A 115,343-nucleotide genomic window follows, 5' to 3' on the forward strand; every position below is an offset into this window, starting at 1 on the left:
ATCATCGTTCGACTTGCATGTGTTAAGCACGCCGCCAGCGTTCGTCCTGAGCCAGGATCAAACTCTCCGTGAATGCTTCAAAGAAACAATCCACGCGAGCAATAACCTCGCTGAACTGTAAAACAAAAGACCAAGAAACCATCTCGGCCTACAAAACATTGGCGTTGACTTTTGGCACGCTGTTGAGTTCTCAAGGAACGGACGCTCCGAAGGACGTCTGCTCGTACCGCCTGGTGGGCCGGAGCAGTCAGCTGCTCCCGGCTTCCCGTTGCGGCGGTGTCGTAAACGTACTGGAGCGGAGCGCCTGGACGCAAATCCAGTCGCTCCGCTGCCAGATGACGGTCAGACGTCGACGACGACCGGCATGATCATCGGACGCCGTCGGTAGGTGTCCGAGACCCACTTGCCGACCGTCCGGCGTACCAGTTGCTGGAGTTGGTGGGGCTCGACCACGCCGTCCTGCGCCGAGCGGGCCAGGACCTCGTCGATCTTCGGAATGACAGCGGCGAAGTCGGACTCCTCGATGCCGGAGCCCCTGGTGTGGATGCTCGGGCCACTGACGATCTTGCCCGTGCTGCTGTCCACGACCACGAAGACGGTGATGAAGCCTTCATCTCCCAGGATGCGGCGGTCCTTCAGGCTGGACTCGGTGACGTCGCCCACCGACAGGCCGTCCACGTACACGTAACCGGCCTGGACCTTGCCCGCGATCTTCGCCTTGCCGTCCAGCAGGTCGACGGCCACGCCGTCCTCGGCGATGACAATGCGCTCCGCGGGCACGCCCGTTGCCGCGCCAAGCTCCGCGTTGGCGCGCAGGTGACGCCACTCCCCGTGGACGGGCATCAGGTTCTTCGGGCGGCAGATGTTGTAGAAGTACAGCAGCTCGCCCGCCGAGGCGTGGCCGGACACGTGCACCTTGGCGTTGCCCTTGTGGATGACGTTGGCGCCCCACCGGGTCAGGCCGTTGATCACGCGGTAGACCGCGTTCTCGTTGCCGGGGATCAGCGAGGACGCCAGGATGACCGTGTCGCCCTCGACGATCCGGATCTGGTGGTCGCGGTTGGCCATCCGGGACAGGGCGGCCATCGGCTCGCCCTGGGAGCCGGTGCAGACAAGGACGACTTCCCGGTCCGCAAGGTCGTCGAGCACCTTCACGTCGACCACGAGACCGGCGGGCACACGCAGGTAGCCGAGGTCCCGGGCGATGCCCATGTTGCGGACCATGGAGCGGCCGACGAACGCGATCCGGCGGCCGTGCTCGTACGCGGCGTCCACGATCTGCTGGATGCGGTGCACGTGGCTGGCGAAGCTGGCCACGATGATCCGCTTCTCGGCCCGCGCGAAGACCTGGCGCAGCACGCCGGAGATCTCCCGCTCCGGAGGAACGAAGCCCGGTACTTCGGCGTTCGTCGAGTCGGAGAGCAGCAGGTCGATGCCCTCCTCCCCGAGGCGCGCGAAAGCGCGCAGGTCGGTGAGGCGGCCGTCGAGCGGCAGCTGGTCCATCTTGAAGTCCCCGGTGTGCACGGCCATGCCGGCCGGGGTGCGGATCGCCACGGCGAGCGCGTCGGGGATGGAGTGGTTGACCGAGACGAACTCGCAGTCGAAGGGGCCGATCCGCTCGCGGTGGCCCTCGCGCACCTCCAGCGTGTAGGGGCGGATGCGGTGCTCCTGGAGCTTCGCTTCGAGCAGGGCGAGCGTCAGCTTGGAGCCGATCAGCGGAATGTCCGGCTTCTCGCGGAGCAGGTAGGGCACGCCACCGATGTGGTCCTCGTGGCCGTGCGTCAGCACGATGCCGTCGATGTCGTCGAGACGGTCCCTGATGGAGCTGAAATCCGGCAGGATCAGGTCGATCCCGGGCTGCTCCTGTTCGGGAAAGAGCACGCCGCAGTCGACGACGAGCAGCCGTCCGCCGTATTCGAAGATGGTCATGTTGCGGCCGATCTCGCCGAGGCCGCCGAGCGGGGTAACGCGCAGGCCACCCTCAGGAAGCTTCGGCGGCGCGCCGAGTTCTGGGTGCGGATGACTCAAGAGACTCTCCTGACCACGCGCGCCACATGCCTCGATCCGGGCAGCATGGCGCGCGTGTCTCTGTGCATTGGTCGGTATTCAGTTATCACCCTCGACGCGGTGGGCCGCGTCGAACAGGCAACGTTTTTGTTCTTAGATTTGTACCCCACCGGCCGTCAGATCCCGCTTGAGCTGATCGGTTTCCTCCGGGGTGAGACCGACCAGCGGGAGACGGAGCGGGCCGCCGGGCAGACCGAGCAAACCGAGCGCGGCCTTGGAGGTGATCACACCCTGTGTGCGGAACATGCCGGTGAACACCGGCAGCAGCTTCTGGTGGATCTCGGTGGCCTTGGCGACGTCGCCGCCGGCGTGCGCGTCCACGAGGGCCCGCAACTCGGGCGTGACGACGTGGCCGACGACGGAGACGAAACCCACCGCGCCAACGGACAGCAGCGGCAGGTTGAGCATGTCGTCGCCCGAGTACCAGGCGAGGCCGGTGGTCGCGATGGCCCAGCTGGCACGGCCCAGGTCGCCCTTGGCGTCCTTGTTCGCGACGATGCGCGGGTGCTCGGCGAGCCTGACCATGGTCTCGGTGTTGATCGGGACGCCGGTGCGGCCCGGGATGTCGTAGAGCATCACGGGCAGTGCGGTGGCGTCGGCGATGGCGGTGAAGTGCCGCAGGAGACCTTCCTGCGGGGGCTTGTTGTAGTACGGCGTGACCGTGAGGAGCCCGTGGGCGCCGGCCTCCTCGGCGGCGCGGGCCAGCTCGATGCTGTGCCGCGTGTCGTTCGTGCCGACGCCCGCGACGACGTGGGCGCGGTCGCCCACGGCTTCCACGACGGCGCGCACCAGCCGGGTTTTCTCCACATCGCTGGTGGTCGGGGACTCACCGGTGGTGCCGTTGACGATGAGGCCGTCATTGCCGGCATCCACCAGGTGGGCGGCGAGGCGCTGGGCGCCTTCGACGTCGAGCGAGCCATCCGCCGCGAACGGCGACACCATGGCGGTCAGGACCCGTCCGAAGGGGGTCTGCGGTGTGGAGGTCGGAGCCATAGGTTCCACGCTACTCGCAGCTCAGCGTGCGCGCGCCCATCGGGGCGCTCAACCGGTGGAGCCCGGCACTGCCTGCTCGGGGGTTCAGACAGTGCCGGGTCCGTTCATTCACCCTAAATGAACTTCGCGAAATGTCGCAATACGGACACCTCGCTCGGGCTGGGCCCGGCGGCTCGTCCGCTACGGCGCGACCCGGCCGTTCGCATTGAACGCGGCGTGCGTCAGCGGCATCAGGCGCGCCCACTCCTCCTCCATCCGCTCGCCCACCATCTCGATCTCCCGCTGCGGGAACGAGGGCACCGCCGCCCGCTCGTCCTGGGTGCGCAAGCCGAGAAAGTGCATCAGCGAGCGGGCGTTGCACGTCGCGTACATCGAGGAGAAGAGACCGACCGGCAGGACCGCGCGCGCGACCTCCCGGGCGACACCGGCGGCCAGCAGCTCCCGGTAGGCGGCGTAGCCCTGCCGGTACGACTCCTCCATGACCTTGCCGACCAGCGCGTGCTGCTCCGCCGTCCCCGGCACGAACTCGTACTTGCCCGGGCGGCCCTGCTGCACGAGCTTGCGGTCCTCGCCCGGGAGGTAGAACTCGGGGTCGAGCTGCCGGTAGCGCCCCGACTCCTCGTTGTACGACCAGCCGACCCGGTGCCGGTGGAACTCGCGGAAGACGAAGATCGGCGCACGGACGAGGAAGGTCATCGAATTGTGCTCGAACGGGCTCCCGTGCCGGTCGCGCATCAGGAAGTTGATCAGCCCTTTGGAACGCGCCGGGTCCTTGCCGATCTCCTCCAGGGACTGCTCCCCCGCCGTCGAGACGCGGGCGGCGAACAGCACGTCCGCGTCAGAAGCGCTGTGTTTGACCAGCTCAACGGTGATGTCGCTACGAAATGTCGGCGTCTCGGTCACCGGGAATCCTTCCAGGTGCAGGGCGGTGGACGAAGCGGCTCCACCCTACGGCCAGGCACTGACACCCCCGTCCGGCGGGCCGGGCAAAACGGGCTCCGGCCCATGAGTCGGATTGTTCGGCTGATAAACTTGACTTTGAGCCAATCGGGGGAGGAGAGCCCGCATGACGTATCACGACGACTTCCGGAGCAATGTCGCCGTACCGCGCGGCCGGCCCTCCGTCGCCCGGCTTCTCGGCGGCGCCCTCGTCGGCCTTGTCGCGATATCCGGGCTCATAGGTGCGCTGCTGCTCGCCCGCCCCGCCCTCGACGTGGAACACCGGCCCGTTCCCGAGGCACCGGAGGCGGCCGAAGGTCACTGACCACGGTAGCCTCACCGTTCACAGCACCGTCCCCCCGTGATGCCGCCTGTGATACGAACGAGGACCCAGCCGTGCCCCTGACCTTTCTCGCGGCCGACCACGACTCCGCGGGCCACGCGCCCGAGGAAGCGCTGCCGCACGCCGAGCAGGACCAATGGCGCCGCCCGTACCGCCCGGGCCCCTGGCGCGTCGCCGCCGCCGCGGTGACGCTGCTCATCGCCGCCTACATGCTCATCTCGGCCATGATCATCATCATGGCCGGTTCCCCGGCCGGCGCCGGGGCCACGCTCGGGGCCGCGGTGGCGGCCATCGCGTTCGCTCTGCGCCTGCTGCGCATGGGCATCTGGGTCAGCACGCACGGGCTGCGCCGCGTCGGGCTGCTGCGCACGCGAACGCTGCGGTGGCGCGAGATCACCCGCGTGAGCACCGTCCAGCAGCCCGTGAAGTGGCTCGGGACCCCGCGCAGCGTTCAGGGCCAGGCCCTGCTCATCGAACGGCGCCGCGGCGAGCCCCTGCGCACGCTGCTGACCGACCACAACGCCGACTTCCTGGCCAGGCCCGAGGCGTTCAACCGGGCCGCCGACGTGCTGGAGGCGTGGGCCGCCGAGCACCACTAGGCGCGGCGGGCCGTCGCGGCGGCCTGTCAGTCGCGGGCCGCGGCGGACCGCCGGCCGGCGTGCAGCCCGATGGCGTGCTGCATCGCCTTGCGGGCGCGCGGGGTGTCCCGCGCGTCGTGATAGGCCACCGCCAGCCGGAACCAGCACCGCCAGTCCTCCGGCCGCGCCTCGGTCTCCGCCCGCCGCGCCGCGAAGACCGCGTCCGCCGCGGCGGGGTCGATACGCCCGCTCGGCGTCCGCGCCAGATCGTCCGCCGGCAGGCCGCCCTCGGCCTCCAGGGCGCGGGCCAGCCGGTTCGCGCCGAGCACGAACCGCAGGCTCCGCCACAGGAACCACACCCCGAGCAGCGGCAGCACCAGCACCGCCGCGCCCAGCGGCACCGTCACCCAGGTGCCCTCGCGCATCAGCAGCACCCCGCGGTGCCCGACCAGGCCGAAGTAGACGACCAGAACGGTGCACAGCCCGAACAGCACCAGCCTGTCGCGCACGGCTAGCCGTCCAGCTCCATGAAGTGCTCCAGGCCGAACGTGAGGCCCGGCACGCCACCGACCCGCCGCACGCCGAGCAGCACGCCCGGCATGAACGAGCCGCGGTTCATCGAGTCGTGCCGCAGGGTGAAGATCTCGCCCTCGTCGCCGAACAGCACCTCCTGGTGCGCGACCAGGCCCCGCAGCCGCACCGCGTGCACGGGCACCCCCTCGACGTCCGCGCCGCGGGCCCCGGCCAGGGACGCGCTGGTCGCGTCGGGCTGCGCGGCCAGGCCGGCCTCCCGCCGGGCGCCGGCGATCAGCTGGGCGGTGCGCACCGCCGTGCCGCTCGGCGCGTCGGCCTTGTCCGGGTGATGCAGCTCGACGATCTCCACGGACTCGAAGAAACGGGCCGCCTGCTGGGCGAACCGCATCGTGAGCACCGCGCCGATGCCGAAGTTCGGCGCGATCAGGACGCCGGTGCCCGGCGAATCGGCGAGCCAGCCGTTCAGCTCGTCGAGGCGCTCGGACGTCCACCCGGTGGTGCCGACGACACCGTGGATGCCGTGGCGCGCGCAGAACTCCAGATTGCCCATCACCGCGTCGGGGTGCGTCAGCTCGACCGCCACCTCGGCGCCCGCGTCGACCAGCTCCGTCAGCGCGTCACCGCGGCCGATGGCCGCGACCAGCTCCATGTCCTCGGCCTCGGCGACCGCGCGGACGGCCTCTGCTCCCATGCGTCCGCGGGCGCCGATCACGGCCACGCGCAGCTTCTTCATCCTGCTTGCTCCTGGATCTGGTTCAGGCAACGGCGTCCGGCAGGCCCGCGGCCTGCCGGTCGTCCAGCGGGCCGATGACGGACAGCGAGGGCCGGTGGCCGAGCACCTCGCGGGCGACCTGGTGGACGTCGTCGGGGGTGACCGCGGAGATCCGGTCGAGCAGCTCGTCCACGGAGAGCTGCCCGCCCCAGCACACCTCGCTCTTGCCCAGGCGGTGCATCAGCGAGCCGGTGTCCTCAAGCCCCAGCACGGTCGACCCGGCCAGCTGGCCGATGGCACGGCGCGTCTCATCGTCGCCGAGGCCGTGCCGCGCCACGTCGGCGAGCTGCTCGCGGCAGATCTTCAGCACGTCGCCCAGCCGGTCGGGGCGGCAGCCGGCGTAGACGCCGAAGATGCCGCAGTCGGCGTAGCCGGAGGTGTGCGTGTAGACGTTGTACGCCAGGCCGCGCTTCTCACGGATCTCCTGGAAGAGGCGGGAACTCATCCCGCCGCCCAGCGCCGCGGACAGCACGCCGAGCGCCCAGCGCCGCTCGTCGTGCCGGGAGACGCCGGGCATGCCGAGCACGAGGTGGGCCTGCTCCGTCGGCCGCTCCTGCACCTCGACGCGACCCGCGGCCCTGATGCCGCGCCGCCCGGTGCGGTGCGGCGCGGGCCCGGCCGTCGTGCCGTTCAGCGCGCCCGCCGTCTCGAAGGCGGTGCGCACCTGGTCGACGACGGCGGCATGGTCCAGATTGCCCGCGGCGGTGACGACCAGCCGGGTCGGCTCGTAGTGGCGCCGGTAGAAACGGGCGATGCGGTCCCGCGTCAGCGCGTTGACCGTGTCGACCGTGCCCAGCACCGGGCGGCCCAGTGGGCTGTCGCCGAGCAGCGTCCGGGCGAAGAGGTCGTGCACACCGTCACTCGGGTCGTCCTCCGTCATCGCGATCTCTTCGAGGATGACGTCGCGCTCCGCCTCGACCTCCTCCGGCGCGATCACCGAGCCGGTGAGCATGTCGCACACGACGTCGATGGCCAGCGGCAGGTCGGTGTCGAGCACCCGCGCGTAGTAGCAGGTGAACTCCTTGGTGGTGAAGGCGTTCATCTCGCCGCCGACCGCGTCGATGGCCGAGGAGATGTCCAGGGCGGTACGCCGTTCGGTGCCCTTGAACAACAGATGTTCGAGGTAGTGGGTGGCTCCGTTGAGCGCCGGCGTCTCGTCGCGCGAGCCGACGCCCGCCCAGATGCCGAACGTGACGGACCTGACCGAGGGAACAGCCTCGGTCACGATCCGCAGGCCCCCGGGGAGTACGGTCTTGCGAACGGTGCCCGCGCCCGGCTCCGCGCGCCGCGGACGGGGCACGGCCCGCCCCACCGGAGCGGTGGGGCGGGCCGTCGAACGGGGGGTGCGCCTCACTGGTCGGCGGTGTCCTTCCCGGCCTCGTCGGCGCCCTCGGCCGTGGCGTCGGCGGACTCCTCCTCCAGGACGGGGATCAGGGAGAGCTTCCCGCGCTGGTCGATCTCGGCGATCTCGACCTGCACCTTCTGGCCGACGCCCAGCACGTCGTCCACGTTCTCCACGCGCTTGCCGCCGGCCAGCTTGCGGATCTGCGAGATGTGCAGCAGACCGTCCTTGCCCGGGAGCAGCGAGACGAACGCGCCGAACGTCGTCGTCTTGACCACCGTGCCCAGGTAACGCTCACCGACCTCGGGCATCGTCGGGTTGGCGATGCCGTTGATCGTGGTGCGGGCGGCCTCGGCGGCCGGGCCGTCGGCCGCGCCGATGTAGATCGTGCCGTCGTCCTCGATGGTGATGTCGGCGCCGGTGTCCTCCTGGATCTGGTTGATCATCTTGCCCTTGGGGCCGATGACCTCGCCGATCTTGTCCACCGGGATCTTGACGGTGATGATGCGCGGCGCGTTCGGCGACATCTCGTCCGGAACGTCGATGGCCTCGCTCATCACGTCGAGGATGTGCAGCCGGGCGTCCCTGGCCTGCTTCAGCGCGGCGGCGAGCACCGAGGCCGGGATGCCGTCCAGCTTGGTGTCGAGCTGGAGCGCGGTGACGAACTGGCGGGTGCCGGCGACCTTGAAGTCCATGTCGCCGTAGGCGTCCTCCGTACCGAGGATGTCGGTGAGGGTGACGTAGTGGGTCTCCCCCTCGATCTCCTGGGAGATCAGGCCCATCGCGATGCCCGCGACCGGGGCCTTCAGCGGCACGCCCGCGTTCAGCAGCGACATGGTGGAGGCGCAGACGGAGCCCATGGAGGTCGAGCCGTTGGACCCGAGGGCCTCGGAGACCTGCCTGATGGCGTACGGGAACTCCTCGCGCGTCGGCAGCACCGGGACCAGGGCCCGCTCGGCGAGCGCGCCGTGGCCGATCTCGCGGCGCTTCGGGGAACCGACGCGGCCGGTCTCACCGGTGGAGTAGGGCGGGAAGTTGTAGTTGTGCATGTAGCGCTTGCGGGTCACCGGCGAAAGGGTGTCCAGCTGCTGCTCCATGCGCAGCATGTTGAGCGTGGTGACGCCGAGGATCTGCGTCTCGCCGCGCTCGAACAGCGCGGAGCCGTGCACCCGCGGGATCGCCTCGACCTCGGCGGCCAGCGTGCGGATGTCGGTGACACCGCGGCCGTCGATGCGGACCTTGTCGCGGATGACGCGCTCGCGCACCAGCGCCTTGGTCAGCGCGCGGTAGGCGGCGGAGATCTCCTTCTCGCGCCCGTCGAACTGCGGCAGCAGCTTCTCGGCGGCCACCGTCTTGATGCGGTCCAGCTCCGTCTCGCGCTCCTGCTTGCCCGCGATGGTCAGCGCCTGCGCCAGCTCGTCGCGCACGGCGGCGGACAGGGACTCCAGCACGTCGTCCTGGAAGTCGAGGAAGACGGGGAACTCGCCGGTCGGCTTGGCCGCCTTGGCGGCGAGGTCGGACTGCGCCCGGCACAGGACCTTGATGAACGGCTTCGCGGCATCGAGGCCGGCGGCGACGACCTCTTCGGTCGGCGCCTGGGCGCCGCCCTTGACCAGCTCGATCGTCTTCTCGGTCGCCTCGGCCTCGACCATCATGATCGCGACATCGCCGTCGGCCAGGACACGGCCGGCGACGACCATGTCGAAGACGGCCTCCTCCAGCTCCGTGTGCGTGGGGAACGCCACCCACTGGCCGCGGATGAGGGCGACGCGGGTGCCGCCGATGGGGCCGGAGAACGGCAGGCCCGCCAGCTGCGTCGAGCAGGAGGCGGCGTTGATGGCGACCACGTCGTACAGGTGGTCGGGGTTGAGCGCCATGATCGTCTCGACGATCTGGATCTCGTTCCGCAGGCCCTTCTTGAACGAGGGGCGCAGCGGGCGGTCGATCAGGCGGCAGGTGAGGATAGCGTCCTCGGAGGGGCGTCCCTCGCGCCGGAAGAAGGAGCCGGGAATCTTCCCGGCCGCGTACATCCGCTCCTCGACGTCGACGGTGAGCGGGAAGAAGTCGAGTTGGTCCTTCGGGTTCTTCGAGGCGGTGGTGGCCGACAGCACCATGGTGTCGTCGTCCAGGTAGGCCACGGCGGACCCGGCGGCCTGCCTGGCCAGCCGGCCGGTCTCGAAGCGGATCGTGCGGGTGCCGAAGCTGCCGTTGTCGATGACGGCCTCGGCGTAGTGGGTCTCGTTCTCCACCTTGGAAAGTCTCCTCTTCTGCACCCCGTCCTGGGGGCGGGGCGGCGGGGTGGAGCACCTCCAGACGGGCCGGCCATCGATCGAAGCTCCCGGGACAGCAGCCCGGGGGCCACTACCGAGGACCGGCGACGGTGAGAAGGCACTCCGCCTCGTGCATACGTCGTGGTTTCTCTGTTATGTCGTTGAGGACCAGCCTACAAAGGCGGGCGGTCCCCGGCGCGGTTTCCGTCCGTGACGGACCGGATACGGCGAAGGGAGCGGCCCCGGTTGAGGTGACCGCTCCCTTGTCGGCGTCTTACCTGGCGCCCGCGGCGCCGCGGCGGATACCGAGCCGTTCCACCAGGGTCCGGAAGCGCTGGATGTCCTTGCGCGCCAGGTACTGCAGCAGGCGGCGGCGCTGGCCGACCAGGAGCAGCAGGCCCCGGCGGGAGTGGTGGTCGTGCTTGTGGGTCTTCAGGTGCTCGGTGAGGTCCGAGATGCGGCGCGAGAGCAGCGCCACCTGGACCTCGGGGGAGCCGGTGTCGCCGTCCTTCGTGGCGAACTCGGCAATGATCTTCTGCTTCGTGGCGGCGTCGAGTGACGACACACGTGCTCCTTGGTGGTGTCCGATGTAGCCACCGAGTGCCCCTGGGCCGATCCGCAGGGGAGCTTCCGGAACTCGGGAGGCGGGGCCCGCTGAGCGCTTCCTCCAGAAGACTCCGGGGGCGCGTACGCAAACGGCCGGTAAGCAGGCTACAACAGGATGGCGAGCTGAGCACACTCGGAGGGCATCAGCCGCTGGTCAGTCCTCTGGCCTCGCCGTACAACTCCAGCACCGCGAGGCACAGCGGTATCAGGGACAACAATACGGCCCCTTCGGTGAGATCGAGCACCCGGCCCCAGAACGGGGTCAGCCCGGCACGCGGCACGACCAGGGCGATCGTCGCCAGCACCGCCGCCGCGGCGGTGAGGGCCGCGGCCAGCCAGACGGTGCGCAGATCGGGCGAGCCGCCGTCGGCCGCGGACGTGGTGTCCGCCGCGACCCCGACGACGAGCAGCCCGAGGGAGACGAGCCCGGCCGAGAGCAGCACCGCGACCTGGACCGCGTACCGGAAGAGGCGGGCGCGCGTGAGCAGGGCCACACCGGTGGCCAGCGCGAGCAGCCGGCCCCAGCCGCTTCCCGAGAAGCCGAGCGTGCCGACGGACACGGTGGCCAGTACGGCGCAGCCGCCGGTGAGGCCGAGGAGCAGCTGGTGGCCGCGGCGGGCCTGCGCGGCGATGCGTTCGATGTCGACGGGCGGGGCCGGGGTCTGGGGCTGCTCCGGGTCGGTGGTGTCGTAGCCGGGGCGCGGGGCGGTGTAGCCGATGGGAAGCCGCACCAGGCTCGCCGACAGCGCGGGCAGGAAGCCCAGCGCGCCGAGGGCGACGGGCGCACAGACGGCCGCCGTGTGCACCGGGTCCGCCTCGGTGAGGATGGCGCCGAACGTCGCGAGCGTGCCGAACGTCGCCGCGCAGGCGCTCGCGGCGAACCAGCCCGCGGTCTGGGGCATGGCCGCGATCAGCACGACGGACACCAGCAGGGCGGCGACGCAGCCGAGCAGCAGTTCCAGGCGGCCCACCCCGTGGCCGGCGTCGAGCGGCAGCACGCCGGTGCCCGCGACGAGGGCGTGCGGCAGAGCGGCGAGGCCGAACGTCACGGCGGCCGCGTGGTCGTCGTAGACGCGGGCGCGGACGGCGGCGAAGGCGGCGAGGAGCACGGCGAGGATGCCCGCGATGACGCCGGGCAGGCCGTGCATCTCGTGCCGTTCCGGCTCGCCGAACCACAGGACGACGGCGACGAGCGCGCCGAGGCAGCCGGCGGCGGTGAGGCCCGCGAGCCGCAGCATGCGGTCCTGCCAGAGCCGCCGGTCGCCGGCGACGGCATCGGCGACCGCGTCGGTCACGTCGTCGTGGACCGGCGGCGGCAGGGAGTCGGCGAACGGGCGCAGGGCCAGCACCTCGCCGTCCAGCACGCGCTGCCCCGCCAGGGTGCGCGCGCCGTCGAGCACCGTGCCGTCGCGGCGGACGAGGTGGTAGCCGACGGGGGTGCCCGGGTCGGGGGTGAGGCCGGTGAGGTGCAGGATCTCCGGGTACAGCTCGGCGAGCGGGAAGTCCTCCGGCAGCGCCATGTCGGTACGGCTGTTGGGCGCGGCGATGGTGACACGGCAGAAGCCGACGGTCGCGGTCGTGCTCACGGTGTTGCTCCCCTCCCCTTGTGCACGGACTGCGGCGGACACCCTACCCGGAGTGCTGTCGGTGGTGCCCACTAGGATCGACAATGCGTCACCACACCGTGGCCGGGGGGTTGTTGAAATGAGCCAGATCGTCGTCAAACGTCCGCCGAGGGCTCTGCCGGAGCCCGCGGCCGGGGAGGCCGTGGAGCTGCTCTCGCCGCCCGAGCTGCCCAAGGGGCAGCAGGAGGGCGTGCTGATGCAGGTCGTGCCGATGCTCGGCATGGGCTCCTCGGTGGTCTTCTTCTTCATGCCGAACGCGCATCCCTTCATGCGCATCATGGGGATGCTGATGCTGGTGTCGACGGCCGCCATGGTCATCGCCATGATCGTCAGATTCCGGCGGGGCACGCAGGGACAGATGGCCCAACTGCGGCGGGACTACCTGAAGTACCTGTCGCGGACCCGGCGGGCGGTGCGGGAGACGGCGCGGCGGCAGCGGGACGCCCAGCACTATCTGCATCCGGCGCCCGAGCAGTTGTGGTCCCTCGTCGCGGAGGGCAGCCGGGTGTGGGAGCGGCGGCCGGGCGAGGCGGACTTCGGGCAGGTGCGCATCGGGCTCGGCGAGCATCAGCTGGCCACGCCGCTGGTGGCGCCGCGGACCGCGCCCGTCGAGGAGCTGGAGCCGCTGACCGCCGGGGCGATGCGGAGGTTCCTCGACACCCACAGCACGGTGCACGGGCTGCCGATGGCCGTCTCGCTGCGGAGTTTCTACCGGCTGGTGCTGCACGGCGACGCGGAGACGGCGCGCGGCGTGGCCCGCGCGCTGGTGGGGTCGCTGACGTCGCTGCACTCGCCGGAGGACATGACGCTCGCCGTGGTGACCTCGGCGGAGTCGGCGGGGCACTGGGAGTGGACGAAGTGGCTGCCCCATGCGCAGCTTCCGTCCCTGGACGGGGCGGGCACGCGGCGGCTGTTCGGGGGCAGCGTTCCCGCTGTGGAGCAGGAGCTGTCGGGACGGCTCGCGGGGCGGGGGCGCTTCTCGCCGGGCGGCAAGCCGGTGCTCGACCAGCCGCACGTGGTGCTCCTCGTCGACGGGGACCGGATTCCGCCGCATTCGGCCTTCGCCGCCGCGGAGGGGCTCCAGGGGGTGACGATCGTCGAGATCGCGCCGGGCGAGCGGGACGCGGGCCGGGGCGGGCTTTCCGTGCGGTGCCTGCCCGGGAGCCTGCGGCTTGAGGCGCAGGGCGGCTCGGTGTTCGACGGCGAGCCGGACGTGCTGTCCCCCGAGGCGGCGGAGGCGCTGGCGCGGCAGCTGGCCCCGCTGCGGCTGAGCACGGCCGCGGACGAGGAGGAGCCGCTGCTGGCCGAGCTGGACTTCGCCGAGCTGCTCGGCCTCGGCGATCCCGCGTCGGTCGACGTCTCCAGGACGTGGCGCCCGCGGTCGGCGGGCGAGCGGCTGCGGGTGCCGATCGGGGTGGACGAGGAGGGCCAGCCGGTCATGCTGGACCTCAAGGAGGCCGCGCAGGAGGGCATGGGCCCGCACGGCCTGTGCGTGGGGGCGACGGGCTCGGGCAAGTCGGAGCTGCTGCGGACGCTGGTGCTCGGCCTCGCGGTCACCCACACCTCCCAGACGCTGAACTTTGTGCTGGCCGACTTCAAGGGCGGCGCGACGTTCACGGGCATGGCCGGGCTGCCGCACGTCTCCGCGGTCATCACGAATCTGGCGGACGACCTGACGCAGGTCGACCGCATGGGTGACTCGATCCGCGGCGAGCTACAGCGGCGGCAGGAGCTGCTGCGGGCGGCGGGCAACTATGCCAATCTGCACGACTACGAGCGCGCCAGGGCGGCCGGCGCGCTGCTGGAGCCGCTGGCCTCGCTCGTCCTGGTCATCGACGAGTTCAGCGAGCTGCTGACGGCGAAGCCCGACTTCATCGACATGTTCATCCAGATCGGCCGCATCGGCCGGTCGCTGGGCGTGCATCTGCTGCTGGCCTCGCAGCGGCTGGAGGAGGGCCGGCTGAAGGGCCTGGACACCTATCTGTCGTACCGGATCGGTCTGCGTACCTTCTCCGCCGCCGAGTCGAGGACCGCCATCGGCGTTCCGGACGCATACCACCTGCCGCAGGTGCCCGGCTCCGGCCTGCTGAAGACGGGGACGGAGCAGATGACGCGCTTCAAGGCGGCGTACGTCTCCGGCGCCTACCGGAAGCCGTCGACGAGGACCGCGTCCTCGGGCCCGCGCCCGCTGCGCCGCAGGCCGGTCGTGTTCACGGCGGCACCGGTCGCCGTGCAGTACGACGAGCCCGAGGCACCCGCGGGCCGGGCGGACCCGGCGCAGCCTGCGGGCGACGACCCGCTGGCCGACTCGGTGCTCGACGTGATCGTCCGCCGGCTCGAGGGGCAGGGCCCGGCCGCCCACCAGGTGTGGTTGCCGCCGCTGGACTCCGCCGTGCCGCTCGACACGCTGTTCCCCGAGCTGCGGGTCGTGGAGGGGCGAGGCCTCCAGGCGGCGGGCGGGACGGGCGGGTTGAATGTCCCGCTCGGCGTAGTGGACAAGCCCTTCGAGCAGCGCAGGGAGACCTTCGTCCGCGACTTCTCCGGGGCAGGGGGCCACATGCTGATCGTCGGCGGCCCGCAGTCCGGCAAGTCCACGCTGCTGCGCACGCTGATCACCTCGTTCGCGCTGACGCACACGCCGCGGGAAGTGCAGTTCTACGGGCTCGACTTCGGCGGTGGCGGCCTCACGGCGGTCGCCGGTCTCCCGCACGTCGGCGGTGTGGCCTCGCGCCTGGACCCGGACCGGGTGCGGCGGGCCGTCTCCGAGGTGGCGGGCGTGCTGGCCCGGCGCGAGGAGCTGTTCCGCCGGGAAGGCATCGACTCGATCGCGACCTACCGCCGCATGCGGAACGCGGGGCAACTGCCGGAAGAAGCCTGGGGCGACGTGTTCCTGCTGATCGACGGGTGGGCCACGTTCAAGCAGGACTACGACATGACGCTGGAGCCGGTCATCACCGACATCGCGTCGCGCGGCCTCGGCTACGGAGTCCACCTGATCGTGACGGCCTCCCGGTACATGGAGATGCGCCCGGCGCTGAAGGACCAGCTGACGAACCGGGTGGAGATGCGCCTCGGCGACACACTGGACTCGGACTTCGACCGCAAGGTGGCAGCGGCCATCCCCCCGGGGGCACCGGGGCGCGGGCAGACGCCCGACAAGATGCACTGGATGGCGGCACTCCCCCGGGTGGACGGAGTGACCCGTACCGAGGACCTCGCGGAGGGCACGGCCGCTCTGGTCGAGTCCGTCCGCACCGCGTGGCACGGCGCCCGGGCACCGGTCATCCGCATGCTCCCGGAGCGGCTGCCTGCCGACGAGCTGCCCAAGGGCTTCGAGCGCCCCGAGTCCGGGATCGCCGTGGGACTCGGCGAGACCGACCTGGAGCCGGTGTTCATCAACTTCGAACGGGACCCGTTCCTGCTGATCATCGGCGAGAGCGAGTCCGGCAAGTCCGCGGCGCTGCGGCTGATCATGCGCAAGCTTTCGGAGCGCTATTCGCCGGACGACGTGCGGTTCATCGTCACCGACTACCGTCGGGCACTGATGGCGGCCGCGCCCGAGGAGTTCATCGCGAGCTATTCGACGACGGAAGCCCGGCTGACGCAGGACATCGTCTCGCTGAACAAGATTTTCGAGAAGCGGGCACCGAAGGAAGACATCAGCATGGAGGAGCTGCGCTCGCGGAAGTGGTGGAAGGGCCCGCGGCTCTTCGTCATCGTCGACGACTACGACCTGGTCGCCACGGGCAACAGGAACCCGCTGAGCCACCTGACGGACCACCTGCCGTACGCCAGGGACGTCGGCGTCAATTTCATCATCGCGCGCGGTACAGCCGGCATTTCGCGCGCCATGTTCGAACCGTTCGTGCAGCGCCTGCGGGAGCTGGGCGGGCAGGGCCTGATTCTGTCGGGCGACCCGAAGGAAGGCGAAATCTTCCCCTCGGTTCGCGCCCGCACCCTCCCACCCGGCCGAGCACAGTTCGCCTCCCGCCGCCGGGGCAGGCCACTGGTCCAGCTGGGTTGGCTGCCCGAGGAGTAACCGCACATGCGAACGGGGTGTGTGACCGGCCGCAGGCCGGTCACACACCCCGTGGCACGGATGCGGTGCCGTCGCGGGTCAGGTACCCATGCGGTTGGCGTTGCGGAGGTCCACGGCCCGGTAGTTCATACCCGCCGTGTCCAGCGCGTTGCCGGTCATGCCCAGGACGACGCGCAGCTTGTCCAGCTCTTCGGAGAAAACCCGCATGTTCGCGTCGAAGGCAGTGGCTGCCTCGCCGGACCATCCCGCCGCGGCCCAGCTGAGAGCCGCCCGCAGGGCCTCCAGACGATCGAGAAGCTGCCGCTCCTCGGCGGTAAGCCCTTCGGACCCGCCGCTGAGCGCCGCGTAACTGAGACTGAAGTCAGCCATGGTCTATCCCCTTTCCGTATGCGACACGTGTCCGACGGGCGTTACGCAAGATGGTCAAAGCCGCGGGAGGACATGTCCCCCAAGCCCGAGTGGGCGCGCTGCATTTCCGCGATCTGCTCCTGCTCCTGCTGCGAGAAGTCGTCGCGGCTCATCCGGACCAGCTCGCGCAGGTTCTCCAGCGCCCTGATCAGCCGGTCCAGGTTGAAGTTGGCCTCGGTCTGCCCGGAGGCGAACTGCCCGGCCGCCTCACCGGTCCACCCCGCGGCCACCTGGTCGGTCGCCGACGAGAGCTTCGTCCGGCTCTGGTTGAGCAGCCCGACCTCCTGGTCGAGCGAATTGAGCAGCTCCCGGATGGTTTCTTCACTCTGCCGCAAATCGCTGTTCGGCATCGCTTCAGACATTCAGACCCTCCCCTTGTGATTGCTTTCCCGTACTGACTAGGCCGTACGGCGCCGGCGGTTGACCACTACCGCTGCCGCGACACCGCCCAGGATCACCACACCGACGACGCCGGCCATGACCAGCGGCCCCGAACCCCCGCCATCACCATCGGCCATATTCTCCGCCGCCTCATCAGGCCCCCCCGAACCAGCCTCGCCGGATTCCCCGGAACCCTCCCCCTCCGACCCCGTTTCCGGCTCCGGCTCCGGCGCGGGCGACACCGGAGGGTCGAGTGAGGCCTCGTACTCCTCGAACAGCGGGTTGACATCCGGCTCCCCCGGCTCCCCCTCGCCATCGAGAATCACCCGATCCGGCCGCACCATGCCGTACCCGACATAGTCGTCCCGACCCCCCTCAGGCCCATCCGCGGTCTCCAACATCGCCCGCAACACCTGATTCTTCGTCCAGTCAGGGTGCGCCGACCAGATGAGAGCGGCAGAAGCAGACGCAAGCGCCGTCGCCGAACTCGTCCCGCCCTCTTCCATGATGCACGCGGGTTGGTAGTGCCCGTCCGGGCAACTCCCTGGAATTTCGTTCCCGGGACCGGACAGCGCCACTTGCGGACCATAAGTCGAGTAGTACACATGCTCGCCACTCCGGTCCACTGCCCCTACGCCGATAACGCCTTCACGAGCGGAAGGAATCACCACCGTATTCTCGGCGTCGCCCGTATTACCTGCCGAAGCGAAGATGAGCGTGCCGTGGCGAGCCGCTACCGCGAGAGCAGCATCCAGCTCGGGAGAAACGCCCAGTTCGTCTTTGCTCAGGGAAGCACTGATAATCTGCGCACCAGATTCGGCAGCGTATTCAATGGCCAGCGCCAGACGATTCTCCAGATCGAAGTCGTACTCGACGCTCGACACACGGATCGGAAGGATTTTGACGCCCGGAGCCAGACCGGGGATGCCACTTTCCGCTCCGGAGCCAGCAATCAGGCTGGCCATGATCGTCCCGTGTCCGTCTCGGTCCACATGCGCCCCCTCGGCGCCATGGGTGAGATCGACCCCTTCCAGGACCCGCCCTTCCAGCGTCGGCAGTGACGCATCTGTGCCCGTGTCGACGACGGCGACCGTGATGCCCTCGCCTCTCGTTCGCTCCCACACCTCCTCCATGCGCATGGTCTCCATGTACCAGGGGTCCTGAGGCCCCTCTGCAGTGGCATGGGGCGCCAGCACGAAACTGCCTAGAACCATACCGGCCAATAACGACGCGACGGCCCGAAACCGTACAGGCGTGGGAGACAAGAGAGACATAAGGTCAGCGGTCCTTTTCCTGTTGCTCGCGTTCGTTCCGCCTCCGTTTACGTCGACGGCCATTCGCCGGGGGCGAAGGACGGCCGGTGATTCCGGAGGTGGTCGAGGGGGAACTGAACGCCCCTCTCCGAGGGGTGGTTTGCTCAGTGCCTGTCCTGCTGCCGTAGGACCGACTCTCATCACCAAGTTGGCTGGCCGGTCTGCCCACCAGGGCGCCGCCTGGGCCACGGACGGCGCCGGTCGCCGGATCGCGAAATGCCGGGGGCGCACCGGCACTGATGATCCCGTTCTGCGGAAGCGCTCTGCGGTAGGAGTCCGGCTGACGCGGCACACCACCGAGGATTCCACCGTGCTCCGTGTCCCGTGGCATACGGCTGCCGGGGAAGCCGGTCATCGGAGGACGCCCTGCCATAGGGCTCTGAGGGGTGCTGCCGCCTCCCACGGGATGACCGCCGGAATGGGCGGTCGAAGAATGTACGTTCGACACCGGGTTGACGGTCGGGCGAAATGCGGGCTGTTGGGTGTTCGGCTGCGGCGTCCGCAGGGGGCCTCCGCCCGCCGGCCTAGGACTGTCCCTCCATTGCGGGTTGGCCACAGGAAACTGCATGTTCTCCGCACCGCCGACAGGGGGCGCCACCGGGCTCGGCGCCGGAGGAGTCGCCGGGCCAACCGGGGCCCGCGTGTCCGGCCCAGACGCGAGGGAGTCGAGTGATGTCCCGATCCACTCATCACCCGACGGCACCGGGTTGGGTGTGGTGGCACCACTGACAAACTCCGACGGCACACTCGGGGTAGACGGTGGCATTGTCGAAAAGCCTTGAGACCATTCGCCACCCCCTGCCGCATAGACGCTGGCGCTGCCGAAGTGCGTTGATGCCGGAGCACCGGCGGGCCCGGATGGGCCCGACGCCCCCACCGGGGGACGAATGTCGTCTTCAAGCCCCGTGAACGGCTCGAAGCGGGGTTCCGGGGCGCGGGACATTGCGTCGCTTGCGAGTCGGTAGGCCGAGTCCAGGCTGTCGATCAGTCTGATCGCTTCCTGGCGGTCCACTTCGGCCATCGTTTGCTCGAAGCCGCTGGCGTCCGCCAGTGGGACCAGTGGGCTCGGGCGGGTCGGGGGCATGGCCGACTTCACCTTGGCCAGGACCTGGCCCGCCACCGTCATCGCGCCGCCGACCCGCTCGGCGTACTCGCTGAGTGTTGCCGACTCCTGCCTGAAGTGGTCGCCCCAGGCGCGGACCACTTCGGCCGCCTCGCCGCGCCATTCCATGGCTGCCACGCGGGCCGCGATCAGGTCTCCCACTTCGCGGATCATCGGCACCATTTCCAGCAGCGCCCGTGCCCGGGTCTCCACCGCGCCGGGATCGGCTCGCGCGACCAACCCCGCGAGGACCTCGTGCTTTTCAAGCTCGTGCTCACTCACAGCCGTGCCCTCCCCATGTCACTGCGCCATGTCCTGAGCCCCGCCACCGCCGGTGCCGTCGTCACCCGGACGAGGTCCCGGTGTCGAATACAGCTCGTCCATGTGGGCGGTGATCTGCTGCAACCGCTCGATCTGCTCCATTTCGGTCGCGGTGTAGTCGTTCTCGACCAGTGTTGTCGTAATTCCCAGCATCTCGATGGCGTCCTGCTGGATGCGCACGAAACCTTCGAGTCGTGCCCGGATCTCCTCGTAGCGCGAGAACAACTCGGCCGCCGCCGATGATTCGCCGAACTGGCCCGCCTCCGAGCGGAGATCGCTCAGCTGCTCGGGCGACAGCCGTGATGAGCGCAGTGTTTCCACCGCGGACTCCAGCCAGCCGACAAAGTCGGGAAGCTCGCCGTCCGGCAAATACAAATCGGGCCGACCTGCCGACCGGTATGAATCGTCCGTCATCCCACCCTCCCCTCCACCGGTGCCCCCTCAGTCACCGTGGGCCACCATCTTATGCCGATCACTCCGCATTGATGCAAGGTGGTTACGGAGCGAAATCGATCACAACTTCGAGACGGAAATGCGCTATTGCCGCCGCCGGTCGCGCAGGATGAGGGCCGCGCCCGCCACCGCCGCGGTCAGCACCGCCGCGGTCAGGACGACGAACGTGCCGAGGCGTTCCGAACGTTCGGCATGCGTCTCGCCCAGATCGAGGGCTGCCACCTCAGGGGCGGGCGGTGCCGGTGCCGGTTCGTCCGGGACCGGGGCTTCGGCCGGCTCGGTGTCGTCGTCCGTCAGCGCGCGCACCGGGTCGACGACGCCCCAGCCCGTGTGCGGATCGGGGCCCGGTGTTGCGCGTTCCGCCGTCTGCTGGAGGTGGGTGACGACCTGCTGCGCGCTCCACTCGGGGTGCGCGGCGCGCAGCAGGGCGGCGACGCCCGCCACGTAGGGCGCGGCGAAGCTGGTGCCGCTGTCGACGCACTGACCGCCGCCGGGCACGGTGGAGACCATGTCGACGCCGGGGGCCGCGATGCCGACGAAGTCGCCCGACTGTGAGAAGGGCGCGCGCTCGTTGTTGCGGTCGGAGGCGCCGACGGCCAGGACGCCGTCGTAGGAGGCCGGGTAGGTCTCGCGCCGGCGGCCGTCCGCGCCGTCGTTGCCGACCGAGGCGATGACGACGATGTCCGCGTTCACCGCCTCCGCCACCGCGGTCCTGAGGGCGGAGTCCCCGGCCGGCGGCGCGTCCGTGTCCTGGGAGATGTTGATGACGTCCACGTCCTGTTCGACGGCGTGCTCGATGGCTTGGGCGAGCGTCCCTATGGTGCCGCCGGCCTGTGAGTCGGTCTGCCGGATGGGGACGATCGTCGACTCGGGGGCGAGGCCCACGAACCCGGTGTCCTCGTGGGAGCGCGCGGCGATGATGCCCGCGACCTTGGTGCCGTGGCCGACCGTGTCGGTGGTGCTGTCGCCCTCGCCCTCGGTGAAGTCGGCGCCGCGGTCCGCCGCGACGGCGCCGGCGAGCTGGGGGTTGGCGGTGTCGACGCCGCTGTCGATGACGGCGACGCTGACGCCCGCGCCGCGGGTCTCCTGCCACAACTGGTCGAGGAGGACGCGCTGGAGCGACCAGGGGCGTTCCTCGATGGGCTCGGCCGGGAACGTGCAGCGCGCGCCGTCGGCGGAGGCGGCGTGGGCGCCGGTGAACGTGGCCAGGCCCACGAGGACCAGCGCGGTGCCCGCGCGTAGCGGGCGGTGGCCGCGGCGCATGTCAGGACCCCTGCGGTTGCTGGGCGTTGCGGGTGTCCAGCCGCGGGCCGGTCGGCAGGAACTCCGACCAGACCGCGGGCACCGGCACCGGCGTGATGTCCCCGTAGCCGAGGCGGAGATGGGCCTGGTCGGGCTCCCCTTCGCCGGGAGCGGTCGCCTGCACGGGGTAGCGCAGACCGGTGTCGGTGACCAGGAACACGCCTCCGGCCTCGGCCTGTTCGCCCTGTACCTGGCGGTAGAGCAGCCCGGAGCCCGGTGTGACGTACGCGTTGGCGGAGCCGGAGGCGATGGTGGCCGGATAGGAGGTGCCGGCCCAGGTGGCCACCTCGGTGCTGCCGTTCTCACCGTCGACGCCGAGGAGGACGGAGCAGAGCGCGGTGCGGTCGCCTCCGTTGACCTGCTGCGGAACGCCGTCGGGCCAGGCGCGTTCGAGGCGTTCGTCGGCGGGGGCCGGGGTGAAGTGCTGCGCGCCCAGCTCCATGGCGCGGTTGTTCTGGTGGAGGACCTCGGTGTCCGGGTGGTTGAGCGTGAGGTGGGCGGTGAAGTCGGAGACGGGGACGACCACGCCAGGCAGGACGACGTAGTGCTGCATGCTGCCGCCGGCCGGGGCCACGAGCACCGTCCCGACGGCGTCGGCCTCCGGGGCGAGCCCCGGGACCTGGGCGGGGGTGCCGGCGGGGACCGGGAGTTCGGGGAAGGCGAGGGGGTCTCCCTCGCCGAACGTCGCGAGCCACTCGTCGGTGACGGGCTGCGCGTCGCCGCGGGTGAGGAGCCGCAGGAGTGTGTCGCGGGCTTCGGGATCGGGCTCGCCGACGGGGTACTTGGTGCCGGTGCCGTCGATCAGGTACTCGGTGCCGTCCTCGCCCCGGACGTACAGGGCGTCGCGGCCGGCCAGCCGTTCGTCGCCCCCGACGAGGGCGGTGTCCCGTTCGGCCAGGACGAACGACGCCTGCTGCACGGCGGAGCCGCCGCCCGGCTGCTGGCAGACGGCCCAGCGCTTGGCATCGGACACCTCGTCGGCGGCCGGGAGGCGGTCGGGGGCGTAGGGGATGCCGAGGGTGGGGCCGCGCGGGATCGTTCCGCTGTCCAGCTCGTCCTCGTCGACGTTCACGATGCTGAGGTCGTCGGTGTCGTCGAGCAGCAGACGCGCGGAGGACAGGTTCAGCACCGGGTGCAGCTGGGCGCGGCCGTCCGTCTCCAGTACGACGTAACGGGTGGTGGAGTCGCTGCCGATGATCACATTGCGGCCCGGCTCGTCCCAGTTCTCGGGGACGGACGGCCGGAACATGCCCCACGCGCCGAACCCCGCGAGGATCAGCGCGCCGACGACCGCCCCCGGCAGGACGGCACGCAGCGGGCGTGGCGCGCCTTCCTCGGTCACGCCGGGCGCCGGCTGGAGGAACGCCGAGACGGTCCGCCGTTTGGCGAACGTGTAGGCGTTGAGTTCATCCTTGCGCGATGCCATGGGCGACCGCTCCCTCCCCCTGCCGGTGACCGGACGTCAGACCGGCGTCCTACTATGCCGGGTGACGCTTTGATTACCGTCGGGAGGGGGCGTGATGAGGGGGGACTCTGCGACGCGGGGGCCCGAGGGCCCCGGCCGGGGTGTGGTGCCGCGGGCTCTGTCGGGGCCGGGTGGGACGTTCCCGATGGGGCCGCTGCTGTGTGTGCAGGCGGTCGGCGCGCTGCTGTGGGGCGGGTGGGCCGCCGGAAGCCCGCTCGTCGCCGCGCTGTCCGTGGCGCCGGCCGTGATGCTCGGGCTGACCGTGGTGGCCTGGCGGCGTGGCGAGCCGCTGCCCCGGTGGATCGGGTCCGCACTGGCTCTGCGACGGCAGCGGCAGGAGGTGGCACGGGCGCCCGAGCCCGGCACCGACCCGCTGCTTGCGCTGGCCGCGGAGTGCCGTCCCGGGCTGCGCAGTTACCCGTTCATGGCGCGCGGCGGGCGGGACGGCAGGGAGCGGCGGGAGGTGGGCATGGCCGGGGACGGCGGCACGCTGACCGCGGTGCTGCGGGTGGAGGCGGCGCTCGCGCCGCTCCAGCCGGGCCGTGCGGCCCGCCCGTTGCCGCTGTCGCTGCTGTACGACGCGCTGGACACGGACGGCATACGGCTGGACGCGGTCCAGGCGGTGCAGTACACGCAGCCCGCGCCCGCGCCGGTGCTGCCGGACCGGTCGGTGGCGGGAACGAGTTACGCGCTGCTGCAGGGACAGGGGGACGCGCCCGCGCTGCGCCTCACCTGGGTGGCGCTGCGGCTGGACCCGGAGCTGTGCCCGGATGCGGTCGCCGAGCGCGGTGGCGGACTCGTGGGCGTGCAGCGCTGTCTGACACGCGCCGCGGACCAGCTGGCGAGCAGGCTGGCCGGGGCGGGTTTCCGTGCGTCGGTGCTGACGGAGGCGGAGTTGTTGTCCGCGGTCGCCGCGTGCACGAGTTCCAATCCGGCGGCGACGGCGCTGATGGGCCAGGGCGACGGGCCCCGGCCGCGGCGGACGGCGGAGGGGCAGCGGGTGTGGCGGTGCGACGACCGCTGGCACACGACGTTCCAGGTGGCGCGCTGGCCGGTGCTCGGCCCGGGGGCGATGCCGCTGCCCGGCCTGGTGGCGCTGCTGACGTCGCTGCCCGCGTTCGCCACCACGTTCGCGCTGACGCTGCGCAGCCAGGGGCGGGAGTCCGCGCTGCTCAACGGGCATGTGCGCATCACCGGGCGCGCGGAGGGCGAGGTGCACGCGGCGGGCCGTCAGCTGCTGCGGGCGGCACGCGGTGCGCGCGTGGTGCTGTCGCGGATGGACCGGCAGCAACTGCCGGGTCTCCAGGCCACGCTGCCGCTGGGCGGGATGCGCTGATGGGCCGGTCGGGGCACGTACTCGCGGCGGCGGACCTGTCGGCCCTTTCGCTGCCGGTCGGGGACGACGGGATCATCGTCGGCGTGGACAGCAGATCGCAGCCCGCGGTGCTCGGCATCCACCATCCGGTGGCGTACGACGTCGTGCTGATCGGCGGGTTGTGGACGGCGCATGTGCTGGCGCTCCGCGCCGTCGCGACCGGCGCGCGCGTGGTGGTGGAGACGGGGCGCCCGCAGCTGTGGACGCGCCTGGCGCAGGCGGCGAACGGCGGCCTGGAGTGCATGACGCTGCACGAGGTGGGCCGGGTCCCGCCGGTGGGTGCCACGCTCGGCAGCCCCGTGCTCGTCGTGCGGGACTGCGGGACGCGGCCACCGCGCAGCCGCGTCGCGTCGGCGCCCTGGCAGCCGGTGCTGACGCTGCTGCCCTATCTGAGCCCGGCGACGCACCGGCTGGTGGAGCGTGCCTCGCTGGTGGGGGTGCAACGCGTCTCGCCGGAGGAGGCGCGGGTGCTCGGCCGCATACTGGCGCTGCCCGAGGTGCAGGCGGAGGCGCTGCCGACGCTCGCGGAGAACGCGACGCTGTGGTGCACCCGTTCGTCGCGGCGGCTGGTGCGACTGCTGCCGACGGACAGCGAGACGGGGCTGCTCGGCAGTCCCAGCCGGCTCGACCAGGGCGCCGAGTGAGGACTGGGCGAGGCGGCGGGCGAGGGGAAGAAGTGGGGAGAAGGGGTGCACATCGGGTGCGGGAGGGGCAGTCGGCGGACGCGGGGTCGGCGATGATGTGAACGCTTATGCTGCTCTGGTGACTTCACCACAGCAGGGGCTCACTCCCCGCCAGGCCAGGCGGCTGCGCATGGCCATCGCCGGGTGCGCGATGACGGCCATGGCCGTCGTGCTCGTGATACAGCTGGGCGACGGCTCGTCCCTGCGGTCCATAGGTCTGTACGGGGCGGCGTTCATTCTGTCCGGCGCGGTGATCGAGATGAGCCGACGCGGCAGGACGCGGCTGGGCATGGCGGTGCTCGGCGCCGGTTTCGTGCTCCTCCTCGGCGCCGACTGGTGGCTGCGCGGCCACTGAGCCGCCGCCTCCCTCCAGTACCCGTGTCAGTGCGCTGCGTTACGATCGCGGTCTGGCATGCGTTGTGCTTTTGCTGTTCCGCCGACCGAAGGGATCACGGCTGATGGCCGCCACCGAGACTCCGGACGAGATCGCCGCGCGGAAGGAGCGCGAGAAGAATGAGCTGTATGCGCTCGACATTTCTGGCGTGGAGTGGCTGAGCGCGCCCGGCGGGCCCGAGGACGAGAAGGTGGAGATCGCCTACCTCCCCGGCGGCGGCGTCGGCATGCGCAATTCCAAGGACCCCGGCACGGTGCTGCGGTTCACCGCCGCCGAGTGGGAGGCGTTCGTCCTGGGGGCGCGGGACGGCGAGTTCGACATCGATGAGCAGGGCCGCCTGCCGTCCCAGCCGTCGTAGCCGCCGGGTGCCGGGCGGCGCTTTGCGGGGTGGCGCTTTGCGGGGCGGCCCGGGTCAGCGCTTGACGCAGGTGTACGCGCCGAACAGCCGTGCCTCGTAGGCGACGTGCACGATGTCGAAGCCGGCCGCGTCGAGCATGGGCTCCAGCAGCCAGCGGTAGGTGCTGTGTTCGGTTCTGATGTGCTCCGCGTAGTCCTCGGCGGTGTAGCCCGCGGACGGGTCCGTGGCGGCGCCCGCCATCCAGGCGGAGAAGACGGCCGGTGCCTCGGAGGGCGAGAAGTCGTAGATCAGGTCGCGCAGGCGCAGGACGCCGCCGGGCCGGAGCAGCGCCGCGATCCGTTCCAGCGCCATGGTCTTCCAGAAGTCCGGCAGCTGGTGCAGCGCGTGCCGGGTGTGGACGGCGTCCACGGGCGGCCCGGCGTGGTCGTAGCTGAGGAAGCCCGCCCGCGCGGTCTCGACCCGGGCCAGGCCCGCCTCGGCGACGCGCTCCTCGATCATCCGCAGCATCGCCGGGGAGACGTCCACCGCAATGACCCGGCGGAACGTGTCGGCGGCGGCGAGCGCGAAGCGGCCCGTGCCCGCCCCGAGATCCACGACGGTCGCGTCCGCTCCCACGCCGCGCTCGCGGAGGGCGTCGATGTCATCCGCAGGGTCCGGATAGCCCTGCTTGCGGTCGAACCCGGCGACGAAGGCGGGGTCGAGGTGTTCCGGGCCGGCATGGACCAGTTCGTCGGGCATCCACGGTTCAGACATGCCCCAGACCCTGCCACGCGGCCCGCACGAGCGCCCGGCATTTTCCGACGGGACGCGGCGGTGTTTTGCCCCGCTTTGCGGGATGGCCTTGCGCGGGCCGGACGGGGAGGGCTAGGGCGAGTTCGCGGGTGGCGTTTAGGGTGAGGGTTGGCGCGTGAATAGTGCCGTGGCAACGACCTGTATCCGTGTCGAGGGAACCGCCCGGGGGATCGGGCCCGTCATCCGCACAGCGGCCTCAAGAGGTGCGGATCAGGTAGCAGGACCAGCAGCGGGAGGCGTCGTGAGCAGCGATCGGGACAAAGTTCGCACCGCGGAGGAAATCTCCGCCGACGAGCACCCCGATGCCGAACTCCAGGAGGAGGAGTCGGAGAGCACCGGGCAGTTCACCATCGACTACACGCCGCCCGCCTGGTATTCCGGGGGCAGTGGCTCCGCCGCGGATCAGCAGCCGCCTGCCGTGCCGCCGCGCGACACACCGCGGGACGAGCCGGTGGGCGCCGCCCCCGGCGACGTGGTGAGCGGGGACACCATGCAGATCTCGACCTCGGCCATGCGCAGGGCATCGCCCGAGCCGGCGCCCGCGGAGGGCACGGCGACGCCGCCCCCGGACCCGCGCACTCCCGCGGCACCGGCCGCGTCGGCCGCGCCGCCGCCGGGTGGACTGCCGCCGCTGCCGCCGGACTTCCGGGTCGACCCGCCCGCACCGCCCGCACCGCCCGGGTTCCCGCCGCCGCCCACCGCGCAGGAGCCGGCCGACGCCGCGCCGCCGCCCGCGCCCGCGGCCGCGGCCGCGGCCGCGGCCGAATCGCCGGCCAACGAAGAGGGCGCCGAGCCGCTGGGGCCCGACTACACGTTCGCACCGCCGCGGAGCGAGTCGGCGGACGAGCCGCGGGACGAGGAACGTGGAAGCGTGCAGGTCGAGTTCGCCCGCACCTCCCCGGAGCCCGAGCCGGAGCTCGACGAGGAAAACGGGGCGGATGAGCCCGAGAAATCCGTAGCGCCCCGGGAGGACGACGCCCGGACGCCATCGGGTCCGCCTCCCCCGCCGCTCGGACTCGGCCTCCCGCCCGTGCCGGGTGCCGCGCAGGCACCGCCGCCCGCGCCGGTGCCGCAGGCTCAGCCGGCGGCACCGGCTCCCACGCCGCCACCCGCACCCGCACCCGCGGTGCAGGAGCCGATGGCTGCCCGCCCCGACCCGCGCGCGGCAGGGCAGTCGCCCTTCACCCCGCCGCAGGCCCAGCCGCAACAGCCCCCGGCACCACAGCAGCAACAGCACCAGCAGCCGCAGCCGTTCGGACAGCCGCCGGCACCGCCGCAGCCGTTCGTTCCGCAGCAGCCGCAGCAGCAACAGCAGCCGTTCGGGCAACCGCCCGCGCCCGCTGCGGGGCCGCCGGCGGTACCGCACCAGCCCCAGCCGTTCACCCCGCCGCAGGCCCAGCCGCAACAGCCCCCGGCACCGCACCAGCAACAACACCAGCATCAGCAGCCGTTCGGACAGCCACCCGCACCGCCGCAACAGCAGCCGGAACAGCACAACCCCGCCCTTCCGGCCCCCTTCGTCCGACCCCAGCAGCACCAGCAACCCCAGCCTCAACAGCCGCAACAACAGCCGCCGCCGCAGCAGCAACAGGGCCCGCCCGGAGCCGGCTGGCCGGACCAGCAGCAGTACGCGGCGCAGATGCAGCCGGGGGCCCTGGGATACACGGCCTCCGTCGAGCTGTCCTCGGACCGGCTGCTCCAGGACAAGCGGCGCAACAAGGCGCGTTCACAGCCGGTGAGCAAGCCCGCGGGCCGGTTCCGGATCGGCAGCAAGGCCGCCGAGCAGGAGCGGCAGCGCAAGCTCGACATCATCCGCACGCCGGTACTCTCCTGCTACCGCATCGCGGTCATCAGCCTGAAGGGCGGCGTGGGCAAGACGACCACGACCACCGCCCTGGGCGCGACGCTCGCGAGCGAGCGGCAGGACAAGGTCATCGCGATCGACGCCAACCCGGACGCGGGCACCCTCGGCCGTCGGGTCCGCCGCGAGACGGGGGCCACCATCCGCGACCTGGTGGGGGCGATTCCCTACCTGAACAGCTACATGGACCTGCGCCGGTTCACCTCGCAGGCGCCATCGGGTCTTGAGATCCTGGCGAACGACGTCGACCCGGCGATCTCCACCACGTTCAACGACGAGGACTACCGCCGCGTCATCGACATCCTCGGGCAGCAGTACCCGATCATCCTCACCGACTCGGGCACCGGCCTGCTGTACAGCGCGATGCGCGGCGTGCTCGACCTGGCGCACCAGCTGATCATCGTCTCCACGCCCTCGGTGGACGGCGCGAGCAGCGCGAGCACCACCCTGGACTGGCTGGCGGCGCACGGGTACGGCAGCCTCGTGCAGCGCAGCATCACCGTGATCTCCGGAGTGAGGGAGACCGGGAAGCTGGTCAAGGTCGAGGACATCGTGGCCCACTTCAAGACCCGCTGCCGCGGCGTGGTGGTCGCGCCGTTCGACGAACATCTCGCTGCCGGTGCCGAGTTGGACCTCGACATGATGCGGCCGCGCACGCGGCAGGCGTACTTCGACCTCGCCGCGCTCATCGCGGAGGACTTCGTCCGGGTACAGCAGGAGCAGGGCCTGTGGACGCAGGACGGCGGCATGCCGCCGCACATGGCACCGCCCCTGCCCGGCCAGGGCCAGCCCCAGGGCTACGGCTACCCGCAGCAGACTCCCCCGCAGCAGGGTTACGGCTACCCGCAGCAACAGCAACAACACCCGGCACCACAGCCACAGCCACAGCCACAGCCACAGCAGCCACCGTACGGGTACCCGCAGCAGCCGGGCCCGTGGCAGCCGCCACAGCCGCCGCAGCGCGGCTGAGCAGCCCGCGCTGAGGCGCGAGCGCCGGGCCCGGGCCCGGCGCTCGCGCCTCAGCCCGCGCGCGTCAGCTCACGCACCCTGCGGATGTCGTCCTTCATCTGGTCGAGCAGCCCGTCCAGCGAGTCGAACGCCTGCTGTCCCCGCACGAACGAGTGGAATTCGACGGCGACCCACTGGTCGTAAAGATCCAGGTCGGTGCGGCCGAGCGCGTACGCCTCGACGGTGCGCCGCGTGCCGTGGAAGTGCGGGTTGGTGCCCACGGAGACGGCAGCCGGCATCCGTTCCCCCTCCGCGATCAGCCAGCCCGCGTACACGCCATCGGCCGGGACGGCGGAGTGCGGCACGGTGTCGAGGTTGGCCGTGGGGATGCCGAGCTCGCGCCCGCGGCGGGCGCCGTGCACCACGATGCCCTCGACGCGGTGCGGGCGGCCGAGCGCCTCGGCGGCACCGGCCACATCGCCCTCGGCGATCAGCCGCCGCACGAGCGAGGAGGAGAACGGCTCACCGCGACCGGCCTCGCCGCGCTCGATCAGGTCGATCACCAGCACCTCGAAGCCGTAGCTGCCGCCCAGCTCGGCGAGCGTGGCGACGGTGCCCGCGGCGCGGTGCCCGAAGCGGAAATTCGGCCCCTCCACCACGGCCTGCGCATGCAGCTTCTCCACCAGCACCTTGACCACGAACTCGGCTGCCGGCAGCTGCGAGAACTCTTTGGTGAACGGCAGCACCAGCACCGCGTCCACGCCCAGGGCCGCCATCAGCTCCGCGCGCCGCGGATGCGGCGCGAGGAGCGGCGGGTGGCTGCCGGGGCGGGTGACCTCCTTGGGGTGCGGGTCGAAGGTGACCACGACGGCGGGCAGGCCCAGCTCCCTGGCGTGCGCCACGGCGCGGCCGATGATCAGCTGGTGCCCGCGGTGCACCCCGTCGTACGAACCGATGGTGACGACGCTGCGTCCCCAGTCCTCGGGGATGTCCGCCATGTCACGCCAGCGCTGCACCGTTCGCTCCTCGCCGTGTTTTCTGTGGAACCGTCCGCTGTGGGTCTGCCGGTCCAAGGTACCGGGCGCCGTGGCTCCCCGGCCGGGTGGCCGGGTCAGCCGAAGACCGCGAGGCTCCTCGACCGTTCGCCGGCCGCCTCGATGAGCGCGATGAAGCGGTCCTCGGGGCCGAAGACGGCGACCGGCCCCGCCGGGAGCTCCGGCGTGGTGATGCGCGCGCCGTTGCCCAGCAGGGCCGCCTGCCTGTCGTCGACGTCCCAGCGCGGGAACGCCGCGGCGGCCGCCTCGCCGAGCGGCAGCACGGTGAGGGTTTCCCGCAGTTCTTCCAGGGGGTGCGCCGAGGCCAGCTCGTACGGGCCGACGCGGGTGCGTCGCAACGCGGTCAGATGGCCGCCGGTGCCGAGGGCCGCGCCCAGGTCGCGGGCGAGCGCGCGGATGTAGGTGCCGGAGGAACAGACCACGGTGACGTCCACGTCGAGCACGGGCGTGCCGTCGTCGGCGTGCCGCTCACGCGTCTCGCGCACGGTGAAGGACCGGACGGTGACCGGGCGGGCCGGGATCTCCACGTCCTCCCCCGCGCGCACCCGGTGGTAGGAACGTTTGCCGTCGATCTTGACAGCGCTGACCTTGGCCGGGACCTGCATGATGTCGCCGGTCAGCCGCGCCACTTCGGCGTCCAGGGCGGTGCGGGGCACATCGCGGGCACCCGACCCGCCGGTGATCTCGCCCTCGGCGTCATCGGTGACCGTCGTCCGGCCGAGGCGGATCGTTCCCTCGTACTCCTTCTCGGTGAGGGCGAGGTGCCCGAGCAGCCGGGTCGCCCGCCCGATGCCGACGACGAGCACGCCGGTGGCCATCGGGTCGAGGGTCCCGGCGTGCCCGACGCGGCGGGTGCGGGCGATGCCGCGCAGGACGGCGACGACATCGTGCGAGGTGAAACCGGCGGGCTTGTCGACCACGACGAGCCCGTCCGCTGCGGTACGGCTCATCGGCCGGTCAGTCCTCGTCCCCGGCCGGGTCGTCGTCCCGGTCGCTCTCCTTGACGTACGGGTCGGCGCCCGCGGCGTACTCGGCGCCCGCCGATGCCTGCCTGACCTGCTCGTCGCGCTCGCGGGCGCGGCTGAACAGGTCGTCCAGATTGCGCGTGGTCTCCGGCAGCGCGTCCGGAACGAACTCAAGGCTCGGCGTGTGCTTCACGCCCGCGGCGGCGCCGACCGCGGACCGCAGCACGCCCTTGGCGCTGCGCAGCCCGGCGGCGACCTCCTCGCGGTCGGCCTCGTCGCCGTACACCGTGTAGAAGACGGTGGCCTCCCGCAGGTCGCCGGTGATCCTGGTGTCGGTGATGGTGACCCGCGTGCCCAGTCTGGGGTCCTTGATGTCCCGGTGCAGCTTCTCGGCGACCACCTCGCGGATGAGGTCGGCCAGCCTCTTGGCCCGCGCCTTGTCGGCCACTGGTCCATCTCCTTGCTCACGTGCTCGCTCACTGGCGCGCAGCGGTGCTATTCGTCGTGATCACCGTGGAGCCGCCGCCGGACGGACAGCAGTTCCACCTCGGGGCGGGCGGCCATCCACCGCTCGCATCGGTCGAGAACGTCGGTGAGGTGTGCCACGTCCCCGGAGACCACGGCCAGCCCGATTTCGGCCCGGCGGTACAGGTCCTGATCGCCCACCTCGGCCGCGCTGACCGCATAGGAACGACGCAGTTCCGCCACGATCGGCCGTACCACGGAGCGCTTCTGCTTGAGCGAGTGAACGTCGCCGAGCAGCAGGTCAAAGGACATCGTCCCGGTATACATGCCGATGATCGTAACGGGAACGGCCGGGGCCGATCGACGGAGTTTCCCCCGGCCGACCGGCCCCGGCCGGCTGCGTCACGCGCGCGGCTTCTCCCGCATCTCGTACGTCGCGATGACGTCGTCGATCTTGATGTCGTTGAAGTTTCCGAGGTTGATACCGCCCTCGAAGCCTTCCCTGATCTCGGTGACGTCGTCCTTGAAGCGGCGCAGACCCTCGATGTTGAGGTTCTCCGCGATGACCTTGCCGTCGCGCACCAGGCGGGCCTTGGTGTTCCGCCTGACCTCGCCCGAACGGATGAGGACACCCGCGATGTTGCCGAGCTTGGACGAGCGGAAGACCTCGCGGATCTCCGCGGTGCCCAGCTCGACCTCCTCGTACTCCGGCTTCAGCAGGCCCTTCAGAGCCGCCTCGATCTCCTCGATCGCCTGGTAGATGACCGAGTAGTACCGGACGTCCACACCCTCGCGCTCGGCCGCCTGCGTGGCGCGCCCCTCGGCGCGCACGTTGAAGCCGATGACGATGGCGTCGGAGCCGGCCGCCAGGTCGATGTCGGTCTCGGTGACCGCACCGACGCCGCGGTGCAGCACCCGCAGATCGACCCCCTCGCCGACGTCGAGCTGGAGCAGCGAGGACTCCAGGGCCTCGACCGAACCGGACGCGTCGCCCTTGAGGATGAGGTTGAGCTGCTGGATCTCGCCCGCCTTGAGCACCTTGTCCAGGTCCTCCAGGGAGACCCTGCGGGTGCGCTTGGCGAACGCCGCGTTCCGCTCGCGGGCGGCGCGCTTCTCGGCGATCTGCCGCGCGGTGCGGTCCTCGCCGACCACCAGGAAGTTGTCCCCGGCGCCCGGCACGTTGGTCAGACCCTGCACCAGAACCGGCGTCGATGGGCCCGCCTCGCCGAGGTTCCGCCCGGTGTCGTCGAGCATCGCCCGCACGCGGCCGTGGGCGTCGCCCACCACCATCGTGTCGCCGACCCGCAGCGTGCCGCGCTGGACCAGCACGGTGGCCACGGCGCCGCGCCCGCGGTCGAGGTGGGCCTCGATCGCGATGCCCTGCGCGTCCTGGCTCGGGTTGGCCCGCAGGTCGAGCGCCGCGTCGGCGGTCAGGACGACCGCCTCGAGCAGGCCCTCGATGTTGGTGCCCTGCCGGGCGGAGATGTCGACGAACATCGTGTCGCCGCCGTACTCCTCCGCCACCAGGCCGAACTCGGTGAGCTGGCCGCGCACCTTCGCCGGATCGGCACCCTCGACGTCGATCTTGTTGACCGCGACGACGATCGGCACCTCGGCCGCCTTGGCGTGGTTCAGCGCCTCGATCGTCTGCGGCATCACGCCGTCGTTGGCCGCGACCACCAGGATCGCGATGTCCGTCGACTTGGCACCGCGGGCCCGCATGGCGGTGAACGCCTCGTGGCCCGGGGTGTCGATGAACGTGATCGCGCGGTCCTCACCGTTGACGTCGATCGACACCTGGTAGGCGCCGATGTGCTGGGTGATACCCCCGGCCTCGCCCTCGATGACGTTCGTCTTGCGGATCGCGTCCAGCAGGCGGGTCTTGCCGTGGTCGACGTGACCCATGACGGTGACCACCGGCGGCCGGGAGACCAGGGCCTCCTCGCCGCCCTCGTCCTCGCCGAACTCGATGTCGAAGGACTCGAGAAGCTCGCGGTCCTCCTCCTCCGGGCTGACGATCTGGACGGTGTAGTTCATCTCGTCGCCGAGCAGGTTGAGCGTCTCGTCGGAGACCGACTGGGTCGCGGTGACCATCTCGCCCAGGTTGAACATCACCTGGACCAGGGACGCCGGGTTGGCGTTGATCTTCTCCGCGAAGTCGGTGAGCGAGGCGCCGCGGGAGAGCCGGATGGTCTCGCCCTTGCCGCGCGGCAGCATCACGCCGCCGATGGACGGGGCCTGCATGGCCTCGTACTCCTGGCGACGCTGCCGCTTCGACTTACGGCCGCGCCGCGCCGGGCCGCCGGGACGGCCGAAGGCGCCCTGCGTGCCGCCACGGCCGCCGGGACCACCGGGACGGCCACCGCCGCCGGGGCCGCCACCGAAACCGGGGCGCCCGCCGAAGCCGCCGCCACCGGGCCGCGTGCCCGTGCCGGGGCGCCCGCCGCCGAAGCCGCCGCCACCACCGCCACCGCCGGGACGCGGGCCGCCACGGCCGCTGAAGCCGCCGCCACCACCGCCGCCGCCGGGACGGCTGCCGGGGCCGCCACCGGGACGGCCGCCGGGGCCACCGCCGCCGGGGCCGCCACCGGGACGGCCGCCGGCCGAGGGCCGCTGCGGCATCATGCCCGGGTTGGGCCGGTTGCCACCGGGGCCGGGACGCGGGCCGGCGGGGCCGCCCTGCGGACGCGGCATGTTGCCCGGGGTGGCGCGACCGCCACCGGGGGCCTGCGGCCGCGGCCCCGGACGGTCACCGCCGCCGGGACGCGGGCCCGGACGGTCCTGACCGCCGGAACGCGGGCCCGGGCCAGGCCGCGGCGCCTGCTGGGGCCTGGCCATGCCGGTGGAACCGCTGGTCGTGAACGGGTTGTTGCCGGGGCGCGGACCCGCGGGCCTGCCGCCCGGCTTCGGGCCGCCCGGCTTGGAGCCCTGCCGGTCGCCGCCACCGCCCGGCCGCGGCGCATTGCCACCGCCGCCCGGACGAGGCGAGGCGGGGCGGGCACCCGGCTTGGGGCCCTGCCGGTCACCGCCACCGCCCGGCCGCGGCGCATTGCCGGGGCGGGGCGGGGCCGACTCGCCGCCGGTCGCGGGCGGCGCGGTGAACTCGGGCGCCGCCGGGCCGGGCTTGGCCGCCGCCGGCTTGGGTCCTGGGCGCGGGGCGTTGCCCGGCTTCGGCGCGGCCGACGCAGCCGGCGCAGTCGGCGCAGTCGGTGACGTCGGCGCGGCCGGCGCGGCCGGTGCCGTCGGCGCACCCGGCTTGGGGCCGGGACGCGGGGTCATGCCGCCGGGCTTCGGGGCACCCGGCTTCGGCGCGGGGCCACCCGGCCTGGGGGACCTGCGCCCGCCGTTGCCGTTGCCCGCGCTGAAGGCATCTGTCAGTTTTCGGACTACTGGCGCCTCGATCGTCGAGGACGCCGAACGGACGAATTCACCAAGCTCTTGGAGCTTGGCCATGACGACCTTGCTCTCGACTCCAAGCTCCTTGGCGAGCTCGTATACCCGGACCTTAGCCACTTCGCTCCTTTAACGGTCCGGGGTCGGTCGTCCGCCGGACCTTCGCTACTTCACGGGCGTACTCATCGCGTACTCATCGAGTGCTCATCGCAATCTCGACCTACTTCCGACTCGCGAGGTACCTCATCGTGCGGACGCTCCGCACACTGCTTTCCTGACTCTTTCCTACGGTGCCGTCTGGCCGACCACCCGCCGCAGCTCTCCGACATCGAGCGGCCCCTGGACCCGCAGGGCCCTGGGAAACGCGCGACGGCGGACCGCCAGCTCGAGACAGACCGTCGTGGGATGCACATAGGCACCCCGACCGGGCAGCGTACCGCGAAGATCGGGGACACAGCGACCCTCGATCACCACCACACGCAGCAGACCGTCTCTGGCCGAGCGCTGCCGGCAACCCACACATGTGCGCTCCGGGCAGCAGGAAGCGCGCGTCTGGCCAGACACTGAAGATTCTACCTCCCCGTGCGCCCGGTCCCACCGGGCGGGGCCACGCAGACAATCAGGTGAACGTCGCGGCGGCCACCGGCATTCCCGGCGGCGCCGCCCGGCTCACTCCGCCGCCTGCTCGTTCTGCTCGGTGTCCGGGCGGATGTCGATGCGCCAGCCGGTCAGCCGGGCGGCGAGCCGCGCGTTCTGGCCTTCCTTGCCGATCGCGAGCGACAGCTGGTAGTCGGGCACCGTCACCCGTGCCGACCGCGCCGCCTGGTCCACCACGTCGACCCGGGTGACCCGGGCGGGGGACAGCGCATTGGCCACCAGCTCGGCCGGATCGTCGGACCAGTCCACGATGTCGATCTTCTCGCCGTGCAGCTCCGCCATGACGCTGCGCACCCGGCCGCCCATCGGGCCGATGCAGGCACCCTTCGCGTTCAGCCCGGAACGCAACGAGCGCACGGCGATCTTGGTGCGGTGCCCGGCCTCCCTCGCGATGGCCGCGATCTCCACCGAGCCGTCCGCGATTTCCGGGACCTCGAGCTCGAACAGCTTCTTCACGAGATTGGGGTGGGTGCGCGACAGCGTCACCGAAGGACCACGAGCCCCTTTCACCACGCGCACCACGTAGGAGCGCAGCCGGGCGCCGTGCGGATAGTCCTCCCCGGGCACCTGCTCCTGCGGCGGCAGGATGGCCTCCAGCTTGCCGATGTCGACCAGCACACTCTTGGGGTCCCGGCCCTGCTGCACGATGCCGGCCACCACGTCGCCCTCGCGCCCGGCGTACTCGCCGAACGTCACGTCCTCCTCGGCGTCACGCAGCCGCTGGAGGATGACCTGCTTCGCGGTGGTCGCGGCGATCCGCCCGAAGCCCTGCGGGGTGTCGTCGAACTCCCGCGGCTCCGCGTCCTCTTCCGCGTCGGACAGGTCGGCGGCGTCCTCCCTGGCCCACACGGTCACGTGCCCCGACTTGCGGTCGAGCACCACCCGGGCCTGCCGCCTGCTGCCCTCGGTGCGGTGGTACGCGATCAGGAGTGCCGACTCGATGGCCTCCACAAGCACGTCGAAGGAGATCTCCTTCTCCCGCACGAGCCCCTGCAGGGCCTTCATGTCGATGTCCACGGCTACGCCTCCTTCTGGCTCTGGTCACCAGCCGGCCTACGGCTGAACTCGAGCTCCACCCGGGCCCCGGCGATGTCGGTGAACTCCACCCGGCGTGCCTGGGCCTTGCGGCCCTTCTCCCCCGGCACTTCGAGATCAAGCCCCGCCTCGTCCACCGCCGTGATCCTCGCGGTCACATCGCCGCCCTGGTGCAGCCGCAGCCGCACCAGGCGGCCGACGGCGCGGCGGTAGTGCCGCGGCTCGGTGAGGGGCCGCTCGGCGCCCGGCGAAGTCACTTCGAGAACATAGGGGGCGCCGCCCATGACATCGCTGCCATCCAGCTCGGCGGAGACCTCGCGGCTCAGCTCGGCGCAGGCGTCGAGGCCGACGCCGCCATCCCTGTCCACCACGACCTGGAGCACCCGCCGCCGCCCCGCGGGGGTCACCCGCACGTCTTCCAGGTCCATCCCGCGGGCATCCGCCAGCGGCTCCAGGAGCTCCCGCAGCCTGTCGATCTGGGTCGTGCTCATCCGGGTGACTCCTCGGCCGCGTGTGCTGTTGTGGGATGGCGCGTCTCGGGCGCTCTCGCCCAACAGCCTATCGCCTGAGGAACGGTACGCCGACCGGCGGGACCGGCCGCCCTGGCACGCCGCGGAGGAGGGGCGGCGCCGGAATGGGCGCAGCGCACAGGTACGCTCACGGGGCGGTGATCTCTCCGGCCCCGCCCCGCCGCATCCCGGCGCGGCCGACGCGGTGAGCCGCCGCCTGCCCAACGGTCCATTCCAAGAGTCGGGGAAGCCATGTCCGCTGGCATGTCCTCTGGCGTCTCCACCGGCGTGCCACGGCGCGCCCTGCTGGCGAGCTGCCTCCTGGCCGGTGCCCTCACCGGGTGCACCTCCTCGGGCGGCGCCGGGGCCGGCGGCCGGGCCGCCGCCGGCGCGGCCGGCCTGCGCCGCCGGGCCGCGCGCGCCAGTACGGGCCTGCTGGCCAGGTACGACGCCACCGCCGCCGCCCATCCCGCGCTCGCCGGGCCCCTCACGCCCTTCCGCGACATCGTCGCCGCGCACCTGTCGGCGCTCACCGAGGCGGACACCGGCGGCGCGGGTCCCGAGGGCGCGGCTCCCGAGGTGCCGGGCGAGGCGTCCCGCGCGGTCTCGGAGCTGGCCACCGCGGAGCGGCAGGCGGCCGACGAGCGCATGGGCGCGCTGGCCGAAGCACCCCCGGAACTGGCCCGGCTGCTGGCCGCCCTGGCCGCCGCGGGGGCCGTTTCGGCCCATCTGCTGAACGAGGTCCGCGCATGAGCGAGAACACCGGGGAACTGGACGCCACGCAGGCGGCGCTGGCCGCGGAGCACGCCGCCGTCTACGGCTACGGCGTGGTCGGCGGCCGGATCGGCGAGGACCGTGGTGCGGAGGCGCGCGAGGCGCACGCGGCCCACCGTTCGCGCCGCGACCAGCTGTACCGCGCCGTCCGCGACCTGGGGGGCGCCCCGGTGGCCGCCGCCGCGGGCTACGCGCTGCCGTTCGAGGTGTCCGACAGCACCGGCGCCGTCGAGCTGGCCGTGGAGCTGGAGACGCGGCTGGCCGGCGCCTACGCGGACCTCGTGCTCGCCACCACGGGCGAGGCGAGGAAGGCCGCCGCGGCGGCGCTGCGCGAGGCGGCCGTGCGGGCCGCCCGCTGGCGGGGCCACGGGGAGCCGTTCCCCGGGCTGGCCGAGTACGCGGACGGGGGGCGGTGAGCGCGGTGGCGGCGATTGTCTCCCCGACTCCTCCGCAGCGCCTCGCGCTGGCGCGGGAGGCCGACGCGGCCGACTGGCTGGCCGGTTTGCCCGCGCTCGTCGACACGGTGCTCGCCCGCTGGGAGTTGACGGCGGAGCGGGTCGCCGAGCCGGGCGGCAGGACGAGTATGACGGTGCTGGTGCGGTGCGCCGACGGCGAGCGGGCGGTGCTGAAGCTATGCGCGCCCGGAACGCCCGCGGGCCTGGAGGAGGCGGCGCTGCGCCGCTGGGACGGGCTCGGCGCGGTGCGGGTGCTGCGGTCGCTGCCGGAGGCGGGAGCGCTGCTTCTGGAACGGTTGCACGGCGAGACGTCGCTGCGGTCGCTGCCGGAGGCGAAGGCGATGCTGGAGGCCGTATCCGCTGTGCGGCGCCTGTGGGTGGACCCCGGTCCCGGGGACGTGTTCCCCTCGGTGGCCGAACGGACCGGGCACGCGGTGCCCGCGCTGCGGGCAGCCGTCGCCGGGGAGGCCGGACCGCTGGCGGAAGAGGCACTGCGGCTGCGGGCGGAGCTGGTGGCCGATGCGCGGGAACACCTGCTGCTGCACGGCGACTTCCGGCAGGGCGCCGTGCTGGCGTCGGACGCCGGGCGTTCGCCGTGGCTGGCGGTCGGCCCCGAGCCCGTGACCGGCGAACGTGCCTACGACCTGGCCCGGCTGGTCCGCGACCGGCTGCACGATCTGGTGGCCTCGCCCGGCGCCGCCGCCGTGACCCGGCGCCGGGTGAAGCGGCTGGCCGATTCGGTCGAGGTGGACCCGGAGCGGCTGCGCGGCTGGACGCTGTTCCGCGCCGTCGAGTCGGGCGTGCGGAGTCTGGCGGCGGGCCGGCGCGCCGAGGGCGAGCTGCTGCTCGAATGCGCCGGCTGGCTGTAGCCCCCTGCGGGCCCCGCGACAGGCGGGGTCAGGCGCCCGCGAGGCGGGCGACGGCCTCGTCCGCCGGCAGCTCCTCGCGCTCCCCGGTGCGCCGGTCCTTCAGCTCCACGCGTCCGTCCCCGGCCGCGCGGCCGGCGATCAGGATGGTGGGCACGCCGATCAGCTCCGCGTCGGCGAACTTGACCCCGGGCGACACCCCCGCCCTGTCGTCCACGAGGACGCGGACGCCCGCGGCGCCGAGCCGTTCGGCCAGGTCGCGGGCCAGCTCGGTCTGAACGGCCTTGCCCGCGGCGACGATGTGGACGTCGGCGGGCGCGACCTCCTTCGGCCAGCACAGGCCCTGGCCGTCGGCGGTCTGCTCGGCGAGGGCGGCCACCGCGCGGGAGACCCCGATGCCGTAGGAGCCCATCGTGACGCGGACCGGCTTGCCCTCGCGGCCGAGGACGTCGAGGGAGAAGGCGTCGGCGTACTTGCGCCCGAGCTGGAAGATGTGGCCGATCTCGATGCCCCGTTCGAGGCGCAGGCCCGCGCCGCAGGACGGGCAGGGGTCGCCGGGCTCGACCACGACGACGTCCAGGTAGCGGTCCACCTCGAAGTCCCGGCCGCAGACCACGTTCCGCGCGTGGGTGTCGGCCTTGTTGGCGCCGGTGACCCAGGCGGTGCCGGGCGCGACCCTGGGGTCCGCCAGGTAGGGGAACGCCTTCCCCGCCAGGTCCTGCGGGCCGATGTAGCCGCGGACGAGGTCGGTGCGGTCGGTGAAGTCGTCGGCGGTGACGACCTCGACGACGGCGGGCGCGAGGTGCTCGGCGAGCTTGCCGAGGTCGACCTCGCGGTCCCCGGGCACGCCCACGGCGGTGATCTCGCCGTCCACCTTGACCAGCAGGTTCTTCAGGGTGGCGGAGGCCGGGACGCCGAGGTGGGCGGCGAGCGTCTCGATGGTCGGGGTGCCGGGGGTGTCCAGCTCCTCGGCCGGCGGGTGGGCGGCCGGGTCGCCGGCGGGCACGGTCACGGTGACGGCCTCGGAGTTGGCCGCGTAGCCGCAGGCGGGGCACGAGGCGAAGGTGTCCTCGCCCGCGGCGGCCGGGGCGAGGAACTCCTCGGAGGCGGAGCCGCCCATGGCCCCGGAGACGGCGGAGACGACCCGGTAGTCGAGGCCGAGCCGTTCGAAGATCTTGATGTACGCCTCGCGGTGCAGCCGGTAGGCGCCCGCGAGCCCTTCGTCGTCGGTGTCGAAGGAGTACGAGTCCTTCATCTGGAACTCGCGGCCCCGCAGGATGCCCGACCTCGGCCTGGCCTCGTCGCGGTACTTGGTCTGGATCTGGTACAGGATGACGGGCAGGTCCTTGTAGGACGTGGCCTGGTCCCTGACCAGCTGGGTGAAGATCTCCTCGTGCGTGGGCCCGAGCAGGTAGTCGCCGCCCTTGCGGTCGCGCAGGCGGAACAGCAGGTCGCCGTACTCCTCGTAGCGGCCGGACACCTCGTAGGGCTCCCTGGGCAGCAGCGCAGGCAGCAGGACCTCCTGGCCGCCGATGGCGTCCATCTCCTCGCGCACGATGCGCGCCACGTTGTCCAGGACTCGTTTGCCGAGCGGCAGCCAGCTCCAGATGCCGGCGGCGGAACGGCGCACGTATCCGGCGCGGACCAGCAGCCGGTGGCTGAGGGTCTCGGCGTCGGCGGGGGCCTCGCGCAGCGTCTTGAGCAGGGAGGCGGACAGGTACTGGACTCGGGCTGGCATGGCCGGAGCCTAACGGTGCGGGGCCGCCGGGCGCCAAACGGGTGCCGGGGGCCGGGTGGTGTCAGCGCCGCAGCGGCAGGGGCGCGCCCATGACGGCGTAGGGGCTGGGCGCGGAGGGGAACATGACGCGGCGGGCCAGGTCGGCGTAGCCGAGCTTGCGGTAGAGGGCGCGGGCCGGGCTCTCGGTGTCGATGGCCGAGAGGATCGAGCGCGGCTCCGCGGCGCTGTCCGTGAGCGAGGTGATGAGGGCACGGCCTATGCCGCGGTGCTGGTAGTCCGGCAGCACGTGCAGCTCGGTGATGGTGAACGAGTCGTCCAGCCAGGATTCGTGGCCGGCGCGGCGCAGGTAGGGCTCGACGACGCCGGACCACCACTGCGCGCGGTCGTTGGGCATGCCGTAGACGAAGCCGACGAGTCTGCCGTCGCCGTTGGTGGCACCGAGGGCGCGGGCGCCGGGGCCGGCGAGGTGGCGCAGGACGATATGCCTGCGCACGCCGACCTCGTCGGCGGTGAGGCCGAACGCCTGAGCCTGCACGTCCAGCGCCTCGTCCACCTTGGTCGCGAGGTCGATCGGCGTGATCACGACGTCCCGGGCGTCCGGGGCCCGGCCGGCGGATGGTGTCATGCGGGGAGGCTAACGTGCGCGGCCGGGTAAGTCGCGCCCGGTGCCGCGAATGATCAGAACAGCACGCTCATCAGGGTGCCGCACCGGGTGAAGCCGAGGCGGCGGTAGACGGCGAGCGCGGGTGCGTTGAAGTCGTTCACGTAGAGGCTGACGACCGGCGCGGTCTCGGCCAGGGCGTGTGCCAGGACGGTGGCGAGCCCGGCGGTGGCCAGCCCCCGGCCCCTGCGGTCCGGGGCGGTCCAGACGCCCTGGAGCTGGCACACCTCGGGGGTGACCGCCCCGATCTCGGCCTTGAAGACGACGCGGCCGTCCTCCACGCGGGCGAAGCAGCGGCCGGAGCCCACGGTCTCTGCCACCCGCGACTGGTAGGCGAGCCCGCCGTCCTCGGCGCTGAGCGGGGAAATGCCGACCTCTTCGGTGAACATGGCCACGGCGGCGGGGAACACCAGCTCCATCTCGTCCTTGCGCATGCGCCGCACCCGCGGGTCCGCGGTGATGCCGGGGGCCGTGCGGCGGGTGGCCAGCAGCGGCTGACGCGACCGGAGCTGGCGGGCGGGCCCCCAGCGCGGTTCGAGGCGGGCCCAGAGCTGCGCGGTGGGCCCGGCGGGGCCGACGAGGGAGGAGCAGCGGCGGCCCTGGCGCAGGGCCCGTTCGGCGAACGCCTCGACCGCGGCGGCATCGGCACGGACCGGCACGAGGTTGGCACCGGCGTAGCAGAGCGAGGTGAGCCTGCCGTCGCGGTAGTAGCCCCACATGTCGCCGCCGAGGTAGGGCTGCTGGAGTCCGGACTCCAGGACGCGGGCGGTCACGAAGGCGTTGGCCACCGGGTCCTCGTTGAGCACGGCCAGGGCGGGCTTGAGTTCGGACGGGCGCAGGACCCGGGTGGTGGGCGTGGTGAGCACGGGCGGCGGGCCTTGTGTTGGTCGGGAGATCGGGTGTCCCGCACCCTACCCCGGGTGCGGTCCGTGCGGAGGGTCGTCCGCGCGGGCCGCACCGCGGGGCGGCGGGGTGTCAGGCCACGGTGACTTCGGGGGCGCCGGACTCGGTGCCGTCCTTCGCCATCTGGTCGGCGATCTTCATGGCCTCGTCGATGAGCGTTTCCACGATCTTGGACTCGGGCACGGTGCGGATGACCTCGCCCTTGACGAAGATCTGCCCCTTGCCGTTGCCCGAGGCGACGCCGAGGTCGGCCTCCCGGGCCTCGCCGGGACCGTTGACGACGCAGCCCATGACGGCGACGCGCAGCGGCACGTCCATGCCGGTCAGGCCCTCGGTGACCTCTTCCGCGAGCTTGTACACGTCCACCTGGGCCCGGCCGCAGGAGGGGCAGGAGACGATTTCGAGCCCGCGCTGCCGCAGGCCGAGGGACTCCAGGATCTGCGTGCCGACCTTGATCTCCTCCACGGGCGGCGCGGAGAGGGACACGCGGATCGTGTCGCCGATGCCCTCGCTGAGCAGGGCGCCGAAGGCGACGGCGGACTTGATGGTGCCCTGGAACGCGGGGCCCGCCTCGGTGACGCCGAGGTGGAGCGGGTAGTCGCAGGCGGCGGCGAGCTGCCGGTAGGCGTTCACCATGACCACGGGGTCGTTGTGCTTGACCGAGATCTTGATGTCGCGGAAGCCGTGCTCCTCGAACAGGGAGCACTCCCACAGCGCCGACTCGACCAGGGCCTCCGGGGTGGCCTTGCCGTACTTGGCCAGCAGCCGCTTGTCGAGCGAACCGGCGTTGACGCCGATGCGGATGGGCGTGCCCGCGTCGGAGGCGGCCCTGGCGATCTCGGCGACCTTGTCGTCGAACTGCTTGATGTTCCCCGGGTTCACGCGGACCGCGGCGCAGCCCGCGTCGATCGCGGCGAACACGTACTTCGGCTGGAAGTGGATGTCCGCGATCACGGGGATGCCGGACTTGCGGGCGATCACCGGCAGGGCGTCCGCGTCGTCCTGCGTCGGGACGGCGACGCGCACGATCTGGCAGCCGGAGGCGGTCAGCTCGGCGATCTGCTGAAGTGTCGCACCGATGTCCGAGGTCCGTGTCGTCGTCATGGACTGCACGGAGACCGGGGCGTCACCACCTACGGCGACCGAGCCGACCTGGATCTTGCGGCTGACGCGGCGGTCGGCCAGCTTGGCCGGTACGGACGGGATTCCCAGCGAGATGGCTGTCATGGATCAGTGCAACCCCACGGTGTGGACGGGCGGGCTCCAGGGCTTGAGCCTACGGCACTTCACCCGGTGAGCCGCACCGGACTGACGATGTCCGCGGCCAGCACCAGCAAGGTGAAGCAGATGAACACGCCGGCGACCACGTAGGCGACGGGCATCAGCTTGGCCACGTCGAACGGGCCGGGATCGGGACGTTTGCGCAGGCGGGCGAGCCTGCGCCGCAGGGACTCCCACAGGGCCCCGGCGATGTGCCCGCCGTCGAGCGGGAGCAGCGGCAGCATGTTGAACAGGAACAGTGAAAGGTTGAATCCCGCCACCAGGAAGAGGGCCATCGCGACCTGCTGGCTGGCGGGGATGTCCAGGGTGAAGATGTCGCCGCCGACGCGTGCGGCGCCGACGACGCCCATCGGGGAGTCCTGCTCGCGCTCCGCGTTGCCGAGGGCGGCGTTCCAAAGGCCCGGCACTTCGGAGGGGATGTCGATCAGCGCCTCGACGCCGGTGGTCATGATGTCGCCCATGCGCTCGACGGCCTGCGGGAAGTCCTGCTTCACGATGCCGCTGGCCGGGGAGAATCCGAGGAATCCCGCGGTGACGAACTCGCCCTCGACGTATCCGCCGTCGCCGTCGGTCCTGGCGACCTGGTTCTCGATGAGGTCGGCCTGTAGCTCCATCGTGGTGCCGTCGCGCTCGACGGTGATGGTGGCCTCGCCCGTGGTGTCGCGAATGCGGTCCTGAAGGGTGCCCCACTCGTCGATGGGCACCCCGTCGAACGCCACGATGGTGTCCCCGGGCAGCAGTCCCGCCTCGGCGGCCGGGGCCGGCTGGTCGGAGGCGCGGCAGTCCCGCGGCTCCTCGCTCTGCGAGATGACGCACTCGGAGACGGTGGCGACGGTGGTCGTCTGGGTGTTGATGCCGAAGCCCATGAGCACGCCGAGGAAGATCACGACGGCGAGCAGCAGGTTCTGCGCGGGCCCTGCGAACATGACGATCACGCGCTGCCACGGCTTGCGCGTGTAGAACAGCCGCTTCTCGTCCCCGGGCTGCAGCTCCTCGAAGGCGGCGGCGCGGGCATCCTCGATCATGCCGCGGAACGGCGAGGTGGAGCGCTGGCGGACCTTGCCGTCGTCGCCCGGCGGGAACATGCCGATCATGCGGATGTAGCCGCCGAGCGGGATGGCCTTGATGCCGAACTCGGTCTCTTTCTTCTTCCGGGACCAGATGGTGGGGCCGAAGCCGACCATGAACTGCGGCACCCGGACGCCGAACATCCGCGCGGTCGAAAAGTGACCCAGCTCGTGCCACGCAATGGACGCGAGCAGGCCGAAGACGAAGACGAGTATGCCGAGAATGAACATCAAGGCTGTCATCGGGTCGCCTCCGTCGTCGTCCGGCCGGTCGTCCGGGCCAGCTCCCGGGCACGCCTGCGCGCCCTGGTCTCCGCTTCGAGGACGTCCGGCAGGGCCAGTGAGGTTCCGGAGCCGTCGCTGCCCTGCTCGTCGACCACCTGCGCCACGGTGTCCACGATCCCGGTGAACGGCAGCAGGCCCGCGAGGAACGCGTCGACACACTCCTCGTTGGCCGCGTTGAACACCGCGGGCGCCGTACCGCCGAGGCTACCGACCTTCATGGCGAGCGGCACCGAGGGGAAGGCATCTGTGTCCAGCGGGAAGAACTCCCAGGTGTGCGCCTTGGTCCAGTCGCAGGGCGGAGCGGCCCCCGGCACCCGGTGCGGCCAGCCGAGCCCGAGCGCGATCGGCATGCGCATGTCCGGCGGCCCCGCCTGGGCGAGCGTCGAACCGTCGGTGAACTCCACCATCGAGTGAATATAGGACTGCGGGTGGACGACGACCTCGATGCGGTCGAACGGAATTCCGTACAGCAGGTGGGCCTCGATGACCTCAAGCCCCTTGTTGACGAGCGTCGCGGAGTTGATCGTGATGACCGGGCCCATGGCCCAGGTCGGATGCGCCAGCGCGTCCTTCGGGGTGACAGAGGCCAGCTCGGCGCGGCCGCGCCCGCGGAACGGCCCGCCGCTCGCGGTGACGACCAGGCGTTCGACCTCCCCGCGCGTGCCGCCGAGCAGCGCCTGGAAGAGCGCCGAGTGCTCCGAGTCCACCGGGATGATCTGCCCCGGCTCGGCCAGCCCGGTCACCAGCGGCCCGCCGACGATCAGCGACTCCTTGTTGGCCAGCGCGAGCACCCGGCCCGCCGACAGCGCGGCGAGGGTCGGGGCGAGACCGATGGAGCCGGTGATGCCGTTGAGCACCGTGTGGCACTCGCTCGCGGCGAGCTGGGTGGCCGCGTCGGGCCCGGCCAGGATCTCGGGCAGCGGCTGCCCGACGCCGTACTGGGCACGCAGCGCCTCCCGCAGCGCGATCGCCCGGTCCTCCCGCGCGATGGCCACGGTCCGCACCTGGAGCCGGTGCGCCTGCCCGGCCAGCCGGTCGAGCCGCTCGCCCGCGGCCGAGAGCCCGGTGACACGGAAGAGGTGCGGGTTGCGCAGCACAACATCGATGGCCTGGGTGCCGATCGACCCGGTGGAACCCAGAACGACAACCTCCCGCGGCCCCTCGGGCGGCGGCTCGGCCGGGAAACGCGCATGCGGATCGGCAAGACAGACGGGACTCTCGGTCATCCCCCCATTGTCGCCCGCCCCGCGAACGCTTCCCGACGGCCCCCACACATCCGCGGTTGCTACGCTGCCGGACAGCACGCGCACGGACCGCGTGCGCGCGGGATCACGTGGGGGATTCCATGACCAATGACCCAGGGGTGGGAGACGGCAGGACCGACCTGGCCATGCGCTCCGAGGAGCTGTCCGGGATCGGGGAAACGGCCGGGGGTCTTGGCGCGGACCTCGTCAACAAGGGATTACAGGCTTCCGGCAGCAGCTACGCGGCCGTTCCGGTACTCCTGGACGCCGGGCTCGACAGCGGCAACGGGCTGCGTCACACGACGGCGCGTTTCTTCCGCAAGACGATGGACCTCAAAGAGGACTGCGCCCGCATCGAGGAGCATCTGACCGGCACCGTCACCTCCCACTCGGCACTGGAGGACGACCTGCTCACCGGCCTGCGGACGGTCCAGGCGCCTGCGGCGGAGCCCGCCGGGAACCCGGCTCTCGACGCCCTGCTGGCCGAATAGGGGGCGTCGTGCCGAGATATCAGGAGCTGACCGAGCTGAGTCTGCAGACCCTGGACCAGGCCGTCGAGGACTGGCTGACGGTCAGGAACGACCTGGACGGCATGGCCGGCGAGGCCAGGACCGGGATGCGCGACAAGGCCGAGTCGGCCAGCTGGGAGGGCGTCAACGCGGGGGTGACCAAGCAGTTCATCACGACCGTCGCCGACCGTTTCTCCTTCGCCCACGAACAGGCCACCGGCATTCACCGGGTGCTGGAGGAGCTGAGCGAGGCGCTGCGCGGCCATATCTCGCGGCTCAGGGAGCTCAAGGCGGAAGCCGAGGGCCAGGGGCTGTTCGTGACGGACAACGGCCGGGTACTCGTCGCCGGTGAGAGCCCGACCGGCGCCACCATCGACCCGCGCGCGCAGGAGGAAGTCAACGAACTGCGGAGCCAGAAGCAGCCGCTGATCGACGAGTACACGGCCAGGATCGAACGGATTCTCGGCGAGGCGGCCGAGTCGGACGCCACCGCGGACCGGGCGCTGCGCGAGCTCGCCGGCGAGGATGACCGAGCCTTCCGGGCCACCGACTACGACACCATGTCCGCGGAGGAAGTACAGGGCCTGGCCGATGCCGAACGGGCACAGGAACTCATGGCCCAGGAGCCGGCCGACCTCAGCGACGACGAGCTTCAGGAGCTGGACCGCCTCCTGAACGAGCAGGGGGACAACGAGCACTTCGCCGTTGCCCTGGCCACCGGCCTCGGCCCCGAGGGCACCCTGCGCTTCTGGACCGACCTCTCGGCCCATCCGTATCCCCTGGACGACAGCGGGCGCCACGATCTCCTCAACTCGCTGGGCGACAACTTCGGCGCCGCACTGGGCACGGCCACGCGCAGCGACGATGCCGCCATGGGCGCCTGGGAGCGGGAGATGATCGAACTGGGGCCGCAGCGCATCGACATCGGGATGGGCAACGGGCCGTTCGGCTTCCAGGTGATGAGCGATCTGATGGGCGGCGGCAGGTACGACGCGGACTTCCTGACCGACTACGGCGACGCCCTGATCTCCTACGAGCAGACGATGGACCCGCCCGGTCTCGCCTGGAACAACTCGTCCATCGACCACTTCCCGGCGCAGGTGTTCACCCGTGACCCGATGACCGGCTATATGGAGGCGCTCAGCCGTACCCCGGATGCGGCGACCGACGTGTTCCTCAGGCGGGACACGATGGACTATCTCCTCACCCGCCCCGTGGACCATCTCCCGGTCGAGGGCGGCGAGAACGGCGGATACGCGTTCCGGCACGCGATCGGCGACGCTCTCTTCGCCGCGACCACCGGCGTCGAACCGGGCACGCCCGCCGTCGCGGCCCCGGAGCACACCCGGGAGAACGAGATCATTCTGAACAACGCGGTGAACGCGCTCGCCGCCATGGGCGGCGACGGCTTCCCGATGGAGTACCGCGAGCCCATGGCCGGCATCCTGGTGAACCACGGCGACACGGTGGTCGAAACGGTGAGTTCCGCGCCGAGCGAACGGCCGCTGGACAGGAACGAGCTCTTCGACGTGGTGAGCCAGATCTCGACGGACGCAACGGCGTACGGCCTCCTCAACGAGGGCATGAACTACGCCCTGATCGACACCCTGGACTCCGCGCCGGAGAATCCGGACGAGGCCCTGCACCGCGCGGGCGAAACCGTCGGATATCTGGAGGCCGCCCGCCGGGAGGCGATGGCCGGCGAGGCGGCCGGCGAAATCGATTCGGCGACCTGGCAGTCCACGTGGGCGAGCTACACCCTCGGCTCGGCCCTCGACTTCGTCCCCCACGCCGGCGGCGCGATGAGCGGCGCCGTGGACATGGCGTCACAGGCGTGGCTCGCAGCGGAGACCAGAACGATCGAGGAGAACCTGCTGCAAGACGAAGTGGAGCTGAGCCAGAGCCGGGACGCCCAGCTGGAGTTCTTCAGAGATTACTGGTACCAGCAGAACGAAGAGTGGGCAAACGGCCTGGACAACCCGATTTCCTCGCAAGAGGCACGTCACATTCTCATGGGCGCCGCAAATGATGGTAAGGGTACCGCAGAGGGGGACCCGGAGAACCAATGAAGACACAGAAGAGAAACAGCGTGGCCGGGGCCCTTCTTCTCCTGCCGCTGGCTGCCTGTCTCACCGCATGCGGCGAAGACGCGGAATACAACTACAGCGTGCCCGGCACAATCTGCGATACCGCCATCGACTCCGAGGCCCTGCGCGCGCTGCTGTCGCCGGGCGACACCATCGAGGCCGCACCACGCGACACCGATGTCGAGACCTGCGAAATCAGGATCGATGACGAGTTGGAGATCGAAATCACCGGCCACAGCCCTTACGAGCCGGAAGATCCCATGGACTACGCCCGGACCAACGAATTCGAGGAGCCGGAGGAGGCCGACCTGATCGAGGGGGGGACCGGGGCCGTGTGGGAGCACGGCGCCCTCGCCGGTTGGCCATGCCGGGCGGATCTGGCGGACAGCTACAACAACGTCCTCGCCGTGATTCACGTGTTCAGCGACCATGCCGACGGCGACGACCGGCGGGATCTCATTGCCGACTTCGCGCGCAGCTATATGGCCGGGCTGTCGGAGAAACTGGAGTGCGACGTCTGAACGTTCCGCCCGTGCCGGGGCGGGGCTCATTCGATCGTGCGGTGGACGTTCTTGTGCCGGGCGGTGTCCTCGGTGGGGTCGGCGATCCAGGGGCCGGGGGTCGAGGGGTCGTGGATGCCTTCTTCCAGCCAGGTGTAGTCGCCGGACAGCACGTGGGAGGCCAGGGCCGCGTCGGTGGTGTCGGTGTTGTGCCACAGGTTGTGGAACAGGTCGTCGACGCGCAGGCGTGACTGGCGGCAGAAGGCGTGGGCCAGTTGGTACGCCTCGCGGCCGTGGTCCTCGTGGGAGCGGAGGCGTTCGGCGTGGACGCAGGCCGCGGACATGGCGAAGAGTTCGGCGCCGATGTCCACGACGCGGCCGAGGAAGACCTGTTTGGTCTCCAGGCGGCCCTGCCAGCGGGACATCGCCATGAACGTGGCGCGGGCCAGGCGGCGGGAGGCGCGTTCGACGAAGCGCAGGTGTGCCGCCAGGTTGGGGTGGCGGGAGACGTGGAAGTCCCCGTAGGCCAGGGGGAGATGCCCGCGGCCGGTGGCCAGCGTGGGAAGCCAGCGGGCGTAGAAGAGGCCGGCGGCGGTGGCGGACTTCCGCTTTTGGGTGAAGGAGGAGTCGGGGTCGATGAGCCCGCCCGCGACCTTCAGGTGGGCGTCGACCGCCTCGCGGGCGATCAGCAGGTGCATGATCTCGGTGGAGCCCTCGAAGATGCGGTTGATGCGCAGGTCACGCAGCATCTGTTCGGCGGGGATGCCTCGTTCGCCGCGGGCGGCCAGGGAGGCCGCGGTCTCGTAGCCGCGTCCGCCGCGGATCTGGACGAGTTCATCGGCGATCCGCCAGGCCATCTCGCTGCTGTAGAGCTTCGCGAGCGCGGCCTCGATGCGGATGTCGTGGCGTTCCTCGTCGGCCAGTTCGCCGGAGAGTTCGAGTACGGCCTCCATGGCGAAGGTGGTGGCGGCGATGAAGGAGAGTTTGGCGCCGACCGCCTCGTGCTTTCCGACCGGGCGTCCCCACTGTTCGCGCGCGCCCGACCATTCGCGGGCGATTTTCAGGCACCACTTGCCCGCTCCGGTGCACAGGGCGGGGAGCGAGAGGCGGCCGGTGTTCAGGGTGGTCAGGGCGATCTTGAGGCCGGCCCCCTCGGCGCCTATGCGGTTGGCGGCGGGCACGCGCACGCCGCGGAGCCGGGTCACGCCGTTCTCGATGCCGCGCAGCCCCATGAACGCGTTGCGCTGCTCGACGGTGATGCCGGGCGAGTCGGCCTCGACGACGAAGGCGGTGATGCCGCGGCCGGGCACGCGCGCCATGACGACGAGCAGGTCGGCGACGACCCCGTTCGTGGTCCAGAGTTTCACGCCGTCCAGCAGGTAGCTGTCGCCGTCGGGGACCGCGGTGGTGGCCAGGCGTGCCGGGTCGGAGCCGACGTCGGGCTCGGTCAGCAGGAAGGCCGAGATCGCGCCGCGGGCGCAGCGCGGCAGGAACGCCTTCCGCTGTTCCTCGGTGCCGAACAGCTTGAGCGGCTGGGGTACTCCGATGGACTGGTGCGCGGAGAGGAGGGCGCCGACGGCGGGGCTTGCGGTGCCGACGAGGGCGAGGGCGCGGTTGTAGTGGACGTGGCCGAGGCCGAGGCCGCCGTACTCCTCGCCGATTTTCATGCCGAACGCGCCGAGGTCGCGCAGCCCCGCGACGACTTCGTCGGGTATGCGCGCCTCGCGTTCGATCAGGCCGCCGTCGATGTGTTCCGCGCAGAACGTCCGCAGCCGGCCGAGGAAGCGCTCGCCCCGCCGCGCCGCGGGCCCTTCCGGGTCCGGGCGGGGGTGGATGAGGTCGAGCCGGAGCCGGCCGAGGAACAATTCCTTGGCGAAGCTTGGCTGGTGCCAGTCTTGTTGCCGGGCGGCCTCGGCGACCCGGCGGGCTTCCCGTTCGGAGACGGTCATGTCCACACACCTCGTCCCGATGAGCACTACTGGTGAGTATGTACCCGTTTCCGACCGGGTGAAAGCGCCGGTGAAAACATTGTTGAAGCGCTTCGATACATCTCTGGACACAGCCCACTTGCCGGTCTAAGGTCAACGCGATTACATAGACAGCCGCTGTCGAAGCGCTTCACAACACCTCATTCCCACGGGAGAGCAGATGGTCACTCTCGCCGAGGTCGCCCGGCATGCCGGCGTCTCCGCCAGCACGGTGAGCTACGTCCTCAGCGGCAAACGGACCATCTCCACCAGGACCAGGGAACGTGTCGAGAAGTCCATCAGGGAGCTGGGCTACCACCCCAACGCGGGCGCCCGCGCGCTGGCGAGCAACAAGTCGAACATCATCGCCCTCATGATGCCGCTGCGCACGGACATGTACGTGCCGGTGATGATGGAAATCGCCATCGCGGTGGCCACCACCGCCCGCGAACGCGGCCATGACGTCCTGCTGCTGACCGGCCAGGAGGGCCCCGAGGCGGTGCGGCGGGTGGTCGGCAGCGGGCTCGCCGACGCGATGATCCTCATGGACGTGGAGCTGGAGGACACCAGGCTGTCGCTGGTGCGCGAGTCCCCCCGGCCCGCGGTCCTCATCGGCCTGCCCGCCGACCCCAGCGAACTCACCTGCGTGGACCTGGACTTCGCCGCCACCGGCCGGCTGTGCGCGGAGCACCTGGCGGAGCTGGGGCACCGCGACGTCGCCGTGGTCGGCGAGGCCGCGGCCGTGTACGAGCGGCGCACCGGCTTCGCCGAACGCACCCTCCAGGGGGTGCGCGAGCGGGCGGCCGAGCTGGGCGTGCGCGTGCTGCACCGGCCGTGCGACGGCAGCTACGAGTCGACGGCCGGCACACTGGCCCGCATCTTCGACGAACGCCCCGCCACCAGCGCGGTCATCGTCCAGAACGAGGCCGCCATCGGCCCGATGCTCAGCCTGCTGCGGCAGCAGGGGCGGGCGGTCCCCGAGGACATCTCCGTGATCGCCGTGTGCCCCGAGCAGGTCGCCACCCAGCAGTCGGTCGCGCTGACCTCGGTGGCCATCCCGGCGCAGGAGATGGGCCGGCGGGCGGTCGAGCTGGTGATGGCCAAGGCCGGGGCGGCGGACGGCCGCGCGCCGACGGGGGCGGGGGCAGGGGCAAGGGCAGGGGCGGGAACGGAGACCCTGATCGAGCTGCTTCCCCCGCAGTTGACCGTCCGGGCCAGCACCGGCCCGGCCCCCACCCCGACAGGAGCGCCGTGAACGACTCGTCCGCCGTGTCCCTCGCCCAGTCCTCCCCCACCGTCGGGACGTTCCGGAGCAGCGCGGGCGCGCTGGAGTGGAGCGGCCGGCAGGAGACGTTGCGCCTGGAACCCTGGGGCCCGGACGGCATCCGGGTGCGGGCCGGGGTCGGCGGCCCCCTGCTGGACGGGCTGCCGGGGGCGCTGGCGGACGCGCCGGAGGAGACGGGCCCCGCCGTGGTGAAGACCGGCGATCGGCTGGCGACGCTGACGTGCGGGTCCATCACGGCGGAGGTGAGCGTCGAGGGCGAGGTCAGGTTCCTGCGCACCGCGGACGGCACGGAGTTGCTGGCCGAGCAGCGGGCGCACTTCTGGTGGCCGGGGCCGCGGCTCTACACCGCGACGGGGAACGGCTATCACCGGCTGGAGCAGCGGTTCGCGGCCTATCCGGGGGAACGGCTCTACGGCCTCGGGCAGCACCAGCACGGGATGCTGGACCAGAAGGGCGCCGTGATCGACCTCGTGCAGCGCAACGCCGAGGTGTCGATCCCGGTGCTGACCTCGAACCGCGGCTACCTGCTGCTGTGGAACAACCCGGCGATCGGGCGCGTGGAGCTGGCGCGGAACGGGACGCGGTGGGTCGCGGACAGCGCCCGGCAGATCGACTACTGGATCACGGCGGGCACGCCCGCGCAGACGCAAGGCAGGTACACGGCCGTGACGGGCCGTTCGCCGATGCTGCCGGAGTGGGCGGCCGGGTTCTGGCAGTGCAAGCTGCGCTACCGCACGCAGGAGGAGCTGCTCGGCGTCGCGCGGGAGTACAAGCGCCGCGGGCTGCCGATCTCGGCGATCGTCTGCGACTTCTTCCACTGGACGCATCTGGGCGAGTGGAAGTTCGACCCGGCCGAGTGGCCCGATCCGGCGGCCATGGTGCGGGAGCTGTCGGAGCTCGGCATCCGGCTGGTCGTCTCGGTGTGGCCCTCGGTCTCGCCGCTGAGCGAGAACCACCAGGTCATGGAGCAGCGGGGCTTCTTCATCGGCACGGAGTACGGTCCGGTGGCGCACGCGGACTGGCCGGACAAGGAGGTCGCCGAGACGGTGCAGGTGGCGTTCTACGACGCGACCCACCCCGGGGCGCGGGACTTCGTCTGGTCGAAGGTGCGGGAGAACTACGTGGCGCCGTACGGCATCACGGCCTTCTGGCTGGACGCCTGCGAGCCGGAGCTGAAGCCCGGTTTCCAGGCCAACCTGCGCTACCACGCCGGTCCCGGACTTGAGGTGGGGAACCTGTACCCGCGGGAGAACGCCAGGACGTTCGACGAGGGGCTGCGGGCCTCGGGGGCGGGCGCGGACGAGGTGATCACGCTGAACCGTTCGGCCTGGGCGGGCAGCCAGCGGCACGGCGCGGCGCTGTGGTCGGGCGACATCGGCACGGATTTCGCGACGCTGCGGCGGCAGATCGCGGCGGGTCTGAACACCTCGCTGTCCGGCATTCCGTGGTGGAACACGGACATCGGCGGTTTCCACGGCGGCGATCCGGAGGACCCGGAGTACCGCGAGGTGCTGGTGCGCTGGTTCCAGTTCGGCGCGCTCTCGCCGCTGATGCGGCTGCACGGCTTCCGCGACCCGGGGATGCCGCTGGGGCCTGAGATGACCGGCGGGCCGAACGAGGTGTGGTCCTACGGCCCCGAGGCGGGCGAGGTGCTGGAGTGGTACCTCGGGCTGCGGGAACGGCTGCGGCCCTACGTGCTGGAGCAGATGAGGGTGGCGCACGAGGCGGGGCTGCCGCCGATGCGGCCGCTGTTCCTGGAGTTCCCCGACGACCCGCGGGCGTGGGACGTGGCGGACGCCTACCTGTTCGGTCCCGACCTGCTGGTGGCGCCGGTGCTGGCCGCCGGGGCGCGGGAGCGCGCGGTGTATCTGCCGGCCGGGGCGCGGTGGACGGATGCCTGGACCGGCGCCGCGTACCCGGGAGGCGCCGAGGCGGTGGTGCCCGCGCCGCTTGACCGGATTCCGCTGTTCCTGCGGGACGGCGCGCGCCTGCCCGTCACGGGCTGAGCCGGGCGCCGTCCCGCCATGGGCTCCCCGCCCACCCGCCCCGTGCAGGGGAGCGGGTGGGCGGGGGCAACGCGGCCCGGCGCTCCCTGCGGGCCGCGGGTCCTGGACCGGCCTCAGCCCTCGCTGACGCTGAAGTCGTTGGTGACGAACTCGAGGCCGCCGGCGGACGAGGTGATCTCGTAGCCGAACTGCACGTCCCCGATGACGGTGTCCTGGCTCATCCAGCCCTGCTCGGTGATCCAGTCGAGGATCGGCAGGATGTCGACGTCGCCCTGCGAGGAGTTGCCCTGACGCAGGAACGAGTAGACGTTGTTCGCACCGTTGCTGCCGTTGTAGACGTCCCACGTGTGGCCGCCGAGGGTGGCCTCACCGACGGGGTTGCCGAGCGGGCCGACGGGCCCCGTCCAGTTCATCCAGAGCATGATCTCGTGGTCGTAGTTCTCGTCCCAGACGTCGAACGTCGTGTTGTACGCGCCGCTGTCCGGGACGGTGACGTCGTAGCTGGCGCTGAGGGAGCCGATGTCGCCGATCGGCTCGCCGACGATCCACTTGGCGTTGGGGTAGGACTTGATGCCGCCGGTGTTGGGGTGGTCGGCGGTCACGGACCACTGCGAGCCCGAGTCGGCGGCGATGCACTGGCTGCCCGCGCCCGAGCCCCAGATGTTGTTGTAGACGATGTAGCCGTCGCCGGGCTCCCAGTTGCCCCACTGGTCGCAGGACTCCCAGGCGGCTGCGGCGTTCGCGGTGCCGGCGGTGAGGCCGGCACCGGTGATCACCGCGGTCGTCAGGGCGGCGGTGGTGAGAACGAGTCGTTGCATGTGCGGCTCCGTTCGGTGTGGGGGGCGAGCACGGCCGCGCCGTGGCGTTCCAGGGTGATCCCGTCGCCGTGGCCGCGGCCGGTGAGCAGGTCGGTGTGGGGGTGGTGCAGGGGGATCGTGACCTGCCCGGGTCCGTGGTTGAGGAGGAAGAGGTGCGCGCCGCGCCGGACGGCCTCCACGCCGGGGGGCGCGTCCGGCAGCACGGGCCCGACGCCCGCCTCGCGGGCGGCGCCGGCCAGCAGCGCGCCGAGTGCGGGCCGCTCCAGGAGGGTGGAGACGTACCAGGCCGTGCCGCGGCCGTGGGAGTGCCGGGTGAGCGCGGGGCGGCCGGACAGCTCGCCCTCCGCGTAGGCGGCGACGACGTCGGCGCCCGCGGGCTCCAGGTCCTCGCTCCAGATGCGGCCCGCGGTGCCGTCGGTGAGCCGGACGGCGACGCCGGCTTCCAGCGGCCACCACTCGTGCAGCGTGGCGAGGCCGAGGACCTCGCGCAGCCTGGCGTCGATCCCGCCCTCGCGGACGCGGTCGTCGGCGTCGGCGATGCCGGTGAAGAAGCCGCAGACGAGGGTGCCGCCGCCGTGCACGTAGGCCGCGATGTTGTCCAGGGCGGCGTCGGTGAGGAGGTACAGCTGCGGGATGACGACCACCGGGTAACGGGTGAGGTCGGCCTCGGGGTGCGCGAAGTCGCAGGTGAGGTTCTGCTCCCACAGGGCGTGGTGCCAGGCGGCGAGGATGTCCGGGTAGTTCAGCTCGACGGAGGGCCGGCCCGGCTGCTGGGAGGCCCACCACGCGGACCAGTCGTGCAGGACGGCGACGCCCGCGGTCACGTGCGTGCCGTGCACGGGCGTGAGGTCGTGCAGCTCCGCGCCCAGCTCCCGGACGTGCCCGAAGACGCGGGAGCCCTCCCCGGCGTGCGGGAGCATCGCGGAGTGAAACTTCTCACTGCCCTGCCGGGAGGCGCGCCACTGGAAGAAGCACAGCGCGTCCGCGCCGCGGGCGACGGCCTGGAGGGACCACAGGCGCAGCTGGCCAGGGGACTTCGGCCGGTTGACCGGCCGCCAGCTGACCGCGGACGCCGCCTGCTCCATCAGCATCCAGGGGCCGCCGGCCTGGGAACGGGTGAGGTCCTGGACCAGCGCGCCGTACGCGGCTCCCGCGGAGTCGTCGGGCCCGGCGGCCGGGTCGGGGTAGACGTCGACGGAGACAACGTCCTCCTCCGCGGCCCAGCGCCAGCCGTCCTGCCCGGCGAACAGCGGCATGAAGTTGGTGGTGACGGGCACGCCGGGGCTGTGCGCGGCGACGATGTCGCGTTCCGCGGTGAAGCACTCCAGCAGCGCGTCGCTGGTGAACCGGCGGAAGTCCAGGGCCTGCGTCGGGTTGATGAAGTACTGGGCGCGGCGCGGCGGGACGACCTCCTCCCACGAGTCGTAGCGCTGGCTCCAGAACGCCGTGCCCCAGGCGGTGTTCAGGCCGTCCAGGCTGCCGTAGCGGTCGCGCAGCCAGACCCGGAAGTGGCGGGCGCTGGTGTCGCACCAGCAGGCGGTGCCGTACTCGTTGTTGATGTGCCACATCCGCAGCGCCGGGTGGCCGCCGTAGCGGCGGGCGAGGTCGTCGGCGATGGCGGCGGCGTGTTCGCGGTAGACCGGCGACGAGGCGCAGAACTGGTTGCGCGAGCCGTACCAGACGACCGTGCCGTTCTCGTCGCGCGGCAGGGTCTCGGGGTGGCGGGCGCCGAGCCAGGGGGGCGGCGAGGCGGTGGGGGTGGCAAGGCAGACGCCGATGCCGTGGTCATGGAGCAGGTCGAGGACCCGGTCGAGCCAGCCGAAGTCGCGTGCGCCGGGGCGCGGTTCGAGGCTGGCCCAGGAGAAGACGCCGACGGTGGCGATGTTGACGCCCGCCTCCTTCATCAGACGGACGTCGTCCTGCCACACCTCGGGTGGCCACTGTTCGGGGTTGTAGTCGCCCCCGAACAGCAGCTTCCCCCGGGTGGCGTCGTGCAGCGCGGCCATGGTCATCTCCTCCTGTACTCGCCGTCAGCCCTTCACGGCGCCGATCAGCATGCCCTTTTTGAAGTGGCGTTGCACGAACGGCGAGAGCACGGCGACCGGAAGCAGTGCGAGAATCATCACAGCGGTCTGGACCGCGATGCTGGGAATCTGGCCGGTGCCGATGACCTGCGCCATCCCGGCGGGCCGCTCGTTCGCCAAAACGATCTGCTGGAGGATGTTCTGCAACGGCAGCTTCTCCTGGTCCGTGATGTAGATGAACCCGGCGAACCAGTTGCCCCAGTAGGCCACGGCGTAGAACAGCGAGATGACCGCCAGCACGGCCCGGGAGAGCGGCAGCACGATCTGCCACAGGATGCGCAGCTCGCCGGCGCCGTCGATGCGGGCGCTGTCGATGATCTCCTGGCCGACGTTCATGAAGAACGCCCGCAGCACGAGGATGTTGAAGACGTTGACGGCCATGGGGAGGACCAGCGCGGCGTAGGTGTTCATCAGCCCCAGGCTCTGGATGAGCAGGTAGGTGGGGATGATGCCGGCGCCGCCGAAGAACATGGTGGCCAGCAGGGTGAACAGCAGGGTGCGGTGCCACAGCGAGCCGATCCTGGACAGCCCGTAGGCGGCCAGCACGGACACCGTCATGCTGAACAGGGTGCCGATGACCGTGACGCCGATGGAGACCATCATGGCGCGGGAGACCTCGCCGCCGCTGAGGAGTTCGCGGTAGGCGTCGAAGCTGATGCCGTCGGGCCAGACGACCAGGCCGCCGGCGCTGCTGATCGTCTCGGCGTCGGAGAGGCTGGTGATCAGCACGATCCAGATGGGGAAGAGGATCGCGAGCAGGGCGATGCCGAGGATGACTCCCTTGGCGGTCAGCCCGACGCGGGTGGGCGGCTCCTCCCAGGCGGGCCGGGGGCGCTTGCCCTTCTCCTCCTTGTCCTCGACCAGGACGCTGGTGTCGGTGATGGCGCTCATCGCCGCGAGTACACCCCCTGCTCGCCCATCGCGTGGGCGACTCGGTTGGCGGCCAGGACCAGGGCGAGGCTGAAGACGCCCTTGACGATGCCGATGGCCGCCGCGTAGCTGAAGTCCCCGTTGGCGATGCCGCGGTTCCACACGTAGCTGTCGAGCACTTCCGAGGCGCCGGGGCCGACGGCCGTGCGCTGGATGAGGAACTGTTCGCTGCCGACCGTCAGCATGTTCCCGACCTGGAGCACCAGCAGCAGCGCGATGACCGGGCGCAGCGCGGGCAGGGTCACGTGCCACATGCGGCGCCAGCGGCCCGCGCCGTCCACGGCGGCCGACTCGTACAGCTCGGAGTTGACCATCGACAGGGCGGCGAGGAAGACGATGATGCCCCACCCGGCGTCCTTCCAGATGACCTGGGCGGTGACCAGCCACTTGAAGAATCCGGGGTCGGTCATCAGGTCGAAGCTGTCGGTCAGTCCCCAGTCGCGGGCGAGCTGGGCGACGAGGCCGGCGCCGCCGAACATCTGCTGGAAGACGGTGATGACCAGCACCCAGGAGAAGAAGTGCGGCAGGTAGAGCACGGCCTGGGTCCAGGCGCGGATCTTGCTGTGCAGGATGCTGTTGATCAGCAGGGCGAGCGCGATCGGTATGGGGAAGAAGAGGATCAGCTGGAGCGAGGAGAACATCAGGGTGTTCTGCACCGCGTTCCAGAAGTCGCTGTCGTCCAGCATCCGCTGGAAGTTCTCCATCCCGATCCAGGCGCTGTTCGCCATGGAGTCGAAGAACCCGTCGCCGGCGTACGGGCTGTAGAACTGGAACGCGATGACGTTGCCGGCGATGGGGATGTAGGCGAACACCAGCAGCAGGACGACCGCGGGCAGCGTCATCGCGACCAGGACCCAGTCGCGGCGCAGCCGGTGCCGCAGGCCGATGCCGCCCGCCAGGCGGGGGTCCTTCCTGCCACGCCGTCGCGGTACCTTCCGCGCCGCGGGGGCGGGCTTGTTGGCTTGTCCGCCGCTCTCCCGTGGCACGGGAGGGCGGGGGACCGTGCTCTGTGACACGCGGTTCTCCTTGCTGGCGGCTGCCGTGGCGGCGGGCGACGCGGGCTGCGCGCCTACGAGCCGGCGGCGTCCTCCTCGTCGAGCAGGCCCTGGTAGAAGTCGCGCAGCTCGTCGCCGCCGTTGCGCCGCCACTCGGAGACGGCGTTCTGCATGTCGCGGATGGACTGGCGCCCGCGGACCACGTCGTCCTCCAGGGCCTCGAAGCCGTCGTTGATGTTGGCCAGCCGGGCCGGCTCCTGGACCTGCCGGCCGAAGAACAGCGGCTCCCTGGCGTACCGCATGTGCCGCTTCATCCAGCCCGTCCAGTCCTCGACGACCTGCGGGATGTCCGGGAGGGCGACGACGTGGCCCGCGGTGGCGATGAACGGGTAGGTCTCGGGCACGACCTCCTCCTCGCCCTGCGGGGTGCGGGCGGGCAGGCCGTCCTCGACGGTGTAGTGGGTGCCCTCGACGCCGTAGGCGCGCAGCCGCTGCTCGCGGGTGCCGTAGGGGGCGGCGGTGAAGTTGGCGATCTCCAGGGCCTCGCGAATCCGCTCCTCGGAGAGGTTCTTGTTGAGGAACGTCCAGATCCCGGCGCCGTTCGCGGTGTACAGGACGGGGTCGTTGCCGCCGGCGCCGAAGTAGTCGAACGCGTTCATGCGGAAGTCGGGGTTGGCGGTCCGCTGCTCGACGGCCGTGTTGTGCCAGGCGCCGTCGCCCTGGTTGAACATCAGGGACTCACCCGCGGTGAAGCGCTGGGTGGAGTCGCCGGACGCCGCGACCGCGTCCGGGTGGACCACGTCGGCCTCGTACAGTTTGCGGGTCCACTCCAGGGCTTCGAGATAGGCGTCGGTCTCATAGCGGTTGATCAGCGTGCCGTCGTCGCCCGCCATCCAGTAGCGCGGCTTGTCGGGCAGCACGCCGTAGATGATGAACGCCGACCACTTCATGTCCTCGCAGGCCCACACCCGGGCGGACGCGGAGGTGATCTCGCGGCAGAAGGCGATGAAGTCGTCCGGGTCGGTGGGCACCTCCCAGCCGTTGGCCTCGAAGATGTCCTGCCGGTAGTAGGGCATCACGCCGCCGATCGGGGCGGCCGGCATCGGCAGGCCGCGCAGGGCACCGCCGAAGATCGACGCCTCCCAGGCGGCGGTGGGAATGGCGGCGAGGTTCGGGAAGTCGAGGACGGCGTCGCCCGAGAGGTACGGGCCGAGGTCGGCGAACCTGCTGCTGATGGCCTGCGGGATCTGCCCGGACAGCTCCCAGCCGGGTATGCACACCAGGTCGGGGATATCGCTGCCGGCCAGCACCGCACCCAGTTTGTCGCCGTAGGTGTTGCCGTCCTGCGTCTGCCAGTTCATGCGCACGCCGATGGCCTCGTCCATCGCGGTCCAGAACGCGTTCCCGCTGCTCGGCGGCGTACCCCAGAGCGGGGTCATGCCGGTGAACTCCCCGCCGTTCCCGCGGGGTTCGGGAACGGAGACGCCGAGCTCGCTTTCGGGTATCCAGCGGGTGTAGCCGGGGCTCGACCCGTTCTCGGCGGGGATGTCCGGCGCGACGGCGACCTCGGACTCCTGGAAGGTCGGGAGGATGTTCCGCACCTGCTCCTCGGACGCCGCGCCTTCCTGACCACCGCCACCGCCGCCGCCACCGCCGCAGGCCGAGAGCAGTGGCACGCCGCCCGCGGTCGCCGCCGCCGCGAAAGCCGAGGAGGCGAGGAATCTTCTGCGGCTGGGAGCGGGGCGTGAGTTCGTCATGGCGACAACCCTTCAAAGCTCTGCGTCTTTGCATGGCCGGCGTTCGAACATGGTCGAAGCGCTTCGATGTTGCGCTGAGGCTAAGACCCGGCAGCGGGCGGCACAAGCCCTGTTTCGCAGAAACTTCGGCAGGGTTTCGAGGCGGATCTGGCCTGTAGAAGCAAGGCGATGACGAGTCAATGCCGAGCGGTGTCTTGACAGGGAGGGCACCGGAAACCCAGCATCGAAGCGCTTCGAACATCGACTTCGCGGATCGCTCCGCGGGGAGAGCCGCCACCACCCCGAGGGGACCGCACGTGACCGCCGAACCCCTGCCCTTCCGCGATCCGCGGGCCGCCGTCGAGGAGCGCGTGGCCGACCTCCTCGGCCGCCTGACGCTCCCTGAGCGGATCGCGATGCTCCATCAGTTCGCGCCCGCGGTCGACCGGCTCGGCATCCCCGCGTTCCGCACCGGGCAGGAGGCACTGCACGGCGTCGCGTGGATGGGCCAGGCCACCGTCTTCCCGCAGGCCGTCGGCCTCGGCGCGACGTGGAACGAAGAACTGGTGCGCCGCGTCGGCGAGGCCACCGGCCGGGAGGTCCGCGCGATGCGCGCCAAGGACCCGAAGGTCGGCCTCAACGTCTGGTCCCCCACGGTCAATCTGCTGCGGCACCCGCTGTGGGGCCGCAACGAGGAGGGCTACGCCGAGGACCCGCACCTGACCGCCGCCCTCGCGAGCGCCTACACCCGCGGCCTGCGCGGCGACCACCCCGTGTACTGGCGCACCGCTCCCGTGCTCAAGCACTGGCTGGCGCACAACCACGAGCACGAGCGCGACATCGCGAGCACCTCGCTGCGCGCCCGGGTGCTGCACGAGTACGAACTGCCCGCGTTCCGCGGCCCGGTGCGGTCGGGGGCGGTGGCCGGCGTCATGCCCGCCTACAACCTGGTCAACGGCCGGCCCAACCATCTCTCCCCGCTGCTCGCCGAACACCTGCGGACCTGGACCGCGCTGCCGCTCGTGGTCTGCTCCGACGCCGGGGCGCCGAGCAACATCGCCGGCTCGCAGGGCTACATGCCCGGTCACGCCGAGGGACTGGCGGCCGCGCTGCGCGCCGGAGTCGACAGTTTCACCGACCACGGCGAGGACGCCGCGCCCACCGTGGAACGGCTCACCGCCGCGCTCGACGCGGGCCTCATCACGGAGGCCGACGTCGACACGGCCGTCGCCCGGCTGCTCGGGATGCGCTTCCGCCTCGGCCAGTTCGACCCGGACCTCGACCCGTTCGACGCGGACGCCGCCTTCGACACCCCCGAGCACCGGACGCTGGCGCGCACCGCCGCCGAACAGGCCGTGGTCCTGCTGAAGAACGACGGGGTGCTCCCGCTGCGGCCCGGTGTCCGCGTCGCCGTCGTCGGGCCGCTCGCGGACGAGGTCAAGCTCGACTGGTACAGCGGCGCGCTGCTGCACCGCACCACCCCGTTCGCCGGACTGCGCGACCACCCCGCCATCGCCTCCGCCGTCCACGCCGACGGCACCGATCTGGTGCGGCTGCGCACCGAACGCGGCTGGGTGCGGGTGCCGGACGGAGACGACGGCGCGGCGCCGGGCGGGGACGGGGCCGTCGCCGCCCTGGACCCCGCGCTCCTGCGCGGGCGCACCGACCTGCCGCCGCTGACCACCGTGCCCGGCGCCGCAGAGGCCACGGCGCTGTCGCTCGCCGACTGGGGCGACGGGGTGCTCACCCTCCGCGCGCCGGACGGCCGCTACCTGTCGGTCGCGGACGACGGTTACGTGCGGGCCGCAGCGGAGCAGCCTGGGGGCTGGGTGGTCCAGGAGACGTTCAGCCTTCAGCCGCACGGCGGAGGCCACCTCCTGCGCCATCGGGGGACCGGGCATCACGTGTCTGTCGCCGCCGACGGGCTGAAGGTTGCCGAGGCGGGCGACGTCTTCCACGTCGAGACCGTCCGCCGTGGCGAGGACGCCGTCGCCGCGGCGGCGGCCGGCGCCGACGTCGTCATCGTCGTCGTGGGCAACGACCCGCACATCAACGGCCGCGAGACGGAAGACCGCACCACCCTGGCGCTGCCGCCGCAGCAGGACCGGCTGTGGCGGGCGGCGCACGCCGCCAACCCGCGCACCGTGCTGGTCATGACCTCCGCCTACCCGTACGCCGTCGCCGAGGCCGACGCCGAACTGCCCGCGCTGCTGTGGACCGCGCACGGCGGCCAGGCCGCGGGCAGCGCGCTGGCCCGCGTGCTGTGCGGCGAGGTCGCGCCCGCGGGCCGCCTGCCGCAGACCTGGTACGCCGGTGACCATCAGCTGCCCGGCCTGCTCGACTACGACCTCATCGCCTCCCGCGCCACCTACCTCTACTGCGACGACACCCCGCTCTACCCGTTCGGCCACGGGCTGTCCTACACCTCCTTCGGCTACACCGCGCTCGCCGCGCGCGCCGACGAGGAGTCCGGCACCCTCACCGCCGAGGTGACCGTCACCAACACCGGCGGCACCGCGGGCGACGAGGTGGTGCAGGTGTACGCGCGCGCCGAGCACGGAAGCGTGCCGCGCCCGCACCGCGCGCTGATCGCCCACCGCCGCGTCCACCTGGCGCCGGGCGAGGAACGGCGGCTCACGTTCACGGTGCCGCTCGCCGACGCGTTCGGCTTCTGGGACACCGCGCACGGCCGATGGACCGTCGAGCCCGGCACCTACACGGTCGCCGCCGGGGCCTCATCCCGCGATCTGCGCGGCCGGGTGACGCTCACGCTCGCCGGTGAGCCGTCCGAGCCCCGCCAGGTGCGCGTGACCGGGCTCGCCGCCGCCGCGTTCGACGACAGCCGCGGCACCTGGCTCACCGACACCGACAAGCGGTCGGGCGACGCGGTCGCGGCGGGCGGCGAGGAGCCGGGCGAACTGCTCTACCGCGCCTGCGACTTCGGCGCGGGCACGGCCACCGTGCGGCTGCGGGTCGCCCGCGAGGAGCCGGGCGAGGCCACGGTGACCGTGGAGGCGGTGGGCACCGGCAGCCGCGCCGTGCTGCGGGTGCCGTCCACCGGCGACCGCTACGCGTGGACGACCGTGACGGCGCCGCTGCCCGGCGCCCCGGCCGGCGTGCGCGACCTGCGGCTGACGCTGCGAGGACCCGTCCGGGTGGAACGGCTCGCTTTCGGCTGACACCTGAACCGTGCGGCACCATCGGGGCCCGGCCGAAGGGCCCGGCCGGCCCGGCCGGGCCCTTCGGCCGCTGTCAGAGGTCCAGGCCGGTCAGCACCATCACGCGCTCGTAGGTGTAGTCCTCCATCGCGAACCGCACGCCCTCGCGCCCCACGCCGGAGTCCTTCACCCCGCCGTACGGCATCTGGTCGGCGCGGTAGGACGGAACGTCCCCGACGACGACGCCGCCGACCTCGAGCGCCCGGTGCGCGCGGAACGCCGCCTGGAGGTCGCGCGTGAACAGGCCCGCCTGGAGGCCGAACGTGGAGTCGTTCGCCGCCGCGAAGGCCGCCGTCTCGCCCTCGGCCCTGGTCACCGACAGCACCGGGCCGAAGACCTCCTCGCACGAGACCTTCGCGTCCGTGGGCACGCCCGTGAGGACCGTCGGCCGGTAGCTCGCCCCCTCGCGGGTGCCGCCGGTGAGCACCTCGGCCCCGGCGCCGACCGCCTCGTTCACCCAGCTCTCGACGCGCCGGGCGGCGTCCTCGCTGATGAGCGGGCCCACATCGGTGGCGTCGTCCGACGGATCGCCGGTGACCAGCGCCTCCACCGCCGCGACGATACGCGGCACGAGCCGCTCGTACACCGCGGCGTCCGCGATGACCCGCTGCACCGAGATGCAGGACTGCCCCGCCTGGTAGTTGGAGAACGTGGCGATGCGCTGCGCCGCCCAGTCCAGGTCCGCGTCCGCGGAGTAGTCCGCCAGCACGACGGCCGCGCCGTTGCCGCCCAGTTCGAGTGTGACGCGCTTGCGCGGCACCGCATCGCGGATGGACCAGCCCACGGGCACGGAGCCGGTGAAGGAGATCACCGGCAGCCTGGGGTCCTGGACCAGCGCCGGCATCGCGTCGTTGGGCACGGGCAGCACGCTGAAGGACCCGGCCGGCAGGTCGGTCCCGGCCAGCAGCTCGCCGAGCAGCAGCGCGGACAGCGGCGTGGCCGGGGCGGGCTTGAGGAGGATGGGGACGCCGGCCGCGAGCGCCGGGGCCACCTTGTGCGCGCACAGGTTCAGCGGGAAGTTGAACGGCGCGATGCCGAGCACGGGACCGTAGGGAAAGCGCCGGGTCAGCGCGAGCCGGCCGGCGCCGCCCGCGTCGGCGTCCAGGCGCTGCGCGGCGCCGCCGTTGAAGCGCCGCGCCTCGTCGGCGGCCCACCGGAAGACGGAGATGCAGCGGCTGACCTCGATCCGCGCCCATTTGACGGGTTTGCCGTTCTCCGCGGAGATCAGCCGGGCGAACTCCTCGGCCCGCTCGGTGAGTCGCTGCCACACGTGGTCGAGCGCCGCGGCCCGCACGTACGCGGGCGTGGCGGCGAACTCGCCCGCCACGGCCGCCGCCGCGGCCACCGCCTCCTCGGTCTGCGCCGGGGAGGGCACGCCCACGCTGCCGAGGGTGCCGCCGTCCCACGGCGAGGTGACCTCCAGGGTGCTCGCGCCGGCCGCCGCACGGCCGGCGAGCCAGAACGGGCGCGGGGATGTCGCTGTGGTCATCGCGGGTGCCACCCTTCAGACGATCTGTCGACCTTGTCGACGCTGTCGCTTCCCGCCTCCACCGTAGGTGCTGCCTCCCGCGCGGCGTCTTGTCCGGCGCGGCGGAATGCCCCGGTTGCGTGCGCCGTTCCGGCAGGTCCCCGCACGCCATATTGACCCGGGCATGCCACGTTCGCGAGCATGAGCGGCTATTCCACCCGTCGCACTGGCACACCCTCACCCAGGAGATGCGATGCGCATGACCCGACACGGCAGGCGGGCCGCCACCGCGGCCGCCGTTCTCACGCTGGCACTCGCCTGGACCTCGGCCCAGGCCACCGCCGCTCCCCCGGCGGCCGATTCGCCGTCCGCGACCGCGGTACGGCAGTACGAGGTCGCCGGCGTCGCCACCGCCGCCGAGCGGACGGCACTCGCCCGCACCGGCACCGCCATCGACGAGATCCGCGCCGACACCGTACTGATCACGGCGGACGAGGCGCACGCGGCCCGGCTGACAGGGCTCGGCTACGACCTGGCCGCGCTCACCGCCCCGGAGGAACGCGGCGGACTCCGCGCCGCCGCGCCCTCCGACTACCACACCTACGACGACGTGATCGCCGCCGTGGCCGACGCCGAGGCGCGGTACCCCGGACTCGTCACCAGCCAGGTCATCGGCCAGTCGTACGAGGGCAGGGACATCGTCGCCGTCAAGATCAGCGACAACGCCGCCACCGACGAGGACGAGCCGGAGGTGCTGTTCACCCACAACCAGCACGCGCGCGAGCACCTCACCGTCGAGATGGCGCTCTACACCCTCGGCGAACTGACCTCCCAGTACGGCACGGACGCCGAGATCACCGCCCTGCTCGACACCCGCGAGGTGTGGCTGGTGCCCACCGTGAACCCCGACGGGAAGATCTACGACCAGGAGTCCGGAACGTTCCGCAGCTGGCGCAAGAACCGGCAGCCCAACTCCGGCTCCGCCGCCCTCGGTACCGACCTCAACCGCAACTGGGCGCACGAGTGGGGCTGCTGCGGCGGCTCCTCCGGATCGCCCGGCAGCGACACCTACCGCGGCTCCGCACCCGAATCGGGGACGGAGGTCGGCGTGGTCGCCGACTTCGTGCGCGGCCGGGTCGTCGGCGGCGAGCAGCAGATCACCGCGCACATCGACTTCCACACCTACGGCGAACTGGTGCTGTGGCCCTACGGGTTCACCTACGCCGACACCGCGCCCGGCCTCACCGCCGACGACGCGGCCGCGTTCGAGGCCCTGGGCACCGCGCTCGCCGACACCAACGGGTACACGCCGCAGCAGTCCAGCGACCTCTACATCACCGACGGCACCGTCAACGACTGGATGTGGGCCGACCAGGGCATCTTCTCGTTCACCTTCGAGATGTACCCGTCATCGAGCTCCGGCGGCGGGTTCTACCCGCCGGGCGACGTGATCGACCGGGAGACCAGCAGGAACCGGGAGGCCGTCCTGACGCTCCTCGACTACGCCGACTGCCCCTACCGCATCACCGGCAACGAGGCCGAGCACTGCGGCACCGCCTGAGGCCGCGCCCGTGGGCCCGCACGCCGGTGCGGGCCCGCGGCATCAGGAGCCGAGCGGCGAACGGGCGGTCGCCTTCAACGCCAGCCACAGCTCCATCCGCACGTCGGGATCGTCCAGCGAACGGTCCAGGATCTCCTCCACCCGCCGCATCCGGTACCGCAGCGTGTGCCGGTGCACCCCAAGGTCGGCCGCCGCCGCGTCCCACTGGCCGTGCCGCGCCAGCCAGGCCCGCAGCGAGGCGACGAGATCGCCGCGGCCCCTTTCGTCGTGCTCGCGCAGGGCCCGCAGCATGCCGTCGGCGAACGCGCGCACCGCGTCGTCGGCGAGCAGCGGCAGCACGGACCCGGCGGCGACGTCGTCGTGCTCCACCAGCGTGCGCCCGCGGCGCCTGGCCACCAGCAGCGCCTCGCGCGCGTGCTGGTAGGCCGTGTCGGCCGTGGCGGTCCCCGTCGGCGCCGACATGCCCACGGCCAGCCCGGTGCGCGGCTCCTGGCCGGCCGCGTACTCCGCACCGGCGGCCAGCGCCGCGCCGCCGTCCGCGGCGAGCAGCACGAGACCGTCCCCGTCCGCCGCCGCGAGCACCGACTCCCCCGCGCGGGCCGCGGCCGACTCCACCGCGCTCCCCAGCTCCGTCAGCGCCTTCGGCTCCTCGCCCGCCCCGGCGACGAGCACCCGCAGCGGCGCGTCGAGCAGCGTTCCGTACAACTGCCCGGCCACCGCCCGCGCGTGGTCGGGCTCACCACTGAGCAGCATGCGCAGCACCGCCGAGCCGAGGCGTGCCTCGGCGGCCTGGTAGGCGCGCGAGCGCTCGGTCAGCAGCGTCAGCACGGCCACCGCGGACTGGAGCGCGTAGCGCTCCGCGGTGCCGAGCGGCGCGCCCGTGCCGATGGCGAGCACGGCGCGCGGCAGGTGTCCCGTGCCGACGGTCTGGAGCTCGACGCGGTCGTCGTCCGGCTCGTGGGCGCACACGGCGCTCGCGGGCGCGGAACGGGCGCCGAGGCGGCGGACCTCGGTGCCGAGCCTGGCGGCCCTGCGCGCCGCCCACGAGGGGGCGACGGCGGTGGCGGTGCCGGACAGGTCGTACAGCGCTGCCCAGCCGCCGACCTGGGCGGCCAGCCGGTCCAGGAGCGCCTGATGGCCGCCGTCGGACAGGGCCGCCCTGGTCAGCTCGCGCTGCGCCGCGAACCCGGCGGTGACGGTGCGGTACTGCTCGGTGGCGATGGCGGCGGACACGGCCTTGGCGATGGCGATGAACGGGGTGCGCCGCGGCACTTCGAGCAGCGGCAGCCCCGCCTGCCCGACGGCGGCGAGCAGCGCGGGCGGCACCTCGGGATGGTTGACCCCGACACCGAAGCCGAGCCCGACCACCCCGGCCTCCGCCAGCCGCCCGACGTAGCCGCGCATCAGTGCCTCGTCGGCCACCGGCAGCTTCAGCCCCGTGGTCAGCAGCAGCTCACCCCCGTCAAGCCACGGGGTCGGATCGGTCAGCTCGCTGGCGTGGGCCCACCGCACCTCGGCGTCCAGCCGGTCAGCTCCCGCGCGTACGGCGAGCTTGAGCCCCGTGTGCTGGGTCAGTGCGGCGAGCGTCGGAAGCATGGATCACCTTGGAGGTACCGATACGACACGGGTACTCACGGTACAGCGGCGGGTCGGGGCGCCCCGACGGCGACCGCGGCATATGCGGCGGGTATCGGCCACGCCCCCGCACGTCAGCCGAGCCGCACCAGCACGGGCGGGCTCGGCTCCCCGGCGACGCTGGTCAGCGAGAGCACCGCGTGCCGCGGCGGCACGCGGTGGGCCAGCTCGGACGCGGACCACCGTTCCCGCTCCACCCGGCGCACGGTGACGGACTCGGTCGTGGTGTCGCGCCCCGTGAACAGCTTCCGCACCCCGCGCACCGAGCGCCTGACGATGCCGCCGGCGCGGTCGGGCGTGCGGGTGACGTCCTGGTCCTCCCGCCACTCCGTGCCCCAGGCACGGGCGAAGTGCTCGGCGTCCCACGTGGTGATCCCGGAGAACGCCATCCGGCACCCGACCGCGCCCAGCAGCCCGGTCCGCAGCTCGGGGGCCACGTCGTCCAGGGTGCGCAGGGTCAGCACGGCCCCGGCGTTGGCCGGCCGCAGCTGCGTCAGGCCCCGCACGGTCCCCGGGGTGATGGCGGCCGTCGCGTCGTCCAGCACCAGGCAGGCGAACAGCGTCCGGTCGGGCCGTGTGGTGACCGCCGCCGTGAACTGGGCGAGCAGCAGCCGCGTGATGATCCGCCCGGCCTCGGCGTGCCCGGTCGCGGGCAGGTCGATCCGCACCCGCAGCGGGTGCACGAGGGAGCCGAGGGAGAACGGGCGGGTGGTGCGGTCCCGGTCGCCGAGGGAGAACCCGGCCCGGTCAAGCAGGGCGAGCCGGTCGGCCAGGTGCGGGCCGAGGTCGTCGGGCCGCTGCGCCTGCCGGGCCCGGGCGTCCAGCTCCCGCTGCTGGTCCTGGGCCCCGGCCAGCGCGAGGTCGTCGCGGAGCGTCGCCAGCAGCGCGGGCGCGCCGTCGAGCATGGCGCGCAGCTCGGGCACGCCGGGCAGCTGGCCGTAGGCGGCCTGGTAGGGGCCGATGAGCTGGACCAGAACGGCCGCCGCCTCCCTGGGGTCGACGCGGGAGCCGCCCACCAGCGCCTCGGCGACCAGGCTCGCGGCCTCGTCGGTGTCGGTGGCCCCGCCGTACAGGTCGAGCCGGTGGGTCCCGGCGGGGTCGCCGACGCGGACGACGATGTCGAAGGCGTGGTCGGGCCCGAGGGCGGCGCTGGCCGTGCCGACGGCGACGACCGCCGCCTGCCCGGTGAGGGCGTGCAGGCACAGCGCCTCGGTCACCGGCCGCACGACGCGGCCGGTCTTGCCGGAACCGGGCGGGCCGACGGCGAGCAGCGAGGTGCCGAGCACGGCGGGGTCGAGGGCGACGTCCTCGCCGCGGTAGTGGTACGGGTTGCGGTCCTCGTCGAGGGCGAGACCGATGCGGACCTGGCGGGTCAGCAGATCGTGCCGGGCGGCCCTGACCGGCAGGTCGCGCTCCCCCGAGGGGTGGACGAACGCGGCGGCGCCGTGGACGCGGGCGGCGTCGGAGAACGCGGGCAGCTCGGTCGGCCTGGCGCGCACCGCGCTCCAGGCGTGGGCGATGCGCGCGTAGTCCAGGTCGCTCATGGCGCCGATGCGGACCTCGTCGGCGAGCCGCTCGGCCGCGGCCTCCGCGCCCGCGGCGCGCAGCTCGGTGAAGTCACTGAGCCGGGCCAGCTCGGCGCGCTCCGCGGGCGTCGCGGCGGCGGAGCCGCGGCGCAGCGCGAGCGGGTAGCGGCGCCGGACGGCGCGCCAGTCCCCGAGGGCGGCGAAGACCGCCAGCACGAGCACCGCCCACAGCACGTAGTAGAGGTTGTAGCTGACGGTGTACTGCGTGGTGTCGCCGTCCTCCCACCACGCGTCGGGCACGAGCGCGTACAGCGGCTCCAGCCAGAAGTCCCAGACGCCGCTGAAGCACAGCTCCCAGACCGCCCAGGCGGCGACGAGCGCCGCGGTCGCCCGCAGGATGGTGCGGCGGCCGAGAGGTGCGATGTCGGGGCGGCCGCACAGCAGCCGCAGCACGGTGGGCCGCCAGCGGCGCCACAGCGCGGGCCCGTTCCCCGCCCGGCCGAAGGCGTACACCAGGAAGCAGGCGAACAGCAGTTGGTACAGGTAGATCACGGTGATCCACGCGGTGTCCTTGCGCCAGGAGTTCACGCCCGTCCAGTCCATCGGCCAGTCGACGAAGCCGAGGTACCCATTGCCGTAGAAGGACCAGACGAGCCAGCCGGTGAGCGCCGCGAGGAGCGCGGTGCCGTGCAGCTCCCGGTCGCCCAACCGGTCCGGGTCCTCCGGCGGCTTCGGCACGTGCCCGTGGCGCCAGACGCCCGGCCGGGCCGACGGCCGCGGCGCGTGCAGCCAGCGGACCAGCGGCGGCCCCTCGGCCTCGGGCGGTTGCCGGGGTACCGGCGGCGCGCCCTTGGCCAGCGGCACGGCCTGGGCGCCGTCACCGCTCTCCCGCGCGTCCCGCGCGCCGTTGGTACTCATTCGCTGCCAAGCCCCCTGATCAGGCGATCGGCTGACTATGCGTCGCCGTTCAAATCTAGTGCAGCACAGCCCACCGAATATGCGCCGGGCCAACCTGTGCATACCCGTTCCCCTGGGACATCTGGTGCGCTACGTTGCGGCTCCACCGCTGGCTCGAAGAGGAATCCGGGCGGAAACCGTCATGACACGCACCATTTCCCTGCGGGACGTCACCAAGGTCTATCCGCGCGACGTCGTCGCCGTCGACCGGCTGTCCCTCGACGTCGAGCCCGGGGAGTTCGTCGTCCTGCTCGGCCCCTCCGGGTGCGGCAAGTCGACGGTGCTGCGCATGATCGCGGGCCTGGAAGACATCACCTCCGGGGAACTGCTGCTCGACGGAAACTACGCCAACCACCTGCCGCCCGGCCAGCGTCAGCTCGCCATGGTCTTCCAGCACTACGCGCTCTACCCCAATATGACGGGACGCCAGAACATTTCCTTCCCGCTGCGGATCGAGGCCCCGCACGCGGACGAACGGACCCGGGTGAACGAGGCGGCGCGGCTGCTCGGCATCGAGGACCTGCTCGACCGCTACCCGCGCCAGCTCTCCGGCGGGGAACAGCAGCGGGTCGCGATGGGGCGCGCGATCGTGCGCAGGCCCTCGGCGTTCCTGCTGGACGAGCCGCTGTCCAATCTGGACGCGAAACTCCGCAACCGGCTGCGCGCCGAGATCGCCACGCTCACCAGGCACCTGGGCGTGACGACGGTCTACGTGACGCACGACCAGTCCGAGGCGATGTCGCTCGGCGACCGGGTGGCGGTGATGCGGGACGGGGTGATCCAGCAGGTCGGCACCGCGCGGGACGTCTACCGGCTGCCGGAGAACGTGTTCGTGGCGGCGTTCGTCGGCACCCCGCGGATCAACCTGCTGCGCGCCACCGTGCACGCGCCGCTGGACTCGCGCATGAGCATCGACTTCGGCACCCAGCGGATGCTGCTGCCGCACCCGCTCAGCCCCGACCACCAGATGCTGCGCGTCCAGATGGGCCGGGAGATCACGGTGGGGCTGCGCTCCGAGGCCGCGCGGATCGCCTCTCCCGAGGAGATGCGGCCCACCGAGGCGCTGCTGAACGGGGTGGTGCAGCACGTGGAGTACCAGGGCCACGAGTCGCTGGTGCACGTCAGCACGGGGGCGCGGCCCGCGGACGTGGACGGTCTTGAGGCGCCGCGGCCGACCGGGGCGCGCAGGTCGCGCGGCAGACGCCAGGGCCGGGGGCGGCTGGGCCGGCTGCTCGGCCGGGTGGGCCAGGGCACGCTGAACGGCGGGCGGGCACCGGTGACGACGCTCGAACGCCCCCCACCGCCCACCCCGGCGGGGCGAACCAGCGACGGCCTGGTGGTGCGCGCGGGCACCGACGTGCAGGTGCGGGTCGGCGAGCGGGTGCCGCTGCTGCTCGACCTGGATCAGCTGTACGTGTTCGACAGCGAGGGCCGCAGGATCTGCCCCGCCCCGGCCCGGCGGCCCCGGCCGCCCGCCTGAGCGGACCGGACCGGGGCCGCCGGGCCGCTCAGGTCCGGGGGCGGCCCGGCGCCGCGGGCGCGGTCACGGCCACAGCAGCTCCCTGGCCCAGCCGCCGTCCACCGCGCGCCGGTAGCGCAGCCGGGTGTGGTTGCGGTCGCGGTCGCCCTGCCAGAACTCGGCCTCCCGCGCGCGCACCGTGTAGAGCGTCCACTCCGGCGGCACGAGGTCCGGCTCGCGCGCGAGGCGCGCGCGGGCACCGGCGAGGGCCGCGTCCCGGGTGGCGAGGTCGGAGAGCGGGGTGCTCTGGCGGCCGAGCAGCGCCTCGGCCCTGGCGCCTTCGCCGCGGGCGAGGAAGTCGGCCGCGCTGTGCGCCGCGCCCGCCGGCTCCACGGGGCCGCGCACGCGGATCTGGCGGGCCAGCGGCTGCCAGTAGAACGTGAGCGCCGCGTACGGGCGCTCGGCGAGGTCGTGGCCCTTGCCGCTGGCGCCGTGGGCGGCGAACTGCCAGCCGCCGTCCGGCCCCGGCTCGACGTTCTTCAGGATCAGCACGCGGGCCGAGGGGCGGCCCGCCGCGTCGGCGGTGGAGACGGTCATCGCGTGCGGCTCGGGGACGCCCGCCTCGACGGCGCCGAGCAGCCACCGCGTGAACAGCTCGGCCGGGTCGTCGGGGGCCGCCGCCGGGTCGAAGTCCGGCAGTTCGCCGGCGAACACGTCGAGTTCGCGCAGCATCGTCCGCAGTCCGGTCATGCTCAGCCTCCCCTGACTAATGGATGTATCGGAGGCTAGCATTAGCCTCATGTCCGCAACCACGCCGGGGCCCGCCGGGCCGGGCGGCCGGCTCGCCCTCGCGCTCGCCCTCACCATCAGGCACGACGGGCACGGCGGCGTCGCCGACGACCTGCTCACGCCCGAGGGCCTGACCGCCTGGGTCCGCGCACAGGCCGCGCCGCCGCACGACGCCCCGGATGCCGCCGCGTTCACCGCCGACGCCCGCGCCCTCGACGCGGTCCGCGACCTGCGGGCCGCCGTCCGCACGCTGTTCGCGCGGGCCGTGCGACCCGGCCCGCCGAGCCGGGCGGACGCCCACCGGCTGCTGCCGGAGCCGGTGGCCGTGGCCCGCCTCAACGCGGCGGCGGCCCTCGCCCCGGCCGCACCGGCGCTGCACTGGCCACCGGAGGCCGAGGCCCCGGTGCTGCGCAGCGCGGTCCCCGCGGACCGCGATCCGGCGGAGCGCCTCCTGGCGGCCCTGGCCCGGGAGGCGGTCGCCTTCCTCACCGGACCTGAACGCGCCCTGCTGCGCGCCTGCCAGGGGCCGCGCTGCGTGCGGTACTTCGTCAAGGACCACCCGCGCCAGGAGTGGTGCAAGCCCTCCTGCGGCAACCGGGCGCGCGTCGCCCGGCACCACCGCCGCCACCGGGCGGAGCCCGCCGCGGAGTGAGCACGGGCACGACAGTGTGGCCAACACCGACGGCCGACCACTCCGCCGCGGCGCATGCCCGCCCGCCGCCACCGGCCCTAGCCTGCGGAGGAGTGACGCAATCCAGCCCCTTCGCGACGAGGAGTGCACTCATGAGCGCCTTGACCGAACTGTCCGGCGGCCCCTCCCTCCCCCAGCGGCGCCGGCTCGTCACCGACGTTCCCGGGCCCAAGTCCCAGGAGCTGATGGCGCGCAAGCAGGCGGCGGTGGCCGCGGGCGTCGGCACCGTGATGCCCGTCTTCGCGGCCAGGGCCGGGGGCGGGATCGTCGAGGACGTCGACGGCAACAGCTTCATCGACTTCGGCTCCGGCATCGCCGTGACCGGCGTCGGCAACAGCGCCGAGGCCGTCGTCCGGCGGGCCTCCGCGCAGCTGGCCAGCTTCACGCACACCTGCGCGATGGTCACCCCGTACGAGGGGTACGTCGAGGTCTGCGAGGAGCTGGCACGCCTCACGCCCGGCGACCACGCGAAGAAGTCGCTGCTGCTCAACTCGGGGGCCGAGGCGGTCGAGAACGCCGTCAAGATCGCGCGCTACCACACCAAGCGGCAGGCGGTCGTCGCGTTCGACCACGGCTACCACGGCCGCACCAACCTCACCATGGCGCTGACCGCCAAGAGCATGCCGTACAAGCACGGCTTCGGACCGTTCGCACCCGAGATCTACCGCGTGCCGCTGGCCTACCCCTACCGCTGGCCCACCGGCCAGGAGAACTGCGCGGAGGAGGCCGCCGCGCAGGTCATCGAGCAGATCAGCAAGCAGGTCGGGGCGGAGAACACCGCCGCCATCCTGATCGAGCCGATCCTCGGCGAAGGCGGCTTCATCGTCCCGGCCCGCGGCTTCCTGCCGCGGATCGCGGAGTTCGCCGCCGAACACGGCATCGTGCTGATCGCCGACGAGATCCAGTCCGGTTTCTGCCGCACCGGTCAGTGGTTCGCGTGCGAGGACGAGGGGATCGTGCCCGACCTGATCACCACCGCCAAGGGCATCGCGGGCGGCCTGCCGCTCGCCGCCGTGACCGGGCGCGGCGAGATCATGGACGCCGCCCACACGGGCGGGCTCGGCGGCACCTACGGCGGCAACCCGGTGGCCTGCGCGGCGGCGCTCGGCGCCATCGAGACGATGCGCGCGCTCGACCTCCCGGCCAGGGCCCGCCGCATCGAGGAGATCATGAAGCCGCGGCTCCTGGCGATGGCGGACAAGCACCCCGTCATCGGCGACATCCGCGGCCGGGGCGCGATGCTCGCAATCGAACTGGTGGTGCCGGGCACCAAGGACCCCGACCCGGCGGCGACCGCGGCCGTGGCCGCCGCCTGCCACCGCGAGGGCCTGATCGTGCTCACCACCGGCACGTACGGCAACGTGCTGCGATTCCTGCCGCCGCTGGTGATCGGCGAGGACCTGCTGAACGAGGGCCTCGACATCCTGGAGGCGGCCTGGACCCGCCTGTGAGCGTACGCGCGTACGCAGGGCGGCGCTGAAGACTTGGGTGCTGGTGTGGCCTCCCGGCCGTCCGGGACGTCGTTCGGACGTGCGGTTCTGACCCGGCGTCCAGCGTCCAGCGCCCGGTGAGCCGCAGGGACGCACGCACGCGCGAAAGCACGCGAGGGAGTCGGACCGGGGGGTACCCGACTCCCTCACGTGCCGTCTGGATGGCCGCGCCGCCGGAGCTTCGCGGCTCCGTCAGGCGGTCCGCGTCTCCTGGAGCGCCTGACGCGCCTGGGACTCCTGGTCCGCCTCGCCGCCCCGGCGCGCGGACGACCTCCGGAACCACCCCGCGCAGAGCGTCAGCAGGACGCCGAAGGCGACCCAGCACGCCAGTATCAGCACCTGCTCCCCGCTGCCGTGCCCGTCGAAGAACGCCGAGGACCGCAGCAGCTGACCGCCGGCGCCCGCGGGGAGCAGCTGCGCGATCTCGCCCCATGGCTGCGGCAGCATCTCCGGTCCCGCGCCCACGCCGTTGAACGGGTTGCCGAACAGGAAGACCACGAGCGCTCCCAGTCCGACGCCCACCGTGCGGCCGACCGCTCCGGCGCCGACGAGGGTCAGACTGACGGCGCTCATCATCAGGATGAGAACGCCCGCGTTGGACGCGTACGACCCTTCGATGACTCCGATCCACCCCTGGAGCACGGCGGCGCAGGCGAATCCGCCCACCACGGAGAAGGTCAGCGCACCCGCGAGCCGCCAGCGCAGGTAGGGCACCAGCTGGCTGAGGAGAATGCCCACAATCATGGGCAGCAGGACCATCGGCAGCATCGACATCGTCAGAGCCGCCCCCTGCTGGTCGTCGCTCGGAGCCGGAAACACGTCCTCGACCGCCACCTGACCGCCTGCGGCCTGGGTGGCGACCGCCTCCAGCAGGGTGGCGATCGGCCTGTTCGCGGCGGTCGCCACCAGCAGCCTGGGCTGTTCCGCGCCGAGCACCAGCGCCCCGTAGTCGTCACGTTCCTCGATGCGCTCCCGCGCCGCCTCTTCGTCCGCGACGCGATGGATGGTGAACGCTCCGGGCAGCCGCTCCTCCATCGTCGCGGCCACCTGCTCCACCGCGGGCGGGGGTCCGGCCAAGGCGATGGGCACGTCGCGCGGCTCCGTCCGCGCGTTCGGCCAGGCGAACAGCACGAGCATCACAGCCTGCGCCATCAACAGCCCGGCCACGAGAACAGTGGCCGTCCGGGCTGCGGCTCGGCTTTGGCCCTCCTGTGCGGACACATCTCCTCCTTCTCAAGGAGTCGGGCCATCCGGCCCGGGATATTTCCCTAGGTGTGGAATTTCTCTGAGCATGACGCAGTCAGGCCCGCTGCGCAAGTGAACGCTCCGTCAACACAGCAAGACACGACGGGACTTCGCCGACCGCGAGGCGCCGCCCCCGCCCACCGGCTGCCCCGCCTCTTCGCCCGCGGCGTCGTACTCCACCGGACCGACGAGCCGTCGGCCGCGCCCGGTGGTAGGCTCCGTGACTGCCATGCGTGAACCGATGTCGTCGGCCTGCCCCTCTCCCCGCGCGCCCGGGTGGCCGGCATCCGGTCTGGGAGTGATGGCCGCCCGGTGTGGGAGAGGTTCTCGTGAGCATTGAGAGGGCTCCGGTGAGCGGCAGCGGCAAGCGCCCCGGCCGCAGGCCCGGCAAGACTGTCAGCCGCGACGTGATACTGAGCGTGGCCATGAAGCGGTTCGCGGAGGCGGGGTACGAGGGCGTCTCGCTCCGCTCCATCGCCCGGGAGGCCCAGGTCGATCCCGCGCTGGTGCGTCACTTCTTCGCCAGCAAGGAAGGTCTCTTCGAGGCCGTGATGCGGGACGCGTTCCACCCGGAGGACTTCGCCATGGTGGTGGAGGGCGCCGAGGAGCGTATGGGGGAACGGCTGGCGGCCGGCTTCCTCGAGATGTGGGAGACCCAGCCCAGCCGGGACAAGCTGCTGAGCGTGCTGCGGTCGGCCGTGACCCGGGACGCCGCCGCGACCATGGTCCGGTCGTTCATCGTCGGCGAGGTGCTGGCCCCCATCACGCGGGCGATCGGCCGGCCGCACCCGCAGGCGCGCGCCGCGCTGGTGGGCACGCAGCTCGTCGGCCTCGCGCTGGCCAGGTACGTCGTGAAGACGCAGCCGCTGCCCACGATGCGCCTGGACGCGGTGGTCCAAGTGATCGCCCCCAGCATCCAGCGGTTCCTCACGGGCGATCTCCCGGACGTCTTCGACGAGACCGCGTGAGGCGGCGGCGCACCGCCTGATCATGCGCGTGGGCAGCCTCGGCGCACCCGGGCGACGACTGGCGATCAGCCCGGCCGAGAGGGGCCGGCATCGGCTGCCTCGATCTGCCGCGCAGCGGCCTTTCCGGCACGGTCGCGGCCGTGGCGATGCCCCCCGGGCAGTGGAGCGGGGTCGCCGACGTCGGCCTCACCCGGCGTCTTCCTCTCCTGCCAGGCCGAGGCATGCGTCCTGCTGCGCAACGGCGGCGGCGCGCTCGTCAACCTTTCCTCGCCGGCCGACGTCACCCGCCAACCGGGGGACCGGGCCAGGCGCACCACAACGCGTCCGAGGCCGTCGTGACGCACCTGACGGGGGGCCTGGCCACGGAGTGGTGCGACCCCGGGATCGATCCGGGTGAACGGCGTGTGCCCCGGCCACACCGCCACGCCGATGAGCTCGCCGCCCGAAGTGACCGGCCCGGTCCGGCCGTTCGAGGCGGCCACGCCGCTGGGGCGCGTGGCGACCGTGGACGAGATGCTGGGCCCCGCCGATTTCCCGCTCGGCGAGGCCGCGTCGTTCGTCACCGGCGCCAACCCGCTCGCCGGCGAGGGCTTCACCTGCCGGCAGGCGAGTCGGCCGCGCCCTGAGGGGGCGCGGTCGCGACGGTGATGGCCTCGCGGGCGAAGGCGACGGCAGCGGTCAGGGAGCCGTCCCCGCCGAGGATGCCGGCGTTGGTGTTGATGCCGTCGATGATCAGGGAGATGCGGCGCGCCAGTGCGTCCGGCTCGCGCGCCGCGGTGCGGCGGGCGATGTCTCGCAGGGTCGCCAGCCGGGCGGCGTAGTGGTCGACGACGTAGCGGTGGAGCGGGTGGTCGGGGTCGGGGAACTCGGCGTGGACGTTGCTCAGCGCGCAGCCCCGGAAGCCGTTGCCGCCGGCCCGCACGGCGACGCGCTCGACGATCTCGGCCAACTGCCCGGCGGGGTCCTGAGGAGCCGCCTCGGTGGCCTCCTCCAGGAGGATCTGCCAGTCGCAGGCGAAGCGTTCGAGGTAGGCGGCGACCAACTCGTCCTTACTGCCGAACTCGCGGTAGAGCAGGTTCTTTCCGCAACCGCAGGCATCGATGATCTGCTGCAGTCCGACGGCGCGCACGCCGTGCTCGAAGAAGAGGCGCGAGGCGGCTGCCAGGATCCGCTCGCGCGCGCCCGGGTCGGGTTTTCTCGCCATGTCATCGTCACCTTCCTCGAGGTCCACAGTAGCGGAAATCTAGTGACGGACCGACTGGTCCCGGACCGATCAGTCCGCTATGGTGAACGCATCCTGACGGAACGGCAGAGAGGCTCAGTCATGGACCTGCACCTTTTCGGAAAGACCGCCGTCGTCACCGGCGGCAGCAAGGGCATCGGCCTGGCGACCGTTCGGCAACTGCTGGACGAGGGGGTCAGCGTGGTGGCCGCCTCGCGGCGCAGCACCCCCGAGCTGGCGGAGACCAAGGCCGTGCACGTCCCCGTGGACCTGACCACGGACCAGGCCGCCAGGGAACTCGTCGAACGCGCCACGGAGGTACTCGGAGGCATCGACATCCTGGTGAACAACGTCGGCGTCGGCGACGGCGGGGACTTGGTACAGGGGGCCCTTCAGAACCTGCTCCAACTGCCCGACGACGCCTGGCGGCACACGTTCGATCTGCACTTCTACAGCGCCCTGCGGGTCAGCCGGGCCGTCCTGCCCAGCCTCATCGAGCGGCGCGGCACCATCGTCAACGTCTCCTCCACCGCCGCCCGCCAGTCGACCGGGGGGCCCATCGACTACCAAATCGCCAAGGCGGCGCTCACCTCGCTCACCAAGGTCATCGCCGAGCAGTTCGGCGGAGACGGGGTGCGCGCGCTCACCGTCTCGCCCGGACCCGTCAGCACCGGCGTGTGGAACGCCCCGGACGGGCTCATCGGACGGCTGGCGGCGGCGCGGGGTGTGCCCCACAAGATGCTGCAGGCGCGGCTGACGGAGATGTTCGCCCCCAGCACGGGACGGATAACCACGCCGGAGGAGGTGGCGCGGCTCATTGTCTTCCTGGCCTCGCCGAACAACATCACGGGTACCGACTACCTGATCGACGGCGGGATCGTGAAGGCGCTGTAGGGGCGGCAGGGCTCTCATGCCTCCTGCGGGTACGCACCGGAACGGGGGGGCGTACCCGCCGGCCCCTGGCCGCTACGCCCGCCGTGCCCGGGCGATCTCCCTGCGGATGGTCTCGATGGCGGTGAGGGCGAGCGCTCCGACGTCGGCGGGCGCCTCGCCGCGCGCCCAGTCCTCCAGCCGCTGGATGTCGGCGGGCGAGAGCTGCGGGAAGCGTTCGGTCGGCTCCAGGACGAAGAAGCCGGGGATGAACTCCGCCTCCGCGAGCCACCGGAAGACGGTTTCGGCGGCGGCGTCCGGGTCCCTGTCACCGGCCGCGACGGCCTGGTACTCCGTCAGGGCCGAGGTGAGCAGCTCGTTGTAGCCCTTGTGGCCCGGGAAGACCGAGCCGAAGTACTCGATGTTCTCCAGTTGCCTGAGCGCGTCGTCGCTGCCGGTCTCGACGAGGACGTTGGCGGCGTTCTGTACGACGAACTGACCGAAGCGCAGGCCGGTCTCCATCACCGCGAGCGCGCCCCTCCACATCACGTGCTCCCGGGTGGACGCCATGATCAGGGACGCCAACCGGTCGTCCTGGTCCAGCAGTTGGCGCCCCATGCGCTCCACGGGCTCGAACCTGTCGCGGGAGTAGTCGCCGTCCCGCGCGGCGGCCACCAGCCGCCAGGCGACCGCGTTGACGAGTTCCAGGCTGGTGACCAGGGACCTGTTGAGGAACGGGTCGACGAAGCCGGCGGCCTCGCCGATGACGCACCAACGGTCCCCGACGGTGGTGGTGCAGGAGTACTGCTGGCGGGCGGAGGTGGCCGACTCCGCGACCCGTTCCGCCGACTCGAACATCGGCGAGATGCTGGGGTAGCGGTCGAGGAACGCGCGGAACTCCGCCGTGGGCGACGCGCCCGGCGGGAAGCGGTCGGCGTCCAGGTTCAGCCACACCGCGGTGGTGTCGTTGGTGGACTCGGGACGGTTGCCGAAGGAGTAGACGCCGAGGTACCCGCCGTCGAACAGGTGGTGCGTGCTGCCCTCGTGCCAGGGGTTCGGCGCCTGGAACTCCGGGCCCGGGTAGACCTCGTTGATGGTCCGCACGCCTGACAGATGCATGTAGAGGGACCGGGTGCGGAGCCTGAGCCTGGTGGGCTCCTCGCGCAGCCCGTACGCGGCGACGAACGCCGAGTCGCCGTCGCCGGCGTCCACCAGGTACCGCCCGGTGAGGGTGTCGCCAAAGGCCGTGGTCACCCGCACGCCATCGGCCGTGACCTCGACGCCGGTGACGGCGGAGCCGCCGGCTTCCGTGGCGCCGTGGGCGACGGCCGTGTCCCTCAGGTAGGCGTCCACGTGGGGCCGGTAGAGCATGGGCTCGGGCGGGACGCTCTTGGGAGGGCTCACCTGAAGCGTCTCGGCCGGGTTCAGGGCGCTGCCGGGCCGGTGGTAAAGGAAGCTGTGGCACCGCTCCTGTCCCCCGGTGGGGCCCGTGGCCTCGCTGAGCTCGCGGAGCGAGGTGAGCGAGGCCAGTTCGGGGACGCCGTAGCGGGTGGCCATCATCCGCAGCAGCAGCGAGGCCTGGCGCCCCAGCATCTCGCCCCTCGGCAGACGGGGCCGGCTGTAGTCGTCGGCCATGACGACGCCGATGCCCTGCCGCGCCAGAATGGCCGCCAGCGTCGCGGCGGCCAGGCCACTGCCGAGCACGATCACGTCGTGGGCGGGTCCGTCGACGGGACCGCGGCTCGATGGGGTACTCATGGGCGTCTCCTCGCTGTGCCCGGAAGTCCAGCTGGTCATCGATGATCAGCCGGAGCGTGGCAGCGCGCCCTGGAAGATGCCTGGAGACCCGGTCGTTCCCGGGCGTTCAGCCGTACCGCGACCGTCACTCAAGCTTCCTTCAGCAGGCTGTCGTCCATCATCGCGTTCCCCGGAAGAAGCGGCTCTGCCGCCGCTCGCACTCACCATCGGGCCGGGAGTCCGCCCCTCGGCGCCGCTCCCCGGCACCTCCGACATCGAGCGGGAACTCATCGCGAGGGAGCTTGGACTGTGAGACTTCACGACCTGCTCATCAACTCGGCACGGCGGTCGCCATCGGCGCTCGCGGTCCACGGACCCGACGGGTCCGCGACATACGACGAACTCGACCGGCTGGCCGACCGCTATGCCGCCGCGCTGGTGCACGAGGGGGTGCGGCCCGGCGACCGGGTGGTGATATGGAGCCACAAAGGGCTTGACGCCATCGGCCTGATGCAGGCATCGCTGCGGGTGGGGGCCGTCTACGTGCCGGTCACCGGGTCCAACCCGCCGGCCCGGCTGCGGCTGATCGTCGCCAGCGCCACTCCGGCCCTGGTGGTAGGCGAGGAGAATGCGCTGCGCCGCGCCGCCGAGGCGGGCACCGAGGACTGGCCGGCGCGGCTGCTCGGCTTCGGAGACCTGCGCGCGCGGGCGCCGGAGGGCGCTCGGCCGGTGCCGTACCGGAACGCGCCGGACGATCCGGCCTACATCCTGTACACCTCGGGCTCCACCGGCACCCCCAAGGGGGTCTGCATCAGCCACCGCAACGCCCTGGCCTTCGTCGAGTGGGCGTCGGATGAACTCGCCATCGTCCCGGACGACCGCCTGTCCAACCACGCGCCCTTCAACTTCGACCTCTCCGTCTTCGACCTCTACGCCGCCTTCCTGGCCGGCGCCTCGGTGCACCTGGTCCCCCAGGAACTGGCCTACGCGCCGACTCAGCTGGTGGACTTCCTCAACGCCCGGGAGATCAGCGTCTGGTACTCGGTACCCTCCGCGCTGAGCCTCATGATCCGCGAGGGCGGGCTGCTCGACGGCCCGCCGCCCGCAAGCCTGCGAGCCTGCCTCTTCGCCGGCGAGCCTTTCGCGCCGCACCACGTACGGGCGCTGCGCCGTGAGTGGCCCTCGGTGCGGCTGATGAACTGGTACGGCCCCACCGAGACGAACGTCTGCACCTCCTACGAGGTCACCGACGACGTGCTCAAGGAGGAGGGGCCGCTGCCCATCGGGCGGGCCTGCTCAGGCGACACGGTGCGGCTGGACCCGGACGACGAGGTCGAGGGCGAGATCGTGGTGGCGGGGCCGACGGTGATGCTCGGCTACTGGGGCCGCGAGCCGCAGCGCGGGCCGTACCGGACCGGGGACCTCGCCCGCCGCGACGCGTCGGGGAACCTGCACTACATCGGCCGCCGCGACCAGATGGTGAAGGTCCGCGGGCACCGCATCGAGCTGGGTGAGATCGAGGCGGCCATCGCCTCACTCGACTCGGTCGCCGAGGCGGCCGTCGTGGTGGTGGGCACGGGGCTGTCGGCCTACCTGCACGCCGTCGTGATGCCCGCCGAGGGCCGGTCGGTGTCGCTGCTCGGCGTCAAGCGGCACTGCGCGGAGCGGCTGCCGACCTACATGATCGTCGATCGGCTTTCGGTGAGGACCGAGCTGCCCAGAACGGACAACGGAAAGCTGGACCGGCGGCTGCTGGCCGCCCACGCAGAGACGGGTGAACTGTGATGGCGGTACGCGCCGGCGGTGCGACGAAGTCGACACCCAGGCCCAAGGCGGCCGAACGGCAGACGGCACCGGACGAGCAGACGCCGGGCGACCCGAGGCACACGGAGGGGTTCTCGCCGCAGTCGGTCGACCGGGACACCTTCCGGGCCCTGATGGGCTCGGTCGCCAGCGGGGTCAGCGTGGTGACCACGCTCGACGGGCAGGGGGAACCCTGGGGGTTCACCTGTTCGGCGCTGTGCAGCGTCTCGGCCGACCCCCCGCTGCTGCTGGCGGGGGTGAGCAACCGGAGCGGCACCCTGACGGCCGTGCAGGACGGCGGCAGGTTCGCGGTCAACGTCCTGGACTCGCAGAGCCGCGATGTCTCCGACCTGTTCGCCTCGGACACCAGGAAAAAATTCACCCGGGTGTCCTGGGAGCCCGGGGAGGTCACGGGGATGCCGCTGCTGCGCCTGACGGTGGCACACGTCGAATGCGTGCTGGACAAGGTGGTCGACGTCGGAGACCACTCGCTCATGATCGGCCGGATCGTGGGCGGCGGGCGGGAGACCGGACGCCTGCCGCTGACCTACTGGCGTGGGGCATACGGTCGGCTGCTGCACCCGGCGGCCTGGAAGAACGGAAAGAGCGTCGGCTGAGGACCGCAATTCCCGACGCCGATATTCTTGCCGCCGATTGTTGACCGCCGCCCATAGCGATTTGACCGGCGTTCGAGGCCGACTCCAGAGACCGGGCGGATCGTGTAGTCCGCGCCGTTCGCACGAATGACCTTCCGTCGATTCCCTTCCTCATCCTTGGCCGCTAAGCGGAGGAACAGTGAGTGATCGCGGCACGGAATTCAGTTTCCCCGGCGGAGGATGAACTTTTCGCCCTTCTCGATGACGAGATCAGCGCGCCTGGCGCGCTGATCGACAGGAGGCCCGATGACCGCCCAGACAGCTGCGACCAGCGCCCCGGATTACCGGGCCAAGCTGGCGCAGGCCCTGGAGACCATCTCCAGGCTCCGCACCGAACTGGTCGAACGCGACGGCGCCGCGCACCAGCCCATCGCCGTCGTCGGCATCGGCTGCCGCTTTCCCGGCGGCGCCGACACGCCGGAACGGATGTGGCGCATGATGCGCGACGGGGTCGACGCCATCGGCCCGTTCCCCGCCGACCGGTGGGAGGCGGACCCGTACTACGACCCCGATCCGGACACCCCCGGCAAGGCGTACGTGCTGCACGGCGGTTACGTGGACGACGTCGATTCCTTTGACGCGCAGCTGTTCGGAATCCCGCTCGCCGAGGCCCTGGGCATGGACCCCCAGCAGCGCATCGCCCTGGAGGTGGCCTGGGAGGCGCTGGAGCGGGCCGGGATCGCGCCGGATTCGTTGGAGAAGAGCCGCACCGGCGTCTACCTGGGCGCCAGCACCAACGACTACGTGCGGCTGCGCCAGCACTTCGGCGACCCGGCGGCCATCGACGGCTACCAGATCATGGGCGAGGCCGCGTTCATCGCCGGGCGGATCGCCCACACCCTGGGGCTGCGCGGGCCGGCGCAGGTGCTCGACACCGCCTGCTCCTCCTCGCTGGTGGCCGTGCACCAGGCGTGCCGGTCCCTGCGCAGCGGGGAGAACGACCTGGCGCTGGCCGGCGGGGTGAACGTGATCCTGTCGCCCTACGGGTACGTCCTGGTCAGCAAGGCCACCGCGGTCTCCCCCGACGGGCGCTGCAAGACCTTCGACGCTTCGGCCAACGGCTACGCCAGGGGCGAGGGATGCGGGATCGTGGTGCTGAAACGGCTGTCGGACGCCCTCGCCGACGGCGACCGGGTGATCGGGGTGATCAGCGGCTCGGCCATCAACCACGACGGCCGGGCCAGCGGCATCTCGGTGCCGAACGGCCAGGCGCAGCAGGATGTCATCAAGGCCGCGCTGCGGGACGCGGGCATGAAGTCCTCGCAGATCGACTACGTGGAGGCGCACGGCACGGGAACCGCGCTCGGCGATCCCATCGAACTCCGGGCCCTGGACGCCGTGCTCGGCAGGGACCGGCCCGAGGGGCGACCGGTGTACGTCGGCTCGGTGAAGACCAACATCGGCCACCTGGAGGCGGCGGCCGGCATCGCCGGGCTGATCAAGACGCTGCTCGCGCTGGACAACGGCGAGATCCCACCGAGCCTGCACTTCCACGAGCCCAACCCGAACGTCGACTGGCCCCGGCTCGGCCTGCGGGTCGTGACCGAGCCGGTGGCCTGGCCGGCCGAGGAGGGCCCGAGGACGGCGGGGCTCAGCTCCTTCGGCGCCAGCGGCACCAACGCGCACGTCATCCTCACCCAGGCCCCCGGCCGCGAGGCGCCGCCGGCGAGCGAGGAGCGGACGCGGCCGGTGGAGTTGCTGACGCTGACGGCCAGGGACGAGCCGGCGCTGCGGGCGCTGGCCGGCCGCTGGGCAGCGCATCTGGCGGCGCATCCGGACCTCGCACCCGCCGCCGTGGCGCGCACCGCGAACACCGGGCGCAGCCGCCAGCCCGCCAGAACCGCCGTGGTGGCCGGCAGCACGGAGGAGCTGGCCGAGCACCTCGGCGAACTCGCCGGGGGGCGGGGCCCCGCGGTGAGCCGGGCGCTGCCCCCGCACCGGGCGAAGGTGGCCTTCCTCTTCAGCGGGCAGGGCACGCAGTTCGCCGGCATGGGCCGGGAGCTGTACGCGGCCGAGCCGGTGTACCGGGCCGCGCTCGACCGGTGCGCCGAGCTGCTGGGGCCGGAGCTCGACCGCCCGCTGCTCGACGTGCTGTTCGCGGATGCCGAGGGACAGGGACCCTCACCACTCGACCAGACCGCGTACACCCAGCCGGCGTTGTTCGCCGTGGAGTACGCGCTCGCAGAACTGTGGCGGTCCTGGGGCGTCACGCCGGCCGCGGTGCTCGGCCACAGCGTCGGCGAGTACGTGGCCGCGGTGGTGGCGGGGGTGCTCCAACTGCCCGACGCGCTGCGGCTGATCGCGCTGCGCGCGCGCCTGATGCAGAGCGTGCCGGACGCGGGCGCGATGGTGGCCGTTCCGCTGGACGAGGCGGCAGCCGGCAAGGCCATCGGCGACCGGGCCGCGCAGGTGTCGGTCGCCGCCGTCAACGGCCCGCGTGCCACGGTGCTGTCCGGGGCGGCGGACGCCGTGGACGCCATCGTGGCCGAGCTGGCCGGCCAGGGGGTGAAAGCCAAGCGGCTGCGGGTCTCGCATGCCTTCCACTCCCCGCTGCTCGAGCCGGTGCTCGAGGAGTTCGAGCGGGCCGCCGCGCGGGTCGAGACCCGGCCGCCGCGTGTCCCGCTGATCTCCAACGTCACCGGCACCGTGGCGGACTCCGGCACGCTGTCCGAGCGCGGCTACTGGTCTCGGCACGCCGGCGGCACGGTCCGCTTCCACGAGGGGCTGCTCGCGCTCGGGGAGCTGAGGGTCGCCGCCTGTCTCGAGGTGGGTCCGGGCCGGACCCTGCTGGGTCTTGGCGCCGAGGCGCTGCCCGAGAGCGAGGTGACGTGGCTGGCCTCGCTGCGGCGCGGCGTTCCGGAGCCGGCGCAGGCGCTGGAGAGCCTCGGCCGGCTCCACGCGGTGGGGAAGCCGGTGGACTGGGCCGCCCTGCACGGGAAGCCGGCCGACCCGCCGGTGGCGCTGCCGACGTACGCGTTCCAGCGGCGGCGTTTCCTCTTCCCGGTGGCCGACGAGAACACCACCGCGTTCGCGGGCCGTGGAGCCGTCGCGGAGGATACCGGCGAGAACGGGCGGGCCGCGGCGGAGCGTTCGGTGCCGGCGGAGCTGGCGGCGGCCGGTCCGGGCGAGCGGACCGCCATCCTGATCGGATATCTGCGGAATCTGCTGGCCGAGGCGCTCGGCGTGCTCCCGGACGAGATCGTGCCGGATCAGAACCTGATGGATTTCCACGTCGACTCACTCCTGGTGATGGGGATCGTCAAGTCCTGCAAGCGGGATCTGGACGTAATGGTCTATGCCAACCAGTTCTTCGACCACGTCACCCTCGCCGAGTGGGCGGCGCTGCTCGATCGGCTGCTGGCAGGCGAGGAGGCCGGGGCCCCGGCGGGCGGGGAGAGCGGGGGCGCGGACATGTCGCTGCCGTCGGTGATCGACCCGGACGTGGCGCTCGACGAGTCCATCCGCCCGGCCGGCCCGCACGGCCAGGGCTACCTCAACCCCCGGCACGTGCTCCTCACCGGCGCGACCGGGTTCGTGGGCGCGTACCTCCTCGACGACCTGCTGGCCCGCACCGAGGCCACCGTGCACTGCCTGGTACGCTGCCGCGACGAGGCGGCGGGGCTCGCCCGGCTGCGGGAGAACGTCGAGCAGTACCTGCCGTGGCGGGACGGGGCCGAGGCGCGGGTCCGGGTGGTCCCCGGCGACCTGGCGCAGCCCCTTCTCGGCCTGTCCGCCGAGCTGTTCGACGAGCTGGCCCACCAGATGGACGCCATTTACCACAACGGTGCCTGGGTCAACTTCAACCAGCCGTACCACCAGTTGCGCGCGTCCAACGTGGTGGGCACCCAGGAGATCCTGCGACTGGCCTGCCAGGGGCCGCTCACCCCGGTCAACCACGTCTCCAGCTACGGCGTGTGGGGGATCCCGCCCGAAGGACGACTCGTGGTCCGCGAGGACGACGACCTCTTCGAGGCCGGTGAGCTGCTGAACGGCTACGTGCAGAGCAAGTGGGCCGCGGAGCGGCTGGTGGCGTACGGCAGGGCCCGGGGCATCCCGGTCGACGTCTACCGGCCCGGCCGGGTCCTCGGCGACTCGCGCACTGGCGCCGCCCTGACCACCCACTTCACCATCCGCATCATCAAGGGCTGCATCCAGCTCGGGAAGGCGCCCGATCTGGACATGCAGGTGGAGATGACGCCGGCCGACTACGTGAGCAGCGCCCTGGTGGCCTGCTCCCTGCGGCCGCACGAGTTCGGCGTGAACTACCACCTGGTGAACAGCAACAAGCTGCCCTTTCTCGATCTGTGCGGCGCCATGAAGTCCTACGGCTACGACTTCGACGTGGTGCCCATCGAAGACTGGTGGCAAGCGCTCAAGGACAGCTACGCGGAGGAGGAGAACGTCCTGCACCCCCTGATGGACCTGCTGGACGCGTTCGTGGCCGGTGGCGGGGAAGAGGCGATCGACTACGACCCGAGCAACACGCAGGCCGCCCTTGCGGGCACGGGCATAGCCTGCGATCCGCTCGACGAGCGACTGCTCAGCACCTATTTCGACTGGCTGGTGACCGACGGCTACCTGCCGGCACCGAGCCGGTGAATCCCCATGGAGGGAATCCGATGCACAAGGAACACGCGTACGACGTGGCCATTCTGGGATCGGGACTGGCCGGCACCATCCTAGGAGCCTGTCTGGCCCGCAACGGCGTCCGGGTGCTGCTTCTGGACGCCGGGAAACACCCCAGGTTCGCCATCGGTGAGTCCACCATTCCGCACATGTCGATGATGCTGAAGCTGGTCGGCGAACGCTACCAGGTGCCCGAGGTCAAGTACCTGTCCAATTTCGAGCTCGCCCAGGAGAACGTGACGCGCAGGGGCGGCATCAAGCGAAACTTCGGATATCTCTACCATCGCGAGGGCCTTCGGCAGAATTCCCGGGAGACGCACCAGTTTCCCATCCCGAAGATACTCGCCGCGGAGAACCACTTCTTCCGGGAGGACACCGACTCCTTCATGCTGTCGGTGGCGAAGAAGTACGGCGTCACGGTCAGGGAGCAGACGAAGATCGTGGACGTGCACGTGGACGAGCAGGGCGTCGACGTGATCCCGGAGGCGGGTGAGCCGTACCGCGCCAGGTACGTGGTGGACGCCAGCGGGTTCCGCTCGCCGCTGGCCCAGAAGTTCGACCTGCGCCAGCAGCCGACCCGGCTGCGGCACCACTCCAGGTCGCTGTTCACCCACATGGAGGGGGTGCTGCCGTACGAGGCCACGGTGCCCAAGCGGCGTCACGACACCCCGCCCACGCCCTGGAGCCAGGGCACCCTGCACCACGTCTTCCACGGCGGCTGGCTGTGGGTGATCCCGTTCGACAACCACCCCGGGGCCGCCAGCCGGCTGTGCAGCGTCGGCCTGAACCTCGACCCCCGCCTGCACCCGGTGCCGGACTGCTCGCCGGAGGAGGAGTTCCGGCAGTTCATCGCCAAGTACCCGGACATGGGCAACCAGTTCAGGAATGCCAGGCCGGTGCGCGACTGGGTGCGCACCGGCCGCCTGCAATATTCTTCGAAGCAGACCGTCGGCTACCGCTGGTGCCTCACCTCGCACGCCGCCGGCTTCGTCGACCCCCTGTACTCCCGCGGCCTGCTCAACAGCCTGGAGATCATCAACGCCCTCGGCTGGCGGCTGCTGGATGCCCTCCGCGACGACGACTTCGACGTCGAGCGCTTCGCCTACGTACAGCAGTTGGAGCAGGGCCTGCTCGACTTCAACGACGACCTGGTCGCCAGTTCCTACACCTCGTGGGAGCACTTCGACCTGTGGGACGTCTGCTACCGGATGTGGGGCATCGCCCAGGGGATGAGCGTGTTCGAGTCCATCCGCTCGTACGCCGAGTATCGCGACACCCACGACCCGGCCGTCCTCGCGCGCCTGGAGCGCCAGGCTCCCGAGGGCACCGTCTCCGAGTACCGGCCCGTCCACGACCTGCTGCGCAGGGTGCACGAGTCGCTGCGCGAGGTGCGAGCCGGACGGGCGGACCCGGCCGCGACCGCGGCGGAACTGATGGCCGACCTGCGCGGGGCCGACTTCGTACCGCCGGTCTTCGGCCTGAACGACCCCGAGCTGCGCTGGACCACCACCTCGCCGCTCAAGATCGTCCGCACCCTGCGGTGGGCGAAGTACGAGGCGCCGAAGGAGGTCGGCGACCTGACCTTCGAGGGGCTCACCTTCTTCCTGCGGAAACGGCTCTCCCGGCGCGAGTACGACCTCATGGCCGAGCTGAAGCACACGGCGGCCGGCTGGCCGGTCATCGGCAGACCCCTGCGGTCGCTCCTGGCCAAGGGATGACACGCCGGCCGACGGCCCGCCCCGGCGAGCCGTCGGCCGGTGCGTCACCGCCCCGGAGCCGGCCGTCTCACAGTTTCCGTTCGGTCAGGAACCGGCTCACCGTCTCAAGCCACTCCGCAGGCCGCTCGGCCAGTACGACGTGGCCGGCATCGATCTCGGCGTACTCCGCGCCGGCGATGCCGGCCGCGAGCTCCCGGGTGTGCGCGGAGGTGACCAGCACGTCCCGCAGCGCGTCGACGACCAGTGTGGGCTTCGCTATCCGCGCCAGGTCCGCGGTCACGTCGGCCGTCCTGACGACCTCGGTGATCTCCAGGGCGCAGGGGTCGACCCCGGCCTCAAGCTGCTTGAGGAAGCCGCCGAGTTCGGCGGCACCCAGGCCGTTGACGATGTCAGGGCCGAAGCCGCAGAGCGCCGTGAATCGCGCCATGCCCTCGGTGTCGCCCCGGCGCACCAGGCTTTGGACGATGTCGATGAAGAGCCGCACCCGGTTGTCGGGCCGGGCCAGCGCCGAAGTGAGCACGACGCCGTCCACCCGCTCGGGAAAGCGTGCCGCGAGGCGGGTCGCCACGAGCGTGCCCATGGAGAAGCCGACCAGGGTGAAGCGCTCGGCCCCGGCCCCGGTCGCGGTGGCGGCCAGCGACTCGGCCATCCCGTCGATACTGAGCGGTTTTTCGGCGGTCGGGGTGCCGTCGATACCCGGGTACTCGGGGGCGATGACCGTGTGTTCGGCGGCGAGCGCGTCCATCACGGGCGCGAAGTTGGCTCTGCCGCCCATGCCCGGTACGAGCAGCAGGGCGGGTCCGGAGCCGGCGACGATCACCGAGTATGGCGTCTGAGGTGTCTGTGACCTGGGTTCCATGTCGGCAAGGGTGCCGTCTCCTGCTCGAGTCCGGGTCGATTCGGACGTGACCGTGGCATGCGACGGCCGGTCGATCGCGACACGAGCAGCGCACGAGTGGCACTGCACGGGCCGGTCCTAGCGTTCCCAGGGCTTGGCAGGACCCTGACGTCCACGCACTGATCCGGAGGACAAAGCATGCCCAAAAGTGCTCATGTGTACGATGTGGCGATTCTGGGATCGGGGCTGGCCGGCACCGTCCTGGGCGCCTGTCTCGCCCGCAACGGCGCCGACGTGCTCATTCTCGATGCGGGCACGCACCCACGTTTCGCCATAGGCGAGTCCACCATCCCCTACACCTCGCTCATGATGCGGCTGGTCAGCGAGCGGTACAAGGTGCCGGAAATCAAATGGCTTGCCAATTATGAAATGACCTACGCGAACATCTCGACGAACGTGGGAATCAAGCGCAACTTCGGCTACGTCTACCACAGGCCGGGAATGCGCCAGAATCCGGCGGAGGTCAACCAGTTCATCACGCCACGCGTGAACTACACGGACAACCACTTCTTCCGGCAGGACGTCGACGCGTTCATGCTGTCCGTGGCGGTGAAGTACGGTGCTTCGATCAAGCAGCGGACCAAGGTCGTCGATGTGGACATCGACGACGAGGGTGTCACCGTCATCCCCGAATCCGGCGACCCCTACCGCGCCAAGTTCGTCGTGGACGCGAGCGGATTCCGCTCGCCGCTGGCCCAGAAGTTCGACCTGCGCCAGCAGCCGACCCGGCTGCGGCACCACTCCAGGTCGGTTTTCACCCACATGCTGAACGTCCTGCCCTTCGAGGACACCATGCCCAAGGGCATCCACGGCAACCCGAGCCCCTGGAGCCAGGGCACGCTGCACCATATCTTCACCGGCGGCTGGCTGTGGGTCATCCCGTTCGACAACAACCCGCGGGCCACCAACCCGCTGTGCAGCGTCGGTCTGAACCTTGACCCCCGCGTCCACCCGGTGCCGGACTGCTCCCCGGAGGAGGAGTTCCGCCGCTTCCTCGCGTCGTTCCCGAGCATCGCCCCCCAGTTCGCCAAGGCCCGCGCGGTGCGCGACTGGGTGCGCACCGGACGGCTGCAGTACTCCTCGAAGCAGACCGTCGGCTACCGCTGGTGCCTCACCTCGCACGCCGCCGGCTTCGTCGACCCCCTGTACTCCCGGGGGCTGTCCAACTCGATGGAGATCATCAACGCCCTCGGCTGGCGACTGCTCGACGCCATCCGCGACGACGACTTCGACGTCGAGCGCTTCGCCTACGTACAGCGGCTGGAGCAGAACCTGCTGGACTACAACGACGACCTGGTCGCCAGCTCCTACACCGCCTTCGGGAACTGGCACCTGTGGGACGCCTGGTTCCGGATGTGGGGTCTGCAGCAGATCCTCAGCACCTTCGAGGCCAGCCGCGCCTACGCCAGTTTCCGCGCCACCCGGGACCCCGCCACGCTGGAGCGGCTGGAGCGCCAGGCGCCCGACGGAGCCCTGCCGAACTACGGGCCGCTGCGCGCCCTGATGCGCGAGGTCATCGACACGACCCGCGCGGTCCAGGAGGACGGTGCCGACCCCAAGGCCGCCGGGGACAAGCTGATGCACCTCATCCAGACGTCCGACTTCATCCCCCCGATGTTCGGCTGGGAGGACCCGGAGAACCGATGGAGCGACGGGACCCCGCGCCGGATCGCGCGCGCCCTGCGGTGGGCGCGGACGGAAGCGCCCCCGGAGATCGGCCAGCTGCTCATCGAAGGCGTCCGCACCTTCCTGCGCCAGCGGGTCTCCGGCGGCGAGTTCGCCGTCATGGAAGAGGTAAAGCAGTCCCTGTCCGGCCGGCCGGTGATCGGCAAGCCGTTCCGGGTCCCGGCGCCCCGCTGAGCCGGCCGCCGCCCGTCCGTTCTTCGGCTCAGAGGAGAGGTTTCGTGGAACAAGAACCGATGACGAGCAATGCCGCCCACGACGTCGCCGTGCTCGGCTCCGGCCTGGTCGGCTCGATGCTCGCCGCCATCCTGGCCCGCAACGGCGCGAAGGTGGTGCTCGTGGACGAGGGCACGCACCCACGCTCCGCCCTCGGTGAATCGACCGTGCCCTACACCCCGGTCGCGCTGCGCGTGCTGGCCGAGCGCTACCGCGTACCGGAGATCAAGAGCCTGGTCTCCTTCGCCAACAGCACCCGGACACTCGGCCCCAAGCACGGTGTGCGCAAGCACCTGGGTTTCCTCCACCACCGGGAGAACCGCCCGCAGAACCCAACGGAGGTCCTCCAGTTCAGCGTCACCCCGGGGGTTCAGTACGACGCCAGCCACCTCTACCGGCAGGACGCCGACGCGCACATGTTCTACGCGGCGATCGGTCACGGCGCGACGCCGCGGCAGAACTTCCCCGTGGCGGACATCGCCGTGGAGGACGACGGGGTCACCCTCACCGGCACCAGCGGCGAGACCCTGCGTGCCCGCTTCCTGGTGGACGCCACCGGACAGGACTCCCCGCTGGCGCGGACGCTCCAGCTGCGCGAGGAGCCGACCCGCTTCACCCACCAATCACGGACCATCTGGAACCACATGGTGGGCGTGCCGCGCACGGACGAGCTGTTCCGCCATCCGTCGTCGGACACCCCGCCCGTGCCGTGGTATGAGGGCACGGTCCACCACGTCTTCGAGCACGGCTGGTTCTGGGTGATCCCCTTCGATAACCATCCCGGGTCCAGGAATCCGCTGTGCAGCGTCGGGCTCACCCTGGACGCGCAGCGCCACCCGCGGCCCGCGGACATGACGCCGGAGGAGGAGTTCTTTCACCACGCCTCCCGCTTCCCCGACGTCGTCCGGCAGTTCACCGGAGCCCGGCCGGTACGGGAGTGGGAGGCGACCGACCGGCTCCAGTACTCCTCGCGGGAGTGCGCGGGCGACCGGTGGTTCCTGCTCGGTGAGGCGGCCGGCTTCGTCGACCCCCTGTTCTCCCAGTCCCTGTGCGGTGCGGCCGACACGGTGGACGCCCTCGCCTGGCGGCTGCTCGACACCCTCGCGGACGACCGGTTCTCCAGGCAGCGCTTCGCGTACCCCGAGCTCCTCCAGCAGAAGTACCTCGACGTCACGAACGACCTGGTCAACGCGGCCTATGTCTCCTGGGCCGACCACGACCTGTGGAGCGCGGTCTTCCGGATCTGGGCCTTCGGCGCCAACATCGGTGCCGCGCGGCGGTACAACGCCCTCGACGCGTTCCTCAAGGACGGCAACGACCGGGGCCTGAAGGAAGCCGAGGACGTGCCCCACCCCGGGCTGCCCTGGCCCGACCACGACGGGTACCACCGCCTGGTCGAAGAGGCGATCGGCCAGTGCGAGGCGTTCAGGCTGGGGAAGGTAACCGGTCGTGAGGCGGCGGACGCGCTGTACCTGCGCATCGGGCGAGCCGACTTCGTTCCCAAGCACCTGGGATTCGCCGAACGGCAGCAGCGGTTCATCCACCCCGGCCCTCCGGCGGTGGCGAAGATGATGCGCTGGCTGCTCAACGGGGCGGACATCTCCCTGCGCAAGGTGACGATGCGGCACAACGCCGTCGTCGCCAAGTCCCGCCTCAAGGGCCGGAAGGTCTTCTAGGTCCCGACGTTCGTGTCCTCGTGGATCAGGTCGCATTGTCAGACGCGGTGCTCCGATGACCCCGGCCAGGTCGATGACGATGTCGGCGATGATGCCCGCGGCCAGGACGAACTGGTCGCGGGCGTCGCGGGCGTCATCGCGGTTCGCAGCGCCTGGCAGGCGGCCGGCCTGCCCGCCCTCCTGCCCGGCCCCACCGTGCGGCCGGTCTCGATCTCCCGGCGTTCGTGGCCGGATGAGTGCGGTGGCCGGGTGCGGTGGCCGGGTGCGCTGACGGGCACCGGCAGCAACGCGCTGCGCGCCGGTCGGGGACCTGTCGGTAGCCCGGCCCGTGTATAGCGCGACCCGCCCTCCCGAACGCGATGATCCGGGTCAGCTCACCGATCCGTCGTCGCTTTGGCAGCCTGTTCCGACAGCGGAGCTTCTGTGATGAGGATGTTCTGAAGTGACAGGCCTCTTCTGCAGCAGCGCCGCGTCGTCACCAGTCTTTACTCACGCTCAACTGAACGCCGTTGCTTCTCGTACCGGTTTACCGCGGAGATATTCCTGCCGCGGCATCCGCACCCGAGCCCCTTGCCCGGGCGGACGGATTGCGGCTCGGGCTCAGTGGTCGATCCGCTGCCAGCTGCCGGGGCAACGTTGCGATCAGCCGACAAGGTCGTCGAAGCGAGCGCGTCGCGCGTGACCTGCGGCGTCCTGCTCCGGCCAGGGCACTCGGCCGTCGCCCGCGGGCGGACCGGGCGCACGGCGCGGTCGCCGCGAATCACCTGAAATGGTCATAGCAGTGAACATTTCGTCTCGCGACAGCCCGCCTCCTGTCGTCGATTCACCGCTCGCGACAGCCCCGAAAGAAGAGTGTTTGCTCTCGGGGATCTGCCACGCGGACTCCGTTCCGCTTATGCTGGGCCTCGATGGCGTCAGGGCCACAGGCAGTGCGCCGTCACCGCACAGTAGGAACGGAGTTGCAAACCTTGCCCTCCAGTCGGCATCGGCTGACGGCGAGGTGAACACGCACGCCTAAGACGGCTAATGCTCTTGGCCGTCGAGATTCCGCTGTCAGGGGATCTCGCTCCGGGAAGTGACCATTCCTGAACGTGACCTGGGGGAATTTGTGCGACGCTTGAAGGTCCTGTTGGCCGAGGATGTCGACATGATCAGGGGGGCACTGGTGGCACTCCTGGAGCTGGAACCGGATATCCGCGTCGTGACCTCGGTGGGCAGAGGCGAGGAGGTTGTGCGGGAGGCGTGCAGGACTCGGCCGGACGTCGCGGTGATCGACATCGTCATGCCAGGGCCGAACGGACTCACCGCCGCCGCCGCCCTTCACGAGGAGCTGCCCGACTGCCGTACCGTCGTTCTGTCCGCCATGGGGCGGCCGGCCACCCTCAGACGAGCCCTGGACGCCCGAGTTCACGGGCTGCTGTTCAAGGACGCCCCTCCGGCCGAGCTCAGCCGGGCCGTTCGCACAGTGGCGGCCGGCGGACGCTACATCGATCCCCAACTCGCCCTGACCGCCTGGGACGCGGCGGAGAATCCACTGTCGCCCAGAGAGGCAGAGGTGCTCAGGTTCGTGGCGCAGGGAGCCGACGCCGTCGAAATCGCCGGGTGTCTCTACCTCTCCGTGGGCACGGTGCGCAACTATCTGACCACCATCGTGGCCAAACTGAACGCACGAAACCGGGTGGACGCGGTGCGGATCGCCGCCGAGGCCGGCTGGATACCCTGAGACTCACTGAACGAGGTGCCGCCCGGCGGGTGAAACCGCCTCCCGGGAGGGCTTGGGAGGCGCGATGAGCGTGCGGTCACCGCTCTGGCTGGCAACACAGCGCGCCTCCTCGGTGACCACGTCCGCCGCCTCGACGAGCATCGAACTCAGCCGGCGGTAGCGCGCGTTATGGTGAGCGCGCTTCAGGCGCCCCGAGGCATGCGCCCATTCCAGGTTGATGTAGCTGCGCGGCGAGATGATGGAACGCAGCACCTGGGTGCCGCACCATCTCGCTTCCTCCGCGAAGATGTCGCACCGCTCATACAGGTTCCGCTCGAACTCCCGGCAGTTGCCCGAGACCTTGAAATGGGTGATGAAGACCGCGGTGGACGTGGTGAGGTCGCAGGACTTTTCGCCGAGCACGCGGCGAACGCTGACGGTCTGGTCGGCGTGTGTGTCCATCATGCGCCCAAGTCGCTCTGCCCGGAGGAGGTAGGTCTCGTCGTGCACCGCATCGAGGAACGCCGCGAGCGTCTGCCAGAAGCCGAAGTGCAAGTACACTTCCGGCCTCTTGATCACCTGAAAGGTCGCCATGAAATCAATACTGGCCTGACTTCCGAACCACCCGGCATGCTGAAGGAATTCACGCTCGAAGAGCCGCGTGTCCTCTTTGACCGTAAAGCGATTCACGATGGCCATCGGGCCACCCATATCGCGTGTCTGTGCAGTCATCTGGACGTCCTCGCAAGACGGGGCGGCTTCGACGTGGTTGCCGCGGCCGATGATCGAATTTGGGCCGAGCACAAGGCTTGACTACAGTGCTATGCCTAGTCATCATCAGGACCCGTCTTGTGAGTGTCAATCCCGGCGGAGCCGGTGAAACCGAACGCGGCGAACGTGCACCCCCGCTCCCGCGGACCGCACAGGACGAGCTACGCCTGCAGGGCCGACCGACCAGATACCCGGCCGGTTTTCTCGGCATGCTACTTCGCTCACCACTCGCGTGACGCGAGCGGAAGAAGCGCCCTGCGACACTATCGCTGAGTCAGGCCGCGGCGTTGTGGACCGAGGTTCTCCATGCCGCCCTACGGTGTTGGAGAACGTGCGGGGATGTGATGCGGATACGGCACCGGGCAGGGCCGCGCCCGGCCGACCTGCCGTACGGTCTAACCGGTAGCGAGAGCAGCCAGACTCCCGCACTCCTCCGGACCGGTTCCGCCCGCCCCACACCCCCCGGGGCGTGCGGCCCGTCCGGCAACACGACAGCACTGCCCCGGAGCCCCTCTCCCCCCCCCGGCTCCGGGGCAGTCGTGCTCAGTCCTCCCGGGCCCGCCCCACGACCGCCGCGGCCTCGTGCATGGCCAGTTCGAGGACGGCCGGGTCGGTGAGCACCCCCGACCCGTCGGGCGGGACCAGCCAGCGCACGCCGTTCGCCGTGCGGGCCGGGTGCGGCACCACGATCCAGCTGCCGCGGCCCGCCGCGCGCACCCCGGTGCCCAGCCACCGGCCCGCCGTGCCCGGCGGCACGAAGTATCCGATCCGGTGGTTGAGATGGTCCGCCAGCACGGGCCCCGGCCGGTCCAGGACGCGGGTCAGCACGTCGAAGGTGGGGTAGCCCAGCGCCCCCGGCAGAATGAGCACATCCCATATGCGACCGGCGGGCAACAGAGCCACCCCCATCGGGTGCCGCTCCCACTCCCACCGGCAGGCGTCCGGTTCCGGCGCCGCCGACGACAGCCAGGCCATCGCCGTGTCGGTCCGGTCGACTTCGTTCATCGTGGCCTCCTCCTCACTCCCGGCCCGCGTGCCGGGCCGACTGCTCAAGGGAGAGAGACCGCGCGGAGCGCGGATCATTACGCCACTTCGCCGGGTTTTCTCGTGGTGCTCGTCACACGGCGCGGCACGGGCGGGCGGCGGGGCCGCCGTTCAGACGTCGATGCCGCCGCCGGGGCCGTCCGCACCCGCGCCCGCGCCGCCGGGCAAGGACAGGTCCCAGCAGCCGAACTCGTAGTCACCACCGGGCGAGAAGTCGACGCCGAGGTACGTGGCCGGGCCCGGCAGCGCCACGCGGTAGCTCACCTCCGTGTGCTCCCCCGGCGCCAGCCGGTCGCGCAGGTCGTCCGCGCCGTAGCGCACGTCACCGCCGTCGATCGGCTCCCCGTCCGCCGCGGCGGCGAGGTCGAAACCGCGCAGATCCGCCGTCCCCCGGCCCTCGTTGGTGACGCGGACGGCCACGGACACCGCGCCGGAGAACGGGTCGAGGCGGGGCTCCGCCACCGTGACGGTCACGCCGTCCCCGAAGACGACCTCCTCCCCCGCCGCCGCCAGGTACTCCGCGCCGGCCGCCGACTCCACCGGGACCACCTCGTCCAGCCAGGCCACGAACAGCCAGGTGAGCACGGCCCCGACCACGAGACCGCCGGCCCCCGACCACAGCCCGCCCAGGGCGACCCCGCGGTTGGTCGCCGTGCCGCGCCGGGCCCGGACCAGGCCCACCGCGCCGAAGACGATCGCGAGCAGCCCCGGCAGCAGCGCGAGCGCGCTCAGCGTGAACGTCCAGCACAGCGCGGCGGACACCGCCCCGCACACGAGCGCCGCGGTCCCCGCGCCGTTCCGCGGCGGCGGCGGAGGGTACGGCCGCGGGAACGGCGGGGCCTGCGCGGGCAGCGGAACGGCGCCGGCCGGCGGCCGGAACGGGACGGGCTGCGGGTCAGCGGTCACGGGGCCTCCACGGGAAGACGCCCCACCCTACGGCGCCGTCCACCGCCCCGGGCCCCCTGCCTACGATGAGCGGACACCGTCAGCCGCCGGAGGCCCCGTTGACCGATCTCACCGCTTTCATCGCCGCACTCCCCAAGGCGGAGCTGCACGTCCACCACGTCGGTTCCGCCTCGCCGCGGATCGTCGCCGAGCTGGCGGCCCGGCACCCGGACACGTCCGTGCCCAAGGACCCCGAGGCGCTGGCCGAGTACTTCGTCTTCCGCGACTTCGCGCACTTCATCGAGCTGTACATCTCGGTCGTCGACCTGATCAGGGAGGCCGAGGACATCCGGCTGCTCACCTACGAGGTGGCCCGCGACCTGGCCCGCCAGCAGGTCCGCTACGCCGAACTGACCGTCACCCCGCACACCTCGGTGAAGCGCGGCATCCCGGACGTCGCGTTCATGGAGGCCATCGAGGACGCCCGCACCGCCGCCGAGCGTGACTTCGGCGTCGTGCTGCGCTGGTGCTTCGACATCCCCGGCGAACTGGGCCTGCCCGCGGCCGAGGAGACCGCCCGGATGGCCTGCGAGCTGCGCCCAGAAGGACTCGTCTCCTTCGGCCTGGGCGGGCCGGAGATCGGCTGGCCGCGCCCGCAGTTCAAGCCCTACTTCGACCGCGCCATCGCCGAGGGTCTGCACAGCGTGCCGCACGCCGGGGAGACCACGGGTCCTGAGACGGTACGGGACGCGCTGACCGCGCTGCGCGCCGAGCGCATCGGCCACGGCATCAGCGCCGCGCGGGACCCGGAGCTGATGGCCCTCCTGGCCGAGCGGGGCATCCCGCTGGAGGTCTGCCCCACCTCGAACGTCGCGACCAGGGCCGTGTCCTCCCTGGCGGAGCACCCGCTCCCCGCTCTGGTCGCCGCCGGTGTGACGGTGACGGTCAACACCGACGACCCGCCGATGTTCGGCACCGACCTCAACAACGAGTACGCCGTCGCCGCCCGCCTGCTCGGCCTGGACGCGGCGGGCGTCGCCGCGCTCGCGAAGAACGCGGTGGCCGCCTCGTTCCTCGACGGCACCGGCAAGGCCCGGCTGAACGAGGAGATCGACGCCCACCTCGCCGCATGGCCGGGGTGACCGCGGTCGCCCACCGCGGCGACCCGTACCTCGCGCGCGAGAACACCCTGGCCTCCTTCACCTCGGCCATCGCCGCGGGCGCCGACGCGATCGAGCTGGACGTGCGGCTGACCGCCGACGGCGTGCCCGTGGTGCTGCACGATCCAACGCTGGAGCGGCTGTGGGGCCACCGGGCCGCGGTGGCGGACCGCACCGCGGCGGAGGTCGCCGCGCTGACCGGCGGCGGTGTGCCCACCCTCGCCGCCGCGCTGGCCGTCATCGCCCCCGTGCGCACCCTGATCGACCTGCCGGAACGTTCCCCCGCCCTCGCCGGGGCCGCCGTCGCCGCCGTCCGCGCGGCGGGCGCGGCGGACCGCGTGTACTACTGCGGGGACCCGGGCGCGCTGCGCGCGGTGCGCGCCGCCGACGGCTCCGCCGAGATCGCGCTCACCTGGAAGCGCACCGGGCGCCCGCGCCCCTCGCTGCTCGCGGAGCTGCGGCCCCGCTGGCTCAACTACCGCTTCGGCCTGGTGACCAGGGACACGGTGGAACGGGCCGTGGCCGAGGGCTACGAGGTGGCCGCCTGGACGGCCGACAGCAGGCGCACCATGCGCCGGCTCGCCGCCCTCGGCGTCACCGCCATCACCACCAACCGCATCGCGACGCTGCGCGCCGTCCTGGCGGACGGCGCGCGGCGCGGCTGACGGCGGGGAACGGCCTGCCCGGCCGGCCCCACCGCTACAGGGCGGTCATCACGTGCTTGACGCGCGTGTAGTCCTCCAGGCCGTACGCGGACAGATCCTTGCCGTAACCCGACTTCTTGAACCCCCCGTGCGGCATCTCGCCCACCAGCGGGATATGCGTGTTCAGCCAGACGCAGCCGAAGTCCAGGGCCTTGGACATGCGCATCGCGCGGGCGTGGTCCCGGGTCCACACCGAGGAGGCGAGGCCGTACTCCACGCCGTTCGCGTGGGCGACGGCCTCCGCCTCATCCGCGAACTTCTGCACGGTGATGACCGGGCCGAAGACCTCCTGCTGGACGATCTCGTCGTCCTGCCGGCAGCCGGTGACGAGGGTCGGGGCGAAGAAGTAGCCCTCCTCGCCCACCCGGTGGCCGCCGGTGAGGACGGTGGCGTGGGCCGGCAGCCGCTCGACGAAGCCGGCGACCTTCGCCAGGTGCGCCTCGCTGTTCAGCGGGCCGTAGAAGCAGTCGGGGTCCGCGACGTCGCCCGTCCGCACCTCCGCCACGGCCTTGGCGAGCGCGTCGACGAACGCGTCGTGCACGGATTCGTGCACCAGGACCCTGGCCGCGGCCGTACAGTCCTGCCCGGCGTTGAAGAAGCCCGCGTCCCTGATCCCCTCGGCCGCCGCCGCGAGGTCGGCGTCCTCGAACACCACGCACGGCGCCTTGCCGCCCAGCTCCAGATGGACCCGCTTCAGATCCCTGGCGGCCGCGGCGGCCACCTCCGTGCCGGCCCGCACGGAGCCGGTGATCGACACCATCGCCGGGGTGGGGTGCTCCACCATCAGCCGGCCGGTGTCCCGGTCCCCGCACACCACGTTGAACACGCCGGGCGGCAGGATCTCGCCCATCAGCCCGGCCACGTAGGCGGTGGACGCGGGCGTGGTGTCCGAGGGCTTGAGCACCACCGTGTTGCCCGCGGCCAGCGCCGGGGCGAACTTCCACACGGCCATCATCACCGGGTAATTCCACGGGGTGACCTGGGCGCAGACCCCGATCGGCTCGCGCCGCACGAAGGAGGTCAGGCCCGCCATGTACTCGCCGGCCGACTTTCCCTCCAGCATCCGGGCGGCCCCCGCGAAGAAGCGGATCTGCTCCAGCATCGGCGGCAGCTCCTCCTGGCGCGTCAGCTCCAGGGGCTTGCCGGTGTCCCGGCACTCGACGTCCAGCAGCTCGTCCGCGTGCGCCTCGAAGGCGTCCGCGATCTTCAGCAGCGCCAGCTGCCTGGTCGCCGGCGTCGCGTCCCGCCAGGCGGGGAACGCGGCCTCGGCGGCGGCCATGGCGGCGTCCACGTCGGCCGCACCCGACAGGGGCGCCGTGCCGTACGGCCGGCCGCTCGCCGGGTCCACCACCTCCATCGTCCGCCCGTCCACGGCGTCGCGGTACTCCCCGTCGATGTAGTTGCGCAAACGGCGCGGCTCGGTGGTCACGGCACCCTCCTGCCTTCCCGGTCCGGTCTTCTGCGGGCCTTCCGGCTATGCAGCCTATGCCCAGGGCGCTGCCGCACAACACCGCCTCGAACGACAGATCCGCCGCCCGCAACCGCCCCGGCCCGGAAAAACAGCGCCACTACCTCAGGATCGGCGCATTTCTTACGCCGCCGGGCCGGGGGTGTGCACCGTTCGGAGGATTCTTCGGACTACTCGCCGAGTCGGCGGGCACCGGCCCGCGGCGCCGTGTCACGGTGCCGAGTGGCTGTGACCGTTTCCCCGGCCGTTCGTTCACCCGGCCGGAGGAGTCACCACGATACGAGCGGAGGTGCCGCAGACATGGCCCCACCCGACAACGACGTGCTCTGGGCGCGCGACGTGCACTACGCCCACAACGGCTCACCCGCCCTGCTCGGAGTCTCCCTCGGCATCCGGCAGGGCGAGATCATCGCCGTCACCGGCCCCCGCGGCTCGGGAAAGTCCACCCTGCTCGGCTGCCTCTCCGGCCAGCTGGTGCCGGGGCGCGGGGAAGTCTGGTTCAACAGCATGCCCGTCCACACCCTCACCGCCACCTCGCGCGAGCGGCTGCGCCGCGACCGGTTCGGCTGGGTCGGGGACACCCCGCAGCTGGTCGCCGAGCTGACGGCCTGGGAGAACGCGGCGCTGCCGCTGCTGCTCGCGGGCACCGGGCACCGCAAGGCCCGCCGCACCGCCCTGGAGTGGCTCGACCGGCTCGACGTCGGCGACTGCGCCCGCAAACGCCCCGCCGCGCTGCTCCAGGCGCAGCGGCAGCGCGTCGCCATCGCGCGGGCCCTGGTGCACCAGCCGGACGTGCTGTTCGCGGACGAGCCGACGGCACCGCTGCACCGCGCCGACCGGGCGCAGGCGCTGCGCACCCTCACCACCGCGGGCCGCTCGCACAGCATCACCGTCGTGCTCGCCACCCACGACACCGAGGTGTCCACCCTGGCGGACCGCACGCTCACCCTCGTCGACGGCCGCGAGGCCGGCGCGGCGAACGAAGCCGCATGCTCACTCTCCGCCTAGCCCGCGGCGCCCACCCGCTGGCCCTGTGCCGCCGGCTGCTGCTGGCCGGGGCCGCGGCGGGCGTCGGCTTCCTGCTGCTGGCCGCGCTGGCGTACGCCACCGCCCACCCGGGCGGCGGCCGGTCCGCGTGGCTGCGCCTCGCCTGGTGCGCGGTGCCGCTGGCCGCGACGGTCCAGCTGGCCGTCGCGGTGGCCAGGGCCGATCCGGCGGCGCGGCCCCGTTCCGGACTCGACATGGCGGGCATGGGCCCCGCCCGGGTCCCCCTGCTCGCGGCGGCCTCCACGGCGGTCGCCGGGCTGCTGGGCAGCGCGCTCACGCTGCTGGTCTTCCTGCACCTGCGCGGCGCCGGTTCCGGCCTGCCGCTGGACGGCGCGGCGGGCGAAGCCCTGGCCGCCGAGCGGCCGCTGCCGGTCGGTGCGGCCCTCACGCTGCTGGCCGTGGCGCCCGCGGCCGCCGCCGCGGCCAGCGGCCTCGCGCTGCGGCGCGGCACGGCCGCGCCGCGGCGGCGGGCCGCGGAGGAGCCCGCGCGGGCGGCACCCGCGCTGCCGCCCGCGGGGCTGCCCTGGGGCACCGCGCTGACCGGGGCGGGGATCGCGCTGTGCGGATACGGAGGGAACGACGCGCGGGACGGCGCCGCGGAGGGCTGGCTGCCGCTGCCCGGGGTGCTCGGCGGCACCGCGCCGGGCGTGGTCGGCGGCTGGCTGCTGATCGCAGCCGGGATCGTGCTGGCCGCGCCCGGTCTGGTGTACCTGTGCGGGCGGCTGCTGTGCGGCGGGCGGCCCGGCGTGCTGCGGCTGCTGGCGGGGCGCACGCTGCAGGGCGAGGCGCGCAGGCTCGGCTGTCCGCTCGGCGCGCTGTGCGCCGCGTCCGCCGCGCTGCTCGCCGCGCTCGAACTGGACGGGCTGCGGGAGTTCGGGCCCCTCGGGGCGCTGGGCACCGGCGTGGTGCTGGCCTGCGCGCTCGGCACGGTGGCCACCGTCGCCGACACGGCGCGGGCGGACCGCAGGTCCGCCACCGCCGCGCTGGCGCGCCTCGGCGCGCCTCGCACGCTGCTGCGCGGGGCCGCGATGCTGCGGGCGGCGACGCTGCTGGGGGTACTGGTGCCGCTGACCTGGCTGGCCGCCTACCTGATCGCGCTGCCCGCGGGGCAGTGAGCGGACCGCGGCCCGGCCCCCGCCGGGGAGGCTCCGGGGACAGGGCCGCGGTCCGGCCGGGTCAGGGCACGGCGCGGAAGGCGGGGAAGTCCGCCTCGGCGATGCCGCCCCGGCCGACCTTCAGGGGAACGACCGGCACGCCGACGACGCCGCGCGGCAGGTCGACGCGCGCCAGGTAGAGCCCCGGGTCGACGTGGGCGAAGCCGAACCACCCGGAGCCGTCGGCGCGCAGGGTCCGTTCCCCGCCCGCGGCGAAGATCGGGGTGAGGGTGACCTCCGCGCCGTCCAGCGGGGTGCCGTCACGCAACGTCAGGGCGCCCGTGACGTGGCCCTCCTCCGGCGCCTCCTTCCACGGCATCCCGGGCACGGCGGCCCGTTCGGCGAACGGCGCGTCCGGCCCGTTCGTCAACGCCTCGGCCAGCCGGTCCTGTTCGGCCTCGCGGCCCTGCTCGGGCACGTCCATGCTGGGGTTGGCGTAGGAGTAACCGCTCCACCCGGCCGCGGTGTTGCCCGCGGCGGTGGGGGCGAGGGCGAGGTTGGCCTGCCGGACGCTGTCGGAGACCGAGTTGAGGTAGAGCGCGGGCCCGTTGACGGCCTGGCGGTCGCCCTGGCTGTCGGCCAGGAACTCCGACCACTCGGCGTACATCCGCGCCTGGTCCTGGTCCCAGTCGCGCTTGTAGTTCATGGCCACCACCGTGTCCATGATTCCCTCGTCCAGCCAGCCGGCCCAGTCCTGGAGGACTTCGCGGTAGGTGCGGGTGGTCTCCCAGCCGCCGGTGGTCTGCGGGCCGAAACCGTAGGTGATGGCGTCCATCGACAGCCTGACCTGCGGGTCGGTCTCCCATATGCCCAGGTAGATGCGGCGCACGAGGCCGGTCACCTGGTCACGCCGCCAGTCGCTCCACTGCTGGTCCGCCGGCTCGGGAACGTCGGTGCGGCCGGTCGCCCGCTGGAAGCGCTCCACCGACACCTCGTTGTACCCCCAGTCGCTGTGGGTGGTCTGCGCGCTGCCGTCGGGGTAGCGGATGTAGTCGAGGTTGATGCCGTCCACGTCGTACTCGCGCACGATGCTCCGGATCGCGGACACGATGTACTCGACGGCGTCCGGGTGCCCGGGGTCGACGTAGGCGTTCGCGCCGACCAGCTCGGTCCCGTCCGCCTTCCGGTTCAGCCAGCGGTCGGCGCCGGTCGCGGACGGGCCGTGCCGGTTGAAGACGTGCTCCGCGGAACGCGGCGGCGTCGTGCTGTTCCACATGGTGTTGACGTTGACCCAGGCGTGCACTTCGAGTCCGGCCGCGTGGGCCTGCGCGATGACCTCGTCCAGCGGGTCGTAGGGGGCGGGGTCGACGGCGGCGTCGGTGCGCGGGTACTGGGCGCGGTTGCAGAAGCAGTCGTAACGGCGGGCGGTCTGCACGATGAGCGCGTTGGCGTTGACCGCGAGCGCGTCATCGATGAGCGTGCTGACCTGATCCGGCGAGTAGATGCCCTCGTTGAAGGCGTCGACCCAGTAACTGCGCCACTGTTCTGGCGGGTTGTCCTCGGCCTGGGCCGGCCCTGCGGTGGCGAGACCGCCGCAGAGCAGGGCCAGGCAGGCGAGCAGGATGGGCAGGAACCGTCTCATACGGGTCCCTCCGGGGGGAGTTGGTGGCTGCGGCCGATAATTTACTTCGCCGCCGCCGCCCCGCCTAGATGAAAACTTTCATCTCTTCTCGCGGCTTCCGCTTTTCTCCCGGCTTCCACCCGCGGGTGAAGGACCGGCGGTGTCAGGGCCGGCCGGCAGGGTCACCACCTCGGCCGCGTCGAAGCCCACCCGCACGGTCTCCCCCTCCCCCGGCGCCGCCCGCAGCGGGCAGGCGGCCTCCAGCTCGGGACCGCGTTCGGGCGCCAGGTGCAGCAGCACGTGGTCGCCGCGGAAGGTCCGCGCCCGCACCGCGGCGGGCAGCGTCCCGCCGAGGCGGACCCCCGAGGGCCGGATCAGCACCCGGCACGCGCCCGGCGGGGTGCCCTCGGGCACCGGCACGGGCCCCCACGGGGTATCGGCCCGGCCGTCCGGCCGCACGGTGGCCGCGACCACGTTGCGGAAGCCAAGGAAACGGGCCACGAACGCGTCGGCGGGGCGCCGCCACACCTCGACCGGGCTGCCCGCCTGCGCGATCCGCCCCTCGCGCATCACGACCACCCGATCGGCGAGCGCGAACGCCTCGCCCTGGTCGTGGGTGACGGCGAGCACGGTGGTGCCGAGGCGGCGGAACAGCTGCCGCAGCTCCACCGCGAGCCGCTCGCGCAGGTCGCGGTCGAGCTGGCCGAGCGGCTCGTCCAGCATCAGCAGCCGGGGGCGCGGCGCCAGCGCGCGGGCCAGCGCGACCCGTTGCTGCTCCCCGCCGGAGAGGCCGGCGACGGGCCGCCGTTCGGCGCCGGGCAGCCCGACCAGGTCGAGGAGTTCGGCGACGCGGCGGCGCGCCTCACCCGCGGGGACCCGGTGCATGCGCAGCCCGAACGCGATGTTGCCGCCGACGTCCCGCTGCGGAAAGAGCTGGTGGTCCTGGAACATCAGGCCGACGCCGCGCCGGTGCGGCGGCACGCCCGCCTGGTCCCGGCCGGCCAGGTGGACCGTTCCGGCATCGGCCGCGGTCAGGCCCGCCACCACGCGCAGCAGCGTGGACTTGCCGCTGCCGCTCGGGCCGAGCACGCACACCGTCTCGTGGGCGTCGACACGCAGGTCCACCGCGTCGAGCGCGGTGCGCGCGCCGTAGGCGACGCGGACTCCGGACAGTTCGAGCAGGGACATCAGGCCACCAGTTCCGTATGCCGGGCGGGTCGGAGGCTCTCCAGCAGGACGAGGGTCAGCGCGCACGTCACCATGAGGATCGTGCTCAGCGCCATGGCCTGCCCGTAGTTCAGCTCCCCGGCCCGGCCGAGCAGCCGGGCCACGGCGACCGGCAGCGTCGGCCGGTCGGCCCTGGCGATGAACACCGTCGCGCCGAACTCCCCCAGCGACACGGCGAACGCGAAGCCCGCCGAGACCAGCAGCGCGCGCCGCACCAGCGGCAGGTCCACCTCGCGCCAGGCGCGCCACGGCGAGGCACCGAGGACCGCGGCGGCCTGCCGCAGCCGGTCGTCGACCGCGCGCAGCACCGGCAGCATGACGCGCACCACGAACGGCACGCCGACCAGCGCCTGCGCGAGCGGCACGAGTATCCACGAGGAGCGCAGATCGAGCGGCGGTTCGTCGAGAGCGATGAGGAAGCCGAAGCCGACGGTCACGGCCGAGGTGCCGAGCGGCAGCATCAGCAGCGCGTCGAAGCCGCGCGTGAACCGGCCCGCGCGCCGCGTCAGCGCAGCCGCCGCAAGACCGCCGACGGCCAGCGCGATCAGGGTGGCGACGGCGGCGTAGGACAGCGAATTGCCGACGGCCTCCCACGGCGCGACCGCGAACGTGCCGCCGGACCGGGAGCCGAGAGCCTGGTAGTGCGCGAAGCCGTAGCCGTCCGGGCCGGAGAGGGAACGTTCGACCAGGACGCCGAGCGGCAGCAGGATCAGCAGCGCGATCACGGCCAGGGTGCCGCCGAGCAGCGCCCGTTCCCCCGCGCCGCGCGGCGGGCGGGCGGTGTGCGCGGCGTCGACGAGCGCCAGCGAGGACTCCCGGCGGCGCACGATCCAGGCGTGCACGCCGAGCAGCAGGCCGACGGTGGCGAGCTGGAGCAGGGTCAGCACCGCGGCGGTCGGCAGATCGAGCAGCTGCGCGGTCTGCCGGTAGATCTCGACCTCAAGCGTCGCGTAGCGGGGGCCGCCGAGGATCTGGATGACGCCGAAGGAGGTGAACGTGAACAGGTAGACCATCAGCCCGGCGGCGGCCACCGAGGGGCCGAGCGCGGGCAGCGTCACCCGCCGGAACGCCGCGAACCGGCCGGCGCCCAGCACCCGCGCGGCCTCCTCCTGCCGCGGGTCGAGCTGGGCCCACAGACCGCCGACGGTGCGCACGACGACGGCGTAGTTGAAGAAGACGTGCGCCAGCAGGATCGCCCACACGCCGGTGTCGAGGCGCACCCCCCACAGGTCGTCCAGCAGCCCGCCGCGGCCGGTGAGACCGAGGAACGCGGCGCCCGTCACGACCGTCGGCAGCACGAACGGGACGGTGACGACCGCGTGCAGCACCCGCTTGCCGGGGAAGTCGAGCCGCGCGAAGACGTAGGCGCCGGGCAGCGCGAGAGCCAGCGTGAGCGCCGTGGAGGCGGCGGCCTGCCACAGCGTGAACCACAGCACCTGACCCACGCCCGGATCGGTCAGCACCTCGAAGACCGTGCCGGGCCGCCACTCGCCGTCCTCCTTCAGCCCGCGGCCGGTGATGGCCGCGACCGGATAGGCGAAGAACAGCGCGAAGAACGCCACCGGCACCGCGAGCAGCGCGGCCCGGCGCAGGGCGGTCCGGCGCAGGGCGGCCGTGCGCGTCACCTGACGACCAGGGAGGTCCACTCGTCGATCCACTCTTCGCGGTGGGCCGCGATCAGCTCCGCGTCCACGGTCAACGGCTCGTCGACGACCTCCCCGTACCGGGTGAACTCCTCGGGCAGCGCGGCATCCTCGCGCACGGGGTTGACGAACATCTGGAGCGGCATGTCCTCCTGGAACTCCTGGCTCAGCAGGAAGTCCAGCAGGGCCCGGCCCCCCTCCTCGTTGGCGGCGCCCGCCAGCAGCCCGGCGAACTCGATCTGCCGGAAACAGGTGTCGGGCGCCACGCCCGTCGGCGCCTGCGCCGGCCGTTCCTCGCCGCCGTAGACCACGCCGGCGGGCGGCGAGGAGGCGTAGGAGACGACCAGCGGCCGGTCGCCGTCGCCCGCCCCGGAGAACCGTTCGTTGTACGCCTGCTCCCAGCCGTCGACGACCTCCACGCCGTTGTCCGCGAGCCGCTGCCAGTAGTCCTGCCAGCCGTCCGTCCCGTACGCGGCGACGGTGGCGAGGAGGAAGCCGAGCCCTGGCGATGAGGTGGCCGCGTTCTGCACCACCAGCAAGTCCCGGTAGGCCGGGTCGGCGAGGTCCTCGAAGGTCGCGGGCGGGGCGAGGCCGCGGTCCTCGAACCAGGCCCTGTCGTAGTTGACGCAGATGTCGCCGGTGTCCACGGGGGTGACCCGGTGCTCCTGGCCGTCGAGCCGGTACTCCTCCGGCACGGCGGCCAGCCCCTCCGCCTCGTGCGGGTCGAAGACGCCCTCGTCGAGCGTGCGGGAGAGGAGCGTGTTGTCCACGCCGAACAACACGTCGCCCTGCGGGTTGCCCTGGGACAGCACGGCCTGGTTGACCACGATCCCGGCGTCCCCGCCGCGCAGCACCCGCACCGTGTAGCCGGTCTCCTCGGTGAACCGGTCGAGGACCTCGTCGGAGACGGCGAAGGAGTCATGGGTGACCAGGGTGACCTCGTCACCGCCCGAACCCGCCTCCCCGCCGCCGCAGGCGACCGCGAGCAGGCCGAGCACCGGAACGACTATCAGGCTGCGCTTCATCGTGCCGCTTTCATGACGCGTGGGCAGGGCGCACGCGGGCAGCACGAGAGCGATCCGAACTTCCTACCCAGCATGACCTGGGCGAGGTTCGAGGGTCTGCGGCCGGTGCCGCACTCTCAGCGCTGCGAGCGCTCCCCTGTCGGACTATGTGATGGCATGTGATCGGATGTTCGAACCAACGATAGCAGCGCGGGCTACCGCTCGGCCGCGGCGAGCTGGCCGCAGGCCCCCTCGATCTCCTGGCCCCTGGTGTCCCGCACGGTCACCGGCACGCCCTGCCGCTCCAGGGCGGCGACGAACGCCCGCTCGTCCTCGGGACGCGACGCGGTCCACTTGGAGCCGGGCGTCGGGTTGAGCGGGATGAGGTTGACGTGGGCGCCGTGGCCCTTCAGCAGGCGGCCCAGCAGATCGGCCCGCCACGCCTGATCGTTCACATCCCTGATCAGCGCGTACTCGATGGAGATGCGGCGGCCCGACCGCTCGGCGTACGCCCAGGCCGCGTCCAGCACCTCCGCGACCTTCCAGCGGGTGTTGACCGGCACCAGGGTGTCCCGCAGCTCGTCGTCCGGCGCGTGCAGGGACACCGCGAGCCGGCAGGCGAACCCCTCCTCGGCGAACCGCCGCATCGCCGGGACCAGACCCACCGTCGAAACGGTGATGCCGCGCTGGGAGAGGCCGATGCCGTCCGGGCCAGGGTCGGTCAGCCTGCGGATCGCGCCGGTCACGCGCCGGTAGTTGGCCAGCGGCTCGCCCATCCCCATGAAGACGATGTTGGAGACGCGCGCCTGGCCGCCCGGCACCTCGCCGTCGCGCAGCGCGCGCATGCCGTCGACGATCTGGTGCACGATCTCGGCCGTCGACAGGTTCCGGTCGAGCCCGGCCTGCCCCGTCGCGCAGAACGGGCAGTTCATCCCGCAGCCGGCCTGGGAGGACACGCACATGGTGACCCGGTCCGGGTAGCGCATCAGCACCGACTCGACCAGCGTCCCGTCGTGCAGCCGCCACAGCGTCTTGCGGGTGGCGCCGTCGTCGCAGGCGAGGTGCCGCACCACGGTCATCAGCCGCGGCAGCAGCGCGCCCGCCAGGCGCTCCCTGGCCGCGGCCGGGACGTCCGTCCACTCGGCCGGATCGTCGGTCAGGCGCGTGAAGTAGTGGCGCGACAGCTGCTGCGCGCGGAACGGCTTCTCGCCGAGCGCGGCAACGGCCTCCCGGCGCTCCTGTGGATCGAGGTCGGCGAGGTGCCGCGGGGGCTTGGCGGCCCCGCGGGGCGCGACGAAGGTCAGCTCTCCAGGTGCAGGCATGGTCCGGCCAGTGTCGCAGATACCGCGGCTACTCGGCGCCGACGAACGCCAGGAACAGCAGCCACACGACGGGCGCGGTCGGCAGCAGCGAGTCGAGCCGGTCCATGATCCCGCCGTGTCCTGGCAGCAGCGTGCCCATGTCCTTGATGCCCAGGTCCCGCTTGATCATGGACTCGCCCAGATCGCCGAGGGTCGCGCTGACCGCCGCCCCCAGGCCCAGGAGCAGGCCCTGCCACCAGGTGCCGCCGTCGATCAGGAAGTGCATGCACAGCGCCCCGGCGGCCATGGCGAACACCACGGCACCGGCCAGCCCTTCCCTGGTCTTGCCCGGGCTGATGCGCGGCGCCAGCTTGCGGCGCCCGAGGCGCCAGCCCACGGCGTACGCGCCGGTGTCGCTGACGACGGTCAGCAACAGGAAGGTGAGCACCCGCCAGGAGCCGTCGTCCGCGGCGAGCATGAGCGCCACGAACGTCGCGAGGAACGGCACGTAGAACGCGACGAACACGCCGGCCGTCACGTCCCGCAGGTAGTTCTCCGGCGGCGCGGCCATCCGCCACACCAGCACCGCGAGCGCCGTCAGCGCGACGGCCACCCACGCGCCCTCCGCACCGCGCAGGTAGCCGGCCATCACCATGGCGGCGCCGCCCACCGCCAGCGGCGGGAGCGGCACCCGGATTCCCTTACGGTCCGCAAGCCGCGAGGACAGCTCCCACAGCCCCACGACGACGGCCACCGCTATCACGCCGAGGAACGCCGGCTTGTAGACGAACAGCGAGACGAGGACGACGGCGCCGAGGCCGAGTCCGACCCCCACGGCGGCACGCAGATTGCGGCCGGCGCGCTTCCTGGGGCGCCGACCCGCACGGTCTGGACGCTGCTCCGGCTCACCGCCGCCGGGGTCGGGCACGATCGACATAGGGGGAGTTTGCGCCGCATGCCGGTTTTCGCGCACGGGACCCGCCGGGGCGGGGCCGGCCTGCTCGGTCCTTCCGACGTACCCGGCGGCCGGGGGCGGCCCCCAGGATGATTCGTTCACGGATGACAGCGTCCTTCTCGGATCAGACCTCGAGCAGCTCGGCTTCCTTGTGCTTGAGCAGCTCGTCCACCTGCGCGACGTACTTGGCGGTCGTGTCGTCGAGCTCCTTCTCGCCGCGACGGCCCTCGTCCTCGCCGACCTCGCCGTCCTTGATCGCCTTGTCCATGATCTCCTTGGCCTTGCGGCGCACCCCGCGAATGGAGATTTTGGCGTCCTCGCCCTTGGTCTTGGCGACCTTGATGAACTCCCGGCGCCGCTCCTCGGTCAACTCGGGGAAGACCACGCGGATGATGTGACCGTCGTTCGTCGGGTTGACGCCGAGGTCGGAGTCCCGGACGGCCTGCTCGATATTGCGCAGCGCGCTCTTGTCGAAGGGGGTGATGACGGCCATACGCGCCTCGGGCACCGAAAAGGACGCCAGCTGGTTGATCGGCGTCATGGTGCCGTAGTACTCGGCCACGATCTTGTTGAACATCGCCGGGTGGGCACGGCCGGTGCGGATGGCGGCGAGGTCGTCCTTGGCGACTCCGACCGCTTTTTCCATCTTCTCTTCAGCCTCGAGGAGGGCTTCTTCGATCACCACGTGCTCCTGGTTCGATGTGTGTGACGTGAATGACGTCGCGTGCGGCGGCCCGCAGGGCGCTTCAGGCCCGCCGGCCCTGGCTGTTCACAAGTGTGCCGATCTTCTCACCCTTTACCGCACGGGCGATATTGCCTTCCGCGAGCAGTTCGAAAACGAGGATCGGCAGCTTGTTGTCCCGGCACAGCGTGACGGCCGTTGAGTCGGCGACCTTCAGATCCCTGGTGATGACCTCGCCGTAGTCGAGCGCGTCGAACTTCACCGCCGCCGCGTTCTTCGCCGGGTCCGAGTCGTACACGCCGTCCACGCCGTTCTTGCCCATGAGCAGCGCCTCGGCGTGGATCTCCAGCGCCCGCTGGGCGGCCGTGGTGTCCGTCGAGAAGTAGGGCATGCCCATGCCCGCGCCGAAGATGACGACGCGGCCCTTCTCCAGGTGGCGCACGGCGCGCAGCGGGATGTAGGGCTCGGCGACCTGGCCCATGGTGATGGCCGTCTGCACCCGGGAGTCGATGCCTTCCTTCTCCAGGAAGTCCTGGAGGGCGAGGCAGTTCATGACGGTGCCGAGCATGCCCATGTAGTCGGAGCGGGCCCGGTCCATGCCGCGCAGTTGCAGTTCGGCGCCGCGGAAGAAGTTGCCACCGCCGATCACCACCGCGATCTGGGCGCCGTCGCGGACCACTGCCGCGATCTCCCGGGCCATCTTGTGCACGACGTCGGGGTCGACACCGAGTCCGCCGCCGCCGGCGAAGGCTTCTCCGGACAGCTTCAGCAGGAAACGGCGGGGTTTGTCGTCCTGGTTCATGGAACTCTCCTCGTGCACACACACCGAGGAGGCCACTGCCAGTGGACCCTTGCGGCTCCCCTGCTGGGCAATGGCCTCCTCGTCACAACTGCGGTCGCGCCGACCGTGTGATGCCACGGCCGGACGGCCTTCCGCCCGACAATAGCCGGGTAACGTCCGTTCCGCCGCGGACGGCGCGGCGGCCCGGTGCGTCCGCCGAGGTCAGGCGCCGACGCGGAAGCGCGCGAAGCCCTTTGCCGCCACGCCCGCCTCGGTCAGCACCTTCTGCACGGTCTTCTTGTTGTCCTTGGCGAACGGCTGGTTCAACAGGACGTGCTCCTTGAAGAAACCGTTCACCCTGCCGTCCACGATCTTGGAGAGCGCGGCCTCGGGCTTGCCCTCCTCGCGCGCGGTCGCCTCGGCGATGCGGCGCTCGCTCTCGACGACATCGGCGGGCACCTCATCCTGAGTGAGGTACCGGGGCGCGAACGCCGCGATGTGCTGCGCGACGTCCTTGGCGACCTCGGCGTTCTCCTGCTCCAGCTGGATCAGCACGCCGACCTGCGGCGGCAGGTCGGGGCTGGTGCGGTGGAGGTAGGAGGCGACGT

Annotated in this window: 92 protein-coding genes, 1 rRNA gene and 1 pseudogene (1 of these 94 running past the window's edge); 35 read left to right on the forward strand and 59 right to left on the reverse strand. The window is 72.0% G+C overall.

Going from position 1 to position 115,343, the window contains the following annotated elements; all coding sequences use genetic code 11:
- The 4 genes from RM779_RS00005 to thyX form a co-directional block, all read right to left on the reverse strand.
- A 16S ribosomal RNA gene (locus tag RM779_RS00005) occupies nucleotides 1–73 on the reverse strand; the annotation flags it as partial.
- A 269-nt stretch (nucleotides 74–342) separates the two neighbouring features.
- Entirely contained in the window at nucleotides 343–2,028 is a 1,686-nt protein-coding gene (locus RM779_RS00010) for a ribonuclease J (protein WP_311614428.1), read from the reverse strand.
- Between the two features lie 132 nt (nucleotides 2,029–2,160).
- The gene (gene dapA / locus RM779_RS00015) at nucleotides 2,161–3,060 is read right to left on the reverse strand and encodes a 4-hydroxy-tetrahydrodipicolinate synthase (RefSeq protein ID WP_311614430.1); all 900 of its coding nucleotides are present in this window, start codon (nucleotides 3,058–3,060) and stop codon (nucleotides 2,161–2,163) included.
- A gap of 180 nt (nucleotides 3,061–3,240) precedes the next feature.
- Nucleotides 3,241–3,963, reverse strand: coding sequence for an FAD-dependent thymidylate synthase (thyX, locus tag RM779_RS00020; RefSeq protein ID WP_311614432.1), 723 nt, complete (start codon nucleotides 3,961–3,963; stop codon nucleotides 3,241–3,243).
- A gap of 163 nt (nucleotides 3,964–4,126) precedes the next feature.
- Here thyX and RM779_RS00025 point away from each other — a divergent pair, with 163 nt between their 5' ends.
- Both RM779_RS00025 and RM779_RS00030 read left to right on the forward strand, forming a co-directional pair.
- Nucleotides 4,127–4,324: a hypothetical protein gene (locus RM779_RS00025; protein ID WP_311614433.1), complete on the forward strand. Its 198-nt coding sequence runs from the start codon at nucleotides 4,127–4,129 to the stop codon at nucleotides 4,322–4,324.
- A 71-nt stretch (nucleotides 4,325–4,395) separates the two neighbouring features.
- Entirely contained in the window at nucleotides 4,396–4,941 is a 546-nt protein-coding gene (locus RM779_RS00030; RefSeq protein WP_311614439.1) for a hypothetical protein, read from the forward strand.
- A 26-nt stretch (nucleotides 4,942–4,967) separates the two neighbouring features.
- Here the strand turns inward: RM779_RS00030 and RM779_RS00035 are convergent, their stop codons facing one another.
- The 6 genes from RM779_RS00035 to eccD all read right to left on the reverse strand — a co-directional run bounded on the left by RM779_RS00035 (nucleotide 4,968) and on the right by eccD (nucleotide 12,030).
- Nucleotides 4,968–5,429 carry a hypothetical protein gene (locus tag RM779_RS00035; RefSeq protein ID WP_311614441.1) on the reverse strand — a complete coding sequence of 154 codons (462 nt, stop codon included), beginning with the start codon at nucleotides 5,427–5,429 and terminating at the stop codon, nucleotides 4,968–4,970.
- A gap of 2 nt (nucleotides 5,430–5,431) precedes the next feature.
- A complete protein-coding gene (dapB, locus tag RM779_RS00040; RefSeq protein WP_311614444.1) occupies nucleotides 5,432–6,187 on the reverse strand; it encodes a 4-hydroxy-tetrahydrodipicolinate reductase in 756 nt (251 codons plus the stop codon).
- 22 nt (nucleotides 6,188–6,209) lie between these two features.
- A complete protein-coding gene (locus RM779_RS00045; protein ID WP_311614446.1) occupies nucleotides 6,210–7,580 on the reverse strand; it encodes a M16 family metallopeptidase in 1,371 nt (456 codons plus the stop codon).
- Nucleotides 7,577–9,817, reverse strand: a complete 2,241-nt coding sequence (locus tag RM779_RS00050; protein ID WP_311614448.1) for a polyribonucleotide nucleotidyltransferase — start codon at nucleotides 9,815–9,817, stop codon at nucleotides 7,577–7,579. The genes RM779_RS00045 and RM779_RS00050 overlap by 4 nt, the downstream gene beginning before the upstream one ends.
- Nucleotides 9,818–10,112: 295 nt before the next feature.
- Entirely contained in the window at nucleotides 10,113–10,403 is a 291-nt protein-coding gene (gene rpsO, locus RM779_RS00055; protein ID WP_311614450.1) for a 30S ribosomal protein S15, read from the reverse strand.
- Between the two features lie 184 nt (nucleotides 10,404–10,587).
- Entirely contained in the window at nucleotides 10,588–12,030 is a 1,443-nt protein-coding gene (gene eccD, locus RM779_RS00060; RefSeq protein WP_311614452.1) for a type VII secretion integral membrane protein EccD, read from the reverse strand.
- A 118-nt stretch (nucleotides 12,031–12,148) separates the two neighbouring features.
- Between eccD and eccCa the strand changes: the two genes are divergently transcribed.
- A complete protein-coding gene (gene eccCa, locus RM779_RS00065; protein ID WP_311614454.1) occupies nucleotides 12,149–16,108 on the forward strand; it encodes a type VII secretion protein EccCa in 3,960 nt (1,319 codons plus the stop codon).
- 78 nt (nucleotides 16,109–16,186) lie between these two features.
- Here eccCa and RM779_RS00070 read toward each other — a convergent pair whose 3' ends face one another.
- From RM779_RS00070 to eccB, 7 genes are all read right to left on the reverse strand, one after another.
- Nucleotides 16,187–16,477: a WXG100 family type VII secretion target gene (locus tag RM779_RS00070; RefSeq protein WP_077058513.1), complete on the reverse strand. Its 291-nt coding sequence runs from the start codon at nucleotides 16,475–16,477 to the stop codon at nucleotides 16,187–16,189.
- 41 nt (nucleotides 16,478–16,518) lie between these two features.
- On the reverse strand, nucleotides 16,519–16,878 hold the full coding sequence (locus tag RM779_RS00075; protein ID WP_311614458.1) for a WXG100 family type VII secretion target: 360 nt from the start codon (nucleotides 16,876–16,878) through the stop codon (nucleotides 16,519–16,521).
- A gap of 36 nt (nucleotides 16,879–16,914) precedes the next feature.
- Nucleotides 16,915–18,045: a S8 family serine peptidase gene (locus RM779_RS00080; protein WP_311614460.1), complete on the reverse strand. Its 1,131-nt coding sequence runs from the start codon at nucleotides 18,043–18,045 to the stop codon at nucleotides 16,915–16,917.
- A 130-nt stretch (nucleotides 18,046–18,175) separates the two neighbouring features.
- On the reverse strand, nucleotides 18,176–19,594 hold the full coding sequence (locus RM779_RS00085) for a hypothetical protein (protein ID WP_311614462.1): 1,419 nt from the start codon (nucleotides 19,592–19,594) through the stop codon (nucleotides 18,176–18,178).
- 18 nt (nucleotides 19,595–19,612) lie between these two features.
- Complete coding sequence (locus RM779_RS00090) at nucleotides 19,613–20,047, reverse strand: hypothetical protein (RefSeq protein WP_311614464.1); 435 nt, start codon at nucleotides 20,045–20,047, stop codon at nucleotides 19,613–19,615.
- A 123-nt stretch (nucleotides 20,048–20,170) separates the two neighbouring features.
- On the reverse strand, nucleotides 20,171–21,349 hold the full coding sequence (gene mycP / locus RM779_RS00095; RefSeq protein ID WP_311614466.1) for a type VII secretion-associated serine protease mycosin: 1,179 nt from the start codon (nucleotides 21,347–21,349) through the stop codon (nucleotides 20,171–20,173).
- 1 nt (nucleotide 21,350) lies between these two features.
- The gene (gene eccB, locus RM779_RS00100) at nucleotides 21,351–22,814 is read right to left on the reverse strand and encodes a type VII secretion protein EccB (protein ID WP_311614468.1); all 1,464 of its coding nucleotides are present in this window, start codon (nucleotides 22,812–22,814) and stop codon (nucleotides 21,351–21,353) included.
- A gap of 94 nt (nucleotides 22,815–22,908) precedes the next feature.
- Between eccB and eccE the strand changes: the two genes are divergently transcribed.
- The 4 genes from eccE (at nucleotide 22,909) to RM779_RS00120 (ending at nucleotide 25,663) form a co-directional block, all read left to right on the forward strand.
- Nucleotides 22,909–24,189 (forward strand): type VII secretion protein EccE, encoded by a 1,281-nt coding sequence (gene eccE / locus RM779_RS00105; protein WP_311614470.1) that lies wholly within the window; start codon nucleotides 22,909–22,911, stop codon nucleotides 24,187–24,189.
- Nucleotides 24,189–24,872, forward strand: a complete 684-nt coding sequence (locus RM779_RS00110) for a hypothetical protein (RefSeq protein WP_311614472.1) — start codon at nucleotides 24,189–24,191, stop codon at nucleotides 24,870–24,872. The genes eccE and RM779_RS00110 overlap by 1 nt, the downstream gene beginning before the upstream one ends.
- Before the next feature lie 118 nt (nucleotides 24,873–24,990).
- Entirely contained in the window at nucleotides 24,991–25,266 is a 276-nt protein-coding gene (locus tag RM779_RS00115) for a hypothetical protein (protein WP_311614473.1), read from the forward strand.
- 103 nt (nucleotides 25,267–25,369) lie between these two features.
- A complete protein-coding gene (locus tag RM779_RS00120) occupies nucleotides 25,370–25,663 on the forward strand; it encodes a DUF397 domain-containing protein (RefSeq protein ID WP_077058520.1) in 294 nt (97 codons plus the stop codon).
- Nucleotides 25,664–25,717: 54 nt separating this feature from the next.
- Here the strand turns inward: RM779_RS00120 and RM779_RS00125 are convergent, their stop codons facing one another.
- Nucleotides 25,718–26,416 carry a class I SAM-dependent methyltransferase gene (locus tag RM779_RS00125; RefSeq protein WP_311614474.1) on the reverse strand — a complete coding sequence of 233 codons (699 nt, stop codon included), beginning with the start codon at nucleotides 26,414–26,416 and terminating at the stop codon, nucleotides 25,718–25,720.
- Between the two features lie 280 nt (nucleotides 26,417–26,696).
- On the opposite strand from RM779_RS00125, the gene RM779_RS00130 reads away from it, so the two are divergent.
- Nucleotides 26,697–29,285: an SCO5717 family growth-regulating ATPase gene (locus tag RM779_RS00130; protein ID WP_311614475.1), complete on the forward strand. Its 2,589-nt coding sequence runs from the start codon at nucleotides 26,697–26,699 to the stop codon at nucleotides 29,283–29,285.
- A gap of 50 nt (nucleotides 29,286–29,335) precedes the next feature.
- Here the strand turns inward: RM779_RS00130 and RM779_RS00135 are convergent, their stop codons facing one another.
- The 8 genes from RM779_RS00135 to rimP all read right to left on the reverse strand — a co-directional run bounded on the left by RM779_RS00135 (nucleotide 29,336) and on the right by rimP (nucleotide 37,325).
- Nucleotides 29,336–30,280, reverse strand: coding sequence for a bifunctional riboflavin kinase/FAD synthetase (locus RM779_RS00135; protein ID WP_311614476.1), 945 nt, complete (start codon nucleotides 30,278–30,280; stop codon nucleotides 29,336–29,338).
- Nucleotides 30,281–30,375: 95 nt separating this feature from the next.
- Complete coding sequence (truB, locus tag RM779_RS00140) at nucleotides 30,376–31,269, reverse strand: tRNA pseudouridine(55) synthase TruB (protein WP_311614477.1); 894 nt, start codon at nucleotides 31,267–31,269, stop codon at nucleotides 30,376–30,378.
- 7 nt (nucleotides 31,270–31,276) lie between these two features.
- Nucleotides 31,277–31,732 carry a 30S ribosome-binding factor RbfA gene (gene rbfA, locus RM779_RS00145; RefSeq protein WP_311614478.1) on the reverse strand — a complete coding sequence of 152 codons (456 nt, stop codon included), beginning with the start codon at nucleotides 31,730–31,732 and terminating at the stop codon, nucleotides 31,277–31,279.
- Nucleotides 31,733–31,779: 47 nt separating this feature from the next.
- The gene (locus RM779_RS00150) at nucleotides 31,780–32,076 is read right to left on the reverse strand and encodes a DUF503 domain-containing protein (RefSeq protein ID WP_311614479.1); all 297 of its coding nucleotides are present in this window, start codon (nucleotides 32,074–32,076) and stop codon (nucleotides 31,780–31,782) included.
- Between the two features lie 75 nt (nucleotides 32,077–32,151).
- Nucleotides 32,152–35,262 (reverse strand): translation initiation factor IF-2, encoded by a 3,111-nt coding sequence (infB, locus tag RM779_RS00155; RefSeq protein WP_311614480.1) that lies wholly within the window; start codon nucleotides 35,260–35,262, stop codon nucleotides 32,152–32,154.
- Between the two features lie 165 nt (nucleotides 35,263–35,427).
- A complete protein-coding gene (locus tag RM779_RS00160) occupies nucleotides 35,428–35,706 on the reverse strand; it encodes a YlxR family protein (protein ID WP_311614481.1) in 279 nt (92 codons plus the stop codon).
- A gap of 105 nt (nucleotides 35,707–35,811) precedes the next feature.
- The gene (gene nusA / locus RM779_RS00165; RefSeq protein WP_311614482.1) at nucleotides 35,812–36,816 is read right to left on the reverse strand and encodes a transcription termination factor NusA; all 1,005 of its coding nucleotides are present in this window, start codon (nucleotides 36,814–36,816) and stop codon (nucleotides 35,812–35,814) included.
- A 2-nt stretch (nucleotides 36,817–36,818) separates the two neighbouring features.
- A complete protein-coding gene (gene rimP, locus RM779_RS00170; RefSeq protein ID WP_077058530.1) occupies nucleotides 36,819–37,325 on the reverse strand; it encodes a ribosome maturation factor RimP in 507 nt (168 codons plus the stop codon).
- A 282-nt stretch (nucleotides 37,326–37,607) separates the two neighbouring features.
- Between rimP and RM779_RS00175 the strand changes: the two genes are divergently transcribed.
- Genes RM779_RS00175 through RM779_RS00185 form a run of 3 tightly spaced genes read left to right on the forward strand, consistent with a single transcriptional unit; the run spans nucleotide 37,608 to nucleotide 39,441 of the window.
- On the forward strand, nucleotides 37,608–38,096 hold the full coding sequence (locus RM779_RS00175) for a hypothetical protein (protein ID WP_311614483.1): 489 nt from the start codon (nucleotides 37,608–37,610) through the stop codon (nucleotides 38,094–38,096).
- Complete coding sequence (locus RM779_RS00180; RefSeq protein WP_311614485.1) at nucleotides 38,093–38,533, forward strand: DUF4439 domain-containing protein; 441 nt, start codon at nucleotides 38,093–38,095, stop codon at nucleotides 38,531–38,533. Before RM779_RS00175 ends, RM779_RS00180 begins: the two co-directional genes overlap by 4 nt.
- Before the next feature lie 5 nt (nucleotides 38,534–38,538).
- A complete protein-coding gene (locus RM779_RS00185) occupies nucleotides 38,539–39,441 on the forward strand; it encodes an aminoglycoside phosphotransferase family protein (protein WP_311614487.1) in 903 nt (300 codons plus the stop codon).
- Between the two features lie 28 nt (nucleotides 39,442–39,469).
- On the opposite strand, the gene RM779_RS00190 is transcribed toward RM779_RS00185, so the two are convergent.
- The 6 genes from RM779_RS00190 to dxr all read right to left on the reverse strand — a co-directional run bounded on the left by RM779_RS00190 (nucleotide 39,470) and on the right by dxr (nucleotide 46,599).
- A complete protein-coding gene (locus RM779_RS00190; protein WP_311614488.1) occupies nucleotides 39,470–41,176 on the reverse strand; it encodes a proline--tRNA ligase in 1,707 nt (568 codons plus the stop codon).
- 61 nt (nucleotides 41,177–41,237) lie between these two features.
- Nucleotides 41,238–41,801, reverse strand: coding sequence for a GNAT family N-acetyltransferase (locus RM779_RS00195; protein ID WP_077058534.1), 564 nt, complete (start codon nucleotides 41,799–41,801; stop codon nucleotides 41,238–41,240).
- 53 nt (nucleotides 41,802–41,854) lie between these two features.
- Nucleotides 41,855–42,703 carry a GNAT family N-acetyltransferase gene (locus tag RM779_RS00200; protein WP_311614493.1) on the reverse strand — a complete coding sequence of 283 codons (849 nt, stop codon included), beginning with the start codon at nucleotides 42,701–42,703 and terminating at the stop codon, nucleotides 41,855–41,857.
- A gap of 109 nt (nucleotides 42,704–42,812) precedes the next feature.
- On the reverse strand, nucleotides 42,813–43,967 hold the full coding sequence (gene ispG, locus RM779_RS00205) for a flavodoxin-dependent (E)-4-hydroxy-3-methylbut-2-enyl-diphosphate synthase (RefSeq protein WP_077058536.1): 1,155 nt from the start codon (nucleotides 43,965–43,967) through the stop codon (nucleotides 42,813–42,815).
- A 59-nt stretch (nucleotides 43,968–44,026) separates the two neighbouring features.
- Nucleotides 44,027–45,331, reverse strand: coding sequence for a M50 family metallopeptidase (locus RM779_RS00210; protein ID WP_311614496.1), 1,305 nt, complete (start codon nucleotides 45,329–45,331; stop codon nucleotides 44,027–44,029).
- Nucleotides 45,328–46,599 carry a 1-deoxy-D-xylulose-5-phosphate reductoisomerase gene (dxr, locus tag RM779_RS00215; protein WP_311614498.1) on the reverse strand — a complete coding sequence of 424 codons (1,272 nt, stop codon included), beginning with the start codon at nucleotides 46,597–46,599 and terminating at the stop codon, nucleotides 45,328–45,330. The genes RM779_RS00210 and dxr overlap by 4 nt, the downstream gene beginning before the upstream one ends.
- Before the next feature lie 119 nt (nucleotides 46,600–46,718).
- Between dxr and RM779_RS00220 the strand changes: the two genes are divergently transcribed.
- From RM779_RS00220 to RM779_RS00230, 3 genes are read left to right on the forward strand one after another with little or no spacing between them, the layout of a single operon-like run.
- On the forward strand, nucleotides 46,719–47,108 hold the full coding sequence (locus RM779_RS00220) for a hypothetical protein (protein WP_311614500.1): 390 nt from the start codon (nucleotides 46,719–46,721) through the stop codon (nucleotides 47,106–47,108).
- An 8-nt stretch (nucleotides 47,109–47,116) separates the two neighbouring features.
- Nucleotides 47,117–49,195: a hypothetical protein gene (locus RM779_RS00225; RefSeq protein ID WP_311614503.1), complete on the forward strand. Its 2,079-nt coding sequence runs from the start codon at nucleotides 47,117–47,119 to the stop codon at nucleotides 49,193–49,195.
- Nucleotides 49,192–49,734 (forward strand): hypothetical protein, encoded by a 543-nt coding sequence (locus tag RM779_RS00230; protein WP_311614504.1) that lies wholly within the window; start codon nucleotides 49,192–49,194, stop codon nucleotides 49,732–49,734. The genes RM779_RS00225 and RM779_RS00230 overlap by 4 nt, the downstream gene beginning before the upstream one ends.
- 26 nt (nucleotides 49,735–49,760) lie before the next feature.
- On the opposite strand, the gene RM779_RS00235 is transcribed toward RM779_RS00230, so the two are convergent.
- On the reverse strand, nucleotides 49,761–51,662 hold the full coding sequence (locus RM779_RS00235) for an acyl-CoA dehydrogenase family protein (protein WP_311614506.1): 1,902 nt from the start codon (nucleotides 51,660–51,662) through the stop codon (nucleotides 49,761–49,763).
- Between the two features lie 199 nt (nucleotides 51,663–51,861).
- Between RM779_RS00235 and RM779_RS00240 the strand changes: the two genes are divergently transcribed.
- Together RM779_RS00240 and RM779_RS00245 are read left to right on the forward strand one after the other, a co-directional pair.
- Nucleotides 51,862–52,935, forward strand: coding sequence for a LacI family DNA-binding transcriptional regulator (locus tag RM779_RS00240; RefSeq protein ID WP_311614508.1), 1,074 nt, complete (start codon nucleotides 51,862–51,864; stop codon nucleotides 52,933–52,935).
- Nucleotides 52,932–54,971, forward strand: coding sequence for a glycoside hydrolase family 31 protein (locus tag RM779_RS00245; RefSeq protein ID WP_311614510.1), 2,040 nt, complete (start codon nucleotides 52,932–52,934; stop codon nucleotides 54,969–54,971). The genes RM779_RS00240 and RM779_RS00245 overlap by 4 nt, the downstream gene beginning before the upstream one ends.
- 113 nt (nucleotides 54,972–55,084) lie before the next feature.
- Here the strand turns inward: RM779_RS00245 and RM779_RS00250 are convergent, their stop codons facing one another.
- From RM779_RS00250 to RM779_RS00270, 5 genes are read right to left on the reverse strand one after another with little or no spacing between them, the layout of a single operon-like run.
- A complete protein-coding gene (locus RM779_RS00250) occupies nucleotides 55,085–55,789 on the reverse strand; it encodes a GH12 family glycosyl hydrolase domain-containing protein (RefSeq protein ID WP_311614512.1) in 705 nt (234 codons plus the stop codon).
- On the reverse strand, nucleotides 55,756–57,795 hold the full coding sequence (locus RM779_RS00255; protein WP_311614514.1) for a beta-galactosidase: 2,040 nt from the start codon (nucleotides 57,793–57,795) through the stop codon (nucleotides 55,756–55,758). The genes RM779_RS00250 and RM779_RS00255 overlap by 34 nt, the downstream gene beginning before the upstream one ends.
- 24 nt (nucleotides 57,796–57,819) lie before the next feature.
- A complete protein-coding gene (locus tag RM779_RS00260; protein ID WP_311614516.1) occupies nucleotides 57,820–58,764 on the reverse strand; it encodes a carbohydrate ABC transporter permease in 945 nt (314 codons plus the stop codon).
- On the reverse strand, nucleotides 58,761–59,819 hold the full coding sequence (locus RM779_RS00265) for an ABC transporter permease (RefSeq protein WP_077058547.1): 1,059 nt from the start codon (nucleotides 59,817–59,819) through the stop codon (nucleotides 58,761–58,763). The genes RM779_RS00260 and RM779_RS00265 overlap by 4 nt, the downstream gene beginning before the upstream one ends.
- Nucleotides 59,820–59,872: 53 nt before the next feature.
- Nucleotides 59,873–61,555: an extracellular solute-binding protein gene (locus tag RM779_RS00270; protein WP_311614519.1), complete on the reverse strand. Its 1,683-nt coding sequence runs from the start codon at nucleotides 61,553–61,555 to the stop codon at nucleotides 59,873–59,875.
- Nucleotides 61,556–61,851: 296 nt separating this feature from the next.
- Here RM779_RS00270 and RM779_RS00275 point away from each other — a divergent pair, with 296 nt between their 5' ends.
- Nucleotides 61,852–64,713, forward strand: coding sequence for a glycoside hydrolase family 3 C-terminal domain-containing protein (locus RM779_RS00275; protein WP_311614520.1), 2,862 nt, complete (start codon nucleotides 61,852–61,854; stop codon nucleotides 64,711–64,713).
- 73 nt (nucleotides 64,714–64,786) lie between these two features.
- Here the strand turns inward: RM779_RS00275 and RM779_RS00280 are convergent, their stop codons facing one another.
- On the reverse strand, nucleotides 64,787–66,241 hold the full coding sequence (locus tag RM779_RS00280; RefSeq protein WP_311614522.1) for an aldehyde dehydrogenase family protein: 1,455 nt from the start codon (nucleotides 66,239–66,241) through the stop codon (nucleotides 64,787–64,789).
- Nucleotides 66,242–66,473: 232 nt separating this feature from the next.
- Here RM779_RS00280 and RM779_RS00285 point away from each other — a divergent pair, with 232 nt between their 5' ends.
- Nucleotides 66,474–67,781 (forward strand): M14 family metallopeptidase, encoded by a 1,308-nt coding sequence (locus RM779_RS00285; protein WP_311614524.1) that lies wholly within the window; start codon nucleotides 66,474–66,476, stop codon nucleotides 67,779–67,781.
- Nucleotides 67,782–67,823: 42 nt separating this feature from the next.
- Here the strand turns inward: RM779_RS00285 and RM779_RS00290 are convergent, their stop codons facing one another.
- On the reverse strand, nucleotides 67,824–69,377 hold the full coding sequence (locus RM779_RS00290) for a PucR family transcriptional regulator (protein WP_311614526.1): 1,554 nt from the start codon (nucleotides 69,375–69,377) through the stop codon (nucleotides 67,824–67,826).
- Nucleotides 69,378–69,490: 113 nt separating this feature from the next.
- Nucleotides 69,491–71,860, reverse strand: coding sequence for an ATP-binding protein (locus RM779_RS00295; RefSeq protein WP_311614528.1), 2,370 nt, complete (start codon nucleotides 71,858–71,860; stop codon nucleotides 69,491–69,493).
- Between the two features lie 181 nt (nucleotides 71,861–72,041).
- On the opposite strand from RM779_RS00295, the gene RM779_RS00300 reads away from it, so the two are divergent.
- The gene (locus tag RM779_RS00300) at nucleotides 72,042–73,379 is read left to right on the forward strand and encodes an ABC transporter ATP-binding protein (RefSeq protein WP_311614530.1); all 1,338 of its coding nucleotides are present in this window, start codon (nucleotides 72,042–72,044) and stop codon (nucleotides 73,377–73,379) included.
- A gap of 63 nt (nucleotides 73,380–73,442) precedes the next feature.
- Here the strand turns inward: RM779_RS00300 and RM779_RS00305 are convergent, their stop codons facing one another.
- A complete protein-coding gene (locus tag RM779_RS00305; RefSeq protein ID WP_311614532.1) occupies nucleotides 73,443–74,108 on the reverse strand; it encodes a pyridoxine/pyridoxamine 5'-phosphate oxidase in 666 nt (221 codons plus the stop codon).
- A 49-nt stretch (nucleotides 74,109–74,157) separates the two neighbouring features.
- Between RM779_RS00305 and RM779_RS00310 the strand changes: the two genes are divergently transcribed.
- Nucleotides 74,158–74,799, forward strand: a complete 642-nt coding sequence (locus RM779_RS00310; protein WP_311614534.1) for an ABATE domain-containing protein — start codon at nucleotides 74,158–74,160, stop codon at nucleotides 74,797–74,799.
- 131 nt (nucleotides 74,800–74,930) lie between these two features.
- Nucleotides 74,931–76,289, forward strand: a complete 1,359-nt coding sequence (gabT, locus tag RM779_RS00315) for a 4-aminobutyrate--2-oxoglutarate transaminase (RefSeq protein WP_311614536.1) — start codon at nucleotides 74,931–74,933, stop codon at nucleotides 76,287–76,289.
- A gap of 231 nt (nucleotides 76,290–76,520) precedes the next feature.
- Here gabT and RM779_RS00320 read toward each other — a convergent pair whose 3' ends face one another.
- Nucleotides 76,521–77,495, reverse strand: a complete 975-nt coding sequence (locus tag RM779_RS00320) for an ABC transporter permease (RefSeq protein ID WP_311614538.1) — start codon at nucleotides 77,493–77,495, stop codon at nucleotides 76,521–76,523.
- A gap of 407 nt (nucleotides 77,496–77,902) precedes the next feature.
- Between RM779_RS00320 and RM779_RS00325 the strand changes: the two genes are divergently transcribed.
- Both RM779_RS00325 and RM779_RS00330 read left to right on the forward strand, forming a co-directional pair.
- A complete protein-coding gene (locus RM779_RS00325) occupies nucleotides 77,903–78,541 on the forward strand; it encodes a TetR/AcrR family transcriptional regulator (protein WP_311614539.1) in 639 nt (212 codons plus the stop codon).
- A 429-nt stretch (nucleotides 78,542–78,970) separates the two neighbouring features.
- Nucleotides 78,971–79,189 carry a hypothetical protein gene (locus tag RM779_RS00330; protein ID WP_311614540.1) on the forward strand — a complete coding sequence of 73 codons (219 nt, stop codon included), beginning with the start codon at nucleotides 78,971–78,973 and terminating at the stop codon, nucleotides 79,187–79,189.
- Here the strand turns inward: RM779_RS00330 and RM779_RS00335 are convergent.
- Complete coding sequence (locus tag RM779_RS00335) at nucleotides 79,134–79,745, reverse strand: TetR/AcrR family transcriptional regulator (RefSeq protein WP_311614541.1); 612 nt, start codon at nucleotides 79,743–79,745, stop codon at nucleotides 79,134–79,136. The genes RM779_RS00330 and RM779_RS00335 overlap by 56 nt on opposite strands.
- A 120-nt stretch (nucleotides 79,746–79,865) precedes the next feature.
- Between RM779_RS00335 and RM779_RS00340 the strand changes: the two genes are divergently transcribed.
- Nucleotides 79,866–80,657: an SDR family NAD(P)-dependent oxidoreductase gene (locus tag RM779_RS00340; RefSeq protein ID WP_311614542.1), complete on the forward strand. Its 792-nt coding sequence runs from the start codon at nucleotides 79,866–79,868 to the stop codon at nucleotides 80,655–80,657.
- Between the two features lie 72 nt (nucleotides 80,658–80,729).
- On the opposite strand, the gene RM779_RS00345 is transcribed toward RM779_RS00340, so the two are convergent.
- Entirely contained in the window at nucleotides 80,730–82,391 is a 1,662-nt protein-coding gene (locus tag RM779_RS00345; RefSeq protein ID WP_311614543.1) for an NAD(P)/FAD-dependent oxidoreductase, read from the reverse strand.
- Between the two features lie 288 nt (nucleotides 82,392–82,679).
- Here RM779_RS00345 and RM779_RS00350 point away from each other — a divergent pair, with 288 nt between their 5' ends.
- The 4 genes from RM779_RS00350 to RM779_RS00365 all read left to right on the forward strand — a co-directional run bounded on the left by RM779_RS00350 (nucleotide 82,680) and on the right by RM779_RS00365 (nucleotide 91,173).
- Nucleotides 82,680–84,155 (forward strand): amino acid adenylation domain-containing protein, encoded by a 1,476-nt coding sequence (locus RM779_RS00350; RefSeq protein ID WP_311614544.1) that lies wholly within the window; start codon nucleotides 82,680–82,682, stop codon nucleotides 84,153–84,155.
- On the forward strand, nucleotides 84,155–84,790 hold the full coding sequence (locus RM779_RS00355; protein ID WP_311614545.1) for a flavin reductase family protein: 636 nt from the start codon (nucleotides 84,155–84,157) through the stop codon (nucleotides 84,788–84,790). Before RM779_RS00350 ends, RM779_RS00355 begins: the two co-directional genes overlap by 1 nt.
- Nucleotides 84,791–85,075: 285 nt before the next feature.
- Nucleotides 85,076–89,428 (forward strand): type I polyketide synthase, encoded by a 4,353-nt coding sequence (locus RM779_RS00360; RefSeq protein ID WP_311614546.1) that lies wholly within the window; start codon nucleotides 85,076–85,078, stop codon nucleotides 89,426–89,428.
- A 20-nt stretch (nucleotides 89,429–89,448) separates the two neighbouring features.
- Entirely contained in the window at nucleotides 89,449–91,173 is a 1,725-nt protein-coding gene (locus RM779_RS00365) for a tryptophan 7-halogenase (RefSeq protein ID WP_311614547.1), read from the forward strand.
- Nucleotides 91,174–91,240: 67 nt separating this feature from the next.
- Here the strand turns inward: RM779_RS00365 and RM779_RS00370 are convergent, their stop codons facing one another.
- Nucleotides 91,241–92,032: an alpha/beta fold hydrolase gene (locus RM779_RS00370; protein ID WP_311614548.1), complete on the reverse strand. Its 792-nt coding sequence runs from the start codon at nucleotides 92,030–92,032 to the stop codon at nucleotides 91,241–91,243.
- Nucleotides 92,033–92,209: 177 nt separating this feature from the next.
- Between RM779_RS00370 and RM779_RS00375 the strand changes: the two genes are divergently transcribed.
- The 3 genes from RM779_RS00375 (at nucleotide 92,210) to RM779_RS00385 (ending at nucleotide 97,369) form a co-directional block, all read left to right on the forward strand.
- Nucleotides 92,210–93,931 (forward strand): NAD(P)/FAD-dependent oxidoreductase, encoded by a 1,722-nt coding sequence (locus RM779_RS00375; protein WP_311614550.1) that lies wholly within the window; start codon nucleotides 92,210–92,212, stop codon nucleotides 93,929–93,931.
- A 44-nt stretch (nucleotides 93,932–93,975) separates the two neighbouring features.
- The gene (locus tag RM779_RS00380) at nucleotides 93,976–95,646 is read left to right on the forward strand and encodes an NAD(P)/FAD-dependent oxidoreductase (protein WP_311614551.1); all 1,671 of its coding nucleotides are present in this window, start codon (nucleotides 93,976–93,978) and stop codon (nucleotides 95,644–95,646) included.
- Between the two features lie 1,108 nt (nucleotides 95,647–96,754).
- Nucleotides 96,755–97,369 (forward strand): response regulator transcription factor, encoded by a 615-nt coding sequence (locus RM779_RS00385; protein ID WP_311614552.1) that lies wholly within the window; start codon nucleotides 96,755–96,757, stop codon nucleotides 97,367–97,369.
- A gap of 3 nt (nucleotides 97,370–97,372) precedes the next feature.
- On the opposite strand, the gene RM779_RS00390 is transcribed toward RM779_RS00385, so the two are convergent.
- From RM779_RS00390 to RM779_RS00400, 3 genes are all read right to left on the reverse strand, one after another.
- Nucleotides 97,373–98,080, reverse strand: coding sequence for a hypothetical protein (locus tag RM779_RS00390; RefSeq protein ID WP_311614554.1), 708 nt, complete (start codon nucleotides 98,078–98,080; stop codon nucleotides 97,373–97,375).
- Between the two features lie 582 nt (nucleotides 98,081–98,662).
- Nucleotides 98,663–99,124, reverse strand: coding sequence for a hypothetical protein (locus RM779_RS00395; protein WP_077058569.1), 462 nt, complete (start codon nucleotides 99,122–99,124; stop codon nucleotides 98,663–98,665).
- A gap of 150 nt (nucleotides 99,125–99,274) precedes the next feature.
- Entirely contained in the window at nucleotides 99,275–100,069 is a 795-nt protein-coding gene (locus RM779_RS00400) for a hypothetical protein (RefSeq protein ID WP_311614557.1), read from the reverse strand.
- 98 nt (nucleotides 100,070–100,167) lie between these two features.
- Between RM779_RS00400 and RM779_RS00405 the strand changes: the two genes are divergently transcribed.
- Both RM779_RS00405 and RM779_RS00410 read left to right on the forward strand, forming a co-directional pair.
- Complete coding sequence (locus RM779_RS00405; protein WP_394813196.1) at nucleotides 100,168–101,190, forward strand: adenosine deaminase; 1,023 nt, start codon at nucleotides 100,168–100,170, stop codon at nucleotides 101,188–101,190.
- Nucleotides 101,178–101,873, forward strand: coding sequence for a glycerophosphodiester phosphodiesterase (locus RM779_RS00410; RefSeq protein WP_311614561.1), 696 nt, complete (start codon nucleotides 101,178–101,180; stop codon nucleotides 101,871–101,873). Before RM779_RS00405 ends, RM779_RS00410 begins: the two co-directional genes overlap by 13 nt.
- Before the next feature lie 34 nt (nucleotides 101,874–101,907).
- On the opposite strand, the gene RM779_RS00415 is transcribed toward RM779_RS00410, so the two are convergent.
- The gene (locus RM779_RS00415) at nucleotides 101,908–103,341 is read right to left on the reverse strand and encodes a gamma-aminobutyraldehyde dehydrogenase (protein ID WP_311614563.1); all 1,434 of its coding nucleotides are present in this window, start codon (nucleotides 103,339–103,341) and stop codon (nucleotides 101,908–101,910) included.
- 420 nt (nucleotides 103,342–103,761) lie between these two features.
- On the opposite strand from RM779_RS00415, the pseudogene RM779_RS00420 reads away from it, so the two are divergent.
- Nucleotides 103,762–104,388, forward strand: a pseudogene (locus tag RM779_RS00420) (ABC transporter ATP-binding protein); the annotation flags it as partial.
- The gene (locus RM779_RS00425; protein ID WP_311614566.1) at nucleotides 104,370–105,542 is read left to right on the forward strand and encodes a hypothetical protein; all 1,173 of its coding nucleotides are present in this window, start codon (nucleotides 104,370–104,372) and stop codon (nucleotides 105,540–105,542) included. The pseudogene RM779_RS00420 and the gene RM779_RS00425, both read left to right, overlap by 19 nt.
- Before the next feature lie 61 nt (nucleotides 105,543–105,603).
- On the opposite strand, the gene RM779_RS00430 is transcribed toward RM779_RS00425, so the two are convergent.
- The 9 genes from RM779_RS00430 to tsf form a co-directional block, all read right to left on the reverse strand.
- Nucleotides 105,604–107,163 carry a family 10 glycosylhydrolase gene (locus RM779_RS00430; protein ID WP_311614568.1) on the reverse strand — a complete coding sequence of 520 codons (1,560 nt, stop codon included), beginning with the start codon at nucleotides 107,161–107,163 and terminating at the stop codon, nucleotides 105,604–105,606.
- A 78-nt stretch (nucleotides 107,164–107,241) separates the two neighbouring features.
- Nucleotides 107,242–108,330 (reverse strand): ABC transporter ATP-binding protein, encoded by a 1,089-nt coding sequence (locus RM779_RS00435; protein WP_311614570.1) that lies wholly within the window; start codon nucleotides 108,328–108,330, stop codon nucleotides 107,242–107,244.
- Nucleotides 108,330–109,994, reverse strand: coding sequence for an ABC transporter permease (locus RM779_RS00440; RefSeq protein ID WP_311614572.1), 1,665 nt, complete (start codon nucleotides 109,992–109,994; stop codon nucleotides 108,330–108,332). The genes RM779_RS00435 and RM779_RS00440 overlap by 1 nt, the downstream gene beginning before the upstream one ends.
- Nucleotides 109,991–111,037 (reverse strand): thiamine ABC transporter substrate-binding protein, encoded by a 1,047-nt coding sequence (locus RM779_RS00445; RefSeq protein ID WP_311614574.1) that lies wholly within the window; start codon nucleotides 111,035–111,037, stop codon nucleotides 109,991–109,993. Before RM779_RS00445 ends, RM779_RS00440 begins: the two co-directional genes overlap by 4 nt.
- 194 nt (nucleotides 111,038–111,231) lie before the next feature.
- Nucleotides 111,232–112,338, reverse strand: coding sequence for a 23S rRNA (adenine(2503)-C(2))-methyltransferase RlmN (rlmN, locus tag RM779_RS00450; RefSeq protein WP_077058578.1), 1,107 nt, complete (start codon nucleotides 112,336–112,338; stop codon nucleotides 111,232–111,234).
- Nucleotides 112,339–112,366: 28 nt separating this feature from the next.
- The gene (locus RM779_RS00455; protein WP_311614577.1) at nucleotides 112,367–113,374 is read right to left on the reverse strand and encodes a phosphatidate cytidylyltransferase; all 1,008 of its coding nucleotides are present in this window, start codon (nucleotides 113,372–113,374) and stop codon (nucleotides 112,367–112,369) included.
- 22 nt (nucleotides 113,375–113,396) lie between these two features.
- A complete protein-coding gene (gene frr / locus RM779_RS00460) occupies nucleotides 113,397–113,954 on the reverse strand; it encodes a ribosome recycling factor (protein ID WP_077063180.1) in 558 nt (185 codons plus the stop codon).
- A gap of 64 nt (nucleotides 113,955–114,018) precedes the next feature.
- Nucleotides 114,019–114,756 carry a UMP kinase gene (pyrH, locus tag RM779_RS00465; RefSeq protein ID WP_077058580.1) on the reverse strand — a complete coding sequence of 246 codons (738 nt, stop codon included), beginning with the start codon at nucleotides 114,754–114,756 and terminating at the stop codon, nucleotides 114,019–114,021.
- Between the two features lie 201 nt (nucleotides 114,757–114,957).
- Nucleotides 114,958–115,343, reverse strand: partial view of a translation elongation factor Ts gene (gene tsf, locus RM779_RS00470; protein WP_311614580.1) — the 3' end only. 451 nt of this gene lie beyond the right edge of the window; only the last 386 of its 837 coding nucleotides appear in the window; the start codon falls outside the window, past its right edge — the gene reads right to left on this strand; its stop codon occupies nucleotides 114,958–114,960.

This window comes from Streptomyces johnsoniae (assembly GCF_031845565.1).
Lineage (GTDB): Bacteria > Actinomycetota > Actinomycetes > Streptomycetales > Streptomycetaceae > Streptomyces > Streptomyces johnsoniae.

What these genes read in the sequence shown, in the direction of transcription:
- dapA (WP_311614430.1), bottom strand. Translation starts at nt 3,060, where the DNA reads ATGGCTCCGACCTCCACACCGCAGACCCCCTTCGGACGGGTCCTGACC.
- RM779_RS00025 (WP_311614433.1), top strand. Translation starts at nt 4,127, where the DNA reads ATGACGTATCACGACGACTTCCGGAGCAATGTCGCCGTACCGCGCGGC.
- dapB (WP_311614444.1), bottom strand. Translation starts at nt 6,187, where the DNA reads ATGAAGAAGCTGCGCGTGGCCGTGATCGGCGCCCGCGGACGCATGGGA.
- eccCa (WP_311614454.1), top strand. Translation starts at nt 12,149, where the DNA reads ATGAGCCAGATCGTCGTCAAACGTCCGCCGAGGGCTCTGCCGGAGCCC.
- RM779_RS00070 (WP_077058513.1), bottom strand. Translation starts at nt 16,477, where the DNA reads ATGGCTGACTTCAGTCTCAGTTACGCGGCGCTCAGCGGCGGGTCCGAA.
- RM779_RS00075 (WP_311614458.1), bottom strand. Translation starts at nt 16,878, where the DNA reads ATGTCTGAAGCGATGCCGAACAGCGATTTGCGGCAGAGTGAAGAAACC.
- RM779_RS00080 (WP_311614460.1), bottom strand. Translation starts at nt 18,045, where the DNA reads ATGGAGACCATGCGCATGGAGGAGGTGTGGGAGCGAACGAGAGGCGAG.
- RM779_RS00090 (WP_311614464.1), bottom strand. Translation starts at nt 20,047, where the DNA reads ATGACGGACGATTCATACCGGTCGGCAGGTCGGCCCGATTTGTATTTG.
- mycP (WP_311614466.1), bottom strand. Translation starts at nt 21,349, where the DNA reads ATGCGCCGCGGCCACCGCCCGCTACGCGCGGGCACCGCGCTGGTCCTC.
- eccB (WP_311614468.1), bottom strand. Translation starts at nt 22,814, where the DNA reads ATGGCATCGCGCAAGGATGAACTCAACGCCTACACGTTCGCCAAACGG.
- eccE (WP_311614470.1), top strand. Translation starts at nt 22,909, where the DNA reads ATGAGGGGGGACTCTGCGACGCGGGGGCCCGAGGGCCCCGGCCGGGGT.
- RM779_RS00110 (WP_311614472.1), top strand. Translation starts at nt 24,189, where the DNA reads ATGGGCCGGTCGGGGCACGTACTCGCGGCGGCGGACCTGTCGGCCCTT.
- RM779_RS00120 (WP_077058520.1), top strand. Translation starts at nt 25,370, where the DNA reads ATGGCCGCCACCGAGACTCCGGACGAGATCGCCGCGCGGAAGGAGCGC.
- RM779_RS00125 (WP_311614474.1), bottom strand. Translation starts at nt 26,416, where the DNA reads ATGTCTGAACCGTGGATGCCCGACGAACTGGTCCATGCCGGCCCGGAA.
- truB (WP_311614477.1), bottom strand. Translation starts at nt 31,269, where the DNA reads ATGAGCCGTACCGCAGCGGACGGGCTCGTCGTGGTCGACAAGCCCGCC.
- RM779_RS00150 (WP_311614479.1), bottom strand. Translation starts at nt 32,076, where the DNA reads ATGTATACCGGGACGATGTCCTTTGACCTGCTGCTCGGCGACGTTCAC.
- rimP (WP_077058530.1), bottom strand. Translation starts at nt 37,325, where the DNA reads ATGAGCACGACCCAGATCGACAGGCTGCGGGAGCTCCTGGAGCCGCTG.
- RM779_RS00175 (WP_311614483.1), top strand. Translation starts at nt 37,608, where the DNA reads ATGTCCTCTGGCGTCTCCACCGGCGTGCCACGGCGCGCCCTGCTGGCG.
- RM779_RS00180 (WP_311614485.1), top strand. Translation starts at nt 38,093, where the DNA reads ATGAGCGAGAACACCGGGGAACTGGACGCCACGCAGGCGGCGCTGGCC.
- RM779_RS00190 (WP_311614488.1), bottom strand. Translation starts at nt 41,176, where the DNA reads ATGCCAGCCCGAGTCCAGTACCTGTCCGCCTCCCTGCTCAAGACGCTG.
- RM779_RS00195 (WP_077058534.1), bottom strand. Translation starts at nt 41,801, where the DNA reads ATGACACCATCCGCCGGCCGGGCCCCGGACGCCCGGGACGTCGTGATC.
- ispG (WP_077058536.1), bottom strand. Translation starts at nt 43,967, where the DNA reads ATGACAGCCATCTCGCTGGGAATCCCGTCCGTACCGGCCAAGCTGGCC.
- RM779_RS00210 (WP_311614496.1), bottom strand. Translation starts at nt 45,331, where the DNA reads ATGACAGCCTTGATGTTCATTCTCGGCATACTCGTCTTCGTCTTCGGC.
- dxr (WP_311614498.1), bottom strand. Translation starts at nt 46,599, where the DNA reads ATGACCGAGAGTCCCGTCTGTCTTGCCGATCCGCATGCGCGTTTCCCG.
- RM779_RS00220 (WP_311614500.1), top strand. Translation starts at nt 46,719, where the DNA reads ATGACCAATGACCCAGGGGTGGGAGACGGCAGGACCGACCTGGCCATG.
- RM779_RS00230 (WP_311614504.1), top strand. Translation starts at nt 49,192, where the DNA reads ATGAAGACACAGAAGAGAAACAGCGTGGCCGGGGCCCTTCTTCTCCTG.
- RM779_RS00235 (WP_311614506.1), bottom strand. Translation starts at nt 51,662, where the DNA reads ATGACCGTCTCCGAACGGGAAGCCCGCCGGGTCGCCGAGGCCGCCCGG.
- RM779_RS00240 (WP_311614508.1), top strand. Translation starts at nt 51,862, where the DNA reads ATGGTCACTCTCGCCGAGGTCGCCCGGCATGCCGGCGTCTCCGCCAGC.
- RM779_RS00250 (WP_311614512.1), bottom strand. Translation starts at nt 55,789, where the DNA reads ATGCAACGACTCGTTCTCACCACCGCCGCCCTGACGACCGCGGTGATC.
- RM779_RS00255 (WP_311614514.1), bottom strand. Translation starts at nt 57,795, where the DNA reads ATGGCCGCGCTGCACGACGCCACCCGGGGGAAGCTGCTGTTCGGGGGC.
- RM779_RS00260 (WP_311614516.1), bottom strand. Translation starts at nt 58,764, where the DNA reads ATGAGCGCCATCACCGACACCAGCGTCCTGGTCGAGGACAAGGAGGAG.
- RM779_RS00270 (WP_311614519.1), bottom strand. Translation starts at nt 61,555, where the DNA reads ATGACGAACTCACGCCCCGCTCCCAGCCGCAGAAGATTCCTCGCCTCC.
- RM779_RS00280 (WP_311614522.1), bottom strand. Translation starts at nt 66,241, where the DNA reads ATGACCACAGCGACATCCCCGCGCCCGTTCTGGCTCGCCGGCCGTGCG.
- RM779_RS00285 (WP_311614524.1), top strand. Translation starts at nt 66,474, where the DNA reads ATGCGCATGACCCGACACGGCAGGCGGGCCGCCACCGCGGCCGCCGTT.
- RM779_RS00290 (WP_311614526.1), bottom strand. Translation starts at nt 69,377, where the DNA reads ATGCTTCCGACGCTCGCCGCACTGACCCAGCACACGGGGCTCAAGCTC.
- RM779_RS00295 (WP_311614528.1), bottom strand. Translation starts at nt 71,860, where the DNA reads ATGAGTACCAACGGCGCGCGGGACGCGCGGGAGAGCGGTGACGGCGCC.
- RM779_RS00300 (WP_311614530.1), top strand. Translation starts at nt 72,042, where the DNA reads ATGACACGCACCATTTCCCTGCGGGACGTCACCAAGGTCTATCCGCGC.
- RM779_RS00305 (WP_311614532.1), bottom strand. Translation starts at nt 74,108, where the DNA reads ATGACCGGACTGCGGACGATGCTGCGCGAACTCGACGTGTTCGCCGGC.
- RM779_RS00310 (WP_311614534.1), top strand. Translation starts at nt 74,158, where the DNA reads ATGTCCGCAACCACGCCGGGGCCCGCCGGGCCGGGCGGCCGGCTCGCC.
- gabT (WP_311614536.1), top strand. Translation starts at nt 74,931, where the DNA reads ATGAGCGCCTTGACCGAACTGTCCGGCGGCCCCTCCCTCCCCCAGCGG.
- RM779_RS00330 (WP_311614540.1), top strand. Translation starts at nt 78,971, where the DNA reads ATGAGCTCGCCGCCCGAAGTGACCGGCCCGGTCCGGCCGTTCGAGGCG.
- RM779_RS00335 (WP_311614541.1), bottom strand. Translation starts at nt 79,745, where the DNA reads ATGGCGAGAAAACCCGACCCGGGCGCGCGCGAGCGGATCCTGGCAGCC.
- RM779_RS00340 (WP_311614542.1), top strand. Translation starts at nt 79,866, where the DNA reads ATGGACCTGCACCTTTTCGGAAAGACCGCCGTCGTCACCGGCGGCAGC.
- RM779_RS00345 (WP_311614543.1), bottom strand. Translation starts at nt 82,391, where the DNA reads ATGAGTACCCCATCGAGCCGCGGTCCCGTCGACGGACCCGCCCACGAC.
- RM779_RS00355 (WP_311614545.1), top strand. Translation starts at nt 84,155, where the DNA reads ATGGCGGTACGCGCCGGCGGTGCGACGAAGTCGACACCCAGGCCCAAG.
- RM779_RS00360 (WP_311614546.1), top strand. Translation starts at nt 85,076, where the DNA reads ATGACCGCCCAGACAGCTGCGACCAGCGCCCCGGATTACCGGGCCAAG.
- RM779_RS00365 (WP_311614547.1), top strand. Translation starts at nt 89,449, where the DNA reads ATGCACAAGGAACACGCGTACGACGTGGCCATTCTGGGATCGGGACTG.
- RM779_RS00370 (WP_311614548.1), bottom strand. Translation starts at nt 92,032, where the DNA reads ATGGAACCCAGGTCACAGACACCTCAGACGCCATACTCGGTGATCGTC.
- RM779_RS00375 (WP_311614550.1), top strand. Translation starts at nt 92,210, where the DNA reads ATGCCCAAAAGTGCTCATGTGTACGATGTGGCGATTCTGGGATCGGGG.
- RM779_RS00390 (WP_311614554.1), bottom strand. Translation starts at nt 98,080, where the DNA reads ATGACTGCACAGACACGCGATATGGGTGGCCCGATGGCCATCGTGAAT.
- RM779_RS00395 (WP_077058569.1), bottom strand. Translation starts at nt 99,124, where the DNA reads ATGAACGAAGTCGACCGGACCGACACGGCGATGGCCTGGCTGTCGTCG.
- RM779_RS00410 (WP_311614561.1), top strand. Translation starts at nt 101,178, where the DNA reads ATGGCCGGGGTGACCGCGGTCGCCCACCGCGGCGACCCGTACCTCGCG.
- RM779_RS00425 (WP_311614566.1), top strand. Translation starts at nt 104,370, where the DNA reads ATGCTCACTCTCCGCCTAGCCCGCGGCGCCCACCCGCTGGCCCTGTGC.
- RM779_RS00430 (WP_311614568.1), bottom strand. Translation starts at nt 107,163, where the DNA reads ATGAGACGGTTCCTGCCCATCCTGCTCGCCTGCCTGGCCCTGCTCTGC.
- RM779_RS00435 (WP_311614570.1), bottom strand. Translation starts at nt 108,330, where the DNA reads ATGTCCCTGCTCGAACTGTCCGGAGTCCGCGTCGCCTACGGCGCGCGC.
- RM779_RS00445 (WP_311614574.1), bottom strand. Translation starts at nt 111,037, where the DNA reads ATGAAGCGCAGCCTGATAGTCGTTCCGGTGCTCGGCCTGCTCGCGGTC.
- rlmN (WP_077058578.1), bottom strand. Translation starts at nt 112,338, where the DNA reads ATGCCTGCACCTGGAGAGCTGACCTTCGTCGCGCCCCGCGGGGCCGCC.
- pyrH (WP_077058580.1), bottom strand. Translation starts at nt 114,756, where the DNA reads ATGAACCAGGACGACAAACCCCGCCGTTTCCTGCTGAAGCTGTCCGGA.